The sequence below is a fragment of the Photobacterium kishitanii genome (assembly GCF_003026355.1).
Taxonomy (GTDB): Bacteria; Pseudomonadota; Gammaproteobacteria; order Enterobacterales; family Vibrionaceae; genus Photobacterium; species Photobacterium kishitanii.
Map to the genome: position 1 here is coordinate 57,672 of NZ_PYON01000008.1, position 115,343 is coordinate 173,014.

Here is a 115,343-nt window from a genome sequence, read left to right on the forward strand (position 1 = left end):
TTGTTGATGATGATGTTCAGTTGTGTGAATTGCTGACCGAAGTGCTAGAAGATGAAGGTCATGATGTCAGTTGTGTTCATTGTGGTGAATCAGCAATTGAGTATTTGCAAAATAAAGGTGTCGACTTAGTATTACTCGATGTCATGTTGCCGAATTTGGATGGTATGCAAGTCGCGCGTCGCATTTGTCAGAGATTTGCAACCCCGATCTTAATGTTAACTGCATTAGGTGACGAAGAGACGATGCTTGATGGTTTGCAAGCTGGTGCCGATCATTTTATTACCAAGCCGTTTAAAGTCCCTGAATTGCTAACACGTATTAGTGCGATTTTACGTCGTGTTGGTCTTGAGCATCAGCGACATATGATTCGATCTGGTGAAGAGAATATGGCGGCTGAAATGTCACGTTTGCCATTAACCAGTACTGAAGCCGAATTGTTAGAATACTTAATTAAGCATGGTGGCATAGTGGTATCAAAAGCGGAACTCCAACAGCAAGTGCTTAAAAAAGAACTTAGTCCATTTGATCGTAATCTTGATATGCATATCAGCAATATACGCCGTAAAATTGTGCTAGCTGGAATGTCTAAGTTACATATAAAAACCGTTCGTGGTAGAGGATATAGTTACACCGAAAACGTTAATAATTAATGAAAGGATCATGTTGTGGAAAGCCTCTCTCAGCGTAAAGCGTGGTATAAACCGCATCAGCAGCATGGTCTGGTTGTGCGTCTTTTTTCGTATTTTACTGTTAGTTTGTTATTAATATTATTGCTGCAAAACTTAGCTGAAATAGCATTAGTTAAGACAATGCTGCATGTGCCTAAGAAAGTTCAACAAAATATGCTTGTTATGGCAGAACAAGCCCAACAACTCATTGATAATGGAGATAGGCAACAATTAGGCCTATGGGAAAAACAGCAGCCTTATTATTTATTTGTGTTAGATAAGGATCAACATGAAATGGGGGATAGGAAAATGCACCCTCATTTTGCATTTAAACTTAATTATGCACGTGGAATTAACACTCTTTTAGACTCGCGTGTTAATCAGCCGATTTTTGCTATTCCATTAAAAGATGGCAATCAATTGATGGTACAGCTGCCACATCAACTACATCCTGCTAAATACTTTTCATTTTATTTTGGTTTGATTCAAGTAGTGATTGCCGTCTTAATTTTGTTTATGTTTTCATTTCTTATTGCGCGTTATTTACAACGGCCATTAAATACATTGCGAGAGGCGAGTCGTAGCCTTGCCAATGGCGATTTTTCAGTAAGAGTCGCGAATACAGTTAGTGATAGTACTATTGAGTTTAAATCACTAGCGACTGATTTCGATGAAATGGCGAAGCAGATCCAAATATTGTCTGAACGTCAGCGTCGCCTGATTCGTGATGTATCACATGAACTACGGACACCGTTAGCGCGCCACAACTTATCATTGCACCTAATGAGAAAACGAGTAGAGCCTGAGCATCAACACCTTGTTGACCGATTGGAACGTGAATCTGAAGAAATGAATCAATTAGTTAATGAAATTTTAGAGTTTAATCAATTACAAAATACAACTGAAAACGTCAATTTGACGCCGATTGATGTTGAGAGTTTATGCTTAACTACAGTTGCTAATATTGAAACTTTACTTGGGAAACATCAAACATTCACCACCGATATTGATAACAATATGCCATTAGTGATTGGAGATAGTCGACTAATTGTACGTGCTGTGAACAATTTATTAGGCAACGCTATTAAATATGCAGGCGAAGAGGCTCATATTCATTTGATTTCGGCGCTGGTGGTCATTGATGGTCAAGAGTTTGTACAGTTAAGCGTCGAGGATAATGGTCATGGTATCGCTGAACAACATCTAAAGCGTATTTTTGATCCTTTTACACGTATTGAAGGTGCACGAGATAAACAATCAGGTGGATATGGACTTGGTTTAGCCATTGTCAAAGAAGCAATGGTAGTAATGAATGGCAGCGTTAATGCTGAAAATCGTCAGCCTCAAGGATTGTCTATCCAACTATTGTTACCAATAATGAATAAATAAGAACAATAGTTAAATAACTATTGTTTATGGAATAGGATTAATAAGACAGATTTTTAGATAAAGTAGATTAAAATTGTCGATATTAATCTACTTTATCGATTGTGTGTGTGATTGTTATCCACTTTGTTATTGTTTTATAAATTTATGTTGTTAATGTTATCTATTTAGCTGTTTTTTGCTATTAACAAGGTGATACATACTTACACATCATATTGATTTGAATCAACTAACGTGTTTGTTTTATGATTTAGCTGTTTGAATTATTCTGTAAGCGTATATATTGCGCGCGAGGAAGTTTTCAAAAGAGTAATATCATGATTAATAAGAAATATATAAAAAAAGCAATTGTGAGTGCTGTAGCGTTAGGTATCGTTGGTTATGGTGCAATTGTATATGCTGTACATAAAGAAGATGTCAACTTAGCCAATAAGCGCTTAGATGCTTTATCATTGCATAATATCGATGATCTTTCGGCACAAGCTATGCGATTGTTAGCAGAAAAAGGCTGTGCCGACTGTCATACACTTAATAGCCCATTGCCGTTTTATGCGAAAGTTCCTGGTGTAAAGCAAACAATGCAAGTTGATATCGATAAGGCTAACCAATCCTTTGAGCTTGCACCGGTCGTACAAGCAGTTGAACATCATCAAGCAGTGAGTCAAGTTGCTCTTGCCAAATTAGAGTTTGTTATTGATAACAACTCAATGCCAATTCCTAAATATTTAGCTATACACTGGCCATCAGGCTACCTTAATAGTAGTGATAGACAGCTATTGCTAGATTGGATTATGCATCAACGTCAGCAATATTATCCAAATCCAACTGCAGCGCCACAATTTAAGAATTTGGCTATTCAGCCTATTCATACCGTATTTAAAACAGATCCTGCTAAAGTTGCCTTAGGTTTATCGCTTTACAATAATATTCACTTATCAGCTAATAATAAGTATGCCTGCTCTAGTTGTCATTCTATCCATACGGGGGGTACAGATAACTTACCGACCAGTTTAGGTATTAATAATCTAGATGATCCGATGAATGCTCCAACAGTGTATGACTCTGCATTTAATATGAGTCAATTCTGGAATGGACGTGCTGCAGATTTAGCCGCTCAAGCTGCTGGACCTGTTTTTAACCCTGTTGAAATGGGGTCAAAGAACTGGGGTAATATCATTGCCAAGCTTAAGCAAGATCCACAATTGGTTGCACTGTTTGATAATTCTTATAAAGACGGCATGACAGGGGCGAACATTACCAATGCAATTGCTGAATATGAGAAAACACTGATCACGCCTAACAGTCGTTTTGACCAATACTTAGAAGGTAATTTAAGCGCGTTAACACCACAAGAAATTGAAGGCTTTAAGCTGTTCTTAAAAACGGGGTGTCAAACTTGTCACGTCGGTCAAAGTATGGGTGGCCAGTCATACGAGAAGATGGGTGTTTATAGTAGCTTCTTTGGTGATCTTAAAGGTAAACATCTCGAGGGTGATAAAGGGCGTTATTTAGTTACTCATGATAAAAAAGATATGCATTACTTCAAAGTGCCTAATTTGCGTAATGTTGCCGTTACTGGGCCTTACTTTTCTGGTGGCCGCGCAGCAACGTTATCAGAAGCGGTTAATGCAATGGCGAAGTACCAATGTAATACTGATTTTACGCCGCAAGAAACCAAGGCGATGGTTGCTTATTTAAAAACACTGACTGGTGAATATCAGGGTAAGAAATTAACTAATCCTAATTGTCATGATGTCAATGGCCAACAAGTGTGTGGCAGCGCGAAAGATCAAGTCTGGCAGCAAGTAACAGGGCGTAAACTACCGACTGAAACACAAGCTTAATTACATCTAGTATTTATTAAGTGCAAAGGCCGCCATTATTGGCGGTTTTTTTTGTATGGGTACTTTCGAGTTTCTACGACCTCGAAAGAATGAAGACAAGAGACCGTTATTCTGAGAGCGAAAAGTATTTAGATAGTGAATATTTCATTTTCAATTACGATCACACATTTGTAATCTGAAAATTATAGAAAGGTTTTTTTAACGTAATATACAATTCAAAAGTAAATGAAAGGTGTGTTATGAAAGTTAAATTATTTGCGTTAGTGTGCGCTACTGTTTTTTCTTACTCAGTATTAGCCACTGAAAATAAAAGTTTAGATCCAGTAAAATTAATTAATCAACAAGGAACATTAATTTATTCAGATAGTTTTGATAATCAATTATCACAATGGGTTATTGAAAAAATTGATACTTCTGTTGTTGATATTAAGCAAGGTGAAATGGATATAAATGATGATGGTGGCACTACTGTCTGGTTTAAACACAGTATTGCAGCACCATCTGTGATTGAATTTGAAGGAAAAGTCGTTGTTGCTGGTGGAAAAAATGATCGCGGTACAGATTTAAATTTCTTTTGGATGGCACAAGAGCCGGGTAGTACTGATTTTTTTGCTAAATCTAAATGGCGCGGTGGTGATATGCGTAAGTATGATCCTATGCAGCTTTATTATATTGGTTACGGAGCTAATGATAATAGCACAACACGTTTTCGCCGTTATCCAGGAGATGGGACACGCCCTTTATTGCCGCAATATGATGTTATAGATCAAGTGTTTATGAATGTACCGAATACTCATACAAAAATCCAAATAGTGAGTTTAAATGAGGGTACTTTTGTTTACGCAAATGGTAAGAAATTGTATTTTATTGACGGTGAAAAAGAATTTAATAAGGGCTATTTTGGCTTTAGAACGTGGAAGAGCCATGTGGCAATAGATAATTTTAAAGTATATTCTTTAGCGATGTTGTAACTTTGTATTATTAAAAGTGATGATTAATGATCGATATCATCACTTTTTATTTTATGCGCTAATTTGTTGAGTTCTTCGTAACGAAGATCACCAAACCCTATAATTCCCTCCATCTCAGTTTGAATTAAATTAAGCAGAATCTCTCGTTCATGATCTGTTAATGTAATTTCCATTGTTATAGATTCCTCTTTTAACATGTAATAGCCGCGATATACTTTCTCGAATACATTTAGTTTTATTCTAGTACAGCAGTGCTATTCTGCTACTTGTTAAAAAGAGACCCTAACGTTAATTGCTTACAGTATTGTCGTAATAGGTGACTTCTTTAGTTCTTGTTATGCGTATACAATAGCTAATCAAAGGCACTGTGCCTCAAAGGAATTGACTATGTTGTGGTTTTTAATGGTAACGTTGCCGCTAGTGTTAGCTGGCATTCATAAATTACTCTTAGTATTAGGCGTGTATCCGCGTAATAACAGTGTGTTTATTATTCCTATTATTATTATCTGCTACTGCATCTTCGCAGTAAGCTCTGCTTTTGATCGTGATGCCTTACCAGCAGTATTAATCGCAATCTATTATATTGTATTAACGATAATGACCGTAAGAGCTACCATGCGCCGATAAGAAGATATATTCAATATAATCAGCGTTCGTTTTATAACTGAATAGTGAAGAACATTAAAATGAAGAAACCGTATCCAGCAAAAACGATTCAAAATGTTATTAATAGCGCTATTTATCATTTAAATTTACGCGATCATAGTGAATATGAATTACGTAAAAAATTAGAAGCAAAAACAGAACAGCAAGATTGGATTGAGACTGTATTACAACAAATGAAAGACTTTGGTTATTTAAAAGATGATCTTCCATTTGCGCTACATTTTAGTGAAAGGGCTTTTTCAAACGAATACGGGCAACAATACATAAAGCAGAAATTAAAAACGAAAGGTATTCCAGAAAGTATTATTGAAGAGGCATTGGCTGAGGTTATTGAAAAAAAACAAGTTATCGAGCTAGCAATGATAAGTGACCGTTTAAATAGCTATGACGATTTCAGTCAAACAACGAAAGAGAAAATAACCAACGATCTCACTAAGCGTGGGTTTAGTTTTCAAGATATTTCAACAGCGATTGCTGAACATGCTGCGGCTGATACATTATTAAGTAAAGCAAAAATTAAAGGTATGAACGCTGATCTGACAACTGAAGTATTGAAATTAGTGCGTAAGCTCAAAGGTAGAACAGTGATTAAACAAGAGCTTAAGATGAAACATGTTGATATTACTGACCTTGAACAAGTACTTGATGAATTAACTGATGCAGGTGATATCGATTTTTATGAAAACTGCCAACTAGTATTAGCAAAAAAACGGTTTGATCTATCGAACTTTAAAGACAAAAGTAAAGCTTATGCTTATTTGTCATCAAAGGGTTACAGTCAGGATGAAATCAAAGAAGCCATGGCTGCCGCTATGTGATTAGGGTAGAAAAAAGAAAGTAAAGATATCGATAATACTAACTTTGTTTCTTATGTAACTTTCTAATGATTAATTATTCCTTTTTAGAATGTTGGCGTGGTGCTCTAAAAACAAATCATTCCGCTAATAAGCCATATTATTCATATTGTTAACAACTATTACTCAAATGATTGTGAGTTATAGTAGTGATGTTTATTATGCGGCTACAAAGGATATGTCGTTGTTTGGAATAAGAAGTGAAGAAAGAAAAATATAATAAGATTGCTAATCATATTTTCAAAGTGGAAGCTGTAAGGGTCGCTGTTTATGACGTTATCACACATAGTATGACAGCATATAGGGCCGAGATTGTTCATGGTGTAACCCCTAACACTTTGAATCGTTATGTTAAAAAGTTCAATATTGAACTAGAATATTTGCAGAGTATGGGCTTAAAAACTAAATAATATTATCAAAAGTCCAGTATCTACTGGACTTTTTGTTGTGCTAATATCTTATTTTATTTTTCTAGATCTATAACTTTACAACGTATTGATAGCATACTTACTGCTGCACTTGCTGATAAACCACGTATAAAATCGAGAGCTTTTGTTAAGTCTTGAGTTTCAATCTTTAAATTATTATTAATGCGGCCATCATTAGTCATATCGGTATTCACTACACTTGGACACAAACAACAGACCTTGATACCAAATGGAAGAAGCTCATGATAGAGCGATTGACTATAGCTAACGATCGCTGATTTTGTAGCAGAATAGGTCGCTATCTTAGGAACTGGCTCTAAACCTGCAGTTGAGCCAATATTATATATTTCACCAAAACCTTGTTGCTTCATTTTATTAGCAACTAAATTACATACTGTTATAGTTGAAAGTAAATTTATGTTTATTAATTCAGACAGTTCAGTCAGCGTTAAATTGATGCTGCCTGCTTTTAAAATACCTGCACTATTAACCAGAACATCGATATTTTTAGATGAAGTAATTATCGATGTTAGCGTTGATTCAACTTCATTGGGTTTATTAAAATCGACACTTACTGTTTTTATATTACATGATGTATATAATAGAGCTAGTTCTGATTTTGTTCGTGTAAGATTTTCCTTATTTAAGGATAGCAGAATTAATGAGTATCCTTGTTGAGCAAAGTAATGTGAAATGGTTTTTCCGATTCCTCTACTTGCTCCAGTTATTAAAGCAACTTTAGACATAAAATGATCCATTATAGTTTATGTGTATGGTTAATATGAAAGTATCATTTATCTATCCAATCTAAAAGTTGTATTCTCTGTGATTTTATATTCACGGGAGCATTATAATGGCATTAATACTATTTTTTGCATTTAATATTGTCGGTTATTTATAATGACTAATAAGACCGCAAACTTCGAGTAATACGCTTTAATAGATGCGCTTAATTGCTAAAGTCGATTTTTATTAAAATTATCTATGTAGATTAGAAAATAAATCACTTGCCCTTACTGGCGTTAATATAAAAATAATGTGCTAGTTTTATAAAAATTATATAGATGTTGTAAAAGAAGTATTGCTAGTTAGGTAATTGAGACTTATTCATCTTAAGTTAAGTTGGTTCTGTTATCGTCAATCAACTGAATGTGCTTGTTTCCCCCTTGCTGTAGTTACCATCACTAAGACTGAGTCGTCATCATGAGGGATATCACCATTGCTTTAAATGAGGTGAATATGACTAAGGTGACTCAATCGGCATCACAAATTAAATGGTTACCATGGATTGCGGGTATTGCCTTTTTTATGCAGACCTTAGATGCCACAATCATAAATACCGCTATTCCATCGTTGGCTACAAGCCTACATCAATCACCACTTGATATGCAGTTAACTATTATCAGTTATACCTTGACTGTAGCCATACTCATCCCTGTAAGTGGCTGGTTAGCCGATAAATTTGGTACACGAGTTATATTTCTATGGGCGGTGGGGTTATTTACCATCGGTTCATTAGCATGTGGTTTATCAACCACATTAGTGCAACTAGTCATTGCGCGTGTATTACAAGGGGTAGGAGGCGCAATGATGGTACCTGTAGCAAGGTTGGCATTGTTACGTTGTTACCCGCGAAAAGATTTTGTTCGCGTCTTAAATTTGGCAACAATGCCTGGTTTAGTAGGGCCAGTTGTCGGACCTTTATTAGGTGGTCTATTAGTAACTTACGCGAGTTGGCACTGGATTTTTTTGATTAATATTCCGGTTGGTATTATAGGGATATGGATAGCCAAACGTTATATGCCTAATTTTACTTCAACGGCTTCCCATTTTGATTGGCTAGGTTTTATATTATTTGGTTTGAGTTTAGTCTTTATTCTCGGTGGAATTGAATTATTTGGAAGTGGATCAATATCGCTGTTATTACCTATATTAACTTTGCTTATCGGTGTATTACTATTATTTGGTTATGGTTTGCATGCTTCTAAAAAAGAACAGCCATTAATTCCTTTATCCTTATTTAAAACCCGTACATTTAACGTTGGGATCCGCGGTAATATTTTATCGCGTTTAGGTACTGGTGCTATTCCTTATCTAGTGCCACTGATGTTACAGGTGGGAATGGGAATGTCTGCGTTATATGCTGGATGTATGATGGTACCGTTAGCGATTGGTGCTTTGCTGGGTAAATCTTTAGTTGAGAAGGTATTGCATCGGTTTGGTTATCGAAGCACGTTAGTGTTAGTTACTGTCGTTATTGGTGTTATAACCGCAGCATTTGCATTAGTGTCTAATCAGTTATCATTATGGTTTGCTGTACCGTTGTTATTTGGATTAGGTGTGGTGCGTGCAACGCAATTTACGTCGATGAATACTATTACTTTGGCTGATTTAAATGATCAAAATGCCAGTGCTGGTAATAGTGCTTTAGCCGTAACACAATTATTAGCAATCAGTCTCGGTCTTGCCGTTTGTGCTTGTATATTAAAGCTATTTAATTCATATGGATCTGGTAATGCAATGGTTCATTTTCATCAGACCTTTATTACTTTAGGGGCACTAACGGTTTTCTCTGCATTAACTTTTTTATCATTGAAAAGCGTTGATGGTGATAATTTAATAAGTAAATAACGCCTAGTTAGTCCCAGTTATTACAACACAATATTTACGTAATAGCTTACTTTCGATGTACTAATTGATGAACAGTATGATAATTGCATCTATATCAAAGATAGTATTTAGTTTATTTATTATTGTCGTACTGTGAATATAAATATTTAAGAGGGGAGAGAAGTTGTCCGTTGCGAAAAATCACCACGGACAATAAAAATTATCTTATAACGTTTTTGAAGTGCTTCTTTCGTGTAAATAAGAAGTCTACATCAGGCGGAAAGTCTTTATTGTTTTTAGCATGTGTCATCATGTCAAAGACTTTAAATTCCGCTAATACAGCAAATGGATACGCTTTAAACTCACCTTCACCGTTGGCTTGTAAGGTTGGATCGTAATATTTACCATCTTTAAAAATAATCGCTTGGTCAACGATAGTTGCCTCATTACAGCGATAACCTAAAACATAGCGATCACCGCGGCAATAAATCACATTCATATAGCTGTTATAGAATGTTTCATTTTCCGTTGTGGTACAGGCTGCTAACACCTCTGGATCCATTGCCTCTACCGTTACAATACGGACTTTCTCAGCAATAAAATTGCGTTCTTCTAGTTGTTGACGAATAGCTTCAAGACTTAATTGAGTCACTTTAAATACCGCAGAAATCAATAAAAACGGCGGAATTATACGCCCGTTTGCTTTGAATGTCTTTGAAAAAAACAGTATTGAGTACGGAATAACATTTTACGCAGGCAAGTAAATGTCAATAAAGTGTGGGCTGATTATCATTATGATTTATTGACAAAAAATTTACGAATGCAAAGAATGTAAATTTAACTGCAAATGGTAATGGTTATCACTTATATTCTTGTTCACGGTTTGGCGGGGCAATGATGTTACTGCTAAATAATCAAAACCATTTTGAGCCGTGGTAGATCCTTATACGGAGTATCCTTAAAAGCTTACATCGGTTTGCTTTTAAAGATGCGGTATTAAGTAACTGCCTAATTCAGTTGGTTTTATTCTCAAAGATACGGTAATTGGAGATAACGGAATATGTTTTCTAAGAGTCAGCTAACACTATTGATTGGTGCAGTATTATCAGCACCGATTGCTCAGGCGGAAATGACAAATACAGATGAGCATATGGTGGTCACTGGACGTGATTATGGCTATAAGGCTGACACGAATTCGACAGCAATGCGAATGGAGATGACACAATTAGAAACTCCAGGACAAGTTGCAGTTATTGATGAGAAGCTAATTGATGAGCAGCGTGCAAGTACGTTAGGTGAAGTGTTGCAGAACGATGCGAGTATTTCTGCTGGTGGCACTAGTCGTAACCGTGAGCGCTTTTCTCTACGTGGTTTTGAATTAGGCAGTAGTAGTGGTTTCCTTCGTGATGGACACCAGCATTGGTCACACTATCGTCAACCGGTTGAACTATTAGAGCGCGTTGAAGTGATGAAAGGCCCAGCGGGTTTGCTTTATGGGCAATCAGCACCAGGTGGCTTAGTGAATATGGTTTCTAAAAAACCGACTTACGAAACTCAAATGAATTTCAGTCAAGATATTGGTTCAAATAATCATACTCGTAGCGTGTTAGATGTAAGTGGTTCGCTTAATACTGATCAAACACTTCGTGGACGAGTAGTATTAGCTAAAGAAGATTATGATTCATGGCGTAAATTCAGTGATGGTTCTACACCATCAACCGATCGTTTTGTCGGCGGTATGTTCCTTGATTATGATGTAAATGATAACGTGACGGTGTCACTACATTATGATCGTACTCAAGATAACGGCAGTGTCGATTCTGGCGCTTATGTTGTTGATGGTAAGCCGGTAATGGGCCGTGATCATGTGTGGGATGCACAGTGGTCTAAGATTGATAACGATGTTCAGAATATGGGTTTTGATATTAAAGCGCAGTTAACTGATACATGGGCATTAAATACTGGTTTCAATTACCAAGACTTCGTGCGTAATGATAAAGAAAGTTACCCGAATTTCAGTAAGTTTGAAGAGAATGGAACTATCAAGCAAGGCGGAAATGATCGTCATGATGAATGGGCATTTAAAACGGCTTACACTGATTTTGTTGGTGAGTTTGATACATTAGGTATGCAGCATCAGTTATTAGTGGGTGCCAACTGGTTAGGTTATAGCTACGACCGTTTCCAACGTTCATTTAACGCTGTTGAAGTGAAGCCAGGTCAAACTACACCAGCTCCAACATTCTCAAATGGTAAGCCAAAAGAATCACATTCTTCATACGATGCATGGGGTTTCTATGCGCAAGATATGATCACTGTGAATGATTATTGGCAAGTGCTTGCTGGCGTACGTTTTGATCGTCAAGTGAAGAGTGGGTTGGCAGAAGAAGCGGTATCTCCTAAGTTAGCGGCTATTTTCCACCCAGCTGAGAATGGTTCGATTTATTTAGCGTATTCTGAAAGTTTTGAGCCACAAGGTGTGGTGTCATCAGATTACATTAACGGTGGTGATAATCTTGATCCATTACGTGGTAAGCAATATGAGCTAGGTACTAAGTGGGAATTATTAGATAAGCGTTTATATGCTTCGGCTGCGGTATTTAATATTACGCAAGAAAACTCAAAAATTGCGGTTGGTCCAGAGAATAATCAAACGCTGACTCAAGCAGGCGAACGTGTTCATAATGGTGTAGAAGTTGCGTTACAAGGTAACATTACTGATAAATTAAGCATGAATGCTTCAGCAATGTACCTTGATGCTGAATACACTAAGGATCAGAACTACCAAGGAAATCGTCCGGTAGATGTGCCTGAATTTGCTGCAAGCGTATGGACAACATACAACGTCACTGAGGCAACGGATGTAAACCTTGGTGTAATTTATGAAGGTTCTCGCTTTGGTGATGCAGCGAATACCTTTAAGAAAGATGGTTATACGCGTGTTGATGTTGGTGTTGCGCATACTTACAAATACGATGATAAATTGGATATCGTAGGTCGTGTTAATGTAGAGAATCTATTTGATACTGACTACATGGCTGGTGGTGGTTCAACGAATAAAGATTATGTTGGCGCTACAGGTGTGACTCTAGGTGAAGGTCGAAACTTCATGGCAACCATTGAGTTTAAATACTAAGGTTTAAACCTAATAAATATAGGGGAAGTATTAACTTCCCCTTGTTGCTATCTATAAACTGTTAATCACAATAGTTATTGTTTATAGTTCGCCACTTTGCGGTGCTTTTTATTTTTAACATCACCTTTTTTGTTTTTTTGGTTATTACAGATAACGATTGATTAAATATTATGAATTTTATTAAAACTAGCCTTGCTATTGTTATTCTCAGCGTCACTACTGGCGCAAATGCTTCTAATCTCGATAATGCGCGTTCGATTGAAAACAAGACCAATACTGCATCTGCCGTGAGTCAGGATAAAATTGATAAAAGTGCTGATTCGGTGTTAGCGATGAAAGCCAGTATTGAACAGCTGCAAGAAGAAGTGAAAAATTTAACTATCTATCATGATCACTTGGCACGTTTGGTTCAAAATCAGGCGCAAGAAGTGACATCGATTGATCAACAAATCACCGATATTAAGCAAACACGTCAAGGCGTGGTGCCATTAATGTATCAAATGATTGATGGCTTAAAGACGATTGTTGAAAACGATAAGCCCATTAAACATCAAGCTCGTTTAGCGCGTGTAAATAAACTTGAAACTATGATGTCACAAGCTGATATTAGCGATGCTGAAAAATTCCGTCGTATTTTAGAAGCCTACCAAATTGAAATGGATTACGGCACTAAACTTGCCGCTTACCAAGCGAAAATCACTCTTGAAGGTAATAAAACGATTGAAGTGAATGTACTTCATTTAGGTCGTATTGCATTGGTTGCACGTAGTCTAAATGGTAGTCATTACTGGAGCTGGAATACGGCTGCTAAACAATGGCAAGCCGTTGATGCAAGTGAAGGCGCTAATATTGATAAAGCGTTTGCAATTGCTGATAACCAAGTTGCACCAAGTTTGATTATCTTACCTGTTTCTGGATCACCAACTAACGTAGAGAGTAAATAATATGAAATTAAAAGCGTTAGTTACCGCCTTATGTGTCGCAAGCATGCCATTTGCAGTGAATGCTGAATCAGTAGTGAAACAAGCACAGCAAGAGCAGAGCCAGCAAACTCAGCATAATATTCAACGTGAAGCGGGTTTTAACCATACTCAGCAAACGGTGAAAGCACAATATGATGCATTAGTGGCTGAGCGTAATAAACTCAAAACCGCCACTGAAGTATTAAGCACCACCTTTAGCACTAATGAACAACACCTATCAACGCTAGAGCAGCAATTACGTTTAGAAAGTGGCAGCTTAGGTGAGCTATTTGGGGTTGTGCGTCAAACGGCTAAAGAAGTTCAAGCCGAGCAGCAACATGCCGTAACAGCGATTGATAACAGCCAAGATAATGCCGTTGTAAATGATATTGTTGCTGCTAAAGCATTACCTTCAATGGTGCAGCTACAAGGCTTATGGCAAGCAATGACAGATCAGATTGTTGCTAGCGGCCAAATAGCTAAAGTAACCGTTCCATATATCAATGGTGATGGTGAACAAAGTGATGTTGAGGCATTACGTTTAGGTAGCATTGGTTTGGTTGGTGACAACGGTTATTTACGTTGGGACGGTAGCCAGCATGTGGCGATGGCTTATTTACAACAACCAGAACATGCACCGACATTGGCTGATTATCAGCAGCTGGTATCAAAGGGCAATGAGATGCTGGTGGTTGATCCTTCTCGCGGCGTGATGCTAGAACAATTAGCACAATCACCAACATTGATGGATCGTCTGCAAGCGGGTGGTGCTGTAGGTAAAGTGATTCTACTACTGCTTGTTATTGGTGCTGGTATTGCGATTTTCCGAGGTGTGAAATTGGCGATGATTCGCCAACAAATTAAAGCACAACTTAAACAACCGTCAAAGCCAGGTAATAACCCATTAGGTCATATTCTTGCGGTGTATAACAAAGAACAAAGTCGTAGTGTTGAAGCGTTAGAATTACGTTTGTTAGAGGCGATAGTTGATGAGCAACAAGGGCTAGAAAAAGGCCTTTCAATGCTAAAACTATTTGCTGCTTTAGCACCGATGTTAGGTTTGTTGGGTACGGTAACCGGCATGATTGAAACCTTCCAAGTGATCACCCAGTTTGGCAACGGTGACCCAAAAGTGATGGCGGGCGGTATTTCAATGGCATTGGTTACGACAGTATTAGGTTTAGTGGCGGCGATGCCACTATTACTGGCGCATAATATTTTAAGCTCCCAAGCTGAAAATATTCGTATGATCCTTGAAAAGCAGGGTATTAGCCTTGTTGCAGAACAAGCAGAAAAGAACGATCAGCATGGCCAGTCGGCTTCTGTAATGACAACTGAACAGGCCGCCTAATGGATAGCAGCGTATTACAAACCTGGTGGTTATCACTGTCGCATTTTATGGCGCAAGGTGGTGTGATTCTATGGTGGTTAGCCGCTGTTGTTGCTGTGTTGTGGTTACTGGTTTTTGAACGGGTTATTTACCTTGTATTTTACTTTCCACAGCAACAACAGCAATGGATTACTCTCTGGGCAGCACGCGCTGATCATTGTTCTTGGTATGCACGCGCTATTAGAGATGGTTGGTTATCGGATGCTAAAATAGCCTTAAATAAAAACCTGAATTTTATTAAGGTGTTAGTTGCTATCTGTCCAATGCTTGGTTTACTCGGTACCGTTACCGGTATGATTTCAGTATTTGACGTAATGGCAACTCAAGGTAGTAGCCAACCTCGGCTTATGGCTTCTGGTATCTCGCTGGCTACACTACCAACAATGGCGGGTATGGTAGCTGCATTAGCAGGGATGTTTATTCATGCTCGATTGGCAAAAGCATGCCGAATGCGTGAGTTGAAATTAGAAAAATCATTAAGGAGTCAGCAATGAGACTCAGTCGTCGCTCATCAGTGCGTGAAGATGCACAAATAGATTTAACCTCTATGTTAGACATCGTTTTTATTATGTTGATTTTCTTTATTGTCACAAGCTCTTTTGTACGTGAATCTGGGGTTGAAGTTAATCGCCCTCAAGCGAGTCATGTTGTTAGTCAAAAAGATGCAGGTATTTTTGTCGCCATTACTGCTGCGAATGATATTTATATTGATAAACGAGTGGTTGATGCTGAGCGCGTTCAAGCAACACTTGAGCACATGCTAACAGAACAGCCAGATGCTGCATTAGTGATCCAAGCTGATGAACATGCTTATAACGGTACTGTTGTTAAGGTTATGGATGCAGCGAAAGGCGCAGGGGTGAAGAATATTGCTCTGGCGGCGGAGAAAAACTAATGATGCGCATATTGATGGCATTGCCATTGGCGCTGGCGATGGCTTTAGGTTTGTTTACCTTGATGGCATGGATGGTGGATAACGGTAATCATCAGCGACAAGATAATTCACCACCTTTGGCGTTTAATATGGTGATGGTAGAACATGAGCAAGCCCCACAACGCCGTCAGCGTGTTGCTCCGCCGCCACCAGAAACACCAACGCCACCACCAGAGGCACAGCCGTCGCAATCGCAAGCCGCTACTTCGACAGCTATGCCAATGGCATCAATTCCAAGTTTAGGTTTGGATACGTCTATTCACGGTTTAGCGGTTAATGCGCCTAAATTTACCGACTTTAGTAGTGCTGCTGCGATGGGTAATGGATTAGGCAAATCTCAGCAAGCAATGCCACTTTATCGCGTAGAACCCCGTTATCCATCACGGGCTTTACGTCAGGGTAAAGAAGGTTATGTGGTGCTTAAATTCACCATTGATACTCAAGGCCGACCGATAGATATTGCTGTTATGGATTCAAAGCCACGGCGTTTATTTGATAAAGAAGCTATTCGTGCATTACGCAAGTGGAAATATCAACCACAAGTTGTGAATGGCACCGCAATGGCACAACAAGGGCAGACAGTACGTCTTGAATTTAGGTTGAATCAATAATGAAAAAACTCGCTTTTATTATCGCGTTAACCTTATCGGCTTCAATGACATTATCTAATGCTTATGCAAGCAGTGGTCAATTATCGCAAGCGACGGCGAATAAGGTACAGCGCGCCAATAACTTACAATTGAATGATAAGCTTGATCAAGCTGTCGCTATGTTAGCCGAAATGAATCCAAGTGGTGCTTACGATAAAGCCTATGTACAACGGATGTTAGGGGTGTTCTATTGGCAGCAGGGTAAAACATCACAAGCGGTAGCATTACTAACGAAAGCTGTAAATAGTGGCTTATTGCAAGATGATCAGGCATGGACGACTGAGCGCATGCTAGCCGATATTTTGTTATCTGATGCTAAATATAGCCAAGCCTTACCGCATTATTATAAGTTAACTAAAAATATCCCAGCTAAACAGAAAGGTGATGAATTGTGGCTACGTATTGCTCAAGCACATTACCAGCAATCACAGTGGCAACAAGTATTAACAGCAATGAAGCGTTATGATGATTATCGTATTAAAGATAGCATGTCACCATTGTCGATTAAGCTTGGCGCACAGTTACAACTTAAATATTGGCAAGGAGCTTCTGCAACCCTGAATCGTTTAATTGCACTTGAACCGAATAAATTAATTTGGTGGCAACAGTTAGCAAGTATTCAAATGAGAACGGGTAAAACAGCTGATGCATTGGCAACATTAAAGCTGGCCAAATACCAAGGGGTCGAGCTGAGTCAGCAAGATCTTAAAGTATTAGCGCAATTGTATGCTCAGCGTGGTATTCCAGAACGTGCAGCAGAACAAATAGCCGCTTTGAAAGATGCTAATAACGATAAAACATTATTAATTGAGCAAGCAAACTATTGGCAAATGGCCCGTGAATGGAATAAAGCAATTCGTTTATGGACCAAAGTTGCAGCGAAAGATAACCACTATCGTTGGCAATTAGCTCAGTTACTCGTGCAAGAAGGCGATTATAAACAAGCGTTGATTGAGTTAGATCGTGTAAAGCGAAAAGATAAACGGGCTGAGGTGGAATTAGCTAAAGTACGTGTTTATTACAAAATGAATAATCTCGATCAAGCGATTATTCATGCTAAGCAAGCGAATAACATTCAACCTTCTTCAGCCGCTAAAAGTTGGGTTAAATATTTAGGTCAAATGAGAAAGATGGATGTAAATGCTTAACTAGACTAGTAATTGTTAGATATGTTGTTATTTATGTAAAGGCGAGCCATTGAGCTCGCCTTTCTTATAAATAAGAATAGTAAAAAAAGAAAATTATTAATGTGACTTTTTTGATGTTTTAACAGTTTGAATTATGGAACCACCGAAAAATGAGTGGGAATTAAACATAAATAAAACTATAAACATTTAGGAGTTACACTATGAAACCGGTAATTACTGTGGTATCAGCCGCTGTCGGGCTGCTTTTATCTTCCGTGACGCATGCTGAAGAAATTACGATGTTTGATTATGAAGAGGCTACATCCGCTTATCAAGACGCTTATTTAAACGCTCAATTTGATTTGCAAAGCGGTAATCAGGATCAAACAAGTTTTAGTACTGATGCGAGTGCCAATTATGATCAAGTTTTTTCATCAGCAGATCGAAATACTCGCATAAATTTTGTAGGTGATACCTCGATGAGTCGAGGCAGTAATAGTGATGATACGACAAAAAAAAATTATCAGGCTTTAGCATCACTGACGAATGATATGTACTTTAATCCAACCCGTAATAATGCTTTTTGGTATAGCAAGGCCGAAATTGGTGCGCAAACGGATATGGTTGATCCGTTTACTAAATTAACGGTAGGTTTAGGTTATGGACGGGTAGTAAATGCTACGCCTATGGCAAAAACAATTCGTGTTGTTCAGGAGTTGCAGGAGCGAGGACTATTAACGGGATCTGTGTCTCGATCAACGTATCAAGATGTCGCTAACATTATAGCGAGAGAGCCAGAGTATCGTAGTCATTATGGCTCTGCTGATTATGCTGAATATTGGGTTGAAGATATAGGTAAGGCGTTAGGCATTACTTTAGGCGCACGTGGTGCGATTAAATCTTATGATGTATTAGTTAATGAACGAATTTCAACGCGTAAATATGGCTGGTTAGTGCGTGCTGGTGTCGGGGCGGTATTAACTAATTACGATGGTTCAGATACTAAGCCAGCATTAGAGCTGGGGGCTGAGTATCATTATCCAATTAGTAATCAACTGCAATTTTCCAATGAAGCAATTTTAACTGCAGTGCTTGATGATGGCGATAATGGTTTTAATGCTTCGAATGCGATGTCATTAACGTATGAATTACGTGACAATATTGATTGGGAAAATACGTGGTTATTAAATTATTCTGAGAGTGATGGCTCTGAAGATTTAATGACAAATAGCCTGAAATCGGCATTTCGTTACTATGTCTCTAATGTTATTAGTTTAACTTTGACAGCAGGATTATCGAAAACAGAAGATCATATTGATTATGATGGTACGCCGCAGACTGATCGTAATGATGATATTGATAAAACTGTCCAGTTAGGTTTGACTTACCGCTTAAAATAAGTGCTTATTTTTCATATAAACACCAACTTCTCTTTTATAAGACAAGTTGGTGTTTTTTTTTGTTTATAGTAAATAGAACACAAAAACATGTAATTTTTTGTCATTAAATATGATGTTATCTAGGATGGAACCTATCAATGAGTTTATATGATGAATATGAAATTAAAGAGTGTAATTTAATTGCAGGATTTCAATGTAATTGTCGTTCTAAGAATGAAGTATTTCATAGGCTAATGCAGCCTTATTTAACATTGCTATATAAAAGATGTGTTTATAAGATCAAGGATAGAACTGCAGCAGAAGATCTCGTTCAGGATATATTAATTAAAGTATATAAAGCATTACCTACATACCGACATGATGCATTGTTTAAAACGTGGCTATATAAAATAACAGATAATGTTTGCTATACATTCTTAAGTCGAAAGTATAATCATAATATAATAACATTAACAGTTATGGATAATTTAGCAGTAGTAAATGATCGTAATGTTAATTTAGAAATAGATTTTAATAAAATAATACCAAGATTGTCTATTAATGAACAAGAGATAATAAATTTACGTTTTTATAAAGATTTTTCATTGAATGAAATTAGTAATATTTTACAAATTACGATTAGTGCTTGTAAAATGAGGCTATACAGAGCACTTCAAAGTTTGAGTATACTGATCATATAATATATTATAGGCGGAATTGGTTAGGTCACTATTTATTTTAGTATTTTGAATTTATTCTTTTTATTTGTATTGTCGTTATTGGATGATTAATTGTCATTTTTTAGCAATGTTGAATAATATTTTTGAGTTTTCAAGATCGGCTTTTAAGTGAGATGTCACTTGATAAGATAAATGGTGTTTTTGATATTTATCATTTTTTATCAGTTCGTTAGGTCAATTAAATGAAGCGTTCCGCCTCTATTTTCAATAAAGAAATAAATTATAATGTGTTGGTTTTTTTCATTGCGGTATATTTTGGACTTGTATTAAATATTCCATTGTGGCGAACTTTTTATGAAATACTATCAAAAATAGAAGTAGTCAATACTGGTTTTGTGATCTCGCTTCCTATTTTTATAATAGCTGCTCTTAATATTATTTTTCAAATTTTCGCATGGCCATGTTTAGGTCGTGCTTTTTTTAGTGTTTTAACCTTAATCTCTGCTATTACTGCTTATGCTTCATATCAATATGGCATTATTTTTGATTATGGCATGATGGAAAATATTTTTGAAACAAATACTGGTGAAGCGCTATCTTATTTTAGTCTATCCGGTGTGATAACTGTTTTTTTTATTGGTGTTATTCCTTGTTTTATTATTCTTTTTATCAAAACAAAAAAACAGTCATTTGTAAAAGATTTTGTAATATATAAGTTAATATCAATCATTGTATCCATCATTGTTATTGTATTAATTGCTATGTTTTTCTATAAAGATTATGCGTCGGTAGGACGTAATAATAAGTATCTTAATCGTGTCATTAATCCTTCGTATGTATATACGGGCATTAAGTATCTTGATAGAAACTATTTCACTAAACCTATTGCTTATCAAAAAATTGGTACTGATGCAAAGTTGGTTCCAACGGCTACTTCAAATGGCAAACCAACATTGTTTGTATTTGTTTTAGGTGAAACCGCACGATCTCAAAATTATCAAGCAAATGGCTATTCGCGCCCAACCAATCAATATACTCAGCCATACAATATGATTTCGTTTAAAAATGTTACTTCGTGTGGTACTGCTACTGCGGTATCTGTACCTTGTATGTTTTCAGCGATGAACCGTAGTAATTACAATAAAGCAATTGCCTATAACCAAGATACCTTTATTGATATTTTACATCGTGCTGGTATTTCGATGTTATGGAAAGAAAATGATGGCGGTGATAAAGGTGCTGGAGATCGTGTTCGTGAAATTACATTAAAACATGGTACCGAGAATCCACTTTGTGATGGCGAATCATGTCTTGATATGGCATTGCTGGATAATTTTGATCAACAAGTGGCAGAGATGAAGGGCAATAAGTTTATTACACTTCATATTATGGGAAGTCATGGACCAACATATTACAAACGTTACCCTAAAGATCACACATTCTTTAAACCTGATTGTCAGCGTGCTGATATTGAAAACTGTACAACAGAGCAAATAATTAATAGCTACGATAATACTATTTTGTACACCGATTATATGATTAGCCAATTAATTCAAAGGTTAAAAACTTACAGCGATAAATACAATACGGCACTTTTCTATATTTCAGACCATGGGGAATCTTTAGGTGAAGATGGCCTATATTTACATGGGACACCTTATAGTCTAGCACCTGAGTATCAAACAACAGTGCCGATGATGATGTGGTTCTCAAAAAGTTTTACTCAAGATCGTGGTTTAAACTTAACTTGTCTTGAAAATATTGCGAATAATGCCAAGAGAGGGGATTACTCACAAGATAATGTATTCAGTTCTATGTTAGGGATTATGGATGTAAAAACATCAGTTTATAAACCACAGCAAGATATTTTCCGTCAATGCCGCACCAATTAATGAGATCACTTTACACGGTTCAATATTAGCCTTTAGAAATTACACCCTTAATAATTTTTTATTAGGGGTGTTTGAATTTTATGCCTCGCACCTCGCACCTTCGTTTTTCTCCCATTTTTCTAACCAACGTAAACAATGTAAATTGAATGCCAATAAGAACGATTATCAATTAAATTATCATTATTCCAGTTTCTCTACATGATGTTAGTGATGGTGTTAAAAAATAAGGCAGTGCAACTATGGGCACGTCGATTACATATTTATATTTCAATGGCATTACTGTTAGTGGTGTTATTTTTTGCCATTACTGGGATCACGTTAAATCGACCTCATCTTTTTGTCAGTCAAGCACCGAATATTGTCGAGCAGCAACTTGTTATTCCAAGTGAGTTATTGAAGTCAGAGAAAGGTCCATTTGCACCTAATCGTTCAGCATTAATCGCATACTTAGCTAAACATGGGGATGTAAGTGGTACTCCATCTGCGATTGATATTTTTACTGATGTTGATGGCGATGAATTATTAGAAGGTGAAATTTCACTTGATTATAAAGGCCCTGGTTATAACGCCACGGTCTTTATTGATATGACAACAGCTCAAGCAACCATCGAAAGCACTCATTATGGTGTGATTGCAGTGCTTAATGATCTGCATAAAGGCCGTAATAGTGGTGAAGTTTGGCGCTGGTTTATCGATATTACTGCTTTATTAATGGTGATGTTTGTATTAACCGGTGTGTGTTTATTGATACCTAAAAAGAAAACCTTTCGCACTTCATTGAAGTGGATGGGGCTTGGTTCTGTAATTAGTTTACTGATTTATATTGTTGCTGTGCCATAAGCCAGTATTTAATTGTCGATTTTATTTAAGGTTCATTATGACCGTGTTTGACACCATTAAAAAACCATTATTAGTCGCGTTATTGTTAACGCCATTGGCAAGCGCAATAGCGAAACCTGTTCCAGAAACGGCGCAGCTTGACGTAAGTTTTACCCTGCCTGTAATTGAAACCACTATGTATGCACGCCCTTATGTTGCTGTTTGGGTTGAAGACGCAAATCGTAAACCAGTACGCACCGTACAATTGTGGGTTGGCAAGGATGAGTGGCTGAAAGATTTACGTAGCTGGTGGCGAAAAGTGGGTCGTTATGATCGTGATCTTGTTGATGCCGTAACCTCAGCAACACGTCCCGCTGGTGAATACAAATTTGTATGGGATGGTTTAAATGATAAAGGTCAACGTGTTGAACAAGGCAGTTATACCTTTTACGTGGAAGTAGTGCGTGAACACGGTGGTCGAAATTATTTACGTCAAAAAATCGAGCTAGGCGAAAACGCGTTTAGCCATGTTATTGCACCGACCGAAGAAACCGGTGCTATTCAGCTTAATTACAAACTTTGAGTGATAGTAACATTATGAAAAATAATAAAATTAAAGCGTTTTCACTGGCGTGTGCAGTTATTGCTGGGTTAGCAGTATCAGCCTCGGCGAATGCTCATCCACGTTGGGTATTACCTTCACATTTTACGGTATCAAAAGAAGGGGGGGATTGGTTATCTTTTGATGTTACCGCGTCACACGGTACTTTTGTTTATGATAAACCTGCAAGTACAGAAACAGCAGAAGTGATCATGCCTGATGGTCGAACTGAACGTCCTAACTTTACTATTCGTGGCAAGCGTCGTGCGATTTTTGACTTCTATTTTGAAGAACAAGGAACACATAAAATTCAAGTGAATCAAACGCCTGTTTATTTCACTCAATATAAAGCCGGTCGTCGCGATACGGTGAAATGGATTGCTGCAAATAAAGTTGAACGTGATGCAGTTTTACCTAAAAAATCGCGTGATGTTCTCACTCAAGTGGGTTACACCCGCGCGGAAACTTATGTCACTGTTGGTAAGCCAAGTACTAAAGCAATGGAAATTACGGGTAAATATTTAGAGTTGCTACCAATCACTCATCCTGCCGATATTGTTGAGGGTGAACCGGTGACTTTTCAGTTCTACTTTAATGGTCAACCGCAAGCTGGCGTTGTGGCTGAGGTGACACGTGAAGGGACATTATACCGTAATCATCAAGAACAAATTGATGTAGTGAGTGACAAAGATGGCAAAGTGAGTTTCACTCCAGAAACCGCTGGTCGCTATATTATGAAAGCAAATTATCGTGGTGAGATTGCTAATAATCCAATGGTTGATACTGCGAACGTTAATGTTCATATCACGTTTGAAGCATCACTACAGTAAGTATTCCAATTGGTGCTGTTTCTCTTATTGAATGCAGCCCTTTTTATTACCTCCATCCACAATATGGATAGATTTAGAGGTTGTTATGAAAAAGCATATATCACTGATTAAGTTTTCGTTATTAACATTAGGCTTATTTTCAACTGCAGCTCAGGCGCATTTTCCATTAATGAGTTGTTGGTTTGAAAGCGACAAAGTGGCTTGTGAAACGGGTTACAGTGATGGCAGTAAAGCGGTTGATTACAACGTCAATATGTATGATTACGACGATAACCTCATTGCTAAAGTTAATACGGATAAACGTTCGATTGCTGAATTTACCAAACCAGATACTGATTTTTATCTAGTGTTTGATTCTGGACATGAAAGCCCTGTCGAAGTTGACGTTGTTGAGATTAACGAAAAATGATTCGTCAAACAGTACCTTCTGATAATGGTGGTAAAGAAGGGAAATGGGTTGGCGGTATTATTGTTGCTATTCTTTTACTGGCAACGGTGTTATTGCCATTTCACCAAGATAAAACAAAATCACAGCAATTGGATGCCCACCAAATAGCGATCACTGAGTTAAGTCCAGATGAATTAGCAATGGTGGCTGAATTACGTCTTGCTCACGAAGAAATTCGAAATTTAAATCAAGATAGTCGTGAATTTGATAATAAAAATCACTGGCCAGATATGGCTGAGTTATCTGAATTATGGTTAGCACCTTTCATTGAAGATAAAAGCTGGGAACGTAAAGGGCGTCATCAATGGCAGCATATTGATGGTGCTATTTATCAAGGTCTTCGTACTGAAAAGCAAGGCGCATCATCAGTTGTACTTAACAGTAATAGTCCAGATCCCGATATTTGGTTAGCACTTTCTCGGGACACGATACCATTGGTTATTAATCGAGAGGCTGTTTTTGAAACACAGCAACTTATTGATCGTGGCTGGACTCAAATTGTATTTCGTAGTGACAGTGATGAGCAAGTTCAACCTCATTAATATGTTGACTATATAAGTCGTGGTTTATTCCTTTCTCTAACGTTGAAGTAAAAATATGATGAAAATAGGTATTCAAACTGTTTTGACTGCAGTTGCTTTATTGATGAGTTTTAGTAGCGCTGCTGCTGAAAAATTAACCATTGGTATTACCTTGCAGCCTTATTATAGCTATGTAAAAGCAGTGGTGGGCGATAAAGCCGATATTTTGCCGTTAGTCGATGCTGGTTTTAATCCCCATAACTACCTACCACAACCAAATGATTTACGCCGTTTAAAACAAATGGACGTTATTGTTGTTAATGGCATTGGTCATGATGATTTTGCACTAAAAGTCATTGAAGCGGCTAATCGTGATGATTTAGTCGTTATTGAAGCTAACAGTGATGTGCCGTTATTACCCGCGATGGGGCAATCTGTTGGTGATGGGGCAGTGAATCCTCATACATTTGTAGGTCTATCAACCACTATTCAAAAGGTTTACACCATTGCTAATAAATTGGCTGAGCTTGATCCTGATAATGCACGTGAATACCGTAAAAATGCCCGTGATTATGCTAAAACGTTTCGCTTAATGAAGCGTAAGTCAATGTTAGCGTTAGGGGATTTAGATACTTCAGGTATGAAAGTGGCAACAACTCACAACGCTTACGGTTATATATTGCAAGAGTTTGGTGTTGATGTTGCGGCCGTTATTGAACCAGCACACGGTGTGGAACCAAGTGCGAGTCAACTTCAAGGTACGATAGAAAGCATCAAGCAATCTGGTATTGATGTGCTGTTTTATGAATTAAATATGCCTAACCGTTATGTCGATACTATTGAAAAAGCGACAGGGGTAAAGTTATACCGTTTTTCACATATGACGCATGGTCAATATGAAGCTGATAAAGTAGAAATTGAAATGCAGCAAAATTTAGACACCTTAGTAGAAGCGATGAAATTTGCTGCTAATAAGGATCAAGCATGAGTTTTGGTCCACAGATTGAGATTGCAAACCTTGAATTGCAATATGGCGAGAATCAGATTTTATCTAACATCAATCATAGCTTTGAGGCCGGTAAATGCCATGTAGTAATGGGACCTAATGGCGGAGGGAAAACATCGTTATTACGCTCAATTCTTGGCTTAACACCATTCAAAGGTCAGATTGATATTTTATGGGACGATGCGGCAAATAATGGCAAACCAGGTTCGGTGGGCTATGTTCCTCAAAAAGCGATGTTTGAACAAAGTTTGCCATTAACTGTAATGGATTTTATTTTACTTAATTTAACGCGTTCGCCATTATTTTGGCGTAAACGTCAGCAGGATAAAGTCTTTGCATTAAGCCAACTTGAACGTGTAGGAATGGCAAATCGTGCCGATCGTCGTATGGGTCAATTATCTGGCGGTGAGCAGCAACGGGTGTTATTTGCACAAGCACTGCTGGATAACCCTGACTTACTGGTACTCGATGAGCCAACAACGGGTATGGATGAGCAAGGTGTACGTTATTTAGAGTCATTGATCCATGAATTTGTTGCGCAAGGAAAAACAGTATTAGCTGTTCACCATGATGTGACGGCAGTACGGCGATTAAATGCGCAAGTCCATGTCGTTAATCGCATTCTTGTTGATTCAGGTCATCATTCTGAAGTGTTGATTCCCGAAAAGATTGAACGTTTATTTAATCACTATAGCCATGCGCCGATTGCGGCGAAGCAACATGAGGTCGCGTAATGGATTTATTACGTCATTGGGCACAATTAGGTGTTGATGCTGGTTTTCTAAGTGACAGTTTTTCATATGCTTTTATGGTTAATGCTATTGTCGCTGCGTTATTACTTGGTCCGCTATTAGGTGGGTTAGGGACGTTAGTGATAGCGAAGCGGTTGGCTTTTTTTTCAGAAGCAGTAGGCCATGCGGCATTAACGGGTATTGCATTAGGGGTGCTATTAGGCGAACCGCCTGAAAATCCTTTTATTGGCCTATTTAGCTTTTGCATGATCTTTGCTTTGTTATTGCACTTTGTCCGCAATAGAACCAACGTACCTTACGATACCTTAGTCGGTGTTTTTCTAGCATTAGCTTTGGCGGTGGGGGCGGCATTATTGATGTATGTAGCACGTAAAATTAACATTCATATGTTAGAGAATGTGTTATTTGGCTCGATTCTAACCGTTACTGATCAAGATTTATGGGTATTAGCGATCAGCTGCAGTTTGATTATTGTGCTACTGATACCAACGTTTAATCGAATTTTATTAACCTGTATTAGTCCTGATATTGCGCGTGTTCGAGGTTATAAAACTAATTTTTATGATTATCTATTTGTGATGATGATTACCCTTGTCACTATTGCATCAGTCAAGATCGTGGGGGCGGTATTAGTTGGGGCTTTGTTGCTAATTCCTGGTGCGACAGCGCGTCTGCTAACTAAAAATATGGGGAGCTTTGTGCTTTTATCGGCTTTGCTTGCCACTATCAGTTGTGTAATCGGCACAATATTACCAATGGAGCTTAAACTCCCCATTCCTTCGGGAGCGGCGATTATCATTGTTTCTGCTATTTTCTTTTTAACTGCCACCTGCTACCGCATTATTCGTAAAGGGTAGTCGCTGTATTTTTAAGGAACCAACATGAATAAAGTTCAGCAACCTCCAATGCGTTTGCTCGCAAAATCAGTTTCTATATTGGCTCTTATCATTGCAGGGGGGAGTTATACTACTGCCGTTTATGCTGATGATATTTTAACAGCAACGCCTGTCACTTATATGTTGGCATCAGAACTCACTCAGGATACGGGCATTACTACAAAATTCTTACCGCCTAAACGTTATGGGGTGACGCGGCTACCTAATTGGTTTGCATCAAAAGGGGAGGCGGTAACGAAGCAGGCCAGTAAAAAAGCACAAGCAGTCGTAACATTAGGCGCTATTTGGCCGCAAGATCCGCTTTATGTTCATGCGCGACAAGGTAATATTAAAATAGTAGAGATAGATGCATCACAAGCTATTTCGCCACGAGCACAAGGTGTTGCCGCATTACGTTTAGCCGATGGTTCAACCTCAATTTATTCGTGGTTGAATCCGACTAACCTTAGCCGTATGGCGGCAATTGTCAGTAATGATTTACAACAGCTATGGCCAGAAAAAGCACAACAAATAGAAAAAAATCAGCAGCAATTAATGAATGATGTTCGTAAGTTAATTAATAATCAACAAAGAATATTGATGGAAGCTGGTGTAGATTCGGTGGTATTGCTTTCCAGTGAACTTGAGGATTTTGCATCGGGTAATCAACTGTTTGTTGTTGAACGTTTAACAACACCGGAGTTAGAGTGGACTGCATCTGATAAGACTAAGCTAACTAATTTATTAACTGAAGATGATAGTTTATGGTTATTAACGACGAAGAAACTTACGTCATCACAACAAGCATTATTGCCTAAAAATGTAAATGTAATGGTGGTTGATAGTGTTGATCGTTGGGGAAGAGCTGGAATTGATTCTAACGCTCCATTACAACGTTGGCAGATTAGTTTGTAATTCGTTTAATCGAAGCCCAGTTTAGTTGAAACTATATAAGGACTGGGCTTCGAGTGTTTAAAACGAAAAGAATAATGATAAAACACCTAATAAAATCAGTAATCCACCAGAGATCAAATCGTTATATTTTCCGACAAGCTTGCCAATAATACTGTCACCGATATTATTTCCTGCATAAGTTAGCATCATACCGGTAATAAAGGTTAATGCGACAACCAAGTAAATATTCAGATGGGTGATACTACCTAAAATACCGACTCCAATATTATTAATTGATAGTAATAGACCAAGCATAACTGCACCTTTAAAATTAAGTACAGTGCTTTGTTTTTCTTCTTTTTGTTGCTGTTTTTTTAACATATCAGCACAAATAAACCATGTGCCCATTAAAATAAAAATAACAGAACCTAGTTCATTTGATACTTTATGGGGAATGAGTTGAGTAACTAATTGCCCTCCAAGCATAGAGGCATAAGTAACTAATGCTGTAATAAAAGCAATGATTGCATTAGAAACAAGTGGGATCCTTTCATTTTTTACGCCATAGGTAAGGCCAATAACAAAATTATCGAGATTAGATGAAAGGGAGAATATCAAAGCGAGTAAGAAAGACACGATATATCATCTCGTAAAAATGCTTTTATAAACTGAAATGAAGATTAACGCGATGTATTTGTGTGGATATTAATTTTGCATATATGGATAAGGTTAAACATGTTGCGATATTTATTAATCAAATATCTCAACATGTTTATGATTATTAGTGGTGTTTAAATATAGCCAAGAAGTCGTGCTTTTAGAAAAGCAGCTAAGGTTTTGTTATCTTTAATAGCATTAGATGCTATTTTTTGTTCTATTTCAGCAACAGAAAAAGTGACAACATCCATGATTTCGTCATCATCAAGCTCACCTTGAGTGGGTGTGAGCTCTTTTACAACATACAGATATTGAATTTCGTCACAAAATCCAGGTGCTGGTAATAATTCACCTAAAGCATGCCATTGTTTGGCTGCTAAGTTAGCTTCTTCTGCCAATTCTCGTTGTGCAGAGACTAAGATATCTTCATCAGGCTCAATAGTGCCAGCTGGAAATTCAAGTAACCATTGTTTCACTGCTGGCCGATATTGATGCACCATAACCAGATCACCATTACTATCAATCGGAATAATAACAACAGCACCTGGATGAATAAGCGTAGTAAAAGCCATCTCTCTACCATCGGGTAGTGTATGTGGCTGCTCTTCAATACTGAAACATTTCCATTGATAGTGTTTGATTATAGTCATTTTTATTCTCTATTCGTTGGTCGCTATTTGATTATAACCCCAACGTTTTGCTCGCATCAATGCACTTTCTGCTTTGATATAGTCGTAGCTGAAATCTTGATATTCAATATTAGTAATACCGATACTAACTGTAATATTGATCTGATGTCCGGTGGTTAATTCTAATACCCATTGACTAATTTCATCACGAAATTTAATCGCAAATTGCTCAGCAGCTGGAACGTCAGCGTCGGGAATGATGATACAAAATTCTTGGCTACTTAGACGTGCAATATGCATGTTTTTATCACATGTTTCGCGGAGACATTTTGCCAACATCATTAGCGTTTTATCTCCCGCATCAAGGCCAAAACGGTCATTAACCTCTCTAAATTTATCGATGTTAATTAATAGCATCGAAATATCACGGCGATAACGCTTACATCGAGATGACTCATTTAGATAAAGAGGCAGTAACCCTTCACGGTTTAATAACCCAGTAAGGAAATCATTGGTGGTGGTTCTTTTAACTTGCAAAATAGCATCATAACGATGGCGGGATAATAAAAAAGCCATCACAAAGATAATAGAGTAAGCACAAATGTTTTGGAGTGCTGATGAAATTTGCATGTGTTTGTTGGTTATTTCAGACACACTTAGCACAATATACAACAATCCAAAAATAGCACTATACCAAGTTGCTGTTCTGATTTGTAAAGCAAAAAAACTTAATAATGGAATCGTTAATCCAATGGTATTACTAATGTGACGAGCACCAGTAAAATAAAAACCACTAGAGCAAACAAGTGTGGTTGCAATTAAAAAGATCCAAAAAAGAATAGTTGCTGAAAATAGGGTTCTATTTAATGCTGCTAGGGTGTAACACAATGTCATACCTAATATGCCGACAACTGTGAAATAATCTCCTTGCTGTGAAATAAAATAAGTAAAAGCAATAACAGCACAGATAGCGCCAGAAAAAGGGAATAATAATGAAAGTTGTTTTTTTAATGTTTTCTCACTAAGTTCAATATAAGCAAAGTTTGTCGCTTGGAGTTGAGTGCTCTTAATCAGTGTAGCCATGGTATGGAACAGACCCTTATAACATCACGAGAGAGGATGCAATACATAATGCATTTTTCTGGGAAGCATATCAGTATTGTGATTGATGTCTAATTATTTTTTTAATTTAATGTAAGCTAATATATTAACAAAGGATCTTATTGTTATTATTGATTGTCTTTGTGAATACTTTAATTTTATAACTGTATAAATATAAAGTATAAAAACTTGTGAAGTATGTTTTTTTGATATGAGTGACGTTTTTTTAGATTAAATGATTAAAAATGAGATCTGTAGCCATGAATGTTTATCTTATTTTAGTATAAATTAAAGTGTATCTAATAGTGACTAGGAGTGACAATGTTTCCAGAATATAGAAGCTTAATTTCAACACTAAAAGGTCATGATGTGCATTTTGATCGTCTATTTAAAAAGCATAATGAGTTAGATGATAAAATTAATATGATGACATCCTCTAATGGTTTTGATGAGACACTCATTGAGCAACTTAAAAAAGAGAAGTTGTTGTTGAAAGATGAAATATTTATCTATTTACAGCAGAAAACGCAATAAATAGATGAAAAAAGAGAAGCTTAGGCTTCTCTTTTTTGTTGTATCTATAATAACAATGATTATTGAGTCGATAAGAAGTTATCGATCAGGTTAGCCGTTATTGCTGGTTGCTCGTTAGTAATACCATGTGCCGTTTTAGGCAAGACAACGATAGGAGCTTGAATATATTGGCTCAATTTTATACCACTTTTTAATGGGAAAATTTGATCATTCTCTCCCCATATTAACAATGTCTGAGGTAATTTTTTGGGATCATATTGCTGAATACGATCACGATCATTAGGCAATGTTTTTATTAATTGAGTGCGCTGTGGCTTCCATTGTGAGAAATAATCGAGATAGATTTGATTGGCAATAAAATCAGGAATGATCTTTTTAGAGATAAACACATTATCATAAAGACGTTTAACATCATCCCCATTGTTAGGTACAAATAACTCTTCAGGTGATTGAATACCTGCACGCTTAATTAAATCATTCAAATCTTGATCATTAAACAGCGGTCCAGGGCTCGCAATAATCACTGCTTTATTTATACGTTCAGGGGTAAGCATCATATCATAGGTAATAAAGCCGCCATAAGAGATGCCTGCGACATCAATTTTATTGAGCTTTAATTTATCAACTAACTGCCAAATAGCATTAGTCTGAGTAGCTAGTTGAGCTGAGTTATCGCTATAAGATTCACCAAACCATAGTAAATCTGGCGCAATAACATGGTATTTTTTACTAAGCTGTATCATTTCAGCTTTCCACGTAGCTGCAGCAGTACCACCAAAACCATGTAATAGAAGTAAAGGTTGGCCTTGACCTCCTTCCCAATAGGTTAATTGACCCCCCTCAGTTAAGGTCATTTGATGCTTACTGAACCCTTCTTTTTTTAGCGATGATTGGTCGTGCTCTGTTTTCCAACGTACCACTTCACAGCCAGTTGTTACGAAAAGCAAAGTTAATAACAGAATAAAATAATGCAAGATTCGTTTCATAGCTTACTCAGGTCATTAAAAATCGCAATGATACACTGTTTTATTGCTTGCGGTAAGAAAATTTTTAGATATCTATACAAATAAAAATAAGGTTTGTGAATTGGCATTTGTTTTTTTAGTTAGCATTATGTCAAAATTTAAAATTATGTGGATCAGTATATTGCTAAAGAGAGCAATCGATAGCATAATCTCATTCTATAATAAATACTTATATAATATCGCGTTATTACCATACGGATTTGTATTAATATTTGTCTTAAAACTACCTATTAACGACTAGGAGACACCATGCGTGTATTAGTTACTGGCGGCATGGGCTACATTGGTAGTCATACTTGTGTACAAATGATTGAAGCGGGTATGACCCCGATTATTGTTGATAATTTATATAACAGTAAAGAAACGGTATTAGGGCGTATTGAAAGCTTGACTGGTGTGACGCCTGCTTTCTATAAAGGTGATATTCGTGATCGTAAATTTTTAGATAATGTGTTTACTGAAAATGATATCGATGCTGTGATTCATTTCGCAGGACTTAAGGCAGTAGGTGAATCAGTAGAAAAGCCGCTTGAGTATTACGATAATAATGTTAGTGGTACATTAGTACTTGTTGAAGCTATGCGTGCAGCTGGTGTGAATGCGATTATCTTTAGCTCATCAGCGACAGTTTATGGTGATCCTGCATCAGTGCCAATCACTGAAGATTTTCCCACCAGTGCAACGAATCCATATGGCCGCAGTAAGCTAATGGTAGAAGAATGTCTCGCTGATATTCAACATGCATATCCTGAAATGAGTGTGACATTATTGCGTTACTTTAACCCAGTAGGTTCACATAAATCGGGTACAATGGGTGAAGATCCACAAGGTATTCCTAATAACCTAATGCCATTTATTTCTCAAGTAGCTGTTGGTCGTCGTGAGTTTTTATCTGTGTTCGGTGACGATTATCCAACAGTTGATGGTACAGGTGTACGTGATTATATTCACGTAGTTGATCTTGCAGATGGCCATCTTGCTGCATTAACTCATAAAGGTCGTCAAGCGGGTCTACACATTTATAACCTAGGCACTGGTAACGGTAACAGTGTGTTACAAATGGCAAAAGCATTTGAAGTTGCTTCAGGTGTTGAAATCCCTTATAAAATAGCGCCGCGTCGTGCTGGTGATATTGCTGAATGTTGGGCTGATCCAGCTAAAGCGAAAGCTGAATTGCATTGGGAAGCAAAACTAACGCTTGATGATATGACTCAAGATACATGGCGTTGGCAGTCAACTAATCCAGATGGTTACCCTGACGCAGAGTAAGTACATTTTGGATTGAATAAAAAAGGCGCTCATTATAAGCGCCTTTTTATTGTTTAAAAATAATGATTATTGATTATTGATTATTGTTTTTGACGTTATATGTTTTCGCAAAAAAGAAGATCGCTAAACTCGATATTGCTCCAAGAGTGTCTGCTAACATATCTTTTTGTGCATCCCAGATATCACCTTGAGAGCCTAAAAATTCAATGCCCGCCTCAGAGCCTGCGCTTGCTGCGTACCACCACTCGATGATTTCATAAGCTGCCGCTGTTGCCATAATGGCAAATAAGCCAAATAGTGCTGCAATAATTGGTTTGCAATGTCCTTTACGTACTAAAAACTCAGCAATAGGAAAAGCATAAAATCCAATTGAAAAGTGGGCTAAGCGATCAAAGTGATTACGGTTAGAATCGAGAATATGGTTAACCCAGTCAAAAGGTACATTTGCAAACGTGTAATGGGCACCAATATTATGCAATAACAGCCAAATAGCCATTAGCGTATAGGCGAGATTACTAAATACAAAATAACGGTAACTAAAAACTAAAAATAAGAACACAATGATAAGGGGAATAGCCTCCGCTACCCATACGGCACGAAAAGCGGGATTGATCCCAAGTGCAATAAAGAAGATGGTATAGCATAGTGCTAGCCATTTGGGGTATTTGTTCTCAATCATTTCAATTCCTTATAATAAACAATTGGCTTAAAGAGTAACGTTTTTGCTGTATATATGGCAAGAAAGATTATCAATATGTTAACGCGGTTGTGATGACTTATTTTAGGTTTTTTAAAATTGGTTTGTGTTATAATTTCCAGCTAATGTTTTCACAATATTGTGATATACATCATATTTGACAGTACACACTCATAGATTGAGTTGTTTTTACCGGAGCATCATTTTGCATTTTAAAGATCTTGGCTTAGACCCACGCCTATTAAAAAAACTGAATCATTTGGCGTTTGATCGAGCAACCGAAATTCAACAAACGGCAGTCCCTGTTGCTATTGCAGGCAAAGATATTTTGGCGTCGTCGAAAACGGGTTCCGGTAAAACTCTGGCATTTTTATTACCTGCGATGCAACGTATGTATCGTAGCAAGCCATTCACACGTCGTGATCCTCGTGTTTTGATATTGACACCAACACGTGAATTAGCGAAACAAATCTTTGCGCAACTACGTACACTTAATGCTGGCACACCTTACGATGGAACGTTGATTGTTGGTGGCGAAAACTTTAACGATCAAGTAAAAGCATTACGTAATGATCCAATGTTTGTGGTTGCAACACCGGGTCGTTTTGCTGATCACCTTGAACATCGTAGTACTCATCTTGATGGCTTAGAAATGCTTATTCTTGATGAAGCCGATCGTATGCTTGATTTAGGTTTTGAACCACAGCTTCGTCGTATTAATGAAGCGGCCAATCACCGTCGTCGTCAAACATTAATGTTCTCTGCAACGATGGATCACGTTGATGTAATGGAAATGGCATCAGAGATGTTGGATACACCAAAACGTATTTCAATTGGCCACTCAGCAGAAGAACATACTGATATTACTCAGCGTTTTATTTTGTGTGATCATTTAGATCATAAGCAAGCATTGTTAGATAAAGTGCTTGAAGTTGAAGATTACAATCAAGTTATTATCTTTACAGCTACTCGAGCAGATACTGATCGCTTAACGGCTGAGTTAAACGAACGTAAACTAAAAGCTGTAGCATTGAGTGGTAATCTAAATCAAACTCAACGTAATAGTATCATGAGTCAGTTTGAGCGTAACTGTCATAAGATTCTTGTGACAACAGATATCGCATCACGTGGTCTTGATATTGATAGTGTGTCGTTGGTTATTAACTTTGATATGCCAAAACACGCGGAAGAATATGTTCACCGTGTTGGTCGTACAGGCCGTGCGGGTAATAAAGGTGATGCTGTTTCATTAGTTGGACCTAAAGACTGGAAGAGTTTTAAAGCAGTTGAAGCTTTCTTAAAGCAAAAAATTGAGTTCACTACAATTGAAGGTTTGGTTGGTAAGTTTAAAGGCCTTAAACCTGCACCGAAGAAGAAGATTGTTAAGAAAACGACAACGAACTCGACGACTTCAGCAAAACAAACTCACGCACCAAAAGCGAAAAAGAGAGTTGATAAGCGTTTTTACGAAAACCAAGCGGTGGGTAACGATGTCTTTATGCCTAAGAAAAAACGCAATACTGATGTTAGCCAAGATGACTAATAATCATTAATGTATGATATTGATCTTTGCTATTAATTATAGCGGGATATAAAAAACCAGACCTAGTGTCTGGTTTTTTTATTTCTCTATTCAGTTAAATAGCAGCAGTGCGATTAACGCAATTGATACACTTGGCCTTCTTTATCTGCTTTAACTGCAGCAAAACTTAATACAAATGGACCTTGTGCTTGGACATTGGCTGGCAATGTTTGAATAGCTTGTTTTGCTTCTTCACGGGTTGCGTAATTTCCGTAAATAACGGCATACCAATTACGGTTTAGTGCGTGCTTCCAGTTAACCCAAATTGGTTGATTACCAGTAATTGGCTGAAGATAACCACGTAGGTTACGCTCTTCACTTAATGCCAAAATCTGAACGGTAAAGTGTGAAGGGTTAATATCACCAAATGCTTGATCGTTTGTCATTGACTCTTCATCAGCAAGATGGGCATTGTCATTATCAATGTAGTCACTATCAACAACGGGTGTGCTAGTTACTGTAGTTTCTGGCGCGACTGTTGCAGCAGGTGTTTGTTGACATTGAAGGTTTGCATTATCAAGTTTCGATGGTAATAGGTAACTTGAATCACAAGGGCTGTTAGATGATGCACAACCAGATAATGCAAATAGCCCTAAGACAACTGCTGCCTTTAGCGTACGAGATGCCATTATTTTCTCCGAAGAATATGTAATGATTTGTGAATGTGGTATTAGTATATTAAGTTTTATAATGTGAATATCACAATTTACAAATGCCTTTATACTTAGGGTGTATTGTAGCTAAAAACGGCAGAATATTGACATGATAATTACGCTTTCATGATTAGATGTGTGTTTTTTAACCAAGTCAACTATACCAAATGAGAATAAGTTATATTGACTTGAATAATTAATAAAATAATATTGCTATATGCTTTTTTACTCTTTCATAGAGGTAAATGATCTTTTTTAAAACCCCAATTATTGGTTAACATATTAGTAACAATATTAGGGGGGGGATCGTTATTAATGAAAGCATACCTACTAAGAGTTAATGATCGTAAACGACGAATAGCTGCTGCAGTTATTGCAATGTTATTGATTGCAGCGTCATTAGTCACGACAGGACTCATTAGTGCGCTATGTGACTTAAGTGCATTTGTAATTTTGTTGGTTGTTTTATGGCTAAAAATGAGTGAGCGGCAGCTGAAGAATAGCTGTTATGAAGTATTAACACCTTCCGTAAAAGTAGAAATTGAACCTTAATTCTCTCTTATTTGTCATAATACATTAGTCGTCGTAGTGGTATTCGTTCTCGCCGTCCATTAGGAATGGCAGTTATTGCCTCACCGTTTGCTATTGTTGTAAGTTCTATTACTGCGGTAGATGTTGCTGATTTGGTGCGTTGGCGGTGTCATCATGGAAGCGTTCCCAGCGTTCCCAGCGTTCCCAGCGTTACGTGCTAACTTTGATGGATCCGTCATGGGAATGCGTATACGATCGCGATCGTTATACTCGCTATTACTGCGTTGATCATTTTGATCTGTAAGCCTGATGGCAATGCGATCATGCAAGGATCTAATTAAAATACAGTAATGATTGATTAAATAGCGCTAACACTTTCATTCCTCAATATAAATCTCTATTACTTCTAAAATTGTAAAGAAGAAATGGCGTTTTTTTTTCATTTTGATAATAAATTTGTCTTATTTATGAGAATAACTCGAATTATATCTTCTACAATATAACTAGAATCAAGGATTCTGTGGTGCTTATCGGGCTTTTTATTCGATGTTTAACCCCTTAAGGAGTTAGAAATGAATACCATAAATCGATATCATTTATTAGGTTATATTTTTGCTGTTTTGATGATATTTAACAATCATGTTTTTGCATCAACGCCACCGGGACCCCCACCGATAATTGTCTTTCCTATTAATGAAGATGTGTCTGATACTGTCATTGTCTCACCTGAGTTTAGTAAGTCTAAATTAGACAGTCTCATGATCGAAAAATTACGTCCTAATCGGGGACTTACTTACCTTATCCCTTTATCTATTTATGTTAAAGCGGGAGAGTATTTACGCTTAAGTCCTGCTGGGACGGGAAATATTCACTTATGTATTAATCAACTAACAAAAAATAAACTATGTGAGCAGCGTGTCTCATTTAATTATACGACTGATTATTACGTTAAAGCGACTATTGATGGGGAAGTGTATATTGATAATCGTTTAACGGATACAAATAGTCCAGTTGAAGTGACGGTAACTGGTGGACATCAAATGCCAGTTTTTAAGTTAAATACGCATAGTGATAATGATTTTTTATCGATGCTTGATGATGCAACAGTACCTAATATTCATTTAGTGTCGAATAAAATGATTATTACAGGTCCGATAGCTAAGTTTAAGCAATATGGTATTACTAATCCTACTGAATTAATGCAGAGTTGGGACAATATTGTAACTTGGGGTCAGCAACATTATGGTTTTTCAGATGATTTGAATTCACTGCATCAACCTGTTGAGCATAAATTATTATTTCTTGATGTTGGTGAAGATGGCTTTGGAGCAATGTACGCCAGTAGTTATCATTTAGGTACGGGTACTGATAGTGGGTTTTTACGTGTTGTTGATACTGATTACTTAAATGGCACTCGAGGTTGGGGACCGTGGCACGAGTATGGTCACACTTTGCAACCGCGTTATTTACAATTTAGTGGTATGACCGAAGTAACTGTTAATATTACCTCACAAAAGATCCGTCAGACCTTAGGCCATGGTAGTAATATTGTCTCGCGTTGGAATAACAATATTTTTCCTTACCTTGATCAATCGAGCTCAGAAAAAGACTTCTTTGGTCAACAACTAGGGTTATTTGATAAGCTCGGTTTATTCTGGCAACTTGATCTCACCTTTGGGCCACGTTTTTACCAACGCATGAGTATTATTATGCGTAATGGATACCAAGAATTGCCATTTTTATATGATGTTGCTCAAGATAAGCGAGTACAGGTATTTATACAACAGGCTAGTTTGGCAACCGGTTATGATTTACGTGAGTATTTTAAACACTGGGGTATACCTGTAAGTGGTGAAACGAATATTAACATGAACCGATACTCTCGTTACTTACAACCATCGACAGGGATGTGGGAAAATAGTGATTTATCAATAACTAAACAGGATTATGAGTTTGGTGAAGATGTAGCTATTCATTATCGCCCTAAAACGAAAAAGATTAAATTTGCTTATGATTACTTCCGTACCTGGCTACCTGAACATAAGGTAACAGTCTATGTTAACAATCGTTATTTAGGAAAAATTGAAGATAATCAGAGTGATGAGTTTGATTTAACTGTCGATCCAGACAATGCTCTTGTGAAAGTGGCGACTAAAAAGCGTCTCAACAAAGGCGATAAAATTAAATTAGTCTTTGAAACACCACAAACAAACACCGTGACTTATAAGCACCGTGTTAACGATATACGTATGTGGTCAAATTCAGAGAAAGATAAAATCACAGTGAAGGTTAAACGTAGCCGTTTCAATCGAGATGATTTTACCTTAAAAGCGTATTCAAATGGTTATGTGATTTTCAGCTGTGAGAATAATGCTTGTGAACATGCAGATGTGACGTTTAGAAACAATAAAGTGCTTATCTCTAAACAGTATCAGTTAACGCCTAATCAACCGGTTACGGTGGTTATTGGTAAGCAAAATGGTCAATTAGAAAATGTTATCTATGCTAACTAATAAGTAATTTAGGTTATTTAGCATGGAAATTAAAGGTTATTGGCGTCATGGATGACGCCAATACGTTTATTTATGGCTTTATATTATTTGGCCATGTAAATGGTATTACCCTCTTTTATTGTTTCTACAATCTTAATATCTTTAATTTTTGTTGGTTCAATAGTCAGTGGGTTGTTATCGAGGATAACCATATCAGCAAGTTTTCCTACCTCAAGAGAGCCTTTATTCATTTCTTCGTTATATTGCTCTGCAGCCCAAATAGTCATCGCTTTTAAGCCTTCAAGTGGTGTGATGCGCTGCGTTGTTCCTATTACTTCGTTATGACGAGATAACCGATTAACAGCAGATGAAAGCATCATCATTTGATCTAATGGTGCAACAACAAAGTCAGTATGATTCGTTGGGTGGAGGCCAATATCAATCGCATCTCGCATTGGACTAATGTAGTCAGTCTGCTTTTTGCCCCTATTTTTAAGGTGAGCGTCTGCAAAATAATAGGTATGTAAGGTATAGAAAGAAGGGCGGATCTTATATTCTTTAAATTTACTTAATTGATCTTTACGCGAAAACTGAGCGTGGATCATTGTAATGTTACGATCTTTAGTCAGATCACCATTGGCTGCAGATAGATGAGCTTCAAAAAAGGCATCAATGGCACCGTCGCCATTAGCATGTATGTTTAAAGGGACATTTAAGTCATAAACCTTTTTGATCATGGTGTTAATAGTGTCTTGTGGGAAAGTCAATTCACCTAACCAATGTTGTTCTCCCGCAGGACCGCCAGCTAAATATGGCGTCGTAAATTTGGCGGTACGGCCTTGAGGTGAACCATCGATAGTCACTTTAATTCCACCCACTTTAAAATGATTGTTATATTTCAGCCATTGATCTATTGGGTACTTTGCTAAAATAGCATCAACATCAGTAATGAAAGGGTAAACAATAACATCAATAATATTGGCATTGGCATCAGATGCCCGTTTAATTGTTTCAAATTGATTTAGATGGGTTGCTCCCTCATGAGCCGTCGTAATACCATTTTGAGCATATAGTTGCTGTCCTGCTTTAGTTGCTGCAATTTCTTGCTCAGCCGACATAACCTCTGCTTGTGCAAGTACGGGAAGAAAAGCTGTCTCCATTATTAAACCATAAGGTTCATTGGTGCCTTCTTTACGAACGATAACGCCGCCAGCAGGAGTGACTGTTTGATCATTGTAACCGTATTTTTTTAAAGCAAGGCTATTCATGACCGTACCATGCATAGAAACATGATCGATACGAACAGGGTTATCAGGAAAAACTTTATCGATATCATCACGATTGAGTAAGCGACCATTTGGCATTACGGTATCATCGTAACCGTAAGCAATGATCAGTTCACCTTTAGGGACGTTATTTTCGTCGGCATATTTCTTTATTGCGGTAAGAATACTATCAACGTCTTTACCTGTACCTGATGGTGGCGCATAAACTTGAGCTTGATTAGCAACTTGTAATGAATTGAAATAGTGACTATGTGCGTCAATAAAACCGGGCAGTAAGCTTTTATTGTTCAAGTCGATCAGCTGAGTATTTGTTGATTTAAACGTTTCGTTAATTTTATTGGTATCACCAACACCAATAATTTTCCCATCTTTAACCGCAATAGCTTGAACTGATGGTTGAGCATCGTTCATGGTGATAATATTACCGCCGCTATAAATAGCATCAGCGCTAACAGTCGGGTCTTTTTCATTACATCCCATAATTAACAACGATGATATTAAGGCTGAGATAAGTTTTAATTGTGGAATTTTCATTGACTACATCCGTGTTAAGAATAATAAAAATATTAGTGACTACATACATATTGATAGCACTAAAATTTTTAAATACTTAAATTTATAGATGGGACAGTTAAATGTAGGCAATAATTTCTTGGTAATAAAGGCAGTTTGTGGCGAGAGTGATACAAAAAGCCAGATAATGTATCTGGCTTAAAGGTATATGAGGGTAGTTACTTATTATTTAAAGAAATAATTCAATATAAGTTAGTGACGCTGTACCAATTGCCAACCAAAGCACCACTCCTAATAATAAGGGTTTGTGTCCTGCATTACGTAGTTTATTAACGGTAATTCCTGATCCGATTAAGAATAAACATACGACTAATAAACGTTTTGAAGCATCAAAAATAAGGATATATGTTGAATGAAATTGTGGAACAAAATGAGCAATTAAAATAGCGAGGCAATAGAAGACAATAAAATAAGGTATACCAATTTTCTTACTATCACCTTTGAACATTAATGCACTGCCGAAAGCGACAGGAATAATCCATAACGCACGTGCGAGTTTTAACGTGGTGGCGGTTTTCAACGCTTCATCACCATAAGAGCCCGCAGCTCCGACAACTGATGATGTATCATGAATGGCAATTGCAGCCCAAGTACCAAAAGCATGCTGGCTCATTTCTAATAAATGACCTACCGCAGGGAAAAGAAACAGTGCAACAGCATTAAGTACAAATACAGTCGCTAATGCTAATGAAGTTTGATCATCACGGGCATTAATTGCTGGCGATACTGCTGCAATGGCACTACCACCACAAATAGCGGTACCAGCTGCGATTAAGTGACCAGTTTTTTTATCAAGCTTTAAAAAGTGGGTCGCTATCCAACCTAAAAACAAGGTAAAGAAGATTGAAGATATAATCAGTCCTAGCCCCTGACGACTAGCTTCAATTGCTTCATTTAAATTAATCCCAAAACCTAAACCAATAATGGAATATGACAAAAGTTTTTTTGTTAAGGCTGCAAGATTAAATTGAGTGGGCACTAAACCAAAACTAGCTAAAGTGAAACCTAGAATCAATGCTATTGGTGAACTAATGAAAGGAGCTAAACATATAACTGCGGCAATTATAAAAACAATATCTGCAGGTCTTAGGTTTCTAATCTTTTGATTTAATGTCATTTTTGTAGTTAAAGTCTGTTTATTTATGAGATCTTAAATTATACGCATGTCATTCTATTTCGTTTAGTTAAATATTTTGAAACGAGGGTTAAGAGTAATTTAATGTGTGCTTTTTACTTTTTTTTCCACGCTCCGTTACTATCTTGATAGAAATTTCCAGGTTGTGTTTTTTCTATTGCTTTATGATAAGCACGCTGTTTTACCTCAATAAGCGATAAATCATGGGATTGACTAATTGCGTGATAGGTATTTTGGCGGTGATTATTTACCGTCGTTACGAGATGGTGAATGTTAGCATTATTATCTAATTTGATGACAGCAATAAAACCATTTTTAGCTTCACCAACAAGTCCTTGTTGTTTGGCTTGTTGTAAGTTAATTGCAAAGACTGAATGGGAAAATAATAACGAGATTAGATAACAGCTAAGGATGATACGTTTCATAGAATATTATCCTGATAAAGAGAAGGTGAAAATTAAAATGTCGCTTTATTATCAAAGAGCTGCTCTATCTCTTTGTCTACTTTTATTTTTATTTCATGCTCAATTTTAACGTTAAGATTAACCTCTATCGGTTTATCAGATGTGGCTACTTGTATTGTGGGTGTGCATCCATTAAGCAATAACATAGTGATCATTATTGCTATGCTATAGAGAGTAGATAGAGGTAATGTTTTTTGCAAACGATTCATGATGATACCTTTAGGTGTTATTAGTGATTAAAATGCTCACTGATTTTTTGTTCGATTTCTGAAGCATTGATCATGTTAATTGTTTTAATGAGTTCAAGGATATTATCCTCAACGGCTAAGTTGATATTGATAGGGCGGCCGTACTGGAAATCAGGGTTATAGCCTTTAAGATGTGATTGCGTTTTTAATACACCATTTCTAGCGTAGTTAACTTTAATCGCGAGAGTACGATAATGATAATTTTTGAGGATCTCACTTACCACTAAAGGACTATGGTGACCGGCAGCTTTTACTTTTTTATCGATGACAGACCCATCAAGATAGCGTAATACACCGCCTGGATGACGAGATTGTAATACACCGCTATGGATCTCTGGTTTACCATCAACAATAGAGATAGGGATCGTTCCATCAAGGATCCCTGTGAACTCTATGCCTTCATGATCAATAAGATCCGTTATCTTATTAATGTTAAGTCCAAACACTGTCACTGGAATGGATGTTAAATTACGTAAGTTGGTACGGCTGATGCTATGTGCACTTAAACTGCCACCAAATAAATTGGCTGATATTCGATGTAATGTGTATTGGTCTGTTTGGGTATCAAGGTCGAGAATTAAGCTTGGCATTGTTAACGTTATTCCCGCTTTAACTTGTTGGGCAAATAAAGCCATCGGACGCAGCGTGCGAATACCATTTGGAGAGAACGCGACATAAAGGCTGCTATTAAGTTGGGTTATATCAATATTTCGGTAATTGCCTGAAAGTTGATCAGTGCTAATGTTAGCTGTTCCTGTTAGTTGGTTATTATCATCAATAATGAATGATGCGCTGGTGGTGATACTGCCATCAGTAATATCAAGCGGCAAAGATAGATTCGGGAAGTAATAGTTTTTTAAGCTATTTTTTTTCGTAAATACAATTGTTCGATGGTGTAATTTCACCTTGGTCTTCTTGGTAATTAAGTCTGCATTAACATCTACTTGCGCTAATATATCATCGTATGGATTAGCTAAGGTTGTTTCAACTTGTAGGGTGTTATTCGCTAAACGAAAATTACCATGAAGATTAGTCGGTGGCAGTAATTGCTTATGATTACGCTGCGCGGCTCCCATGGTAATTTTGAAATCACTAGAGAATGTAAGCGGGGCTGCTTTAAGGGGTTCTTTAGGCTCGACTTTTTTAGCCATTTTGGCTTTAGAGGTCGAGATGTCAGTTACTGCTGCTGTCACAGTATCGCTTTTAAATAATACTTCATGGTGTAATAAGAACTTACTGACATCAACATTCAACAACGCTTTATAGTCTGCAGGTTGTGATTTTTTTGTCGCCTGGTGGCGCGCATATAATTGAGCACTTAATTGTGCTTGCGTATTTTTAGGCTGATAAAGTGTTAATGCCAGCCGGTCTGTTTGTTTTTCAAAAATACCAATTAGCTGATTTAAACTGAAATCAATATTCTTACTATTACTGTTGGCTAAGGTTGGAATACCTTCAAATGTTAGTTTTTTTGCTTGAAAACGGGTTTGCTGGAGCTGTGAGATTAAATAATTATTAGCCCAGGTTGCCTTTACTTTTGAGCTAAAAAGAACCTTATCAATTTTACTGTCAACAATAGGTTGTAGGGTATTAATACTCGCATTAATGTTGGCATCAATATGACATTGGAGGTTGGGATACAGACAATTGAGATCATCGATAAAGAAATCAAATTCAGATTTTGTTTTGGCATTTTTAAAACGGATCGTCTCATTTTTATCACTCAATGCCACACGGAATAACTTATTTTGATAGTTGACATCAAAATTTATTTTACCATCACTGTTCATCTGAATATTAGCAACATGTTTCGGTGCATTATTACGACGAGTACTTTTCTGTTTAGAATGTAGAAATGGCGCGGCGAATGCGTATTTGTTGAGTTCAATCGTAAAAGAGGATGGTAATTCAATCCCAATAAGGTAATGCGCATCTACAATTTTGTTATCAATGACCATCGGTTGGGTGGTTTTTGATAAGCTGCTTACAACCTGTTTAGCATAAAAGCGTAATGGCCCATTTATTTTTGCATCAGGAACATCTTTTAATCCTAAACGGTCAGTAAATTCTTTGGTGTTTTTAAAGTTGGCATTGCAATTTAAGTATTGCGGTAGTGGTTGTTGAAAAATGATTTTAGCGTCGCAATTAAGATTATTACCATCACTGCGAGTCATAATAGTGTGTACGCGGGCATCCGTTTTCGATAAGTGGTGAATATTAACATCAAGTTGATATGGATTAGGAGCCAGGGCTTTACCTCGCACAATAAAACGAGCTTTAGTTTTGTCTGCTGTGGCAATATTTAAATCTTTGGCCTGCTGCTCTATTTTTTTGCGGGCTTGCTCTCGCTGTTGACGTTGTTGTTTATTTTTAGCCTTTTCTGCTGTTGTCTTATGAGAGGAGGTTTTGCTGCTATCTATATCCTCTGATGGAATAGGATTAGTAAGGGGCTGGTTGGGTGTTTTTAATGCTATTGAAGTGAGTGGTGTTTCTAAAATCACTTTAGCGTCAATTAATAAATCACCGTAAGTAAATGACTTTATTTTAAATTTATTAACGGGTAAGCGGGCAAGGTTTGCAATGGTTTGCCCAAGATGAAATCCTTTGCTGTCGATATCGGTACGATTAACGAATTCAGGTAAGTATTTAGGTTGTTCCAGTTTTGCTGTCTTAGCAATTAATTTCATTGTCGGTAGACTACGTTTGAGATCAAACGCTAACGATAATTTAGTGATAATTTGTTCAGGCAAAGTGTTATTAAGCGTTTCCCATTCAGGATGGAGTGACGCGATCTTGACCGAAACGGGTGTTTTGTCGCCTTTCCAAGCAATTGAAAATTGACTATCGATAAAGCGTAATGGGTAATGGGGCGATGGTTGATAATGGGGAAAGAATAGATTTAATCGTCCTTTGTCAGAATGGCCCGAGATCACCAGATGTGGACTATTGCTGATGGTGACATCAACCTGTTCTATAATTTGTGTGGCTGCAGGCTCTTTACCATCACTGTGTGCAGCAGAGGCTGTTACCTTACGGGCATGGGCATTAATGGCTAACGGAGATGAGAAATCAACAAATTTAAAAGTAGCATCAAAAAAGTGAATATACCGTAGGTAAATGTCTTGCTGTTTTAACATTGCTGTCGCAGCAGGAGAGAGTTCAATCTCATATTTCTTAGCGAAAAGCCGATAACTGCCTTCATCAAGGGAATTGTCCGGATCAATATTGTGTTTTAAAGAAAGATCATGGAAAGTGACATTGTAACTAAATGCCCGTAATGAAATTAGCTCAGCACGTACTTCACCATCATAGCGTAGTCCTTTAAGACCCGTAATTGTGATGCCATTAATACTGAGCCATATAAAACCAATAATCGGTACTAATAGTATGATCACCAATAATGATAAACCAACCTTGGTACCTGTATGTAACCGCGATGGCCGAGGACTTGCTGGTGGTGATGGCTCGGGATTGCGCGGGTTAGATTTCACTGCGATAGTTCACCTATTAATAAAATGATGATCCAATGGTAGCAATAAGTTGTGAAATTAACTTAAATAATAACCATTAGCTGTATATTTAGACATACAAATGATTCTATCATTGGAATGTTGTCGACAAAAATCATTCAATAACATTTGACCGTAAAATGACTAAATATGCTTTTGGTTGCAAAAAATACGGGGTTAGACTTGGCGATTTGAATGTCTATTCATTTAATTGTCTATTCATTTAATTGTCTAAATAATAAAGCCAGCCTTTGTGAGTAGTTGAAAATATAGTTTGGCATTGACGCTGCTGCTGTTGACGTTGTGCTAAGGGGAATGAATCAAATAAACGCTGATAACGGTTGGGGTTACTACCGTAGACTAAACATAAAACATGCTGATAGCGCTGTGGAGTAAGACCATGTTGTTGAATAAAGTGATTAGTGCTAAGCGTTGAGTTATTAAGTTCATGTATACTGAAAAAACGACCTGAATTAATCGCAATTTCATCTCCTCGGTCGACATCATTAAGCAGTAAAATAGTGACAAAATTATCGACAGTACTTTCGCTGTTACCTAATACAGGGATAGCTCGATCAAGAATAAACGCATGTCCGATTTGATGCAGTAACGTTACTAATAACGCATCGGCTGTCGCTTGATAACGTTGCTGTTGGGTAGGGTAAATACCTGTATCACGAATATGCTGTAATAGCTGAGTAATGTAGTGGTAAGGAATCTGAATTTGTTGTTGGGTGGAATTATAATCAGGCCCCTTAACACTTCCAAATATAATCTCTAAACTAGGTGCGAAAATATAACGGGTTTGGCTCAATTGTTTAATGGTTGTCAGAATAGATGAGTGTTGAACAATATCTTTTGCTTGCTGTTGTTGTAGGTTAACGGGGGGAATAAAAACAAAGTTGACGGTAGCAACAGGATCTAACGCTAAACCATATTGCCCGCCGGTTGGATGCTCAGTGCCAGCATAGCTTAAATAACACATTGTTAGGTACAGAAAGCCGCATAGAAGCTTTATTAGAGGCGATAAACGTGAAGGTTTTGTATACGCTGGTTGATTAAAAGTGAGATCATGTCTATTCACGTTACCACCTCATTACTGCTATAGATGTATCATTATTGATAATTATAGCATTACAGCAGCATTGACTTATTTTTGTTAGGATTCAATAAAATGTATTTATTAAATCATAAGCTTACCCTAACTTAACAAATGAAGCTTTAAACTTAAAATAAAGTTATCCATACGTAAAAATTATAACTTATTAATTTTACTAAAAGTAAGTTGATAATAATTGACTGTTTATTGCTATATGTTGTCACTATATCTAGATGCAAAAGGGGTAGGTAGGCGTAGTATTGCATACCAATAATTATACTTTATAGAAAATAAATATGCCTCACAAGCTTAGTAAGGGTAAAGGCCCAGTATTGTTGATCGCTGGAATATTGTTAATTGCAGCTACTCTTCGAGGAACAATAACAGGTATAGGTCCTATTCTAGACTTTGTCTCTCAGACTCTTAATTTATCAGCGACACAAGCAGGGATGCTCACCACATTGCCTTTGTTAGCTTTTGCTATTTTCTCGCCAATATCTTCTGGTCTAGCAAGAAAGGTGGGACTTGAACCCTCATTGATGTTAGCACTCGTGCTAATGACTATAGGTGTCATTGTTCGTTCTGCTGGTTCAACTACCATGCTCTTTTTGGGGACTTGTATTATTGGTGTAGGTATTGCTATAGGTAATGTATTGTTACCAAGTTTGCTAAAAAGAGATTTCCCAACTCAAGTGCCGACATTAACAGCTGTTTATGTACTTGTCATGGGTATTGGTTCAACTATTAGTTCTAGTGTCGCTATTCCTTTATTTTATTTATCAGACAAACTACATATTACCGCTATTCCAAACTGGGCATTTTCCCTTGCTGGTATCATCATTTTTCCTGTGATAGCTATCTTAGTATGGTTACCACAATTGAATAGACATACTCGTCCATCGGCAGATACCGCAGATATTGATAGCCATAGTTATTTATGGCGTTCAGCTGCAGCTTGGCAGGTGACAATTTTTCTTGGTATTAATTCGTTTATTATGTATATATTTATCAGTTGGTTACCAAGTATTCTAACTCATAACGGCTATACAGAAAACCAAGCGGGTTATATTGAAGGTATTCTCCAATTTTCAACAGCAGTGCCAGCATTAGTACTTATTCCACTAATGGTAAAAATGAAAGATAAGCGTGGTATAAGTGTAGTAATGGCGCTACTCACATTTATTGGTATTATCGGACTATTATTCGCCCCTGAACATGCTGTTATATGGGTTGTTTGTATTGGTTTCGGCTGCGGTGGTGGTTTTATTCTTGGTCTATCTCTAGTCGGTATCCGTACTCATAATGCACAACAAGCTGCAGTATTATCTGGTATGGCCCAATGTATGGGTTATCTACTAGCAGCAACAGGCCCCATTGTTTTTGGTTTCTTACATGAGAGAACGGGTAGTTGGCATGCACCATTATTAATGGTATCTAGCTTCTGTATTATATTAATTGTATTAGCATTATTTGCAGGTCGTTCACATGTCATTGTTCGGACTAAGGATGGTAAAGATATCGTTATCGATGACACTAAAAAGCAAATTGAATCTTATTAAGATATAGATAAAAGCGGTTAAATATTTAAAAAAATCACAGCAGATAACTGCCCAACTAAAGATATCATTGGGAATAAATAATATCTTTGGAGGTAAAAGGTAGCGCTGTAAACCACGCACTGCAGCATTAATAACCACCAATGATGCAGTGCGTGTAAATTTTTATTTGATGGCTATTTTAATGGTAATAGCATATCAACGACACCATCAGCTATTTGAACATCAATTTCAAAGCCCATTTTTTGCGCTAATGTGATCATGCCACGGTTGCTTGGCATCGTCATACCCGTAAGCGTAGATAACCCTCGCTGTTTGGCATAATCAATCAATTTGGTCATCAAAATACCACCTAAACCTGTGCCCTTGATATCTGAACGCACTAAAATCGCAAATTCAGCTTCTTTATTGTCAGAATCTGATAATGCGCGCGCAACGCCGATAATCATGCCATCATAAACCGCAACAAATGCCATTTCACGGTCATAGTCTATCTGAGTAAATTTAGCTAAGGCCTCATGATTTAGTTCGCCGATATCAGAGAAAAAGCGCTTATATAAATCTTCTTCTGATACCTGACTAATAAACGATTTATGGGTGGGTTCATCTTCGGGTAAGATCGGACGCAGCAATACCTGTTTACCGTCTTTTAACTGACATAATTGTTCGTATTCTTTAGGATAAGGACGAATCGCCAATCGTTGCTGAATATCACCATCAAAGATTGCAATATCCATCGAGGCATCAATAATTGTTAGTTCATCACCAGAGACGAGTAAGGGATGAATATCAAATGCATTGATTTCAGGGCAATCAATGATCATCTGTGAAATCGTAACCAATAAGCGACACAAAGCAGGAATAGATATTTTCTCTAAGCTACTGCGTTGTTTGATTTTGTGACGTTTGAGAGCGTTGATCACCATATAACGCGCCAATGCCATATTTAACGGCGGTAACGCAACCACGGCATCGCGGCTAATATCCCAATGTATAGTTTCTTCACCAAGCATGATCACTGGCCCAAATACTGGATCGTTATACATGCCAATTCGTAATTCTTGCGCTCCTGAGCGATCAGCCATACGTTGGATCAATAATCCATCAATACGCGCGCTAGGATAGTGTAATGCGACGCGAGAAAGGATCGCATCAGCAGCGTTAGCAACTTCGTTAGCATCTCGTAGGTATAATACCACCCCGTGAATCTCGGATTTATGGCGAATATCAGCTGAGCGTAATTTCACTGCGACGGGATAACCGATTTGTTCTGCAATATGTACAGCTTCTGCAGCATCGGAAGCTATCCATGTTGGAAGAGTGGTAAAGCCATAGCTTTCAAGTAATGGGCGTATTTCATGGGTTTCGAGATGATGGCGATTTTGGCGCAGCAATTGTTGTATTTCACTACGAACATAATGAGGGTCAGCCGTGATTTCACCAAAAGATAGTGGTGTTTCCATTAATTGGCGTTGGTTACGGCGGTATTCGACTAAATGCATGAAAGCCGATATTGCACTTTCAGGAGTACGATAGGTGGGTAAATGCGCTTGGGTAAAAATAGAACGAGCTTCGGCTGCTTCATTTTCACCAGACCAATTAGTAAGGACATTAAAGCGCTGACTACGCGAATGCTGGTGGAGAGTGTTAGTCACTATTTGGGCAGTTTGGGTACTATTGGCGATAGCGGAAGGGCTGTGCATGATAAGCAGCGCATCAAAATCATCACTATCAAGTAAAATATTAAGGACTTGTTGATAACGCTCGATATTAGCATCACCCATAATATCAATTGGGTTTGCTTGCGGCCAGTATGCGGGTAATACGTGAGATAACTTGTTAATTGTCTCTGCACTTAGTGTTGCTAATTTTCCACCACGATCAGATAGCGCATCTACGGCCATAATGGCAGGACCGCCACCATTGGTGAGAATAACCAGTCGTTCTCCTCGTAATGGAACTGAATGCGCTAAGGTTTCAACCGCCGCAAATAGATCATGGGTGGTATGAACGCGTAACATACCTGAACGACGAATGGCGGCATCGTAAACTTCATCAAGGCCAGTTTCACCTGATGTATGAAGCAATGCAGCTGAGCGCCCAGCCATTGTACGGCCACTCTTTAACACTAAGATGCGTCTATTTCTCGCTGCTGCACGGGCTGCTGACATAAACTGCCTTGCATCTTTGATACTGTCTATATAGAGCAAAATAGCGTCTGTTTTAGTATCTTGACTTAAGAAATCAAGTAGTTCAGCAAAGTTAATATCACAAGCATCTCCAAGTGATATAAAAGTCGAAAAGCCGATTTGTTTATTTTGAGCCCAATCTAAAATAGTGGTACATACGGCCGCTGACTGTGAAATAAAGGCGATATTACCTTTATTGGCAGGGATAGGAGACACTGACGCATTAAGGTTAAGCCAAGGTAGAATAATCCCTATACTATTTGGACCGACAATACGCATATTATAGCGCTGGGCATTGACTAACATCTGTTGCTGATAGTTAACGGCTTTATTCTTTGTAGTCGTTATTGTCATATCTGCAGCAATGACAATAACTGCTTTTACGCCTTTTTCTCCAAGCTGCGTAATAATCTCGGGCCCATACTCTGCGCGAGTACAAAGAATCGCAATATCAGGGGTAATAGGCATTGCATCTATACTGTGGTAAGCAAGGATCCCTGCTACAGAGGTATACTTGGGGGTGACAGGGATTATAGGGCCATTAAAACAACCTGTTAACAGATTACGAATCACAATATAGCCAATCCGTTGTGGATTATTCGATGCGCCAATTACTGCAATACTATTTGGTTTTAAAAAAGCCGCAATGTTACTCATAAGCTAATCCCTCATTTAATACTGCTTACTACTTTATATTTAAATATTTAAGAAGCGTTTTTTTTATAAAGATAATGTGATCTAAAAGATAATTGAACGTTTTATGCTATGCCTAAAATAAAATGTTTATTCGTATAAGTAATAATCAATTAATTATGTTAATAATACAGTAACTATTGTATTGATAATGTTGTGAATATGTGTATTACTAATGTTTATTGCTAAAATTTCAGGTGCTAGATAGAAATATGATCAATGATTTATACTTTAAATATCAACCTAGATACTATAATGGTGAGATATCCTCTTATGAGGCATTACTGAGAAGTCATATTCAGAACTTCAATGTTGAGGAATTTGTCTGTTCTATTGAATGTGCTGCTAGTTTTGATCTCGAGATTATTCGTAAAGTCCTTCAAGATAGAAAATCATTATCGATTGGTGATGATGTTTCTATTTCATTAAATATATCTATTGCAAGCCTCCTTGATGATTATTTTCTTGATGAATGCTTGGGTATTTTTGAATACGAGAAAAATATAACATTAGAATTAACTAATCATGATCAGACTGATGATTTTGATAATTTACAGAATTCAATATTATGTCTTAAAAACAAAGGTGTAAAATTTGCACTTGATGATTATGGCAAAGGATACTTTAATACTGATATATTTTTATATCTCGATGTTGATTATATAAAATTAGATAGAAGATTGATTAGAAATATAGAGCATAATTATATTAGTTATTCCGTATTAAAATCAAAATACGATCATATTGTTAATGTTGTAAATAAAGTTGTTATTATTGAAGGAATTGAAACATTTGAGCAATTTAACTTAGTTAAAGAGTTTGGTGATATGTTTTATCAAGGATTTTACTTTTCAAAAGCTATAACTGCAGCTGAAATACAAAAAACAGAACCTATACTGAATTATAAAATAAATGTTAGAAAACAATTTTCATTGAAATTAGATCAAGCTATTTTCGATTTAAATCGATCACAAGATCCTAAAAATGTACAACAAGCAATAGAGAATATTAAAAGTATAGATAAATATAATATTATTGGGTTAACGTCAAATACCTTTGATTTATACTCTGAACGACAAAGGATTAATAAAAATTATCGAGAAATCATAAAAAATAAAACAAGCTCACATTTTATGTTAGCTGCTTTAGTTGTATGCGGTAGTGATGGTGCGGTAGTTATTCGTGATAAAGATGGTAATGTTATTTTTAATAATGATCATTTTATCAATTATATTGGTATTGATTTAGTTGGGATGCCAGTAGAAGAGGCTTGCGAAAAAGTAGCGGATTATCGTACCTGTTTAAATGTTGATAATGAATTATTACTGAGTGATTCATGTTTTATGATGTCAGATGAGGTTATTGAAACAAAAAATGGTAGCGAATTAGTTCATATATATAGGCAGAAAGTCTCTAATTTTGGTCAACATTTTGTTATTTGTTCTGTTTATGAAGCTACCGATACTATCATTATTGATGAGCTTACTAATTGTTACCAAAAAAACTATTTATCATCAAGTTATATGAATCAACATAAGGTTTTGGTCTTTGTTGATTTAGATGGCTTTAAAGAGATCAATGATAGTTTTGGCCACTATATCGGTGATGAAGTTTTACGAGATTTTTCATTAACGATGAAGGATATGCTACGCGATGCAGATGTAATGGTTCGTTTTGGTGGCGATGAATTTGTAATTTTGTTAAATAGTCATGTGATAAAAAATGTTAAGCAGCGAATAGAGCAATTAAGACAAAGTATAGAATATTATTTTAATAAAAAAGATACTCAGTTAAGTTTTTCTTATGGAATTGCGTCTTTACAAGATGGTGTAGAGCTAGCACTTAAGCGAGCAGATACTGCTATGTATAAAGAGAAGTCATTAAGAAAAAAACAATTAAGAGTTGTATGATTATTTTTGTGTAATTTGAGTTTTTGAATAAATTCGTATTTAGTTAGAAATAGTTAAATAATACGCACATGGCAATTAACCATCCCTTTTTGGTATATGTATAGGTTTGTTACAAATTCTATTAGTGATTAGTGATATTTTCGATTATGCTTCTCTAAAATACTAAAAAGAATAAATTTTAATGCTATCCGATTGCTATTTTAATTTTCAACCTCGATATTATAACGGTGAAATATCTTCCTACGAAGCTTTATTAAGAAAAACTGAAGCTGAAATTGAACGCTATATAGAAAGTATAGCTGATCATGTTACTTTTGATTTGGCTATTATTGATTTTGTTATTAAGCGTCGTTCGCAATTAGTTAATGGAGAAAAGATACAACTAGCAATTAATATCTCTATTGCCAGTTTACTTGATGATGAATTTGTAAAAACATGCCATAAAATATTTGAACATGAAAAAAATATAATTTTAGAACTAACTCGACATGATGAAACTAATGATTTCACACGTATTCAAAATGTAATAAAGCAATTGAAAGATAAGGGTATTCAATTTGCGCTTGATGATTATGGTAAAGGTTATGCTAATAGCGAATTGTTTTTACATCTTGATGTCGACTATATTAAGTTAGACAGAAAAATGATTAAAAACATTGATCAAAGTTATGTCGCTTATTCATTAGTTAAAACAACGTATGAAAAGATCGCTAAAGTACTTGGTAAGCATATTATTGTTGAAGGTGTAGAAACGTTTGAGCAATTTAATTTACTTAAACAACTAGGAGATATGACTTATCAAGGATTTTATTTTTCTGAACCACTTAATATTATAGATATAAAACCGACCAAGACGAATTTTGATATTCAAAAAATGGATACTCAATCATTTTGTAATTTACTTGATCAAGCTATTTATGATATGAATCGAGCGCCTAATCCTCAGGCTATTAGGGCTGCAATTAATCACCTCATTAAAATTGATCGTTATAATATTATTGGGATTACTTCGAATTTTTTTGATGTTTATAATGAACAAAGTAGAATTAATAAAAATTATAATGAATTACTTGAGCGTAAGAGTAGTTCACATTTTTTATTAGTTTCTTCATTAATAAGTACTTGTGATGCGTTAGTTATCATTCGTGATAGTGAAGGGAATGCTATTTATAACAATGATAACCATATTAATTATTTAGGCGTTGATCTTGTTAATTATACTGCAGCGCAAGCGTGTGAATTATTTCCTGATTATCGAACCTGTATTGATTTAGATAATGAGTTACTTAATAGCGATACCTGTTTTATTGTATCGAATGAAACTGTAGAAACAGAAAATGGTAAGCAGTTTTTTCATGCCTATCGACAGAAGATAACTCACTTTAATCAAGCATTTATCATTTGTAGTGTCTATGATGCTAACGACAGTATTAATATTGATGATCTAACGGGTTGCTATCAAAAAAGCTATTTAGAATCGACTTATGTTCGTGCTTACCAAACTTTAGTTTTTATTGATTTAGATGGTTTTAAATCAATAAACGATTTATATGGCCATAATAAGGGTGATGAAGTGTTACGTGATTTCGCCCAAACCATAAAGAAGATGCTACGAGAGCGAGATGTTATTGTTCGTTTTGGCGGCGATGAATTTGTTTTATTGTTAGATAAAGCTTCAATGTTAAGTGTACAACAACGAATAGATGATATTCGCAGTAATATTGAAGCCTATTTTTTAGCAAAAAAATTATATTTAAGCTTTTCTTATGGAATTGTTGATATTGGTGATTGTATAGATAGCGCTTTAAATAAAGCAGATGAAGCGATGTATAAACAAAAATATGAGCGTAAACAATAAATAATAAAAAGAGATCATTTGATCTCTTTTTTTGCTGGTGGACTATAAGTTGGTGTGGCTTAGAGAATAATAAGACAATTACACTTGGTAACGGCTCTTATCACCGATATCAAAATGTAGCGGCATGCGCCATTTACTAAAGGCGGCATATGCAAGTAATGCTGCACCTACTATGGCAAGACCAATTGCGGCATTAGCGACATTAAAAACTAAACAGAACCAAAACCCAGCTAAAGCAACGGGGGTCAGTAACAATATTTTGACTTTGAAACAGAAATATTCCTTTATAGATAGTGCGCTAAAGACAAATAAAGCTGCTCCCAATGCTAATGGCTGCCATAATCCAGACATAAACCAAATTGCCGAAAATAATCCTGCTCCTTGGATTAACCAGCGGAAACGTTTGTCATAGATGTGTACTGTTGTTGATGCCAATAAAGCAACCATTACAAGGAAAGGGGTAGCGGCTTGGGTTTCTGTACCGATAACCGCCATGATAATAGCAGCGAGAGTGAATGCAGAGCGATATAGGATAACTGTTAGTTTATCGAGTATGTCAAGTTCGCATTTAATGTGTGGATCAGCCATTGAAGCTCCTAGGTAGTGGCAGAAAAAGAATAATAAAGAATATGAGTCATATTATTGTTAGCAAAACAATATTTATTGTGATCAGGGTAACATAAATGCCTTTCGATTGATCTATCGTTATGAACAGTTTGATCCTAATCAAAAGCTACGGCAAACTATTGCTAACTATTTGTCATTTAATTGTTTTTATCATTAATGTACTGAATATTTTGTTTGAAAAAGTGAGAATGAAATGAAGAAAATTATTGCATTGGGCCTGCTATCCAGCTTAGTGGGTTGCGCTCAATTAATGCCACCCAAGACACCATTGCAAACTCCAATTGAAACAATTAACACCACTAAAACAGCTGAACCATTTGTTGAGCCTATTATTGTGGCTGAATTAGATTCATCAGTTAAAACCGATCCTCTTTATCAGTCGATTGATTCAATCGCAGTTAGTGAGCAAGAGATTAAGGAACAGCCCGTTACAGATACAGAGGAAGGTACAGTAGCAGCAGATAATACAGCAGCCAATGAGGTGACTACCGATGATGTACCAACTGAAACGTCAGCAACTGAGCCAAGTACTCAATCCGCAACAGATAATGCAGCAGCAACTGAAATAAGTGCTAACCCTACAGCAGATACTGTAGCAGCAGAGACAGCCATCGCACCCGCACAAACGACTGTTGGTGATGATGCAGCAGTGGAGCCATCATCAGTAGCAGAAGCAAGCAGCGACGATGTTTATAAAACAGTAGATATGCATGGTTATAGCATTCAAGTCACAGCATCAAGAGATGAGCATTCATTAGCAACGTTGTTATCGTCATTAGAGAGTCAACAACCAGCTTGGATAAATAAAAAAATGTTGAATGGTAGTCAGGTATATACATTGTTACTTGGCCATTATGCTAATTATGATCAAGCTAAAGCTGCTTTAGTATCGTTGCCTCAAGCAGTACAACAAAATGGCGCGTTTGTGCGTAATTTCTATGATATTGAACATACTCGCTCTCCTCAATTGAAGCAGTTACAATAATTCAGTGAGTATATAAGCGGTGGTTAAATCACCATTTGCAGCACAAACTTAGCATGATTTAAAAATAATTCACGATATGATGGGGTAGAGGGTACATTCACCTTACTTTTTTGATTACTATATTCAGCAGTGAATGCCTTGCTATTTTCGGCCTTGGTAGTATCCAAGGTCTTTGTGATCTGCATTGTATTGTGATTGGTATAATTAAGGAACGATAATGAGTTCTATCCATGTTTTATTATTATGCGGTGGCGGTAGCGCTGAGCATGAAGTTTCTCTTGTGTCTGCAAACTTTATTGAACAGCAATTAAAAGCGATTGATGGCGTTAGTTATACACGTGTAGAGATGACCAAAAATGAGGGCTGGTTAGATGCAAACCAACATCCTTGCGAATTGAATTTGGATAAAACATTGTCCGTTGTCGGTGAGCAACGTATCTCGATTGATTACGTGATCCCTTGTGTGCATGGTTTTCCCGGCGAAACAGGGGATTTGCAATCATTATTTGATTTAGCAGGTTTACCTTATTTAGGTTGTGGCGCTGAAGCCAGTACAAACTGCTTTAATAAAATCACCACTAAGTTATGGTTTGATGCGTTAAATATTCCAAATACACCATATGTTTTTCTTAGTGAAAACACTGAAGAAGCTCACCAACAAGCTCAAGCTGCACTGAGTAAGTGGGGGAAGGTATTTGTTAAAGCTGCGTGTCAGGGCTCCTCTGTAGGTTGTTACAGTGTGACTGATACAGAGCAGTTACGCGTTGCTGTTGATAATGCGTTTGGCTATTCAAATCAAGTTCTGATTGAGAAAACAATTAAGCCGCGTGAGCTTGAAGTTGCTGCTTATCAATTTGGTGATCAATTGATTATTACCAAGCCAGGCGAAGTCTCTTGTCCTGATGATAAGTTTTATAGTTACGAAGAAAAATACAGCACTGATAGTTTATCAACAACTCAAGTTGAAGCTCGTAATTTAACCGCAGAACAGGTTGATGCTATTCAGCATTATGCACGTAAGGCTTTTGAGCAAATGAAGCTTAAAGACTTATCTCGAATTGATTTTTTCTTGAGTGAAGATAACGAGATCTTATTAAATGAGATCAATACCTTCCCTGGAATGACACCTATTTCAATGTTCCCTAAAATGCTGGAAAATTACGGTCATAGTTTTACTGATTTTATTGAATTAGCGATCAAAAACGCCGTTAAATAAATATTATAAGCTCCGCGATTATCAAGCCAACCGATATAGGTTGGCTTTTTTATGGCTGCTTTTATTTATTATTTTTGTTAGCGAATTTTTTCAAGGTATTATCACGCTTAGCGCGTTGGCCAATATATTGTGCTGGCATAGCAGGGCTTCGCCAACGGCCTTGATGTTGAATTTGATGGACTGATAGCCCAGCATCAGCTAAATCTTGGCTGGCGCCTACTCGTGGTGATTGACCTGAAAATATTACATCAGTAGGGAGCTCCAACTCTTGGCTTGCTCGTCTGAAAATACGATAAATAGAGGAGTGGTCGAGAGGATTGTCACCAATATTATTATGTCTATCTATACGCCGAAAAACAAAACCGTTATCGATCATTGATAATGTCAACCAACGGTTGATAGCTTGAGAGGCTATATCACTTAGTGCAATTAAATTATCATTGACTGAAAGAGTAATTAAGCCATCTTGCGCGACGTCAATATCATTGACGGTTAATGCTGTCACTTCGGAGCGTTTAAGCATTGCCTCAAAGGTTATTGCCCAAATAGCCATATCACGAACATCTTTCGCTTTGGTTGATAGCATAAAGGAGTCAAGGAGACCGTGTAAGTGATTATCACGAAAGCCGTAGGCATTGGTATAATCATCATGTTTATCAAGACGCTGTTTATGCATAGCGAGCTTTATTTCATTGCTTAAACAGGGATTAGGTAATGCATGGCAACGATGAACTAAACCAATAGTGACAATGTAACGTTTAAGGCTGGCTAATTTACGTGTTTGTGCCATTTTTTCTATATATCGATGAACAATCTCTGCGGATGCGGGCAGCGGTGAAGAGTTGTGCTGTGAGCAAAACAGTACAAAGCTATTCCAATCATTTTTAAAAGCGACTAGCGTATTCTTAGCGTATTGTTGCTGTGTTAATCGTTGCCAAATAGTTATTGAGTCTGCAATGCTGGAAAAATCCGCAATACTAGCGTTACGTACTATTTCATCTTCAATAACAGTAATCTTCTTTGCCATAATCACACCTAATGCACTATAACTTTATGTTATTTTAATCATAACAATGATCATCGTAAAACAAAAGAATAATCACAAAAAGCTAGCTTAGCTATCCAAGTGTTATTACTATATAGCTAGTTAAGATAATAATTGTTAAATAGTGTGGCGTTTTAATGAGGCAGGGAATAGACAATGAAAAAACGCATTTTTCACCGTGGTTATGTCATTGAAAATAGCACTGGATTAACGTCTGACTGGAAAGCTGTCATTAATGGGCATGCGGTTCAAGGTATGTTAATTAACATTAAAAAAAGCGTGAATTGGTGGTGTGATACTAAAGCTTTTATGCCACCAGAACGGTTTAACATTGCTCGAAAGACGGACGCATTATCATCCAGTTCTGAACATTATCGCGGTATAGTGTTAAAAAATGATAATGGTAAAGCTAATGAATGGTATGCAATAGTACGGGGTCAGTTACTCAAGGGCGATATTATTTCAATTAAAAAGTATTTAGATAAAATTATTGTATCTTAAAAAGCAGTGCCTATAGTTACAGGCACTGCTTTTTTAATTAGTTTAGCAATTAATCATCATCATCACTTTTTGATACGTCAACTAGATATTTTCCGTCAAGCCAGTTACGACCAATCAGTAATTTATACTCTAATTTTTTACGGTCGCGTAGGTTAACTGGGATTGCATGACTCTTACCGTTCCAGATTAAATCCATGACAACAGCATAGCGGCGTTCAACACCTTGAGCGTTGCGTATTTTACTAATTTTAATTATTTTTCCTGTATGTGTTTCTTCTTGTCCTTGTGCATTTGCTGTTTTGAAACTGATCATTTTTCCTAGATTTTCACGCCAGCTTTCTTTGTTATTAGATGGATTATTATTTCCATTAATGACATGTAAATCGTAAGCATTAATAGAAGTTGTATTTGCACCTGTGTCGATACGTGCTTTAAAATCCATGTTAAGATCTTTAACGTGAATAGTTTCAACAGGACCGACAATGTATTTTCCATTACATTCATTGGCTGCGTAGCTCATGGTTGATACTGTTGCAGCTGCAATTAACATGGCAGACATAAAAACTTTTTTCACATAAACTCCTGATATTCTTAGCTCTTCAACATAGATAATAGACTGAGTCGTGGTAACTATGTTCAATTTTATGTAAAAATTATTAAACGGTATCAATCTAGTGGATAAACAGTTGCTTTTCAATTGCTTCAAAACAAGTTTGTGTTTGGTTAAATTGGATTGTATTAAATCCAAGCTTTGAGGCTATTTTAATATTTTCGCTATTATCATCAATAAATAGGCTTTCTTGTGGGCTCAGTTGATAACGCTGACACAACCGTAAGAATATCTCTTGCTCTGGTTTCATTACTAATTCTTTGCCTGAAACTAATCCACCATCAAAAAATGAAATAAAATGATGTTTCTCATAAAGCGTATCAAAAAAAGCGCTACACATATTAGTAAGATAATAAAGAGAATAAGGCTGCTCAGTTAATTGATGAAACAGTATTTCAGTTTGTTGTATTTTTGTTAGGCTTAGTTGGATATGAACTATAAATTCTTCTATACGCTGAGGGGAGATCTGTGTGCGAGCTGAAAATTTGGGGATCACTTCGGCAATAAGCATCGTACCACGATCAAGTGATAGCCAATCAGAGTGTTGAAGGACATCACGCAGTAATATTTCTCGTTCTGGTTGTGATGTGGTGAAGCTATTAACGATTTGGAGTGGGTTCCACTCAAATAGTACTGCACCAAAATCAAAAATCACATTACGAATCATAAGATGTTCCGTTAGAGTACCATTTATTGATAGTATTGCTTCATGAGCATTTCGCAAGATTGATATGCTAACTTTTAATGGTATTCACACAATCAAGCAACCAAGTGAGATATATTACACAATGAGTGATAATAACCGTTTAGTTTTCTCAACCGAAACCGGTCGCATCAAAGAAGAAAAAACCCAGCCAGTACGCCCACAAGGTGATGGCATTGTCCGTATTCAACGTCAGACAAAAGGTCGTAAAGGTAAAGGGGTTTGTATCGTTTCAGGGCTTGATGTTGAAGATACCCAGTTGAAATTGATTGCAGCAGAATTGAAAAAAGTATGTGGCTGCGGTGGTTCAGTAAAAGATGGAACAATTGAAATTCAAGGTGATAAGCGTGATGTAATAAAAGCGCATCTTGAAAAGAAAGGTCATACAGTTAAATTAGCTGGCGGCTGATTTATGGAATAGCGTTTTAATGATTTATTATCATTGAACTGTTTAATTAGGCAATAACGTTAAAGTTATTGCCTAAATTTTATTTCTATTCTGGACATCCATCATTAATCATTTGTTGAATATGATCGCCGTAGAAAGCGGCAGCTCCATCCCAATTAGTCGGATCTTCAGGTTGTGGCGGCATCGTCTGATTTGCGGCATTACGTAAAATATTACAATACCCACCAGATAATGCACCTATTTCATGACAACTAGCACAAGCACCATCACCTAATTCACTATGTGCAGCAGGATTACTCCAGTTTGCTTGTGTAGATATCGGCTGATAACGAACATCAGGGTTGATATTATAATCATCTGAAATATCGAGATTAGTCTCTGGATGGATTAAGAATACATTTTTACCGCGATGGCATCGTGTACAATTCTCTCCTAAAGAATTACCATTTTTTATATCGCTTATCTTAAATGTTAAATCAGTTCCACCTTTTATACGTTGTCCTGTTTCTTTACTCAGGTTATCCCAGAAACATGCCTTGCCAGTGGTTTTACTTTGGCAAATAATGCCGAGCAGTGATATTTCATTAATACCTTCCTCTGGTCTTATATCCCATCGAGGGAGAGCAATGCATGATCCCTGAACTGTCGATGATTCATATGCCCAGACTTCAGTTTTATCATTCTCGAGGAAATCAATGTTTGCAACCCCCCGATACTGCCATAATGTTGATCCCCAGTCGGGTGGAATTGGCACATCATTTTCTCGACAAGTATCAATATAATTATCGGTTTCTTGTGGAGGAATTAAGATTAAATGGCTTAGTAAAGATCGTTGAGAAAGTAAATCAAGGATCCATTGGTAATCTGTTAAACGAGAAATGGGGAACAAGCTATGTGTGTGATGTCTAAATAAACGAAAAGGTGGGAAATATTTATCTTGTAGTTGAGGTTTTATTGAACTGATCATCGCATCTAGTAAAACATTTTGGAAAAGTACTTTTTCAATATCAGTGGGCTGTTTTATATCCGTAAAGTTTGAATGTAACTCTTTAAACATAGCTCGCTGTTCTTCATTCAAATTAGAATTAAGCTCGTTTATTAATCCATCCTGCAATAATAATACCTGATTTTTGTTTATTTTTAGTTCATTGCCACCAGCATCATAAAGTAATCCGTAATAACCATCTGAAATATCAGTTATTTTTAATATTGGTTCTGGTAGTGGTTCTATTTGGGGAAAATCCGTTTCAATGTCATTTGGTATTTCTTTGTTGTCATCAGAGCTATCACCACCACATCCAAAAAAGAATAGTGAAGACAGCACAACCATTAGTGAGCATATTTGCATTATTCTTACTCAGTTACTAAATAATCTAAGTAAAAAATTGTAGCCACTTATCACAGAGTTGTTTTTCAGAGTTGAGAATTAGGAAGTATTAGACGGTAAAATGATTATTATGCCCTTAAAATAGATAAACCTTAATAGATATAGCAAATCAAACTCAGATTAAGAATTTTTTCAGTATATCAGTACTAAGATTCATCTTTTTAAGGGATAATAATTGACGACTATTCAGAACATGACGAACACAGGCAGTAGTTGTTCATGGTTTTCAAAAAATACAATCCCATTTGATGGCCTAATTCGTAATCGTGATTAAGCGCATTGATATCACTGCCAATAAGCTTAGATTCTAAGACCTTATGCGGATAAATTTCATAAATATTGACATCATCAGGTGGATTATTGATGAAGTTTTCACTTTCATTGTATTTTTGTTCATGTAACAACAACATATCAATTAATGTTGCAGCTTTAGTATGCGTTAGTCCACGCTTTAGTTTTTTAAGCCATTGATGATTTGCTGTCATTCCAACAGGATTGGTACGAATAACAACAATATTTTTGTAACCACGCTCATAAGCTTCTTTGGCTGGAATAGGCTCATGAAGACCGCCGTCTACCCAGTAATGGTCATCTGAATAAATTGGTTGTCGGTTTAATAGGGGAATGGCACAGGAGGCTTTTAATTTTTGGTCCCAATCCTTAGCATTAAGATCAAAAAAACCTGCTTTATTGTGATCTAGCCCTGATGCTGTTGCTAAGACTGTACGGTTAACCATATTTTTTCGACCAGTATGCCAGTCTAATTTTAATTTAGTTTGGGTTTGCTCTATTAACCAATCAAGATTCATGCCACCACGAGCTGTAAATAATTTAGCATAACTAAAAAACTCACGGGTTGTTGTTATTTCAGTAATAACTCGGTAAGCATGTTTACGTTGTTGACAAATATAAGATGCAATATTTAGAGAGCCTGCGGATGTACCAATTAATAATGAAAAAGGGTTGAAATCATTTTCAAGAAAAGCATCTAGAACACCAGCAGTGAATATTCCTCTTTGGCCACCGCCTTCGGTAACTAAAGCGATATCCGTTATATTATTTTTTTTAAAAAATAACGGCTCAATATTATTTTTGCAATAAGAGATATGTTGTCCTCTCATAATATTTATCTCCAACTTATATTTTAATTGTTATGAGAGAAAAAATTCGCTGACATATCATGACTAAAATATGCCAGCGATAAATTAAGCAGCACGTGCATTAACTGGAAGATCTGTACCAATTTTAGTTAATGCTATTTGCCATAAACTAATATCACGGCAGCGGAATGCACCTGCACAGCTTAATAGGTAGAAACGCCACATTCTGTAGAACGTTGCATCATAATTTTTGTAAATTTTGAACCAGTTCTTTTCGAATCTTTCACACCAAGCCATGAGTGTTAAATCATAATCTGGGCCAAAGTTATGTACGTCTTCAATATTAAATTTATTTTCAACTGAGCTGCTCAATTGAGCTAATGATGGAATAACACCATTAGGGAAAATATATTTATTGATCCATGGGTCAGTTCCATCTTTAGATGTTGGACTACCAATAGTATGTAGTAAAAACTCACCATCATCAGCTAAGAAGCTGTTAGCACATTCGAAATATTCGTCATAATTTGATGGGCCAACATGTTCAATCATACCAATTGATACAACACGATCATAAGGTTGTTCTGGTTTGAACTCACGGTAATCTTGTAAAATGATTTTAACCGGTAATTTCTTTTTATCAGCAATCTCTTGACCTAGCGCCATTTGTTCTTTTGATAGTGTTAAACCGTCACAGATTACACCATATTTAGCAGCAGCATAGTTCATGAAGCTTGCCCAACCACAACCAATATCAAGTAGACGCATGCCTGGTTGTAAATCTAATTTGCGACAAATTAAATCCATCTTATGTTCTTGAGCTTGATCAAGTGTTTTTGCATCTTTCCAATATGCACAAGTATATGCCATACGCTCATCAAGCATATTTACAAATAAATCGTTACCGATATCGTAGTGGAAAGGTACATCTTCTTTAACACGGTTTACCGCTTGTGGATTAATTAAGCTTTTTAATTTAGTTACACCATAATTAGCTGCAAACTTAACTTTATCAATACCAGTTAGCTTTTCTTCGATATTACTACGTAGTAATTTGCTAATTAAAATATCAATGCGGTCACAGTCCCATAAACGTTCCATATAACCTTCACCGAAAGCGATAGTACCGTCTAATAGAATGTTATCAAAAAGTTTGTCATCATTAACAGTAATATCCCATGGGCGAGTACCATTAATTTCGATATCAGCTTGCTTTAATAGATCACGAAATAATTCTTTATTTTTTGGCATAATATACTCGATTTTTTATATTGAAAAGTAGAAGAATAAAACTCATACCTACTTATTTAATAATGAAATACAACTACTAGATGTTTTATATAAAAGTAATATATCAATCATGTGTTTCACTATGAGCGGTATAATAATAGACTTACTAGGTTAATAATATTTTATTCTGTTTAATTACTTATTTAGATATTCTTAACGGAGCATTTAATAATATGCTAAGCGGTAAAAATAATAATATTTATAATCCATTAAAGTGTCTGTTTCAGCACTTCCTCGTTGTGGTAAGTACTATATCGCTTCATTGGATAGCTTAATTTGGAGTATTTGACAAAAAACCATTCAAAACAGACATCTTTGTAAAAATATGAGAAAAAGGCCAAGTTCCAAGTAAAAGGTAGGCTTCTCAAATGCATGGCACTCGGACATAAACTTCACAAAAAGAACTCTCCTCCATTGCAATACATCTTATTTGAATAAGCCTCATTAGCCGATTTTTAGTGATCGCGACTACTATTAAAACAATTGCGCCTGATTAAGGAAGACTGTATGTCCGATGTAAATGTATTTAAGCAACCTAAACCGTTTTATCTCATATTCTCTATAGAGTTTTGGGAACGGTTTGGCTTCTATGGTATGCAAGCCATTCTTACTGTGTACCTTGTTAGCATTCTTGGCATGTCTGAATCAGAGTCATTCACATTATTTGGTGCTTTTTCTGCATTGATTTTTGGTTCTGTGGCAATTGGTGGCTGGGTTGGTGATAAAATCCTTGGTACGAAACGAACCATTACGCTTGGCGCATTTATCCTGACGATTGGTTATTCGTTATTAGGGATCTCTGCGGCGGGTGAATTTGGAGGCAAAGAACTGCTTTATATAGCAATGGGCTTTATTACCATGGGTAATGGCTTATTTAAAGCTAACCCCTCAAGTTTGTTGGCCAAAGTCTATGAAGAAAACGATCCTCGCCTTGATGGTGCCTTTACCATGTATTATATGGCGATCAACCTTGGTTCATTTTTCTCAATGCTATTAAGTCCTTGGATAGCTGAAAAAATGGGTTATGGCATGGCATTTGGTGTCAGTGCGATAGGATTGCTCATCACAATGGTTAACTTCATAGTAATGGGGCGGATTGTTAAAAACATTGGCTCTAAACCCGATATGGTGCCAGTGAATAAACTTTACTATGCGGCAGTTGTGGTTGTCACTATCCTATTGAGCTTTCTCAGCGCTGTGCTACTACAACATCTATTTTATGCTCACGCGATTTTAGTGATTGTTGGTGTCATTATTGTATTTGTTTATTTTAAAGAGGCGTTTAAGTCCAAAGGGCTTGAAAGGGCAAAGATGTTGGTTGCCTTTGTATTAATGTTGCAGGGGGTGGTGTTCTTTGCTTTATATTTCCAAATGCCAACTTCGCTTAACTTCTTCGCCATTCATAATGTTAGTCATGATTTATTTGGGTTTAAAGTTGAACCGGAGCAATTTCAAGCGTTAAACCCATTTTGGATCATGGTTGCTAGTCCATTATTGGCCATTCTTTATAATAAACTGGGTGAACGATTTGCAATGCCATTTAAGTTTGCCTTTGGCATGGTGCTATGTAGCTTAGCTTTTTTGATCTTAAAGTACTCAACAGGCTTTGCTAATACCCAAGGGATCATCAACTCAAATTGGTTAGTGGCGAGTTATTTATTGCAGTCAGTGGGCGAGTTATTAGTTTCTGGCTTAGGGCTGGCTATGATTGCGCAGTTAGTGCCACAGCGAATGATGGGTTTTGCGATGGGAATGTGGTTTTTAACTTCTGCAACCGCCGCAATCTTAGCTGGATGGATTGCAAGTTTAACCGCAGCCCCTAAAGGGGTTATCGATTCTAATCAAACTCTGGTTCTATATGCCGAAGTATTTGGCGAAATAGGGTATGTCACTGCGGCTATTGCCGTCTTTACATTAGTTATCGCTCCTAAGTTAACCCGTATTATTCAAGACAAAGAATAAAACAATCAATAGGGAATGGTTAATAACGGCAATCAGTCACATGATTGCCGTTATTGTTTTCTTACTTATTACTTGCTGCTAATACTGCAATAAAGGCATCAATATCTTCAGCTTTGGTTGCAAAGTTAGTTACTAAGCGTGCAACACCATCACCCCAGCGATTAGATAAAAACTCAAATCCATGTTCATGCAAGGTTGCAATTGTTATTGGCGACATTTTGCAAAAGACAATATTTGTTTTAGAAGGATGCAGCAGTTCCACACCTTCAATCGCGCTAATACCTTCACGCAGTTTGGTTGCCATTGCATTGGCGTGTTGGGCATTCGTTAGCCATAAATTATCGGTAATATAAGCATCTATTTGTGTTGATAGAAAACGCATTTTAGACATTAGATGGCCAGCACGTTTACGGCGATATTCAATTTCATTCTTTAAGCTAGTATCAAATAGAACAATCACCTCCACACCAAAAGCGCCGTTCTTCGTTGCACCAAAAGAAAGGGCATCAACGCCAGCTTTCCAGGTCATTTCTGCAGGGGTACAACCTAATGCATCGACTGCGTTAGCAAAGCGCGCACCATCCATATGATATTTTAAGTTGTGGCTTTTACACACATCACCAATAGCACGTAGTTCATCAAGAGTATAAACGCTACCAGTTTCTGTTGCTTGAGTAACACTCACTACTGCAGGTTGTACAGTATGAACATCACCAATTTTTAATGTTGCACGCTGGGCAAGTTTTACTGGGTTGATCTTACTATCATCACCATCAATCGTAAGTAGCTTTACGCCATTACTGAAAAACTCTGGAGCACCACATTCATCATTATTAATATGGCTATTTGGATGACAAAGAACTGCTCCCCAAGCAGGAGACATCGCGGCTAAACATAAGCTATTGGCTGCCGTACCCGTTGGCACTAAAACCACTGCAACGTCAGTTTCAAACAACTCGCTCATTTTGCGATCAAGCTGTAACGATAACTCATCATTACCGTAAGGCGTTGCATCGCCAGCGCTAAACTCAATTAAATGCTGCAATATTTGTGGTGAAACACCAGCAATATTGTCACTGGTTAAGCCAATGGTTTTCTTTGGTGTAGCTAAAGGCGAGTTTGTCATTGTTGTCTCCATACAGATTGAACTATCAATATACTCAATTTAACGCTGATGATAAGGACTTTTATTGTAACGGAAGGTGTAATTCGATGGTTATTGCAGTAAAAATCGATTGTTTCATCCCAACTTAATACCAAACAACATCTAGTTGTATGAAAAGCACGCAACGATTGGTAAGAATACGCTAATACAATAAATTAGAGTAACTAGCATGAAAAGGATAGCAGCATTAGATAGTATACGTGGTTTATTACTTTTATTAATGACAATCAATCACTTAATCTGGGTTAGTGGTGGGTATTCAATCATCCAGAATGTTACATTACAGCCTTTAGGTCAATTTGGGGCAGCAGAGTGTTTTGTGTTTATTTCAGGGCTACTTGCAGGAGTAATCTATAGCCGAGACTCATTAACAAATCCACAGATTACAACGAAAGCATTTCACCGAGCATTCAGTATTTATCGATATCATGTTAGTTGTTTATTAGTTGTCTTTGTGTGGGTTTTTATTGCATCACAGCTATTACCATCAGCGCTGCCAATACTTCAGCAAAGTGCTCATAATGTCATTGACAGCCCGATTGAAACGTTGCTTGCAAGCGCTGTTCTGGTTAATCAACCAAGCTATTTTGATATTCTTCCACTCTACATTGTATTTATGCTGTTGTTACCATTTCTTGTCAGAGGATATCGAAAGGGGCTAGGGTGGTTAATCATTAGTATCAGCATTGGTATATGGTTTTTTAGTAGCACTATAAATGCGACAGTATTACAGCCTTTGTTTGATTTTGTGTTTTCCAACTTTAAGCTCCAACTTAGCTATTTTAATATCTTTGCTTGGCAGTTGTTGTTTGTAAGCAGTTCATTACTTGGCTTTATGTTACAAAATAAAATACTACATTGGCGCCATCCAGTATTAACCGTTCTCGCGGTGATCATCGCTGTAGGCATTTTTGCGGCTCACCATGGCGCATTTGTTAGTTATGGAATTAATCGCTGGGTATTATATTCATATGCAGATAAACCAGAACTAGGCTGGTTGCGAACATTGAATATTGCAGTATGGGTATATCTTATTGCGGTAATTATTCAACGTAATCCGAGTGCACTCCATATTAAAGCATTAAGTTATATTGGCCGTCATTCGTTGCGCGTCTTTAGCTGGCAAATTGTAGTGGTATATTTAAGTGCGCCGTTATTACATAACTTACGGTTAGAACCATATTATATTGTTGTCGTAATAGTTATTTCGACGTCATTATGGTTTGCAGCATGGCTAAGTGAAAAAAAATGGGCAAATAAGACTAAAATCCAACATTGGGTTAGCTATGTAACCGTTATATTTTTAATTGCGATAACAACCAATTACGTTAGTGCTCAAGCTGTTTCTCCATTAACAATTAAAATTTCGAATTTAGTTGATTCTAAAACCCTGATTACCGTTCTAGTTTATGACGAAAAAGATGATTTGAATGGAAGAGCGACAGTTCATTATAAAAAATACTCGCCACAGCAAGTTATAAAAGGTATCACTGTAGAATCATTACCTGCAGGAAATTATGCAATATTGGCCTTTCAGGATAAAGATGAGAACTATTATCTAACAAGGAATAATGACGGAATGCCAGTAGAATATTTTGGCCTTTCAAACAATCCAGTTTTACAAGGTTCATTGGTAATGGAACAAATAAAGTTTTCCCATCATAAATCACAAACTCAAACGATTAATTTTTATTAGATATCTATTTTAGTGCTCAGCTATGGTTATTTATATATAAACTTTATGTAGTAGAAACCAAAAAGCAGCCACGAAATGGCTGCTTTTGTCATTACTCATCCAAGTATGTACGGTTTAGCGATAGAGGCTACTTTTATTATCCCTTTATTATTATGATCTACATGTTAACATTTTGATATTTAAAACTTATACACTTAATAACAAGGCGATTAGAAAGCGTAAACAATACCGAGGCGATAACGTAATTGTCGGTCGTCTGTTGTTGTATTGACTCGAATATCACCAATCTCAGCGTATGGACGGAATTTACCAAAGCCGAAGTAAGTAACCTTCAAATTGTGGAAGTAGTCTGTATCTTTATTATCAAATAATATGTCACCACTTATAGAATGAGTTATGTTGCCTTGATAAGTGAAATCAAATCCATTATCGAATCTATGGCCTAAGAATACATCAAATGCTTGATTTCGATGTGTATTTTTACTTGTGACAATTTGCTTGTATCGAGCCTGTAGACGGATTTTGTTATCTGTTGCGTAGTTGAAACGAAGAGATGGAATATACAGGTTATTTTCATTAGTGTTAATTGAATAAGCAAAACCAGGAACAATAACTATATTAGGGCTAATACGTGCAAGGTTATAAAGGCCTAGCTCGTAAGTACCAACTTTCTGATCACTCCATATTTCGTTTTCTGTTCCCCCTGAAACATAAGCGATTGTTTCAAGTAGCCATGATCCTTGCTGCAAGTTTACTTGGAATTTGTTGTTATGAGCACCAGTCCCATCGCGGTATTCTTGGCGAATATTAAAGGTACCTTTAGTTGGTAAATCCCAGAAAGATGTTTCTTGTTTTTCTTCTGCTACGACCGGCGCATTACATGCCATTCCCAAAGCTAATACTATTAACTTGACCTTCATTTATCTTCCTATATGCAAATAACGTAAGTTTATGAAAATTAATTTATACAAATTAAAGGTGGTTGAAACCGCTGGTGCAAATATTAATAGCAAAAATTCAATCTTACAATGCCAAATAATACGTAATTGTCACAATTATGAATAAATTTGGTATCTATTTTTGTGTATAAAGTAAACGATAATGTCGTGTGTTAATTAATTTAAGGCTAAAATATGTTTAAATCTCCAGTTTTCAAGGTAACGTTACTAGCAACGGCTATTGTAGGAGCTATCACGACCCCTTTTCTTTCATTTGCTTCCGATTACAATCCCCCGAATGTTGTTCTAATATTGGTTGATGATATGGGGTTTGATTTAGGAACCTATGGGCATCCAGTAAATAAGACACCAGTATTAGACGGATTAGCTAATACAGGGCAGAAGTGGAATAGTTTTTATGTTGCAAGTGGTGTTTGCTCTCCTAGCCGAGGAGCTTTATTAACAGGTCGTCATCCAGTAACTACAGGGATGTATGGTAAGAACTCTTTTGTCTCTCCTGAAAATGATCCTTATGGTTTCCCAAATACTGAAATATCATTAGCTAAGGGGTTACAAGATCTTGGTTATAAGACAGGTATTGTTGGTAAGTGGCATTTAGGTGATACAGAGAAAGCTATCCCGACGAAGCATGGCTTTGATTATTGGTATGGCATCACTATGTCAAATGATGCTTACAAGACCTATACACTTGATTTAGTTCAATCGGAACAGGCACGTATCAGTGGAGATAAGGAAGCTTTATCTGAGCGTAACCGTAAAGTTAAAGATGCTAACCACAATCCTAAAGAAGAGTATTGGGATCAACCTATCTATGAAGGTTACGCACATACAAAACTACGAGTAGTTCAATCACCGGCTATTCAGCGTGATCTAACAAAGAATTTTGTAACTAAGTCGATGGAATTTATTACTAAGAATAAGAACAACGCTTTCTTCTTGTATGTTCCACTCACTAACCCACATGCGCCATTATTCCCCGGTCAAGGTTTCGAAGGTACTACTGATGGTGGGCCTTATGGGGATTCAATTGCTGAGCTTGATTATTCTGTAGGTGAAATTGTTAAGCATTTAGAAAAAGAAAATCTACGAGATAACACTCTTATTATTTTCTTAAGTGATAACGGTCCTTGGTTACCATATCAAGATAAAGCTGGGAATAATGGTTTCTTCCATAGCTCTAAAGGGTCAACCTATGAAGGGGGAGTACGCGTTCCAGCAATATTTAATTGGCCTGGCCAGATCGAAAGTAAAGTGGTTTATGACATTGGTAATGCTATGGATATTTATCCTACTGTAATAAACCTTGCTGGAGGTGAGTTATCAAAAGATCGCGATTACCATGGATTTGATATAACTAATACTTTGCTTGATGGCGAGAAAACAAGTCGTGATTTTAATGCTTACTATTTTAAGGGGGAGTTAAAAGCGTATCGTAAGGGGAGCTATAAACTTCATTTTGATACGGTGAACTTTTTAAATCCACAACCTTATGAAAAGAATAATATTCGTTTGTTCAATATTAATATCGATACGAAAGAGCAATGGGATATTTCTGATAAATACCCTGAAATTGTAGCTGATCTAACAAAAGAGGCAAAAGCTTATGATAGTAAAATTCATAAAGCTGAGCCTATGTTCGATAGGTACATATTTGAAGTGATAGCACGTGAAGAGGCAGCAGCGAAAGCTAATAAGACGTAAGATTATTTAACAATAAGACTCGCTAAATTAGCGAGTCTTAGAAAGCAAAAATGAGGCTATATTTTGCTGTTTAGAGAGAAAGTTGAGTACTGACGGCTCTTGGGTAAAAGTAATAGTTAATTAAGAAGTTTGTTCTATATAGTATTAGGAGTCACTGATTTATATTTAGTTAGCGATGTTTGATTTTGTGAATAAGCAGATATAATCAGGTGAATTCAGCTTCAAACTAAAAGAATCCAATATGTTAAATTTCGATTTTGCAGACAATAAAAAATTACGATTTCATCAAACAGATCAGCTACCCGTTTTTAAAGGAAACTCTGAGCTTTACTTCATGGTAATAGATCAGGACAGTTTTAATATTGCATCTTATGACTGTGATGTTTTAGGTATGAATAACCTTCATCATTTTCTTAGTCGGTTATGCGAAGATTCCGGTGATAATGTAATGGTTTTAGCTAATTGGAAAGGTCAGTATCAGGCTCATACATTTGTTTGCTGCAGAGAAACACTGCAAAAAATGTTAAAAAACGCTTTAGGTGAAAGCTTTTTAGATGAGCTATGTAGTGGATTAGCATATTAAGATAATCCTATATTAATTTCCCTAATTCGTCAGGAATTGCTACATGAATACGGCTAATGGATAGCTTTGATTTCTTTTCAAATATTCACAAAAAAGGTCGCAAAAGCGACCTTTTGAAGTTATAAATTATTGGCGAACCCATCGACCATTCATGTAATGATATTCAATACGATTTCCGTAAGTTAAAATATCTTCTGTTCCATTATAAAAAATATGCGAGTTCCATCCGGCCCAAGATTCAAAGATAATTACCTTGCCATCTTGGTTGCTTTCCGGAAGATGGAAGTCTCTCATCCAAGATCCATTGGCGGTATGTATCGAGACTTTGCTGTATTTATCAACCAAATCAGCAAAGACGTTATGTAAATTTGATAGCTCTCCCTGACCTGATACTGATTTAATGAAGCTATCTAATACAACTGTTGCCATTTGGTCTGATTCGTTGGAATAGAAAGAGACATATATATCTGTATTTGGGACTTCATTGAACTTCAGGAATACCTTATCTGAGTCTGTCTGTCGAATGGTTGCTGTAATGTTTTGAGTAGATAAGAGTCTAACTTTGAGATTATTGATATCACCAACAGAATGAATTTCAAAAGCAAATTCAAGAGGGCTTATTTTTTCTTTCGTGACCACAAGGTTGGAAGCGACGTATTTATCTCCTAGATTAAGGCGGTAGTCAAAATACGATTTATTTCCGAATAAATCATCAATCCCTTGGTAAGATGCCCAACCCGAGTTGTGAGAAAAACCTAGGTTATGATAATACTCATGTGCGAATGCTTGTTCAGCGTCTACCGCACTCCATTGATCACTACTTAACATGTTTTTCATTAAGTTCGGGCTCATCCAGAGCGTTTGGTATGATGATTTATTACTTTTAATCATCTCTTTTCCTGGTGAGGTGGCTAATCCCCAAACTGTAGGATCTATCCAAAAGGTTGAAGTCATTCCAGATAAAGACTGTGCGAAGTACATATCTGTTGCGTAATCCATACTGGATTCTGCGTAATTTTTACACTCAGAGTAACCGTCATTAATTTCACATTTTAAGGCTACTTGCGCTATAATTTCTGACATTGTATTTGGTGCATTTAGCCAATATTTTTCATACATATGTAGTCGTTCAACCGAGTTCCGCTCTTCTTCATTGGCATTTCTTGAGTTTTCTCTAGGTGGAAATTGATTTAATAAGTCAAATCGGTTGTTTGCTATGCTAGTCATGTGGATTATTTTTGCATTGGCCCATTCAATACCTATGAGCCCTGATGTGTATTCTGGAATGGAAGTCTCGAAGTTAAGACGCCGAATTTCACCTTCTCGCTCTATATAAATATCATTAATAGTGTACGGTGTGTTGTTAAAGAAAATACCTTCACTATCTATGTTCATATTTCTGAGGTCAGAAACAGCAGTTTTTTCAGTATTCGTAATGTCTGTAGGGGTTATATTTAATGATGTAATATTTTGAATTTGTGTGTTGTGCAGTGCTACATCATGCATTCCCTTATTTTGTAAAGTAGTCAGATAACCAGTTTTAATATTTGTGTTTACCCATGTATCACCGTCCCAAACGAAGGTCGATGTACTATTATTTGGAATTAAGTGATCTTTAGTTAGATATCTTGCATAAGTTTTCCACCCAGAGCTTCGTTGTATTCTTACAGTGGCACCCACATTTGCATTGTTAGGAAGATAAACATGCCGGGCCCATCGACCATTTTGAATATAAACAATAATATTCATTGAATTATTCGGAAGAATAAGATCTTGTCCTTCGATAGGATAAATTTCAACTAAGTTATTATTATTATTAATAGAATAATTAATCGTTGAAGATTTATTTAAAACATTACTTTCTTCGTATCCATTTAATTTAGAAGTAACAATATCAGTTTTATTCGGATCCTCGTTAGCAAATACGAATGGAGATAAAGAAGCTAACAATGGAAGAGTGATAATGTGAAATAAACAGTTGTTTTTCATAATGACACCTCTAATATGAAATAAAGTTCATACAAGATGTTACAGTATAAAATATGACAAGTTGTGACGTAAACAACTAAACATAAACATATGTGTATCAATTTAGAAACAGTAAGATCAAAAAATTAGCAATTTACTATGTAAATATAAGGTTAATTACGGGTATTTGTTGTTGAAAGATGCTTCGTTTTTTACTGCGGTAGTTTTCTTAAAATAGAGACGGGTAGTGATGCTATTTGACCTGTTGATTTAAGCATGGTCGTCAATTAGTAATGTTGATCGCTTTAGCAACTTGTGTTTAATAACTCCAAGTACCAATTCAAAGTTAAGTAACTATGCGCCAGCAGAAAAAAAAAAGTATTACGCTGCAAATAAAGATCGCACAGAAAGCTTAAAGCAAACCTTTATGATGAGTTATGACTCTTGGTTCTAAGATCAAGATTGACTTAAGAATATCGATAACCATGAAAGCATAATGATCGGTATTTTGTATCAACGATTATCTAGCTAGGTTTAATAATTACATGTTTCATAGAGTATCCAGATACAGAATGTATCAAGGGTACTCTACGAAACAATGATAATTATGTACTTTATGGTAAATAGCTAATACTGTTAAATACACTCAATCTAATAACGAGAGAGTGTATTTGTAGGTCTAATAAATCAATGAGTTAATTTAATATCTATAAGTATCGATATCTTGATACTCTATTTAACATAAGGTACATAATGCGCACTGAGGGAAATATAATGATAGGGCTAAAAATCCTGTAAAACCAAAGGTTAAGCCCGCAAACCCTTGGCTACTTAATTTTGCCGTTATGTCCGCCCATATCTTTTGAGCCTTATCTGTCTTTGCTTTATCCGCCGCTAAATATATCAATGCTTCGTGTGGATCAATATTTGAATTTTCAGCAAGAAAAATTGCTTCTGAATCAGTAAGGTAACGTTCTCCACGTCGAATATTGCTAATCTTCTGCTTACTAATATCTAAATCATGTGCAATTTGCTTATCTTGCACATAGTTTTTCACTTGTTTGTATGTGTCTAACAGTTTATTTGCGTACATGATTCACTCCTGTTTTTATCATTCTAACGTACAAGTACCCAAAAATCGCGTCTTGAAGTATGCAAATATCAGGACTAGAGTATCCAAAAATCGTTACTCGGACGTGATTATGAAAAGAATATTAGTGCATGATTTAGCTACAGATCAGTTTGAATACGTGAACTTTCTTCACGCTCAAACGCTATGTTCATCATTCACAAAACCTGACATTAACAATGGTCGTAAGTTATCAGGTTATGTTGATCATACACGCCCAAATAATTCCTATGTGGCTGACTTATTGAAACGTCAGGCATTAGTCACGCCTATTCATTCTTTTGATACTTCTGACAATATTCAGCCGTCTTTTGCTGCGCCTTGTTTGGATATATTGAACTTAGTTCGTCCACATCGTGCTTTTGCGCCGGTTATGTCACGCGCTTATATCAACCTTAAAAAGAAAATTGGTGAGCTTGATGCGATGAGTTCTTTGGTAGCTGCTAACGAACGCCTAACTAAAAACGAATTTCGTTATACGTTTTCTGACGACCAGTTAGTCACGTTCGCTAAAGCTAAAAGCCATACAGTAATGAAAGCTGTCGCTGTTATTGAAGATGATGCTCAAGCGTTTCAAGTAGCATCTTCAATACTAGCTGACTACGGTTTGTATTTTTCTGATGATGTGATCAAGGCTAAATCAGAAAATAACGAGCTGCGTTCATTAGTTAATCGTGCCACCAATGAACTTTGGTGGCGCAGAGCTTTACGTAAATTATCAGCCATTGAAGTTGAACGTGTGGCGCGTGATTTAGCGATTGTTCATAAATATGGACAAGCATATTGCTCTAATTATTCAGTTAGCCGTCGTCGTGAACGCGATACGGATAACAAAGCAATATTAGAAAATACAGTCGCTTATGATGAAGTTAACGAAGATAACTGGTTTACATTATCGGACTTAGCGGATAAATCTGTATCAAATCCTGTCGTTCGTCGTGCTGAAATGTTCGTACGTTTAAAGGGATTTGAGGCCATTGCACAAGACAATGATCATGTGGCGATGTTCTATACCCTTACCTGCCCTAGCCGTTTTCACTCGGTGTCTAAGTCGCATGTTAATCAAGCATGGTTAGATGCTGACAAGCCAACAACGCAAGATGCTCAAGCCTATTTGTCTGCTGTTTTTGCGGGTTTCCGTAAAGCATTAGATAAAGCTGGCATCAAGATTTATGGCTTACGTGTTGCTGAACCTCATGCTGATGGTTGTCCACACTGGCATTTATTGATGTTCATGGACAAAACCCAACATTCAGACGTGACCAATCTTTTCAAAAATTATGCGTTGCAAGATTCGCCTGAAGAAAAAGGCGCGCAGAAACATCGTTTTACCGTTGAAACTATTGATTGGTCTAAAGGCTCAGCCGTTGGTTATGTTGCTAAGTACCTATCTAAGAATATTGACGGTAAGCACATTGATAATGATGTTTCATCCGATTTAACAGGCGTTGAAGCTTCAGAACGTGTTGTTACTTGGGCGCGTGTTAATCGTATTCGCCAGTTTCAATTTATTGGTGGTCCATCTGTGACGGTATGGCGTGAGATGCGCCGTGTTCGTGATGAAATTAAAGAGGATGATCCTTTGATCGCTTCATTATCTACAGGCGAACACATGGCATTAGAAAATGTTCGTCGTGCTGCTGATGCATCTGATTGGCAAGCATTCTGCTATGCGATGGGCGGTGTCTTTGTTCGTCGTAAAGATCAAACTGTTTCCCCTGTTTACTCCATCCCTCAAATCATGAGCAAGCTCGTTGATGAATGGGGAGAAGAACATACCACTGAACGAAATGCGACAACCCGTTATGGCGATGCTGCTATTGCGCGTGTTGTTGGTGTGTTGTTTCGCGGTGCGTTCTTAGCAACTCGTGTCCGTAATTGGAAGACAGAAAACAAAGAAAAATTCCTACGTGGCACTAAACGCATTATGTCTGGTGTGGTTGATGTATTCGATGTTCTTGAACGCGAAAATGAATACCACCGTTTGGCTGATGCGCAATTCAATGAATACCAACAATATTTACAACGTGTAGACGAGATAACTGCTTTTGCTTTTGATGAAGCGGCATGGCCTTCGTTCGTGGGCGCAGCCCATGACGGAGGTCTGTCCGCTTCATCCTTGGACTTGTGTCAATAACTGTCGAAATTTGAAAATAAGGAAAAACCAATGATTGTATTAGCCCGTATAAATGACAAAGACGATATTGAAAAGAAAACCAACATTAATACCAACACGGGCGAAAGTCGTGATTCGGGTATCGTGAAATTACAGCTATTTAACCCCTCTGAAGTGGTTGAAGCCCGTATATCCCCTGAGTTATGGGATGCGTTTGGTGGTGGCAGTGATTTAGTCAAACTGATTGATAAGAAAGTCGAGTTTAAAATTCAACACGTTGAGCGTTCATTTGCTGGTGACGGTGGCAAGCACGTGTCATTCAGTGGCTACCATTTATTAGGCATTCCAACACTGGAAGCTAAGGCTTAATTCAATGGAAAACCTAACATCTGAACAACTTCAATTTATATCTGAGGCTTTGTATTGGGGATTAGGCGTAGTTTGTCTTGGGCTTGGTGCAATATTCGGCAGTCAAAGATGATGAACGATTTTTTACTATTCTATGGCGCTTGCTTTTTTGCGGGCTGGTGTCTTGGGTACGGCGTATATGCCTTTAAACGATTTACAGAAGTTTCTGTAAATGATTAATATAAACTGGAGTTACAAAAAATGAATAACATTAAAAACATTTTAGCTTCTAAAAAAATGGCAGCGGGTTTATTAGTTGCTTCTGCTGTTTGTTCTTCATCTGCTTTTGCTGCTGATACACCACCTCTTGGCATTGCCGCTTTTACACAAGTAGGTTCATTAGTAACGTCATATGAGGCAGCTGCTTGGCCTATCGTTATTTCACTAACTGTTGCTGTTATCGGTATTTCACTGTTCAAGAAGTTTTCAAAGAAAGCTGCTTCTTAATATTTAATCCCATTAAGTATTATTTAATTAATTGGCAGCCTTTGTGCTGCCTTTTTTAATGGTGATGTATGAGAATATTAATTGTTTTATGTTTGTTCTTTAGCTCTATAGCTAATGCTGATCAACTTTGGAATGTTGATACTGGTTGGCGTGGCAATTGTCCCGGCGTTTATTCTAAAGAGGGGTTGGAGGCTTGCTTTAAGGGTGCCAATACAAGTCGAATTAAATATAAAAGTCACAATTGGTCTGTGGGTTCGGGTACTGTTCGTCATGACTATTGGAGTGATCATTATCAGCGTTGGATTAAAAACGATCAGCTTACGATTCGACCAGTTGGCTCTTGTCCTGCTGGTACTGAATTGATTAACGGTGAATGTAAAGAAACTAATTATTGTGATTCTATGCAGTACCAAATTGATTATGATGCGGCTAAAAATGCTTGTGAATCTCAAACAACAGAATTTCAAACGGCTACGTTCTCAGGCCAATGTAATCGTGAAGCTGAACGTTTAGAAAGTTCGTGTGATTTAGTCGGTGTGACTCCTCCAAAACCAGAACCTGATCTTTGTCCTGATGGTTCACAACCTAATGCTGATGGTTCGTGTGGTGATACTGGCGGCGGCGGTGACGGAGGTGGTTCAGGTGGCGGCGGAGATGGTGGTGACGGTGGAGGTTCTGGCGGTGGTACAGATGGCGATGGCTCAGGTGATATTGATTTAAGTGGTTTGCTTGATGCGATTAACAATAATAACAAAAGTATTACGGGGGCAATTACTGATAGTCGCCCTGCCGTTAATGACCTCTTAAACGTTCAAACTAAAGCATTATCAACCTCAGTAGAATCTAATCGTTTACTGGGTGTCGGCATTGCTGCACTTGATGTTTCTAATGACGCATTATCGAATATTGCTAATTTAACCAGAGACTTAAATAATAAGACAGCCAATGAGGTTTCTCAATCGTTAGAGTCTAATCGCCTATTGGGTCAAGGTGTGGCTGCGCTTGATGTTTCTAATGATGCCCTATCAAATATCGCTGATTTGACTCAAGGACTAAATAATACCGTTACTACTAAGTCAGATCGTATTGCTGATGAAATCATAAAGAATACCGATGAACTTAAATTACAAACAGCGCAACAAGAACAAATAACCGAGAGTCAATTAGCCTCCAATGATTTGTTAACCGGTATTAATGCCAGTACTGATAAAACCAATGAGTTATTAGCGGATATTGATAAATCTATATCAAGTTCAAGCTCGATTACATCGAATGAATTATCTGAAATGCTAGGGTCATTAAGCAAAGATAATAAGAATAATAACGATGACATTATAAAGAAATTAGATGAGTTAGAACGTAATGCCAATAAGCACGATTTAACCTATGGCAACCTTACGGCTATGGCTAATTCTGCGGATTCTTTAGTTGATGCCAACCTTGAGGAATACCAGAACTTTATTGAGGGAAAAATAGCAACAGCTTTGAATGAAACACCAATGACAGAAGCTCTGTTTGATAAGGTTAAAGAATTCGCTAATGAATTGATCCCTATTTCGTCAACTTGCCAAAACCTCTCCTTTGGTGATTACTTTACGGTTGAATGCTCAAAGTTTCAGAAGTTTAGAGACATATTTGGTTTTTTCATCTACGTCTATACCGCTTTGACTCTAATAGATATTTTGTTTACTGGCATTGTGCCTAACCCTGCAAGGAAGCCGTACTAATGGCCTTACAACTATTACCCGTTATCGTTGGCGGAATTGCTAAGTTCACGAAATTTCCAGCACTGGTTGCGGTGCTGTTTTCGATTGCGACCTCAATATTTACGTTCTTCCTTAAGTTCTTTACTCGCCGCGTAGCTATGAACTTGGTGATTGTATCTATGATCACAGCCTCGGCGGTATTGGCTTACACCGCTATTGAAAGTCTGCTGTTCACTATTAAGTTTTTTGTACCGCCAGAAGTCTCTGTTGGATTAGCCATTATAGCCCCTACTAATTTTACGGCCTGTGCTTCAGTGCTATTTAGTGCGCGGTTGATTCGCTGGGTATGGGAATGGAAAGCATGGGTTGTTCATGCCATTAGTCACGGCTAAAGCATAGGATCATAGGTATGGCTGTTTACGTAATAACAGGGAAATTAGGCGGCGGTAAGTCAATCATGTCGGTCTCTAAGGTACGTGATTATCTTAATGAAGATCGTATCGTTGCTACCAATATTGATTTGAAGTTGCACTGGCTGGTAAGGCATCAAGCTAAAAAGTGTCGAGTGATGCGCGTTCCTGATAAACCGAGTGTGTTTGATTTGAATGCTATCGGTTTGGGTAATCCATTAATAGCGCGTGGTATTAAAGATGAATCACGTAATGGCCTGTTACTACTTGATGAATGTGGTACTTGGTTCAATAGCCGCGATTGGAATGATAAAGGCCGTAAGGAACTGATTGATTGGATCATCCATGCTCGAAAACGCGGCTGGGATATAGGCTTTATTGTTCAAGACTTATCAGTGTTAGATAAGCAAGCGCGAGTGATGTTTGCGGAACATGTGGTTTATTGTCGTCGAACTGATCGCATGACAATCCCGTTTATTGGCTCACTGTATCGCATGATCACAGGTCAACGGTTGAAGTTACCAAAGATGCATGTCGGCGTGGTGAAGTACGGCACAGAGCGCCATTCAATGACGGTAGATAAATGGACGTGTTTTGGTTCTAGCCTTTATAACGCCTATAACACCTCACAGATATTTACCAGTAACTACGATCATGGCGTCTATTCATACTTGCCACCTTACTATACACATTATCGTTACCGTGTAACGTATGACTTTAGGAATATCATGCGTATTACTAAGATATATTTCAAACGTTTTAAGAAAGTGACCTGCTTTGCTGGCGGCTGCTTATTGTCATTACTATGGCTTGAGTTCACAGCCCCTGCAGAAATTGAAACCGTAAAAATATCCCCAACTGAATATGCTGGTTATAAGATCATGGGCTATTACAAGATGCCAAATCAACCTTATACCTATTCTTTGCAAAATTCAGACGGTGCAAACATTTCAAGCCTTCAACTTAAAGACATTGGGTTTGATGTGACGGCCATTAATGCCTGCACGTTAAAGATCTCTAATGGGCAATCTGAATCGTTAATCAAGTGTAGGTAAGATTATGAAAGCTATTATTGTTATTCTGTTACTCTCCTTTTCTTTCAATACCTACGCTGCTAAAAAGATCGATGCCTTTGAAGCGCAGAACATGCCAATCACTGAGTTTGTGCAATGGTTCAGTACCTCATTAAATCAGAACGTGATTTTATCGGAAGGTGTCAAAGGTGCGGTGACGTTCTCTGCTCCCTCGCTTGATGCTAATGACTTCTTCCCTTTTATTGAAACTGTTCTAGCTAGTAATGGCTTTCGATTAGAGAAGAACGGCAACATTTACAAAGTATCGTTGCTGCGCGTGGGCGATCCATTACCACAAGTATTAGGCCAAGATGTATTAATGCCTGGTCAAACTGAAGTTGCTGTAAGAAACATCAATGTTGTACCACCAAAGACCAAGTTTTATGATTTGCTGTATATCGACAATAAGAGTGTCAGCCCTATTATTCAGACCTTACTGGATAACTACAGCGCCAATACTGGTGAGACGCAAACAGCGTACAGCATTATCACGTTGCCCCATGCTAATAGCTTAATAGTTACAGGGTCACCATCGCAGATTGTCCAGATAGATAACCTGATACAGCGTATTGATGTACGTCGAAAGCAGATATTCATTCAAGCGGTAGTGATTGAGTCGCAGATTAATGATGGTAAGGAAGTTGGTGTAAACCTTAACGCTATGTTGGGCGATTTTGGTTTTTCGGTGATCACCAAACCAGCAGAAAGTATTCTCACTGGTGGCAGTATCATTTTTAAAGGCGGTGACATAGACGGCCTGATTAATGCGATATCGACTAATAGTAAAACCAAGCTGCTGAGTAAACCGCATTTACTGATCACCGACCGTGAACAAGGTTATATCACCGTTGGTCAGAACGTCCCCTTTTTGGTTTCTACTGAAGTAACGGACGGCGGTAATACTATCCAGAAAATTGAACGCCAAAACGTAGGTGTATCACTACGAGTAACACCGCATATTATTGGTGATACGGTATTAATGAACATTAACCAAACATCAAGTAGTGTCAGTAATAGTGATATAGCGAGTGACATCATTACCAACAATCGCCAGATACAGACAGTGATTCAAGCCAAAGATGGCCAATCAATAATACTTGGTGGCTTGGTTGGTGAGGAATCCAGAAATAACGATACTGGAGTACCAATTCTAAAAGACATACCACTAATAGGCTCGCTCTTTGGCTCGACATCAGACAGAGAGATCAATAATCAGTTATCGGTATTGATAAAGGTCAGCATCATCTAGCTTTTGCTTTAAAAAACAAAAAAGAAAACTTTGATGGCCGGAGGCCAAAACTAAAAGCGCGTTCCCCACTCCATTAGGATTGTGGATAACGCGCTTTTTTGTTATCCATATGACGATTTTTTCTTTATTTTTAATTATTTTCAATGAGTTAACATATATCTCGCATAACTCTTTCTTCCTTTTTTATTCATTATCTTTAATCAGATTTGGTTAAAGGTTAGTATTTAAAGCTGAAATTTGCCGCTATAGATTTTGAAATATTTTGAAACACAATAAAGAAATAATTAGTAACACTTTATTGCTATTATTCGCGGCGTAAATTTGTAAGTGAGAATAAACAAGCATTACGAAACAATAGCGATAACATGATGTATCATTCAGTTAAACATGCAGAGATACTTATTTATAAACGAAAACATACCAAGGTTTGATGATTGGCAGGAAGAGTTAAGTGCCAGCATAAACTATTAAAGTCATACTAGAGGAATAAAAATGATAAAAAGCACAGCTTTATTTGTATGTAGTTTGTTTTTGTTTCTTGGGAGTTTTATTCAATTTTTTTATTTTATTGAAACAATCGACTCACTAACAGAAACCATAAAATATAACCCTAAAGACCTAATTGGTATCGTGCCTAGCATATGTACTGGCTATATAGCATCAGTGTTGTTGAAAGCTGCAAATAAATAATAATTAAAAGAATGAGGTTAGATTTTCTACAACAACCTTACTTGATTTGATACACAAAATTAAAGTTGCTTACTATAGAGTTTGCTAAAGTAATCTTACTTTAACCCTGTCGTATTCAGTTGTCCGATATACATTTCGTTGAGTACAAAGTTCATCAGTTACTCTAATTTCGTTACATACTGTTTTTGTATCAAACAAATGACACATTTCATAATTAATTTGAGTATATATGGAATCTAAAAGTAATAAACAAAATGAAGTGAAAGAAGTAAGTCGTTGGGGCTGGATTATACCTGTAATCATAGGGGGAATTTTAGCTAAACTCTTCGGATTACTCGGCGCGGCTGTAACTTTTGGTTCTTATTACTTACTGCAACCTAAAATTGGGATGTTAGGAGCAACTTTATTATCTACAATCTTAGGATTTGGTTCAGCAATTGGTTTTGTCGTATTCCTTCGTGGCGCATAAAAAGGATCTGTTTATGCACAAAATAATTCGTATATTTCTATTGTTTCTGTTGATTAGTTTTTCTTTAAGTTCTCATGCTGAAATTAGGCTTACTAATGCATTAGCTAAAGATATTGGTCAAAGCTACGGGTTTTATGTCGGGCAAACACATTCGCTAGATGTTATATCAAATAAATATCCATCTATGGCCTCAGCGGCAGATATCGCTAGAAGGAAATTCTCTTTAGCATTCGGCTCATCGATTGATGGTATGAGCGCGATGATGGAGAATTTCGATGTTGAAAGATGGAACCAAATTAAGAAAAGATTAGATGAACAGATTGAAAAAAACACGAATGCAAATCAAATTTCTAAATATCAAGCTCAGCAGTTTATAGCTCAAGTCCTTGAACGAGCAAAGGGTAATATCGATTCGCCAGTAATTGAGACTTATCTTATGTTTAAGTCTGGTTATCAGGAAAATCCAGAGCGTGAGTTTATTGATGGTTTCCGAAAGAAGTATTCTACAAATGGAGATGGAAAAGCTAAAGGGATAGCTTTTATGATGGAAATGCCTAAAAGCTGGGTAGCAAAGGAAGCTAACCGTCCTAATATTGTGCAGAAGTTTATTAGTAAAAACGGTAAAGGATCTGAGTTATTCATGATCCTGACTCTAGATACTGGGCAAAAAATTACAGAAAGTGATATTTCTGAAATTCTAAATCAAGAAGATATGCAAAGTTTTTTACCTGAAAATACGACCTATCTTGATAGTGGCAAGCTAACATTGGAAAACTTACCTGGTTATTGGATACGTTACAAAATGGATGCATCAAGGGTGAGAACTACAGGTAGCATGGAGATAATGGCGTATAATATTTTTCATGGCAAGAAGTTGATTCAATTTCAGGGGCAAGTTATTACATCTATTAATGGAACACCAATCAATAATGGTGGGATAAGTCGATATGAAGAACTATTTGACCTAATGGTAAATAGCTTTGTATTACCTGAAATTTATAAGTAGTTATTTTTCAATCGATTTGTAATCTATAAATTATGATTAGGTACTTAGACTTTTAAACAAGCAAGTGAGCTAATCGTTACTTTTTATTTGGTATATCAAATTATCATCTATTGTCAGGATTAATCATTAATAACCGAATTTGAACTGGTTTCAAATAAGTATATTGTAAATCTGACTACATGGTGTTGCACAGCATAAAATCAGTGTTGTTAAACATAGAACCTGTATAAATAACAGGTTCTATAATTCTATTTTAGCCTTTTTAATATTCGAGCTGTTCTTAACACTTCACGTTGAAATTGAAGTTCATCAGTCGCCCCTATTTCTATGAGAGCATTACCCATGATGATCCTGTTTGGAGTTAACGGCCAACCATCAGGAGAAATTAGTTTTCCTTTACATATTTTCCAGCCTTGCCAATCATCATCAAGTGGTGATAATTCACGATAAGCGTACATTCTCATTAGACGTTTACATATAGGTGGAATGGTTTTGCCTTTATCCCACTGCAAGACGGTCTTAGGAGTCTTAAAACAGAGTTTTGCTGTCATCTCAACTGTTAAGTTACAGGTATAGAATCGGAAGATTTCATTATCAGTAATTTGACGTTTTTTATTAGTATTATTCATATCTTTGATAAAGAACGAATATTACCACCCGCTTAAATTCTCTATGTGTATAGTAATTGCGACTTTTTGCTTTTACTGACGATTCAATCAACCGTTCAGCCCCTGCTGACCTTGTTATCGATATCTTATCAATATTTGGACACAAACCCCTTTGAAAACTTGTTTCATAGTGGTAAATTCACGCATCCATTTTAGGGGGTGGTTATGTCTGTTTTTCTATATGTTTTTGGATTACTTGTTAGTTTTCTTTTAGGTGGCATTTTTGTCGAGAGAAAAGTAAAAGAGAAACAGCAATCTAAAGTAAATATTGGCGAGGCCTTGGTTTCAAAGAAATTGAATGACTATTTGTTCCATGAGCAAGTAACGGGGATTGTTGTAAATAACGTTACTTTATCCATTGATGGTAGTACGACCCAAATTGATCATGTTTTGATTTGTACTAAAGGTGTGTTTGTCATTGAAACCAAGCACTATAAAGGTTGGATTTATGGTGATGCTAAACAAAAGAAATGGACGCAGGTGTTATTCAAAAAGCGCTCTCAGTTTCAGAACCCTATCCACCAAAATTACAAACATATAAAAGCTATTCAAGCCCTATTCGATTTTGTACCGACAGATCAAATTAAGTCGTTAGTTGTGTTTACTGGTGACGGCGAATTTAAAACGCCACGTCCAAAAGATGTGGTGTTATTAGATGGTATTAGAGATTGGATGAATCAACATGAAAGTCATGTGTTTACTCTTAATCGAATTCAGTTCTGTTATGGCCGCTTGGAGTATTTGCGAATGCCTGATAATGAACAAACAGATAAGTTACATTTGCAGAACCTATCTCAACTATAGATTCTATTTTGTTGTGCATTTGTAAGACCGTTTTAATAAAAGTTTTTATTAGGTTTAAGGTAAAAATGACAGATCATACTAAGATAGCATTAGATCAATATTGTTCTTTAGAAAGTGTAGATTATGCAATCCTTTTCGATGGCGATTGGGGAATAGGAAAAACATATTCTATAAAAGAGTTTTTGAATACCAAATATGAAGGCAAATATATATATGTATCACTATTTGGTTTATCTTCGATTAATGATATTGAGAATGAGATTCTAAAATCTTTCGTATCGATAAATAATAACAAATCTGAATCATTAGAAAAAATATTGAATTCTTTAAATATCTCTTTAGGTGAATATAAAATTGGTGGTGCTGGATTTATAATTAAATCTTTGCTCGATATTGATAAAAGAAATAAATTAAAGATATCTAAGTCATTTGTATTTTTCTTTGATGATCTTGAGCGGTGGGATGGAAATATAAAGATTTGCATTTCTTATATCAATAAACTTGTTGAGCAGTACAGAGCGAAATGTATAATTGCATGTGCAAAAAAAAGAGTTAATAATTCATATTTAGACGAATTAGATAATGCAATGCAAAAAACTATAAGACATGTTTATTTGTTTAATCATAACGTTGATGATATTTTTAATAATATATTACATCGTAAAATATTATTAGACTATAAAGATAATAAAGCGCTTAATTATATTTTTATTAATGATACGGATAGGTTGAAGGATTGTATTGAAAAAACTGAGATAAAAAACATAAGAATAATATTCATCTCTTTTGTATTGTTTAATTATATTTATGTGAACAATAAAGAAATTTTTGATAAAAATCTTCTTTTATCTTTTTATCTATATCAAGTCTTACTTTGTTGTGTACATATCAGTCATGGCTCTGATTTTCATAAAGAGAAAAAAGATTTATTTTTCGAACATGAAAGTAATTCGTCAATGTTATTAAATCAAATGGGATATTTTGATGAAGGTGTTCTTTCGGAAAATCAGAAAGAAATTCTATTAGCTATCTTGCATAACAAAGATTACATATGTGTAAATAGCATAAAAAATATTGTAAAAAAAGGTTATTATGACATTGATGATTTCAAATATTCATTTGATTTATGGAATATTGACAATGATCTATTGAGCTATTTTGATACATTTAAACATTGGTACAAGGATAACGAAACAGCAGATAATTTAAGAAAACACGCATTTAAATTAATGTTTTTGAAGACGGAAATTAAACATCCAAACGATATACTAGCTTTTTCAGAACGGGTTTGCGCTGATATAGATAGAGAAGCATTTAAATTTGATTGTGAACTCTTTAAGGGAAAGATAATTCGTTATATAGACTATCTTTTTGAGTTTGAAACTTTAGAGTATGTAGAGTTTGATTATATTGAATATGGCATAGACGGTTTTAAGTTTTGTGCAGAAATTAGAGATTATTTAATTGAACTCAATAATAAAATCAAAATGAAAAATAAAATAAAAGAAGCTATGGGTATTTGGGACTTGTCTCGTAAAGGTGTTCATATCTCATCTGATAAAATGAACATAGATTTATTTAATCATATTGATTCTTTTGAAGCTTTAAATATTATGGAAGGAATGAAAAACGAACAATTATTTGAGTTTGCTAGAGCTATTGGATCACGATATGACAGAGTGCGTAAATGTAATAATGATGACTTGAATAATGCTTTAAAAGTTTCAGTACTTATTCGTGAAAAATACAAGGATGAATATTCTATTTCAGCTTCACATTTAAAATTTATATCAGCCGTTATAAATAAATATAGTGTTAATAAAAAATAATTTAATATCAACCACAATAATATTTTTATACATAAAGGAAAACAAATGTTTTATGAGTTTTTAAAATTTGGTTACTTAGGTCTTTTGGCTATTTTAGTCATTCTATGTTACAAAATAATAGAAAACGGTACTAAAAATAACCGTCCTCTGAAGGAAACGTTAATTATCCTTACTTTCTTTTCTTCATTGAGTTTAATTGGTGGTACCGTAGGTTATTTATGGGCATCTAAAGAACTTGAGGTAGCTAGAGCTAAAGAAAGTACGGCAGAAATACTTAAGCAGCAAATAAATACAATTATCCAATTACATAATAATTCTATGGCTCCGCTTCAATTGGCATTAAAAAATTCTACTGAAAAAATGACTGAAAGCTATCTTTCAACCCTTAGAGAACAATATATGAGAGAAATTGATCAAATTAATACTGTTATTCAAGGTCGTGAGCCTGAGTTAGAGAAAAGGATTAGTGCGCTTAATACTGTTTTCAATCAAGTAGAGCAAGCTAAGGGATAATGGATCAAGCATACATCTATGATAAAATTTTTTAAGTTTTTTAAATAGAATTTGAAAAGCCGACTAATTCAGTCGGCTTTTTTCATGGTAAGTTTTTCAGCATCCTTGCCGTCTGAATGATCTTCGTTTTAAGTACCCTTTCATTCTCTGAATTAATCTCCATTAACGCATAACCCATTAGTATCTGCTCTGGCTTGAGTGAGATGCCTGCCTCGTTAGTTAGCTCCCCATGATCAATCCGCCATCCTTTCCACTTAGGATTAATGGTAGCTAGTTCCATGCCTCTGTATATACGCATTAGTCTTTTGCACTCTGGCGGAATGGGATTTCCCTTATCCCATCGCGTGATGGTGGTCACACTTTTGAAACAAAGTGCAGCGGTGTCTTCTTTGGATAATCCACAGACGAATTTACGAAAAATATAGTTCTGAGTAAGGTTGGTTCTCATAACATTACATTCCGCTTATTTTGGTAAGTTTTGTGATTGCTTTTTTTTGCTTGTTATTTTGGTATAATTCAATTAAATCAATAATATATGTAGGAATAACTTTAACATAAGGCAAGCATAATGCGCACTGAGGGAAATATAATGATAGGGCTTAAAAAGGCTGTAAAACCAAGGCGTAAGCTTAGTAACTCTGGATACTTAATTTGTCCATTATGTCTGCCTATATTTTCAGTTTTATCTGGTTGATCTTTATGTATCGTTAAAATATTCACAATTGGATATGCTAGCTATATAACGAAAAAGACCTTCCATTAGGGCGGTCTTGGTATCGAAGTACATAGGATGGATATTAGATGTTTCTACCCTATTGTGTTACGTGGCTATTGCATAAGCTCTTTGGAAAATTCCAACAGCTTATTGGTTCTCATGAATAATTCTGAGTAACTTAGCAGGAGTTCCGCCATATAGTGAATCAGGTGGGACATCTGTATTAACAACCGAGTTAGCCGCAATCACAGATCGTGCACCAATGGTTACACCTTTGTTGATCACAACATTGCCACCAATCCACACATCATCCTCAATGATAATAGGATCGTTAATGGTTTCCCAGTTACGACGGTTGAGATAGTTTAAGTCATGGCTAGCACAGTAAAGCTGCGTGTTAGGACCAATCATCACGTTATTACCAATAATAATTTTAGCCCCATCCAACATCGTCACGTTCATATTGATGAAGGTCTTTTCTCCAATTGAGATCGTTTTACCGAACTCACAATAAAATGGAGAACGGACGATACTCGAAGCTGGCATCTTTTCCATCAACTGTTGAAACAGCTCAATACGTTGAGAGTCATCTGTACTTTGGTTTATGGCCTGCAATAAGTTCGAAGCATTTTGACGAATATGGTTAATAATGTCTGAGCCGCAGTCAAAGTCTTTACCTGCAAGCATCTTTTCGAATTCGGTCATGTTATCTCTCAACTTAATATATGTTATTGATGTGGTGTTTTATTACTCACTGCGTTAGCTATTTATTTTTCATTAGTTAAAAGTAATAAAACACTTCAGCATGATACTAAGTTTTTTATATTTATTCTGGTTATAACGACTATTTTAATCATTATTATCTTATATCTCATACATCTATGGTATGAGGTTCCGATTCTAGACGTCATAATCAACTTTATGACGATTCAGGTAAACGCCCAGCTTGCTTTAGCACCCCATTAAATATCGATTCGCTAATATAATCAGGAAAGTCTTTCGGTAATTGCTGACGTACTGTATTGATGACGGTTGGTGTTTGGCTTTTCATTTCTGCCATTAACTCACTGGCGCGTTGCTCTGAAAACCCAATAGCTTTAGCCGTGCTTAAAAAGTGCCGTGGTTGAATAGCTTGCCATTTGTAATATTTCTTAGTGCCGATGAGTGCCATCGCCATTTTTGCTTTTTGTTTGGGGATGCTTTTTGAATCCATTAAAGGATAAGCTGAAATAATGTCATATAATGGCGTCATGCTGTAACGGCTTTCTGGCTCTAGGAACAAGCTGAAGTTTTTTCCATGGCCATCAATGGCAGCTAAAAGCCAAAACAGAATTTGGGCTTTAAAAAACACTTCACGATCATGGCTTGATGTTCGAGAACCCAGTAGAAATTGCATGATGTTAGAGATGCCTGGGCCACCATCAGATTCATATTTTAATGCTGGTGCAACACCTAATGCTTGGCACATGTCTTCTTGCGGTAGTCGCATGAGCCAATGGCCGTCTTGTGACCAGCGGCGATCAAAACGTTTGAGTGCTAGCGCTTTAATATCTTCGACATAAACAATGTTAGCTTCATTAACGCTAAAACCATAAGCAGCCGCAATTTTTAAACATAGCCATTCGTTTTCGCAGCTATCACTTAAATCGATATTTTTATGTGGCAATATCCCTATTGGCAGTTTAAGTATATGGCTGGTTGGTGTCGATCCTAGCGGTAAATGCCATTGATTTTGATACCACAATAAGCCTGTCTTCTCTTGCGCACCGGCGATGGAGATTCGAAAATCATCCATATCTTCTAACATACCTAATGGTGCGTCACTTTGATATCCTCGTAACACTTGTGCCATACGGGTATCAGTTAATGGCTCTGCATGTACTTGTCTTACATCTTCTAATATTACATCTGGTGAATATAGTTGAATTGCGCCAACACAATCGCCTCCAATTTTACTCAGAAGATCAAAAGGACGTTTGGTGATGGCTTTAAAACGAGATTGAATACGACTGCGGATTTCTTCGTTATCAGGCAATAAATTATCAAAAAAGTTATAGGGGATGTCGCCATGATAAGGGTCATGACGTAATGGCATTGAAAGTGAGATCGCCCGTGATCCTGCACGAGTAAGCCATGTTGAATGGTATTGAAAGGATATGGCACCTGATGATGCTTTTGATAATGTACCAACTAAAATTCCATTCATTGCGACGGATAACCTTTCCATAGTTACCATTCCTCATTCCACTGTTGATTGCTACTCTGTGTCTCTGCGGTACTATTACGAGGCTGAACATGCAATTCGAGATCTAATGCCGCCAATAATTTAAATAGCGTATCAAGTTTAGTGCCTTCTGGCGTATTTTCGAATGCTGATACGGTCGTTTGTTTTATACCAACTAATTTGGCGGTATCACTTTGAGTTATGTTTTGTGCTTTACGTTGATCTCTTACTGCATTCGCTAGCATTTTTGCCGATGTTATTTGCATTTCATCACCACACTTAAATTATCCTTCGTAAGGGATATTTTAATATTATCCCTTAGAGGGGATATTTGCAAATTATCCGCTATAAGGGATAAATATCGCAAGCATGCATTTACATTAAGTGCCTATATATAGTCTTACCTTTATCCCACTGTAATACCGTCTTAGGTGTCTTAAAACATAACCTTGTTAAATTCTAAATTCGTGACTTCCCTACTCTCTTAACCTAATACAAAAATACCGCCACAATGGACGGTATTTAGATTGGTTCTACTTAGTTAGATTCAGTTGTATTTGCCGTTAAACCATTAAACATTGTTGGTGGCATGTCTTTTAAGATTAATGACCAAGCATTACCGACACCATCACCGGTAAAATTGTTTTTCTCGGTATCTTTAAACCAATAGTAAGTCGGAAGGCCTGAGTACGTTAGTTGTAACTTGTTGAGTTCATTATTGTATACCGCACCAAATTTTGGATCTTGTAAGATCAAGTTTTTCATTTCTTTGATAGTGACGATTGCAGCTGGCCATCTCGCTAAACATGAGCCTAGAGGGCCTTTATCTTTCATGCTGGTACATTTAGGTGGAATGGGTGAGTTAACGTCTTTTTTAAACGTGTAAAGCGCCAAATCGTCTTTACCAACCAGAAGGTTTCCTTTTGGTGTCATTTTAAACGTCGGTTCAGTTGGGTACTCTAAATCATGAGCAAAGGCACTAGAAGATATAGATAATAAGAGTAATGATGTATGAATTAATGTTTTATTCATGATGGCTACCATTGTTAGGATTAACTCGTTGTATGTGAAATAGATGGTCTAATTTGATGTCGCGTCTTGTGATAGTGTGTTCAACACGGTTGAGATTTTATTCGCAACACCATCACAGCCCTGTATGTGATGACGGTTTATTAGATAATGAGGATCGTTATATGATAGCCAGACCTTGTTAGTCGCATCTTTACTGATTAATACCTTTTGTGGTAAATCGATGGCGCTATTCTGGCTACATTGCATTAAACGGGTGCCAATTTTAGGGTTACCGAAGATAATGACTTCTGTTGGTCGCAATTCTAAATTTATATTACGCGCATTTTGTGCATGGTCGATCCTCGTAAAGATGGTCATTCCTTTATTGATGGCTAATTGCTCAAAACGATTGGCGGTTTCCTCGACCGAGTATTTACTTTGATGTTTGACTACACCATCAGATGCATTTGCAAAAAATGATGCGAATAGTGAAATCGCGCCAATGATGATAATTTTCTTCATTTTTATACCTATCAAAATCATGTGGTTATAACGTATTGTCTGACATTGTTGCTTTATAAAAAAAGAATGATGAGCATCCTCCCCATGCAACAATATTAACCATCAACGCTTTTATGATATTAATTGGCGTGACAGGAATCGTTTGAAAGACAAAGAAAGTACATAAACTTGCGATAAAGCCCACTGCAATACCTTTGATAAACCACTTCTGTTTTAAAAAAGGTAAACAATAAAGCAGTGCCCATAGCCCACCCCAAAAGACTTGTTTATAGATAAAAATATGATCGGGTTGAGACAATCCTTGTAATGGGTTGATGAGATAAATAGCGACTACATTGGCAATACTGCCAATAAATCCTGCCCCTAAAGCTACTGTGATATTTTTAAGCATATTGATCCCTATGTGCCAACTATTGAAGTAATAGAACATCGAACTAAAAGAAAAATTTCACTGTTATGAGAATAATTTTCTAGAGGTGTTATTTTGCTCTACATTTGGCTTTGAGATATTGCTGGTATTGATGGTCTATTTGTTACAGGGTCACTATAGATGCTGTGCTGAAATGATTATACGATCTATACTATTTTCAGTAACATGACAGCTCATTGATTGGTTTTATGAAGGAGATCACTTTGCTTAGAGTTATTCAACGTCGCCGCATTAAAAAGGTCATTAAGTTGCTTTCAGCAAGGTTGATAAAAGGCTATGGCAGCCGAGATTTTTTCTCTTTAGGTCAAATTAAGGCTAGTACTAGTGAGTTTAGTACGCGGCAATATCAAATTGCTGTGGCTTTGTATGCTGATCCGCAAGATATGAATATCGAGCAAACCCCAACCCTAAAATCAATACGTCATGATGTGTCGCATGATTTCTTTGACGGCAATGATTACACCGGACAAGATGTGCTTAACCTACTCGCGTTAGGTGGATGGAAAGGCGGTCGCATAGATGATGATATGTCGAATCGCTTTGGAATGGGAAGTCGCTATTAACGCTAACTCTCGTTACTTTACATTTGGCCATACTCTATCCCTTACAGAGGATAATTACGATTTATCTGCTAAAGGGGATAAATAATAGTAACAATGATGAAGATGGTTTTGATCTATGTTGAATAATAAAGATGAAATGCCAGTATGGATTTTAGGAAAAATGCCGCTTGTGATGGGTATGTGTGAGTAACAATAGTTGTAATGACATGGTTGACTAACCTACTACTATTGTAGAAATAGTAGTAGGTCAAACGTCGTAGATAGAAAGATTCTATTCTGCCGTTTGTTGAAGCTTACTAAGCTCTACTTCAATTTTCGCAATTTCAGCAGTGTAACGAGCCTTACTTGCGCCATCTCTAGTCGATTTAGACATAGTTTGTAGCTTAGATAGCTTCTTTGTAAGTGTTGCTAATTGATTCTGGTTTTTGCGATTACTACTCATTAATAAATGATGCTCCAAAAAAGTTAAGATATTTACTCAATAAGCTTATTATAAAATCACATAAGATGCATATAATTTATTAAAAAATGACGTAATTCGTTGCGCCACTTCAAGTAAATACTCATATGCCATTATATTATGCCTTATTTTCTTACTATTGCGACTATGATGTGACTATAGCAGCAGATAACAGGCAGATCTTACATAATCCTAGTTGTTTTTTTCATTGTACGTATAACTTGTTACATTTACAACGTAGTATATAGCGCTATAAATGCAGAAAGATCAATATATTGTATTAATACTTGGTTTTGATGACATATTTTAGCTCCCTTTTAGTCTGTGAAACTCAATCATATACCATCGAGACCTCTGATAAAGAAACATGCAATGCATCAGGAGGCTCAAAAATTTCAGTTATGGAAATATATTATTCTGAATAATCTGAACGACAGACTTACAATCCCAAATGGCTAATTTGTTTTAAATATATTAATAAATCAACAATTAACCAGCATAAATAAAACAAAAGTAGTCTTAAAATTCAACATTAAATGCTATTGTATTAATACTATTGTTAATTTAGATATTAAAACAGGAGCGCAAATGCGGAAAACAGATAAGAAAATTGATAATGCGATCCGTGATGCTTTAATCCTCGTATGTGATCATGCACAACTTTCCTTTGAGGGATTTCAATGGTTAACTCACTGTGTGAATTACGATAATTTTCCAAACAGCCTCAAAATTATTTGTGTCTTTAACACTGATGAACAATTAGCTAATTTACGACAAGGCGATTATGGCAGGCTGTTAAGGCAATTAATTAAACAACATTTAGCTGATATTAATGTGGTAATAAAAAATGTAGATAAACAAGTTTTGTTTGATAGCGAACAAGCCTGTGTCACTACTCATAATGGTAAATGGGCGCAAAAATTAGCTCAGCATTAAAAACAATAATCCCCCCTGCCATGACAAATATGGCTTATACATCTACATTTAAAATAGCACTAGGGCTACAGGTTAATTTACGTCAAAGAAAATTGTGTACTCAAGGATGTCTTCAGTGTGACGACATTAGATGTATTTTAAGATTATCAATATCAGTTTATTGTAACGGATATTGGTGATCTGTTTTTTACTAATCATGTCATTTAATCTGAATTCAACGCTAATCAATAAATATGATCAGGTTTTCTTGAACATTTAGATCAAGATTTGTTGGCTAAAGGACTAGATAAATGAAATTAGTAAATGGCTTAGTTACTTCTCTTCTATTGATTAGCTTAAACGTCTCTGCGCAAGAGAGAGATGATATTTTTGTCGGTGCTAAAGTCGGTATTAGTAACGTTGATTTCAATAGCTATCAGGGCTCTAAATCCGGTTCAGGTGTTGATTATGGGCTTGAGTTTACTTGGTTACATAATATCTATCAAAATATCAGCTTAGGCATAAATTTGAGCTTAGATCGTTTTGAAAATCAATTATATGGAAAATTTGATAGCAATCATTCCTCACTCATTATATCCCCTATGATCTCATATCGTATTGTTGCACTAACACCTAAGTATTTAGGGAAAAATTATATACGTTACCATGATGGTTTAAGCGTGTACTTTAAATTAGGTCTTGGCTGGGCTCAATCTGATATTACTTATTCAAATGGCAGTATGAGAGATGATGGTGCAATTGATTCATGGGGGCTTGGATTGAAGTGGCAAAGTACCAGTAACTGGGCTATAGGGATTGAATATAATCAATTAGATAATCATTTATGGGGACTAGGTGAACAGAATTATAGTCTCAAAAATAAATCAGTTATGGGTATTATTAACTATCGATTTGATACGTAGCTTTCAATGCTAGGTTAATTTTACGCACTGAAAAGCCTAAAAAATCCACATTGTTATATGTGGATTTGTAGGGTTCAGGTAATGCAGAGATTAACCGATGTTCTTACAGCGTGATGCTAGAATAGGATCAACATTGCCTTGAATTTTTTGGATTTTAGCCGCACGCTCACATTCCCATTTTGATACTGGGTATTGTTTGTCCCATGCACTCATTAATTGGCGTTGTTGACGACTCATTTTATAGCTAGGGTATACCGCATCAAAGTACATATAAGTACGCGCTATCACACCACGCGCTCGTTCTGGTGGTTGTGCGTCATGGTCTTTTTTATCAATGATCATGTCGCAACTACCAAATGAACGATAATCTTTACTGGCTGTTTTAGGCAGCATTACATAATTGTAGTTTTGACGCGCAGCATTAACAGCACCAATAGCAGGATATAAGTTGTAGAGGTCTGACTGCATTAGGCGATATTCTTTATTCGCTTTCTCGGCACATTTACGGCCTTTAAACGCCTTACCTTTGTTATCGACACATACTTTTGCCCCATCACGCCATTCACTAAATGCGCGACCAAAGTTTTCGGCAGGAACAACGTGCTCTGCCTCCCATCGCTTGGTACGCTTTTTATAAACATCCGTTGTGAAACCAGAAGGTAAGGTTATGTACTTTTTGTTGTTAAAATCAGCACCACAATAAATAGTTTTCATATCTGCAGGGTTAGTATAGATCTGCTGTTGCATGATCTTTTTCGCTTTGCTGAATGATTGGTTGGTAGTGTTACCTTGTGGCGTTTGCGCTAATGCAAGAGTCGGTAATAGTGCGACACTAAGTAGAATAATTTTAGTTGGGTTCACGATGTTCTCTTTTAGATTGTGCGATCAATGTGTGAATCTACTGACGAATTGATATGACAAAACCAGCGTGGCTTTGGTTTTATATTTAGTTAATACTATGAATATTAAGTGGTTTTATAATGCTGCTTATTCGGGTAGGATTACTTTCACTCGCCCTACATCTCCGGTAGTTAAACGAACTTTGATACCGTGTGGATGTGTTGGTGAATTAGTGAGGATTTTTTCTACTGTACCTGACGTGAGTTTCCCTGTGCGTTGATCTTGCTTTAAGACAATCTCTACGTTTAAACCAATATAGATATTTGAACGATTTGTACCTGACATATTGACTCTTTTATTATTAATTTTTCAGGCTGTATTATTGTTTTTTTACAGAAAAACGCAACTGAATATTAAAAGATGCTTATTTTGTACATCATCAAAAGGATTTTTGTATGGCTCTAAGTTAGAATTATTTGTTAGGCTTACAGGGAAATGAAAATATTAAGGGTAGCCGCATGAAAATAATGAAACATATTCTATTAGCAACGACATTAGGTTGCGTAAGTATGAGTGTTCTCGCCGCTCCGCAACCACAAAAGACATTACAACCTGAGTGTGAGGCTGGCTTTACGAGTATTGTTACTGGAGACTTTAGCAAAGAACCTCAACGTACTTGCTTGCCAACAGATCAAAAGCAAGCAGTAAAAATTAAGCTTGGTCAAACGATTCAATTGAATCTACCTGCGAATCCTTCAACAGGAGCATCGTGGGCATTACGCTCAATGCCTAATTCATTAATGTTATTGAGTGTTGATTATCATAACTCAGCACAGTGTAAAAAAGGTATGGTGGGTTGTAGTGGTTTAAGATCGTACACATTTGAAGCTGTCGCTAATGGTGTTGGTGAATTAAAATTAAATTATGGTCGAGCATGGGAAAAAGACAGTTGGGAAAGTAAAAATATTACCATTTCTGTCCAACCTTAGCCCATTAGTTATATATAGGAAGAGCCCTCCTGGTTGAGGGCTTTATTAGTACAGTAACGTTAATATTAGTGTTGAAGCGCTGGACAGTCTTTAGGTAGTAATTGCTCTGGTATTGCTGGCCCTACCCCCATATCTGCTGTCCAACCTTTTAAGCCACCTGTTTTCGGATCGAAATCACTGCATTTATAAGGTTGATCTTTAACTTGTATAGTTGGCGTTGAATCTGGATTTATATTTTTAGGTAATGATGCTGCTGGCAATTCAACGATTGTATTTTTTTGTGTTTGTTCAATCGTAGTGTTTTTACTTGTCGTTTGATCACTTTTGATAATTGTAAATGCTAAACTGCATATTACTATTGCGCTAAGCACTGCTAGTGCAGATTTAGTTGACTTCTTCATGGGCTATTCCCTCAGAAAAACACAAGTTGGTTATCTATGAGCTATTTAAAGTCTATTTTATAGAGAAGATCAAATTATGTATTAAAATAAACACTTAATTGCTTGTTTAAGCATCTATTTAATAATTTATTGCTACTAATAGTGAATTTATTGTTTGATAACGCATTGGGTAATGCAAGCTTACTCTAATTTTCGATGTGTTGACTGACTTATCATTTAACCGTTATTAAATATCTCTGTATAGTCAATTTTTTAGTCTTTTTTATCGTGAGCACTATAGTCCATTCCATCTTTTATACCGAGCGATTTTTCTCATATATTCCCTAAGCTAGGAGCAACAATACGTTTAACGACTGTGTTAACTCCTGAAGGTAAGGTTGATATTCGTGGTGCAGATTTACGCTCTGATGAATTGGTTAAATCATCAACTCATCTTCGTGTCGGTATTGATTTAAATTCTGGTGAGCTATTTAATATTGGTTATACCAGTGATTGGCTTGAAATTATGGAATGGAATGCTGTTCATAATAGCATTAAATTTACAGCGGCTATTCAAGGGGCAATGTTTACAGACACACCACGGACAGATAAAAAATTCAGCCTTTCTTTTTAGCTGTTAATAGTTTGTTGATATTCTTTTAGGGATAATCCAAATTGCTTTTTGAAACGTTGCGCGAATCGTGTTTCAGACTGATAACCACAAAGCTGTGCTAAATCAAGTTGCGTATAGTGCTGTTTTTGCAGTAAGGTCAACGCATATCCCATTCTTAATTCAGCTAAAACCTCCCTGAATTGGGTTGATTCTTCACGTAACCGACGAATCAGTGTTGATTTACTTAACCCAAAATGTTGACAGACTGATTCAATGCTATGATGTTCGCTTGGCTGTTGTCTAAATAGTGCAGCTAATTTGTCACGCCATGATAAATCTTGAGAACTGAAAAGTAGATGCAACTTTCCCATATTAGCTAAATACTCAAATAACGCATTTACCATGCACTCTTGAACGTTACGTGGTAATGATTTTGGCATATTAATCAAGTTCATAAAGAGATACTCGCCTGCGGGATCAAATAAATAATCAGGTGTTGTATGACAACTTGCATGGCGCTGAGAACGATTAATGAGTTCGGTGTTTGGCTTAGTTAAAAAACATAGTTGCAGTGATGAAAATATTGCTTGCGATGGTTGATTAATAAAAGTTTGTTGTGAATGTCCTGACGTTAGTAACCAGTTTTTAGGATTGATATTAATCCAATCATTTTGCCACTGTAGTTTTTTTACGCCAGTTTGTACCCAAACAATGGATGGATAGACAAAAGGTACATTGCGTAATTGCTGTGATTTTTGACCGGTATAATGAATACACTGAACTATTGCTGACATACTATCCCCCTTTAAATTTGAGATGACTTTATCGATGCTATAACAAAGAAAGTCTCATAATAGATAACTATTGATGAGACTTTTCTATAATACTGACATTGACGTTATTAACGTTGATAATGCGCAGTAATAGTCGATTTCGCTAATGCAGTACCATTAAGCATAAAGCTCACCAATGCACATGATGCATCATCAGGCACTTCCAATTTTTCACAAGGTAATGCCCATACTGTGAATACGTAGCGGTGAACACCATGACCTTCAGGAGGACATGCACCGCCGTAGCCATTAAAACCGTAGTCATTACGCATTTCTAAACCTGCAGTAAGATTTGCAGATGCGCCTTCAGCTAATTCATGTGTTGATGCTGGAATATTAATTACCTGCCAGTGCCAAAAACCGCAATCAGTAGGTGCATCAGGATCAAAACATGTTACAGCAAAACTCTTCGTACCTTGAGGTGCATTTTCCCAAGCTAGTTGAGGAGAAATATTATCACCATCGTTACCAAAGCTGTTAAATGAAAAACGCTTTTCGTGGTGTTGGCCTTCAGTAATACTGTTACTTGTCATTGTAAATGTAGACATGGTTATATGCTCTTATTTATTGTCGATGGAGTTACTATACGAGTTTTTTCTCACAAATATTCACCTTTAAGTGTCAATTATTGATTTAATTATGGTAATTGTGACCCTTATTGTGTTTTGTTGAATTTTTTGACTTTAAACGTTGCCAGATGTGATACAAATTAACTTCAAAATACCATAAGGATGATTATTAGATGAAATTGATGCCCCTACTCTTACTTCCAAGTTTATTCTCGCCCTTTGTGATTGCTCAACCAACGTGTACTGTAACTTCTTTTCAAGCAATTAATATTGAACCAACCATAGAGGCCGCTAAGTATGATGAGGAAAGTCAAACTGCAGAAATACATCATCAACCTCCTATGCGTTGTGCCAGTATTACTTTTCAAACGGCACATACATTAAATAAAGTTGTTAATGCTATGCATGATGAATTTGAAGTCACATATGCCGATATGACTACAACACAATCACATCTTATAAAATTCTCAGATGATGCTACTGACTCAGGTTACATTCAATTACGTCGCCATAAACCTCAAACAGCCTACGCTTGTTTTTCTACATCAAGTACACCTATTACTTCTATTACGTGTAAATTTGAATAACTCACACTTAATAAGCATTACCACTCAAGACCATAAATAGATTAAATTGCCTTTATTATATAACTGTATATATAATCAGTATTATTTTATCCAGTGTAATGAATGGACTTATATGCGTATTGAATTAATGGTTAATAAAAATAATGTACCTGAAGATACATTTCACCAAGTTGAACGTGAATTTACTCGGCGTATGGCTATTTCTTGGCCCGATGCTTTAGTGCGAGTACGTTTAGGTGGTGCAAATGAATTAAGTGTATTGGGTGGTATAAAGGAAGATAAGCAGCAAGTTGAATTACAACTTGAAGCAATGTTTGATGAAGCTGAGGACTGGCTAGAGCAGCCAAGTTACGATATGTAGTACGTTATAATTGCATATTGAGCTTGCTAATTTAATACTGATGATGCTACTGATAAATGCTTATAATAATATCATTATTAGTTATTGGTGAGCTTTATTATGAGCACGTTTATTTCAAAAGATATTTGGTCTGATTTTACTGCTGATCCCGAGTTTCCTGGTTTTAGTTTTCGCGATACTGATGAAAGTAATGCGAATTGTGTAACTGCACTACTTGAACGCTGGGAGGCTGGTACCGTAGAAGATCCACATCATCACCCACATGATGATATGTCTATTATAGTTACTGGTGAAATCGCGATTCAATTTCACCTTCGTGTCGATGGTGAGTTGGTTAAAGATGGCGAACCAATGATCTTAACCGCGGGTCAAACAGGTTATATCAAAGCTAATCGCATTCATAGCGTAGTATATACAACTGATTGTGACATGGTATATATCCAAAATAAAACATTTGGCTTTGAAGTTGATAAGTAATTATTAACGAATACCTTATTATATAAAAACTCTTATAATTATTTGTGAGAGTTTTTTTAGAAATTTTGTTTTCTGCTACTTTGATTAATAATATATTTGGAGACACAAGCGATTATTTAATGAAAAAATACGTAACGCTTTTTTATTTTGTGGTTTTTATCGCATGTCATTGAAACTATTCTGACTTAATAGAGCAACAGTATTATATATTAATAATATTTTAAGTTAACTGGTGTGATTATGTTCGATTTTATGGCGACTTTTGTATGTCCAAAATGTGGTAAATCTGAATATCTTGTAGGAAAAAACATTATTTTGTGTGTTTGCGGATATCGTGTTGATTATATTAAAGCATAAAACACATCACTTAATATACAGATAGAATATTTTCTAGCATATCTAACACTCCAACTTTGATATTATGCGGAGTGCTGTAAGCTTTACAATATTCAAACGCAATATCTTCTTGTGTTGTACATGGTAATTTATAATATTTTTCTTCTATCTCTGCAGGTAGGTCTTTTATTGCATAAGTTAACGCATACATATTCGCAATTGTCTGCAAATCATCGGTTGGCTCTTTGAGATCAAAGGGAGTAATTGAATGAATATACCCTAAACGAAAAATAGCCAATTCATGTGCTGTTTTTACCTCAACGTTTGCATGTGCTAAGCAATTATAAAATAAAGAAGCTCCAAGTATTGATATTGTAATTAATTTCTTCATTACCCCTCAATCCTATTTATATTATGGAAGCTATTTATAGCATATATGTTGTAAATTTCACATCAAGTCAATGTTATGATACTGCAAGATATTTAATATCATGAGTTTATGATAAATTTTTATTATGTATTAAATCAGTCCTGCCATCACTATTATGCAATTGTTTTCCATATTTTCTTACCATAGCCACGAGAATATTCTATTAGTAGATTATCTTTTTAATAGTTAGCGTTTTTTATAAATAACGATAAAATGCTTCACTAAATATCATATAATTCAAAATGCTGGTGAATAAATGAAACCTTTTTCTAGGAAGTTCTCGACTGTAGTTCTCGCAAGTCTTGCCTTAGTCTCTACTAATGTCTGCGCAACATCTTCTGGCGCAAATATGTCAATTTGGATTGATGTAGGTGGTCCTGTTGGTGGCCCTTATGCAACTGTTGTCCAAAATGGAGCGAAACAAGCAGCTGAAGATCTTGGGGCTAATTTACGGGTCGTTTATTCAGATTGGCAACCACAAAAGATGATTGAGAACTTTAAACAAGCTGTAGCCGCTAGCCCGTCAGGAATAATTATTATGGGGCATCCTGGTGACAGTGCTTATCAACCTTTAGTCACTGAAGCAGAAACCAAAGGTATTAATGTTACGTCTATTGATACCGCTTTACCTGCGAGTATGAATGCAATGCAAAATAAGGGCTTTGGCTATGTAGGTGTAAGCAATGCAAAACGCGGTATAAAATTGGCAACCGAAGCTTTACGTCGCGGTCAATTTAAAGCTGGTGATCGTGCATTAGTCTGGGGAATTAAAGATATTGCAGAACGAAGTAAATCAACTAGAGGAATGATCAAAACCTTGGAGCAAGCTGGATTAACCGTTGATTTTCTTCAAATATCTCCAGAAACAGATAAAGATCCATCATTAGGTACTTCAGCGATTACTTCATACCTTGCCAGTCAGATGAGTACAAAACTGATATTAGTCGATCATGGATCACTTACATCACAAATGGCTAATTTTTTACGTAATGCGGGCGTAAGACCTAAAGAGCTTTTTGTTGCTGGATTTAGCTTATCCCCTGCAACAGCAGATGCTATTCGTAGTGAATATGTTCAATTAGTCGCGGATAGCCAACCTTACCTCATGGGGTATTTGTCTGTTGTACAAACAGTTTTAAGTAAACGTTATGGTTTCTCTGGTCTAAATATTGATACTGGTGCAGGATTTGTTGATCTCAATAATATTGATTTTATTGCGCCATTAGCTACAAAAGGTATTCGTTAATGTGTTCTAAGGCATTAGTGCTTACTGATATTAATAAGTGGTTTGGTCCGATTCATGCGTTGCGTAACATTAACTTAAGTATTAATGGGGGTGAAGTAGTTGCATTACTTGGTGACAATGGTGCAGGAAAATCAACGTTGATCAAACTTATTGCAGGAATTGAATCATTTGATTCTGGTCATATTACTATTCAGAATAAAAGTATTGATAAACAAGGCTATAACGTAAAAACTGCCCGTAAACTCGGAATTGAAACCGTTTATCAATCAGGGTCACTCGGTGAACAGCAATCAGTATGGCGTAATTTATTTTTAGGTCGTCATATTCGAACACGACTAGGATTTATAGATCAAAAACAAGAACGTCAACAAGCACAGCAGTTACTGCAAAAACTTGATTTTCGAGGTATTGGAGCAAATATTGATAGTTGTATTTCACAACTTTCAGGTGGTGAACGACAAGGGTTAGCTATTGGTCGTGCGATGTTATTTAATGCAAAATTAGTCATACTTGATGAGCCAACAACAGCATTATCTTTAGGTGAAGTTGAAAAAGTATTGCACTTTATCGAAACATTAAAAGCACAACACCGAGCTTGCTTACTCATTACTCATAATATGAACGATGCTTACCGTGTTGCTGATCGTTTCGTGGTAATGGATCGAGGCACTATTGTTGCTGAATATAATAAAGCCGACATGGATCAACAATCATTACAACATGCACTGCTTACTGCTGTTGGTCGAGGTGCTGCATGAATTCATTTTTTGGACGTCATCGCGCACCGATCATTACTAGTTTAATGTTGGTAAGCTTATGGTTGTTGTTTACGATATATAGTCCGCAAACCTTTAGCCATATGCGTATTTATACCTCGTTCATGTCAACGATCCCATTTACCGCGATGTTAGCTTTTTGCTTAACATTATTGGTTATCGCTCGTGAAATAGACATGAGTTTTCCATCGGTTATTGCGCTGGGCGGCTACGTTTTTGCGGCAACATTTCAAACTACACAATCACCCCTACTTGCTTTTATTGCTGCGGCTATCGTTGGTATTTTATGCGGCATACTTAATGGCCTGTTAGTCGTGTGCTTTAATATACCTTCAATTATTGCAACAATTGGCAGTCAATTTTTTATTGGCGGTTTAACTACCGTTATTGCTGATGGATTAGCATTAAGTTTACCTGAAGTACGTGATAGCTGGTTCCATACTATGATGGTTGGCCGAATAGCTGATGTGATCCCAGCACAAGCAGTATGGTGTCTGGTTATTTTAGCCGTTTTATGGTTGATATTATCGCGCCATGTATTCGGAGATAATATTAATTTTATTGGCGATAACCCGAAAGCTGCAGAGATGATGGGGGTACCAGTTGCCCGTACTCGATTGTTATTATTCGTTTTAATGGGATTAATGTCTGCGGTTGTGGGCGTTTTTGTTAGTCTTGAAATGAGCAGCTGGTGGCCGAATCAGGGACAAGGTTATATGTTACTCGTTTTTGCTTCTGTTTTTATTGGTGGTACATCAGTACTGGGCGGACGCGGCACACTATTAGGTACATTTTTTGGGGCGTGTATTATCGGTATTTTAGAAGCTGGTATCATTAGTGCAGGCCTAGCCGGATTCTGGACGCGGTTAGTGTACGGAATCATTATTATTGTTTCTTTAATGATTCATAGTATTTTGCTCAAGCAACATAAAGGCGCATGGAAACGGTTAATTCACTAACGATGATCTTATATACCTTTAATGATAAAGAGAGCTTATTGCTCTCTTTTTTTATAAAACAATCCAAGGTTGGTGCACTTTTAGCGTAAAAATGATTTGGTTATTGTTAATCTCAAATGGCAGTTTTTCTTGAAAAGTATCAATTTCATCCTGGTTATTACATGGCCAAAAGAAGTGAATACCATAACTTACATGTGCTAAACCTGATTGATGATCGTCGTCAAACTCTACCATATCAACTCGTAATGATGCTGTTGCAAATTGAAACCTAGAATCTTTCACATCATGTTTTGAATACAACATAGTTGAAAACAGGTGTTCGTGCCCTTGTACATAATCAATAATCGATTCAGCAATAGAAATTGATGGCTGAGCCATAAACGATACTTTTTCAGTCATAATTAATGATCTCCACTAATGATCCTATATTAATAATAGCCTGTATTACTAATAAGATAGTTGAATACCGAAAATAAGTGACATTGTAACATTTTAATTTAATGGTGTTTAACCAGATATTACACACAAAAAGAAGAATATGGCCTCCTATTTTAAAGGCCAATTATATTAACCTCTCTATCTTTAGCTATTTTATTCGATCTCTTGCTAGATCTTTTATTTCTTATAAATGCATGAATTATATGGATTTAATTTATCAGTCTTATATAATATCTCTTATAGCAGATCAAGAATGAAGACTAATAACAATGTCGATCGACCCTTCAAACGCTTTAATACATAACGACGTCACGCTTAGACCTGGATCTTTGCGTCAACAAACAGTAATAAGCCAACAACTTCGTCAACGTGATCATTTTGTATCAAATCCAGCATTAGCTTATATCTATTCCCTTGCTGCAACTGATACAACCGGTGGTCAAGCGAATGCACGTTATACTTTAGAGCGCTTTAGTCGATTTTTATTGGGATCTACATTTGATCGAATTGATTGGTTAATGTTGTTAACAAGCCCTACCCTTATTGAAAAAGCAATGGCCGCTTTTTTAATTCATCGAGCCAAAACTAAAGCAAAGATGAAAGGTTTATTTTATGATCCATCGCGGTCATTAAAAAATTTACATATTAATCCACTAAAAAAAGCACTTTTACTCATTGGAGATTATTACTATCAGCAACAACAAATTTCATCATCACAGTTAACTGATTGGCAAGATTCAATCGAGAAATTTTCAGTTCAGAACCAAACACAACATGAATTAGATCCAGGTTGGCTCGCACCTATTGCAATTGAACAAACATTAACAATCGAATTAACATCTCAAGCTCAAGTTATGCTAGAAGCATTTAGTTGTTATTGTTTAAGGCCTTGTATTGAAAGAATGGATTGGCATAGTGTTCTTTATGCTCCCGTTCTACAAACCTCGATGCAATCATTTTTATCTTCACGTTTAACAATGAAAAGTAGCGATAGAAAGCAAGATTATGCCCCTGCTACAGCCGATAATTTGTTAAGAATGCTACGAGGTGTAGCCCATCATGCATGGTTATCTGAGTCGATTTCAGTTGAAACACTGCAACGGATTAAGGCAATAAAATTACCTCGGGGTTCACGACAATCAAGTGGTCGTTACTTAAGCTATACTGACGTTGACCAAATATCGGCGCTAACTTTGGCACAATCAAATAAAATAAAAGCATTAAGAGATAATGCTATATTTTGGTTAATGTATGAGTCAGGCTTACGTCGTGCAGAGGTTATTGGACTTGATATCGGTGATATTGACCTTTATTTATGCAAAATTCGAGTCATGGGTAAAGGTAACAAAGAACGCCATGTACCATTTTCGAAAAGCAGTGACCTTTATTCAGCTATTGAACAATGGCTAACGATTCGTCTACAACATTCCCAAAATATATCGAGCTTTTTCTGTGGTGTTAATCGTTATCAGCAACTCACAGCACAACGTTTAACGACTCAAACATTAAATGATCTTTGTAAACATATTCATCAACTTGGTTTTTCACGACGAATATCACCTCATGACTTTCGTCACTCTGTCGCGACTAACCTATTACGCTCAGGATATGATTTATTATTAGTGAGTAAATTTATGGGACATAGCAGTATTACGACAACTCAACGTTATGATCGTCGAACTGATGATGAATTACAAGGTGTTACTCCAGGTCGATAACAGATCACACTATACAACAATAGTTTCAATACTTGTCATGCAACATGTAATGTAAGTAGGATTATCCTGCTATATTATTTTATAATTTCATGGAAATGCTATCGTATATAAAATAATAAATGGAGTTTTTATTTTGATGTTTTTCCGTGTATTTTTGCTGATTACTTTAGCTTGTTTTCATACTTCGAGTTCAGCTTTAACTGTTAATCAATATGGAAATAAATACAGTTTACTTCCTTGTACAGGCCTAGAAACTAAAATTAATAGCTTTGAAAAAAGATTAACTATGATGTTATCTAATGCATCAAAAAAGGGAAAGTCTAACTTAAAAAACGAATATCAGGCATTGAAAAAATTGTATAAGCAAAAGCAATGTCATAAAAAAGCACCTCGATAATTAACTTATATTATCGAGGTACAGACAAGGAGTTTTACTTTATAGGTTTAAGCTAATAATGTGTAACTTAGATATAAGTTTAGAGCTAAAACAATAGCAACAATAATTAAGCCTAGAGTTGATACTATTTTACTATTTTTGTATTTACCCATGATTTTTTTACTGTTAGTGAAATAAAGTAATGGAATAATTGCTAATGCAATACCAAAGCTTAAAACCACTTGGCTCATTACTAATATTTCAGTGGTATTGACAGCTAGTGCAATAACAATAAAAGATGGAATCATCGTAATAGAACGACGTAACCACATAGGAATTGTAAAATTAACAAAGCCTTGCATCACTACTTGTCCGGCCATTGTACCAACGACTGTAGATGATAGGCCTGATGCAACTAACGAGATACCAAATAAAATTGAAGCAGCTTTACCGACTAAGGGAGTTAATGTTTTATATGCTGTTTCTATTTCTGCAATATCTTGATTACCAGAGTAATGGAATACAGCCGCAGCCATCGCTACGATAGCTATATTAACAAAGCCGGCAATAACCATTGCTATTAATACGTCATATTTTGTTGAGCGCAAGCGTGTTGATACTTTCTCACCATACGTATTTTTAAATAATGCTGAATGTAAATAAATAACATGAGGCATTACAGTTGCACCAAGAATACCTGCTGCTAAATAAATTTGATGAGGACTATTTAGTGTCGGTACAACTAAACCTTTTATTAATTCATGTGATGCAGGAGGAGCAATAAATAATTCAAAAATATAAATAACAGCAACTAGTAGTAATAATGCACCAATAATAACTTCTAATGGTTTTTGACTCTTATTATTAAGCATTAATATCATAACTGTTGCTATGGCTGTAATAACAGCACCTTCCATTAAGCTGATATTAAATAGTAATTGAAAACCAACAGCTGCACCAATAAACTCTGCAAGATCCGTTGCCATTGCTATTATTTCAGCCTGTATCCAATATGGCATTATTGCCCATTTTGGAAGATGATCACGTAAGTGCTCAGGCAAATTTTTTCCTGTAACTATGCCTAATTTAGCGGATAAATATTGAATTAACATTGCCATTAAATTCGCCCATAGTACCACCCATAAAAGTTGGTAACCAAAGGCAGAACCTGATTCAATATTTGTAGCAAAGTTGCCTGGATCAATGTAACCAATAGCAGCAATAAATGCAGGGCCTAATAAAAGTAGTTTCTTTTTCAGTTTTAAGCTAAATGGGGTTGGCTGCATTTCAAGTGCGATAACTGCTTTATTCATAAGTGACTCCTTTGTCATGAGTCTACTTTACGTAATTTGCAAATGAGAATCAATATCATTTAGAGTGCAAACATGATTGCTTACATTTCACTTATGAAAACAAAGTCATTAATAGGTAGTAGCTATTTACCTATCGCTATTTAGAATTCGAATACGAACTTTATCACTTTTAGTATATATAATGTTACTTATATCGAAAAAATGTGATCCCTTTTCAATAATATGCATAAGAGTGTTTAATCTTTTTATAAAAATCGATATTGTCATCGGTAATGACTTGTATGTCTTTAACATATTTTTGGCTTAGGTGTTAATACCTATTTAATATAGGTTGATTTTGTAATTCTATAAGATTAACCATTAATAATAAGTATGATTGTTAATGAATACATCACCGCTTTAATTATGATAGCAAAATGGATGTTGAAAAAAAGGATGTAGTATGGAAGCCGAAGTAAGTAATAAAACACTAGCTTTTGAGACCGATGTAATTCAATTATATCTTCGTGATATTTCTATGAAACCACTATTAACAAAAAATGAAGAGGTTCTTTATAGTCGTAAAGTATTAACAGGAGATGTCAGTGCAAAAAATATAATGATTGAAAGTAATTTACGTTTAGTCGTTAACATTGCTAAACGGTACCGTGGTAGCTCTATTCAATTAAGTGATCTCATTGATGAAGGGAATATCGGACTTATTACTGCGGTAGATAAATTTGATCCTGAAAGAGGCTTTCGATTTTCAACTTACGCGACATGGTGGATTAAGCAAACCATAGAGCGTGCTATTCACAATCAAAGTCGCACTATTCGGTTACCCGTCCATGTATCAAAAGAAATTAATACCATTGTGCGGACACATAAACATCTACTGAATACTCAAAATAAAGAACCTAAAAATGAAGATGTTGCACAAAAATTAGATCGTAGTGTTGATGATATTTCTACCCTCTTATCTTACGATGCCCCTATTATATCCTACGATCAGACCATCAATGATGATGCTAATTCACAATCACTTGCTGTGTTTTTAACAGATGATAAAGCAGTTAAACCAGATAGTCATTTAGATGAACTAGATATAAAACACATCACATCTTCTATTTTAGATTCTCTATCTCCAAGGGATAAAGAGATTATTTGTCGTCGATTTGGCCTGCTTGGTCATGAATCACAAACACTCCAAGAAGTTGCCGATGAAGTTGGATTGACACGAGAACGAATTCGTCAACTACAAGTTATTTCATTGAAAAAACTTCGTAATTACCTTCAACGTGATAATTACGATATCTCAATACTATTTGCTGACACTGCATGATAGATTGTTTGCTATTATTTAAAGGAGCACTTAATGTGCTCCTTTTTCGTTATAGTTAAGGTTTGTTATGCATTTAAAATCATTATTAATTGCGGGTTCGATATTATTTTTTTCAGGGTGTGCTAGTTACGGTGTAACTGAAAATGAAATGCAATCTTACCTAAATAAAGAAACTCAATTTAATCATTCGGTTGGTATTCAAGGTATAGCTTACGCAACGGGTAAATTCGATAATATTAAAGTTGGTATCGGGCGTATAGCTAAAAATAAAGTCAATGTAGCAGCTACAGCAACTGCTGATTTAGAATTAATGGGACAACCAACTCAAAATATCGCAATTAAAGCTAACTTTAGTGCAATCCCTTATTACAACCAAGAGCAAGGTGCTATTTATTTAAAAGATCTTAGCATTGAATCATTAGCAGTCACACCTGAACGGTTAAATAATGTATTGACGAAACCTGTTATTACTCCGATTGTTTCTTTTTTAAGCCAAGTATTATCAACAAAACCTGTTTATAAGCTAAATGACAATGAATTAGAGCAAGCTCTCTTGAAAAAAACCAAACCTGAATTAGTTATTGAAAATCATAAATTAGTTTTAGATTGGTAATAAATAGTTATTAAGATAAAAAGCTCTTTGTATAAGGGCTTTTTATTGACTAAATTTTGATTGCTCTAAAAAATGTGTACCAGCTGCATCATCAATCATCTTTACAGCCCTTTCCGCCTCAAAAGATCGTTTCATAGCCTCTGCAGCATAATCTCTTGTTGTAGGGGTTTGACTCGTAATAATTAGCATTAATACAAAAATAATAGTAGCAACAGATAATATAGCGACAGTATATATTCGTCGAATAATACGCGCTTCACTTTGTTTAATTTCAGTTTTCACTGCACGTAAAACATCATAGTTAGTGATATTTGAACGCACTCTTTGGTTTTGATCCATCTTAAACATTCAGTATGATTAATAAGTAACTTATCAGTCTATCAAGCATTACTGAATTTAAGCTTACATAAGTATAAACTTGTAAGTATAAAACCTTTTACATAAAGACATAAAGTTATAGTGCATTAGTAATAAAAAAGACAGAGCCTAGCGGCTCTGACTTTCTTATAAATTAATAACGAATGTATATACTATTAGAAATATTGCTAATAACCATACAGGGCAATTGTACTTCTTGATTAATATGTAACCGATAATAACGGCAATAATATCTCCAATCGATTTAATTGAACTCGTAATTACAGGATTAATTAATGCGCTCGCTAATAAACCAACAACACATGCATTAATCAACACAATTGCTTGAATTAAACGTGGATGACTAAATAATGCCTTCCAAGCAGGTAAAAATGCGAATAGAAGCAAACTACCAGGAAAAAAAACAGCTATCGTTGCAATAATACTCCCCATAATTGGCATTTGAGGTATTGCTGAAGCCCCCAAATAACTCGCCATAGTAAACATAGGTCCAGGAACCAGTTGAGCAGAAGCATAAGCACTCAAAAAGGTGTTATCCGTTACCATACCATCAAGCATGGGCTGTAATAGCGGTAATACAACATGCCCACCACCGAATACGAAGCTCCCCGCCTGATAAAAGATAGAAAATAATTTAATGTTCTCATTCGTAGCAGCAATTAATGGTAATAAAATTAATAATCCTGAGAAAATAACGACTAAGCCAATATGTGGCCGAATAGGTTTAATCAAATGCTTATCGACTATTGGCTGGGTTTTGAATGACCATAAAAAACCTGCAATACTTGCTACAATAATCGGTAAAATTTGGCCAAATAAACCACTACTGAACGTCACCCAGATCATCGTTAATAATGCTGTCGAAATAGTAGCTATTGAGATTAAATTCTTCTTCACCATACCCCATAAAGCATCAGTAACCACAACAACCGCCAGTAGTTTAGCTGCAGTAATGATGTATTCGACAGTAACAGAGCCACTAAATTGGTTATTAGCAACAGCTAGAAATGTTAATAAAATAAAGGAAGGTAAGGTAAAACCGATAAACGCAGCAATAGAACCAAAATAACCCGCCTTTTTATAACCGATATACATCCCAAGCTGGCTACTTGCAGGGCCAGGTAAAAACTGACATAGCGCAATCGCCTGTGTAAAATCCTCATCACTGAGCCATTTATTTTTAACTACAAACGCTTGTTGAAAATAGCCTATATGTGCTGCAGGTCCACCAAAACTACATAAACCTAGCACTAAAAACTGCCAAAAAACCGTTAACATCAATCACATCTCCTATAGTGAAGTAACTATTTTAACGGTTGTTTATCTATTACTGAAATCGTTTGTACAGATACATATCATTATTGTAATCGATGAAAGCAAGCTTTGTTGTACCATGTCATTTTCATGGCGATTATAATCCTTTATTATACAAATCATGTTTTTCTGTGTAATAACAAGCAAACTACCCTGCTTTGCTTGCTCTTCAAAGAGTCGATGCTTATGTTAGAAAATCTTCAACAAATGGTTATCCTGGCTGCAATTGGCCATGAACAAAATTTTACCCGTGCGGCAGATAGATTAGGCATCTCT

Annotated in this window: 118 protein-coding genes and 1 pseudogene (2 of these 119 cut by a window edge); 73 read left to right on the forward strand and 46 right to left on the reverse strand. The window is 36.4% G+C overall.

All coding sequences use genetic code 11. The features are described 5' to 3' along the window. The 4 genes from C0W29_RS10925 to C0W29_RS10940 form a co-directional block, all read left to right on the forward strand. Window positions 1-650, forward strand: the 3' portion of a protein-coding gene (locus C0W29_RS10925; protein WP_045041158.1) for a response regulator transcription factor. It extends 16 nt beyond the left edge of the window; the window shows 650 of its 666 coding nt (coding positions 17-666); its start codon lies off the left edge, out of view; its stop codon occupies window positions 648-650. A gap of 15 nt (window positions 651-665) precedes the next feature. Then, complete coding sequence (locus C0W29_RS10930; RefSeq protein ID WP_045044653.1) at window positions 666-2,057, forward strand: sensor histidine kinase; 1,392 nt, start codon at window positions 666-668, stop codon at window positions 2,055-2,057. 314 nt (window positions 2,058-2,371) lie between these two features. Further along, the gene (locus C0W29_RS10935) at window positions 2,372-3,898 is read left to right on the forward strand and encodes a cytochrome c peroxidase (RefSeq protein WP_054262117.1); all 1,527 of its coding nucleotides are present in this window, start codon (window positions 2,372-2,374) and stop codon (window positions 3,896-3,898) included. Between the two features lie 239 nt (window positions 3,899-4,137). Then, window positions 4,138-4,869 (forward strand): DUF6250 domain-containing protein, encoded by a 732-nt coding sequence (locus C0W29_RS10940; protein WP_052671588.1) that lies wholly within the window; start codon window positions 4,138-4,140, stop codon window positions 4,867-4,869. A 23-nt stretch (window positions 4,870-4,892) separates the two neighbouring features. Here C0W29_RS10940 and C0W29_RS21635 read toward each other — a convergent pair whose 3' ends face one another. Continuing rightward, window positions 4,893-5,042, reverse strand: a complete 150-nt coding sequence (locus C0W29_RS21635) for a hypothetical protein (RefSeq protein ID WP_155395113.1) — start codon at window positions 5,040-5,042, stop codon at window positions 4,893-4,895. A 214-nt stretch (window positions 5,043-5,256) separates the two neighbouring features. Between C0W29_RS21635 and C0W29_RS10945 the strand changes: the two genes are divergently transcribed. From C0W29_RS10945 to C0W29_RS10955, 3 genes are all read left to right on the forward strand, one after another. Continuing rightward, entirely contained in the window at window positions 5,257-5,496 is a 240-nt protein-coding gene (locus tag C0W29_RS10945) for a hypothetical protein (protein ID WP_036789953.1), read from the forward strand. Window positions 5,497-5,555: 59 nt separating this feature from the next. Further along, a complete protein-coding gene (locus tag C0W29_RS10950; protein ID WP_045044654.1) occupies window positions 5,556-6,353 on the forward strand; it encodes a RecX family transcriptional regulator in 798 nt (265 codons plus the stop codon). A 236-nt stretch (window positions 6,354-6,589) separates the two neighbouring features. Next, the gene (locus C0W29_RS10955; RefSeq protein WP_036789957.1) at window positions 6,590-6,799 is read left to right on the forward strand and encodes a hypothetical protein; all 210 of its coding nucleotides are present in this window, start codon (window positions 6,590-6,592) and stop codon (window positions 6,797-6,799) included. 53 nt (window positions 6,800-6,852) lie between these two features. On the opposite strand, the gene C0W29_RS10960 is transcribed toward C0W29_RS10955, so the two are convergent. Continuing rightward, window positions 6,853-7,563 carry an SDR family NAD(P)-dependent oxidoreductase gene (locus tag C0W29_RS10960; RefSeq protein ID WP_045044655.1) on the reverse strand — a complete coding sequence of 237 codons (711 nt, stop codon included), beginning with the start codon at window positions 7,561-7,563 and terminating at the stop codon, window positions 6,853-6,855. Between the two features lie 493 nt (window positions 7,564-8,056). On the opposite strand from C0W29_RS10960, the gene mdtD reads away from it, so the two are divergent. Continuing rightward, window positions 8,057-9,448, forward strand: a complete 1,392-nt coding sequence (mdtD, locus tag C0W29_RS10965; RefSeq protein WP_235869016.1) for a multidrug transporter subunit MdtD — start codon at window positions 8,057-8,059, stop codon at window positions 9,446-9,448. A gap of 199 nt (window positions 9,449-9,647) precedes the next feature. Here mdtD and C0W29_RS10970 read toward each other — a convergent pair whose 3' ends face one another. Further along, window positions 9,648-10,079 carry a hypothetical protein gene (locus C0W29_RS10970; protein ID WP_045044656.1) on the reverse strand — a complete coding sequence of 144 codons (432 nt, stop codon included), beginning with the start codon at window positions 10,077-10,079 and terminating at the stop codon, window positions 9,648-9,650. A gap of 408 nt (window positions 10,080-10,487) precedes the next feature. Here C0W29_RS10970 and C0W29_RS10975 point away from each other — a divergent pair, with 408 nt between their 5' ends. From C0W29_RS10975 to C0W29_RS11065, 19 genes are all read left to right on the forward strand, one after another. Further along, entirely contained in the window at window positions 10,488-12,563 is a 2,076-nt protein-coding gene (locus C0W29_RS10975; protein ID WP_045044657.1) for a TonB-dependent siderophore receptor, read from the forward strand. Window positions 12,564-12,733: 170 nt separating this feature from the next. Next, window positions 12,734-13,507 (forward strand): DUF3450 domain-containing protein, encoded by a 774-nt coding sequence (locus C0W29_RS10980; protein WP_045041163.1) that lies wholly within the window; start codon window positions 12,734-12,736, stop codon window positions 13,505-13,507. Window position 13,508: 1 nt separating this feature from the next. Further along, entirely contained in the window at window positions 13,509-14,876 is a 1,368-nt protein-coding gene (locus tag C0W29_RS10985) for a MotA/TolQ/ExbB proton channel family protein (RefSeq protein WP_045044658.1), read from the forward strand. Next, on the forward strand, window positions 14,876-15,409 hold the full coding sequence (locus C0W29_RS10990; RefSeq protein WP_036789966.1) for a MotA/TolQ/ExbB proton channel family protein: 534 nt from the start codon (window positions 14,876-14,878) through the stop codon (window positions 15,407-15,409). Before C0W29_RS10985 ends, C0W29_RS10990 begins: the two co-directional genes overlap by 1 nt. Further along, entirely contained in the window at window positions 15,406-15,810 is a 405-nt protein-coding gene (locus tag C0W29_RS10995; protein WP_036789967.1) for an ExbD/TolR family protein, read from the forward strand. The genes C0W29_RS10990 and C0W29_RS10995 overlap by 4 nt, the downstream gene beginning before the upstream one ends. Continuing rightward, window positions 15,810-16,460 (forward strand): energy transducer TonB, encoded by a 651-nt coding sequence (locus tag C0W29_RS11000; RefSeq protein ID WP_036789968.1) that lies wholly within the window; start codon window positions 15,810-15,812, stop codon window positions 16,458-16,460. Before C0W29_RS10995 ends, C0W29_RS11000 begins: the two co-directional genes overlap by 1 nt. Further along, window positions 16,460-17,647: a tetratricopeptide repeat protein gene (locus tag C0W29_RS11005; RefSeq protein ID WP_045044659.1), complete on the forward strand. Its 1,188-nt coding sequence runs from the start codon at window positions 16,460-16,462 to the stop codon at window positions 17,645-17,647. The genes C0W29_RS11000 and C0W29_RS11005 overlap by 1 nt, the downstream gene beginning before the upstream one ends. Window positions 17,648-17,847: 200 nt before the next feature. Next, the gene (locus tag C0W29_RS11010; protein WP_036789973.1) at window positions 17,848-19,026 is read left to right on the forward strand and encodes a DUF481 domain-containing protein; all 1,179 of its coding nucleotides are present in this window, start codon (window positions 17,848-17,850) and stop codon (window positions 19,024-19,026) included. Between the two features lie 137 nt (window positions 19,027-19,163). Continuing rightward, window positions 19,164-19,706 (forward strand): RNA polymerase sigma factor, encoded by a 543-nt coding sequence (locus C0W29_RS11015; protein ID WP_036789975.1) that lies wholly within the window; start codon window positions 19,164-19,166, stop codon window positions 19,704-19,706. A 221-nt stretch (window positions 19,707-19,927) separates the two neighbouring features. Beyond that, on the forward strand, window positions 19,928-21,577 hold the full coding sequence (locus tag C0W29_RS11020) for a phosphoethanolamine transferase (RefSeq protein WP_045044660.1): 1,650 nt from the start codon (window positions 19,928-19,930) through the stop codon (window positions 21,575-21,577). A gap of 210 nt (window positions 21,578-21,787) precedes the next feature. Continuing rightward, window positions 21,788-22,417, forward strand: a complete 630-nt coding sequence (locus C0W29_RS11025) for a PepSY-associated TM helix domain-containing protein (protein WP_045044661.1) — start codon at window positions 21,788-21,790, stop codon at window positions 22,415-22,417. Window positions 22,418-22,454: 37 nt separating this feature from the next. Beyond that, entirely contained in the window at window positions 22,455-22,979 is a 525-nt protein-coding gene (locus C0W29_RS11030) for a DUF2271 domain-containing protein (protein ID WP_045044662.1), read from the forward strand. 11 nt (window positions 22,980-22,990) lie between these two features. Next, entirely contained in the window at window positions 22,991-23,827 is an 837-nt protein-coding gene (locus tag C0W29_RS11035) for a DUF4198 domain-containing protein (RefSeq protein WP_205067895.1), read from the forward strand. 85 nt (window positions 23,828-23,912) lie between these two features. Continuing rightward, a complete protein-coding gene (locus C0W29_RS11040; protein WP_036789987.1) occupies window positions 23,913-24,236 on the forward strand; it encodes a hypothetical protein in 324 nt (107 codons plus the stop codon). Then, a complete protein-coding gene (locus C0W29_RS11045) occupies window positions 24,233-24,817 on the forward strand; it encodes a DUF6162 family protein (RefSeq protein WP_045044664.1) in 585 nt (194 codons plus the stop codon). Before C0W29_RS11040 ends, C0W29_RS11045 begins: the two co-directional genes overlap by 4 nt. Before the next feature lie 55 nt (window positions 24,818-24,872). Beyond that, the gene (locus C0W29_RS11050) at window positions 24,873-25,784 is read left to right on the forward strand and encodes a metal ABC transporter solute-binding protein, Zn/Mn family (protein WP_045041174.1); all 912 of its coding nucleotides are present in this window, start codon (window positions 24,873-24,875) and stop codon (window positions 25,782-25,784) included. Beyond that, the gene (locus C0W29_RS11055; RefSeq protein WP_036789994.1) at window positions 25,781-26,536 is read left to right on the forward strand and encodes a metal ABC transporter ATP-binding protein; all 756 of its coding nucleotides are present in this window, start codon (window positions 25,781-25,783) and stop codon (window positions 26,534-26,536) included. Before C0W29_RS11050 ends, C0W29_RS11055 begins: the two co-directional genes overlap by 4 nt. Continuing rightward, complete coding sequence (locus C0W29_RS11060; RefSeq protein WP_045066963.1) at window positions 26,536-27,411, forward strand: metal ABC transporter permease; 876 nt, start codon at window positions 26,536-26,538, stop codon at window positions 27,409-27,411. The genes C0W29_RS11055 and C0W29_RS11060 overlap by 1 nt, the downstream gene beginning before the upstream one ends. A gap of 48 nt (window positions 27,412-27,459) precedes the next feature. Continuing rightward, a complete protein-coding gene (locus C0W29_RS11065; RefSeq protein WP_173425423.1) occupies window positions 27,460-28,344 on the forward strand; it encodes a metal ABC transporter substrate-binding protein in 885 nt (294 codons plus the stop codon). 57 nt (window positions 28,345-28,401) lie between these two features. Here the strand turns inward: C0W29_RS11065 and C0W29_RS11070 are convergent, their stop codons facing one another. The 3 genes from C0W29_RS11070 to C0W29_RS11080 all read right to left on the reverse strand — a co-directional run bounded on the left by C0W29_RS11070 (window position 28,402) and on the right by C0W29_RS11080 (window position 30,692). Then, entirely contained in the window at window positions 28,402-28,959 is a 558-nt protein-coding gene (locus C0W29_RS11070; RefSeq protein WP_036790002.1) for a manganese efflux pump MntP, read from the reverse strand. 155 nt (window positions 28,960-29,114) lie between these two features. After that, window positions 29,115-29,630, reverse strand: a complete 516-nt coding sequence (locus C0W29_RS11075; RefSeq protein WP_036790004.1) for an NUDIX hydrolase — start codon at window positions 29,628-29,630, stop codon at window positions 29,115-29,117. Between the two features lie 9 nt (window positions 29,631-29,639). Continuing rightward, complete coding sequence (locus tag C0W29_RS11080) at window positions 29,640-30,692, reverse strand: GGDEF domain-containing protein (RefSeq protein WP_045044665.1); 1,053 nt, start codon at window positions 30,690-30,692, stop codon at window positions 29,640-29,642. Between the two features lie 339 nt (window positions 30,693-31,031). Between C0W29_RS11080 and C0W29_RS11085 the strand changes: the two genes are divergently transcribed. After that, entirely contained in the window at window positions 31,032-31,244 is a 213-nt protein-coding gene (locus tag C0W29_RS11085) for a DUF465 domain-containing protein (protein WP_045041177.1), read from the forward strand. Between the two features lie 59 nt (window positions 31,245-31,303). On the opposite strand, the gene C0W29_RS11090 is transcribed toward C0W29_RS11085, so the two are convergent. Continuing rightward, window positions 31,304-32,230, reverse strand: a complete 927-nt coding sequence (locus C0W29_RS11090) for an alpha/beta fold hydrolase (RefSeq protein WP_045041178.1) — start codon at window positions 32,228-32,230, stop codon at window positions 31,304-31,306. A gap of 288 nt (window positions 32,231-32,518) precedes the next feature. Between C0W29_RS11090 and galE the strand changes: the two genes are divergently transcribed. Beyond that, a complete protein-coding gene (gene galE / locus C0W29_RS11095; RefSeq protein WP_045041179.1) occupies window positions 32,519-33,538 on the forward strand; it encodes a UDP-glucose 4-epimerase GalE in 1,020 nt (339 codons plus the stop codon). A 73-nt stretch (window positions 33,539-33,611) separates the two neighbouring features. Here galE and C0W29_RS11100 read toward each other — a convergent pair whose 3' ends face one another. Next, complete coding sequence (locus tag C0W29_RS11100; RefSeq protein WP_045044666.1) at window positions 33,612-34,217, reverse strand: DUF2238 domain-containing protein; 606 nt, start codon at window positions 34,215-34,217, stop codon at window positions 33,612-33,614. A gap of 223 nt (window positions 34,218-34,440) precedes the next feature. Between C0W29_RS11100 and C0W29_RS11105 the strand changes: the two genes are divergently transcribed. Next, entirely contained in the window at window positions 34,441-35,778 is a 1,338-nt protein-coding gene (locus C0W29_RS11105; protein ID WP_045041181.1) for a DEAD/DEAH box helicase, read from the forward strand. A 113-nt stretch (window positions 35,779-35,891) separates the two neighbouring features. Here the strand turns inward: C0W29_RS11105 and C0W29_RS11110 are convergent, their stop codons facing one another. Continuing rightward, entirely contained in the window at window positions 35,892-36,446 is a 555-nt protein-coding gene (locus tag C0W29_RS11110) for an SPOR domain-containing protein (RefSeq protein ID WP_045041182.1), read from the reverse strand. A gap of 339 nt (window positions 36,447-36,785) precedes the next feature. On the opposite strand from C0W29_RS11110, the gene C0W29_RS11115 reads away from it, so the two are divergent. The 3 genes and pseudogenes from C0W29_RS11115 to C0W29_RS11120 all read left to right on the forward strand — a co-directional run bounded on the left by C0W29_RS11115 (window position 36,786) and on the right by C0W29_RS11120 (window position 39,514). Next, window positions 36,786-37,022, forward strand: a complete 237-nt coding sequence (locus C0W29_RS11115; RefSeq protein ID WP_045041183.1) for a hypothetical protein — start codon at window positions 36,786-36,788, stop codon at window positions 37,020-37,022. Between the two features lie 23 nt (window positions 37,023-37,045). Next, window positions 37,046-37,336, forward strand: a pseudogene (locus C0W29_RS21995) (hypothetical protein); the annotation flags it as partial. 237 nt (window positions 37,337-37,573) lie between these two features. After that, complete coding sequence (locus C0W29_RS11120) at window positions 37,574-39,514, forward strand: M60 family metallopeptidase (RefSeq protein WP_036790033.1); 1,941 nt, start codon at window positions 37,574-37,576, stop codon at window positions 39,512-39,514. An 83-nt stretch (window positions 39,515-39,597) separates the two neighbouring features. Here C0W29_RS11120 and C0W29_RS11125 read toward each other — a convergent pair whose 3' ends face one another. The 6 genes from C0W29_RS11125 to C0W29_RS11150 all read right to left on the reverse strand — a co-directional run bounded on the left by C0W29_RS11125 (window position 39,598) and on the right by C0W29_RS11150 (window position 47,792). Beyond that, entirely contained in the window at window positions 39,598-41,313 is a 1,716-nt protein-coding gene (locus tag C0W29_RS11125; protein ID WP_201775675.1) for an amidohydrolase, read from the reverse strand. A 208-nt stretch (window positions 41,314-41,521) separates the two neighbouring features. Further along, window positions 41,522-42,469, reverse strand: a complete 948-nt coding sequence (locus tag C0W29_RS11130) for a YeiH family protein (protein ID WP_045041186.1) — start codon at window positions 42,467-42,469, stop codon at window positions 41,522-41,524. Between the two features lie 113 nt (window positions 42,470-42,582). Continuing rightward, entirely contained in the window at window positions 42,583-42,912 is a 330-nt protein-coding gene (locus tag C0W29_RS11135; protein ID WP_045044667.1) for a YdbL family probable chaperone protein, read from the reverse strand. Window positions 42,913-42,944: 32 nt separating this feature from the next. Beyond that, window positions 42,945-43,160 carry a YnbE family lipoprotein gene (locus C0W29_RS11140; protein ID WP_045041188.1) on the reverse strand — a complete coding sequence of 72 codons (216 nt, stop codon included), beginning with the start codon at window positions 43,158-43,160 and terminating at the stop codon, window positions 42,945-42,947. 20 nt (window positions 43,161-43,180) lie between these two features. Next, window positions 43,181-46,690 carry an intermembrane phospholipid transport protein YdbH family protein gene (locus tag C0W29_RS11145; protein ID WP_045044668.1) on the reverse strand — a complete coding sequence of 1,170 codons (3,510 nt, stop codon included), beginning with the start codon at window positions 46,688-46,690 and terminating at the stop codon, window positions 43,181-43,183. Between the two features lie 241 nt (window positions 46,691-46,931). Beyond that, window positions 46,932-47,792, reverse strand: coding sequence for a DUF4344 domain-containing metallopeptidase (locus C0W29_RS11150; RefSeq protein WP_235861926.1), 861 nt, complete (start codon window positions 47,790-47,792; stop codon window positions 46,932-46,934). Window positions 47,793-48,103: 311 nt separating this feature from the next. Here C0W29_RS11150 and C0W29_RS11155 point away from each other — a divergent pair, with 311 nt between their 5' ends. Next, window positions 48,104-49,366, forward strand: a complete 1,263-nt coding sequence (locus C0W29_RS11155) for a CynX/NimT family MFS transporter (RefSeq protein WP_045044669.1) — start codon at window positions 48,104-48,106, stop codon at window positions 49,364-49,366. Window positions 49,367-49,539: 173 nt separating this feature from the next. On the opposite strand, the gene C0W29_RS11160 is transcribed toward C0W29_RS11155, so the two are convergent. Beyond that, window positions 49,540-52,209 (reverse strand): bifunctional acetate--CoA ligase family protein/GNAT family N-acetyltransferase, encoded by a 2,670-nt coding sequence (locus C0W29_RS11160; RefSeq protein WP_036790047.1) that lies wholly within the window; start codon window positions 52,207-52,209, stop codon window positions 49,540-49,542. Window positions 52,210-52,457: 248 nt separating this feature from the next. Here C0W29_RS11160 and C0W29_RS11165 point away from each other — a divergent pair, with 248 nt between their 5' ends. Further along, on the forward strand, window positions 52,458-54,155 hold the full coding sequence (locus C0W29_RS11165) for a GGDEF domain-containing protein (RefSeq protein ID WP_036790049.1): 1,698 nt from the start codon (window positions 52,458-52,460) through the stop codon (window positions 54,153-54,155). A gap of 181 nt (window positions 54,156-54,336) precedes the next feature. After that, the gene (locus C0W29_RS11170) at window positions 54,337-56,013 is read left to right on the forward strand and encodes a GGDEF domain-containing protein (RefSeq protein WP_036790052.1); all 1,677 of its coding nucleotides are present in this window, start codon (window positions 54,337-54,339) and stop codon (window positions 56,011-56,013) included. Window positions 56,014-56,091: 78 nt separating this feature from the next. Here C0W29_RS11170 and C0W29_RS11175 read toward each other — a convergent pair whose 3' ends face one another. Further along, window positions 56,092-56,601 (reverse strand): DUF2301 domain-containing membrane protein, encoded by a 510-nt coding sequence (locus C0W29_RS11175; RefSeq protein ID WP_045044670.1) that lies wholly within the window; start codon window positions 56,599-56,601, stop codon window positions 56,092-56,094. A gap of 232 nt (window positions 56,602-56,833) precedes the next feature. Between C0W29_RS11175 and C0W29_RS11180 the strand changes: the two genes are divergently transcribed. Together C0W29_RS11180 and C0W29_RS11185 are read left to right on the forward strand one after the other, a co-directional pair. After that, window positions 56,834-57,625 (forward strand): SPOR domain-containing protein, encoded by a 792-nt coding sequence (locus C0W29_RS11180; protein WP_052671589.1) that lies wholly within the window; start codon window positions 56,834-56,836, stop codon window positions 57,623-57,625. Window positions 57,626-57,842: 217 nt separating this feature from the next. Further along, window positions 57,843-58,841, forward strand: a complete 999-nt coding sequence (locus C0W29_RS11185; protein WP_036790060.1) for a D-alanine--D-alanine ligase — start codon at window positions 57,843-57,845, stop codon at window positions 58,839-58,841. A 61-nt stretch (window positions 58,842-58,902) separates the two neighbouring features. On the opposite strand, the gene C0W29_RS11190 is transcribed toward C0W29_RS11185, so the two are convergent. Further along, complete coding sequence (locus C0W29_RS11190) at window positions 58,903-59,868, reverse strand: tyrosine-type recombinase/integrase (RefSeq protein WP_045044671.1); 966 nt, start codon at window positions 59,866-59,868, stop codon at window positions 58,903-58,905. A 174-nt stretch (window positions 59,869-60,042) separates the two neighbouring features. Between C0W29_RS11190 and C0W29_RS11195 the strand changes: the two genes are divergently transcribed. Next, the gene (locus tag C0W29_RS11195; protein ID WP_036790065.1) at window positions 60,043-60,387 is read left to right on the forward strand and encodes a DUF3319 domain-containing protein; all 345 of its coding nucleotides are present in this window, start codon (window positions 60,043-60,045) and stop codon (window positions 60,385-60,387) included. A 49-nt stretch (window positions 60,388-60,436) separates the two neighbouring features. Here the strand turns inward: C0W29_RS11195 and C0W29_RS11200 are convergent, their stop codons facing one another. Both C0W29_RS11200 and C0W29_RS11205 read right to left on the reverse strand, forming a co-directional pair. Continuing rightward, complete coding sequence (locus tag C0W29_RS11200; RefSeq protein WP_036790069.1) at window positions 60,437-60,961, reverse strand: putative ATP-dependent zinc protease; 525 nt, start codon at window positions 60,959-60,961, stop codon at window positions 60,437-60,439. A gap of 97 nt (window positions 60,962-61,058) precedes the next feature. After that, complete coding sequence (locus C0W29_RS11205) at window positions 61,059-61,664, reverse strand: HAD family hydrolase (RefSeq protein WP_036790072.1); 606 nt, start codon at window positions 61,662-61,664, stop codon at window positions 61,059-61,061. A gap of 121 nt (window positions 61,665-61,785) precedes the next feature. Here C0W29_RS11205 and yciH point away from each other — a divergent pair, with 121 nt between their 5' ends. Then, window positions 61,786-62,109, forward strand: coding sequence for a stress response translation initiation inhibitor YciH (gene yciH, locus C0W29_RS11210; protein WP_036790074.1), 324 nt, complete (start codon window positions 61,786-61,788; stop codon window positions 62,107-62,109). An 85-nt stretch (window positions 62,110-62,194) separates the two neighbouring features. On the opposite strand, the gene C0W29_RS11215 is transcribed toward yciH, so the two are convergent. The 3 genes from C0W29_RS11215 to cfa all read right to left on the reverse strand — a co-directional run bounded on the left by C0W29_RS11215 (window position 62,195) and on the right by cfa (window position 65,847). Then, complete coding sequence (locus C0W29_RS11215) at window positions 62,195-63,457, reverse strand: hypothetical protein (RefSeq protein ID WP_045044672.1); 1,263 nt, start codon at window positions 63,455-63,457, stop codon at window positions 62,195-62,197. A 221-nt stretch (window positions 63,458-63,678) separates the two neighbouring features. Further along, window positions 63,679-64,617, reverse strand: coding sequence for a patatin-like phospholipase family protein (locus C0W29_RS11220; RefSeq protein ID WP_045041196.1), 939 nt, complete (start codon window positions 64,615-64,617; stop codon window positions 63,679-63,681). Between the two features lie 84 nt (window positions 64,618-64,701). Further along, on the reverse strand, window positions 64,702-65,847 hold the full coding sequence (cfa, locus tag C0W29_RS11225) for a cyclopropane fatty acyl phospholipid synthase (protein WP_045044673.1): 1,146 nt from the start codon (window positions 65,845-65,847) through the stop codon (window positions 64,702-64,704). Between the two features lie 546 nt (window positions 65,848-66,393). Here cfa and dtpA point away from each other — a divergent pair. Then, the gene (gene dtpA, locus C0W29_RS11230; RefSeq protein ID WP_045041198.1) at window positions 66,394-67,848 is read left to right on the forward strand and encodes a dipeptide/tripeptide permease DtpA; all 1,455 of its coding nucleotides are present in this window, start codon (window positions 66,394-66,396) and stop codon (window positions 67,846-67,848) included. A 61-nt stretch (window positions 67,849-67,909) separates the two neighbouring features. Here the strand turns inward: dtpA and C0W29_RS11235 are convergent, their stop codons facing one another. Then, window positions 67,910-68,974: a threonine aldolase family protein gene (locus C0W29_RS11235; protein ID WP_045041199.1), complete on the reverse strand. Its 1,065-nt coding sequence runs from the start codon at window positions 68,972-68,974 to the stop codon at window positions 67,910-67,912. Between the two features lie 208 nt (window positions 68,975-69,182). On the opposite strand from C0W29_RS11235, the gene opgC reads away from it, so the two are divergent. Then, complete coding sequence (gene opgC, locus C0W29_RS11240) at window positions 69,183-70,709, forward strand: OpgC domain-containing protein (RefSeq protein WP_045044674.1); 1,527 nt, start codon at window positions 69,183-69,185, stop codon at window positions 70,707-70,709. 209 nt (window positions 70,710-70,918) lie between these two features. Here opgC and C0W29_RS11245 read toward each other — a convergent pair whose 3' ends face one another. Next, the gene (locus tag C0W29_RS11245) at window positions 70,919-71,629 is read right to left on the reverse strand and encodes an oligogalacturonate-specific porin KdgM family protein (RefSeq protein ID WP_036790093.1); all 711 of its coding nucleotides are present in this window, start codon (window positions 71,627-71,629) and stop codon (window positions 70,919-70,921) included. Window positions 71,630-71,842: 213 nt separating this feature from the next. Between C0W29_RS11245 and C0W29_RS11250 the strand changes: the two genes are divergently transcribed. Together C0W29_RS11250 and C0W29_RS11255 are read left to right on the forward strand one after the other, a co-directional pair. Beyond that, on the forward strand, window positions 71,843-73,369 hold the full coding sequence (locus C0W29_RS11250) for a sulfatase-like hydrolase/transferase (RefSeq protein ID WP_052671590.1): 1,527 nt from the start codon (window positions 71,843-71,845) through the stop codon (window positions 73,367-73,369). Window positions 73,370-73,610: 241 nt separating this feature from the next. Beyond that, window positions 73,611-73,952: a hypothetical protein gene (locus C0W29_RS11255; protein WP_045044675.1), complete on the forward strand. Its 342-nt coding sequence runs from the start codon at window positions 73,611-73,613 to the stop codon at window positions 73,950-73,952. 126 nt (window positions 73,953-74,078) lie between these two features. On the opposite strand, the gene C0W29_RS11260 is transcribed toward C0W29_RS11255, so the two are convergent. Then, window positions 74,079-75,941: a hypothetical protein gene (locus C0W29_RS11260; protein ID WP_052671591.1), complete on the reverse strand. Its 1,863-nt coding sequence runs from the start codon at window positions 75,939-75,941 to the stop codon at window positions 74,079-74,081. Window positions 75,942-76,206: 265 nt separating this feature from the next. Between C0W29_RS11260 and C0W29_RS22000 the strand changes: the two genes are divergently transcribed. Further along, the gene (locus C0W29_RS22000; RefSeq protein ID WP_373455687.1) at window positions 76,207-76,374 is read left to right on the forward strand and encodes a GmrSD restriction endonuclease domain-containing protein; all 168 of its coding nucleotides are present in this window, start codon (window positions 76,207-76,209) and stop codon (window positions 76,372-76,374) included. 282 nt (window positions 76,375-76,656) lie between these two features. Here the strand turns inward: C0W29_RS22000 and C0W29_RS11270 are convergent, their stop codons facing one another. Further along, the gene (locus C0W29_RS11270) at window positions 76,657-77,013 is read right to left on the reverse strand and encodes a DUF3693 domain-containing protein (protein WP_045041202.1); all 357 of its coding nucleotides are present in this window, start codon (window positions 77,011-77,013) and stop codon (window positions 76,657-76,659) included. 109 nt (window positions 77,014-77,122) lie between these two features. On the opposite strand from C0W29_RS11270, the gene C0W29_RS11275 reads away from it, so the two are divergent. The 9 genes from C0W29_RS11275 (at window position 77,123) to C0W29_RS11330 (ending at window position 86,623) form a co-directional block, all read left to right on the forward strand. Then, window positions 77,123-79,186, forward strand: coding sequence for a replication endonuclease (locus tag C0W29_RS11275; protein WP_045044676.1), 2,064 nt, complete (start codon window positions 77,123-77,125; stop codon window positions 79,184-79,186). A gap of 30 nt (window positions 79,187-79,216) precedes the next feature. Further along, window positions 79,217-79,534 (forward strand): hypothetical protein, encoded by a 318-nt coding sequence (locus C0W29_RS11280; protein WP_045044677.1) that lies wholly within the window; start codon window positions 79,217-79,219, stop codon window positions 79,532-79,534. Between the two features lie 240 nt (window positions 79,535-79,774). Continuing rightward, the gene (locus tag C0W29_RS11285) at window positions 79,775-80,020 is read left to right on the forward strand and encodes a major coat protein (RefSeq protein ID WP_052671593.1); all 246 of its coding nucleotides are present in this window, start codon (window positions 79,775-79,777) and stop codon (window positions 80,018-80,020) included. A 68-nt stretch (window positions 80,021-80,088) separates the two neighbouring features. Further along, window positions 80,089-81,747 carry a hypothetical protein gene (locus C0W29_RS21755; RefSeq protein ID WP_045044678.1) on the forward strand — a complete coding sequence of 553 codons (1,659 nt, stop codon included), beginning with the start codon at window positions 80,089-80,091 and terminating at the stop codon, window positions 81,745-81,747. Beyond that, window positions 81,747-82,118, forward strand: coding sequence for a DUF5455 family protein (locus C0W29_RS11305; protein ID WP_045041207.1), 372 nt, complete (start codon window positions 81,747-81,749; stop codon window positions 82,116-82,118). The genes C0W29_RS21755 and C0W29_RS11305 overlap by 1 nt, the downstream gene beginning before the upstream one ends. 17 nt (window positions 82,119-82,135) lie before the next feature. After that, complete coding sequence (locus C0W29_RS11310) at window positions 82,136-83,191, forward strand: zonular occludens toxin domain-containing protein (protein WP_045044679.1); 1,056 nt, start codon at window positions 82,136-82,138, stop codon at window positions 83,189-83,191. Window positions 83,192-83,195: 4 nt separating this feature from the next. Then, window positions 83,196-84,458 (forward strand): secretin N-terminal domain-containing protein, encoded by a 1,263-nt coding sequence (locus C0W29_RS11315; protein ID WP_045044680.1) that lies wholly within the window; start codon window positions 83,196-83,198, stop codon window positions 84,456-84,458. A 919-nt stretch (window positions 84,459-85,377) separates the two neighbouring features. Further along, entirely contained in the window at window positions 85,378-85,617 is a 240-nt protein-coding gene (locus tag C0W29_RS11325) for a hypothetical protein (protein WP_045044682.1), read from the forward strand. A 13-nt stretch (window positions 85,618-85,630) separates the two neighbouring features. After that, window positions 85,631-86,623: a hypothetical protein gene (locus tag C0W29_RS11330; RefSeq protein WP_045044683.1), complete on the forward strand. Its 993-nt coding sequence runs from the start codon at window positions 85,631-85,633 to the stop codon at window positions 86,621-86,623. Between the two features lie 248 nt (window positions 86,624-86,871). Here C0W29_RS11330 and C0W29_RS11335 read toward each other — a convergent pair whose 3' ends face one another. Further along, complete coding sequence (locus tag C0W29_RS11335) at window positions 86,872-87,252, reverse strand: DUF3653 domain-containing protein (RefSeq protein ID WP_045044684.1); 381 nt, start codon at window positions 87,250-87,252, stop codon at window positions 86,872-86,874. A gap of 204 nt (window positions 87,253-87,456) precedes the next feature. On the opposite strand from C0W29_RS11335, the gene C0W29_RS11340 reads away from it, so the two are divergent. The 3 genes from C0W29_RS11340 (at window position 87,457) to C0W29_RS11350 (ending at window position 90,437) form a co-directional block, all read left to right on the forward strand. Further along, window positions 87,457-88,095, forward strand: coding sequence for a nuclease-related domain-containing protein (locus C0W29_RS11340; protein ID WP_052671594.1), 639 nt, complete (start codon window positions 87,457-87,459; stop codon window positions 88,093-88,095). A 65-nt stretch (window positions 88,096-88,160) separates the two neighbouring features. Further along, a complete protein-coding gene (locus C0W29_RS11345) occupies window positions 88,161-89,924 on the forward strand; it encodes a hypothetical protein (protein ID WP_045044685.1) in 1,764 nt (587 codons plus the stop codon). Window positions 89,925-89,969: 45 nt separating this feature from the next. Next, window positions 89,970-90,437 carry a hypothetical protein gene (locus tag C0W29_RS11350; RefSeq protein WP_045044686.1) on the forward strand — a complete coding sequence of 156 codons (468 nt, stop codon included), beginning with the start codon at window positions 89,970-89,972 and terminating at the stop codon, window positions 90,435-90,437. A gap of 82 nt (window positions 90,438-90,519) precedes the next feature. On the opposite strand, the gene C0W29_RS21945 is transcribed toward C0W29_RS11350, so the two are convergent. From C0W29_RS21945 to C0W29_RS11385, 7 genes are all read right to left on the reverse strand, one after another. Then, a complete protein-coding gene (locus tag C0W29_RS21945) occupies window positions 90,520-90,735 on the reverse strand; it encodes a hypothetical protein (RefSeq protein ID WP_236688271.1) in 216 nt (71 codons plus the stop codon). Window positions 90,736-91,299: 564 nt separating this feature from the next. Further along, window positions 91,300-91,857, reverse strand: a complete 558-nt coding sequence (locus tag C0W29_RS11360) for a sugar O-acetyltransferase (RefSeq protein WP_036790167.1) — start codon at window positions 91,855-91,857, stop codon at window positions 91,300-91,302. Between the two features lie 214 nt (window positions 91,858-92,071). Next, the gene (locus C0W29_RS11365) at window positions 92,072-93,379 is read right to left on the reverse strand and encodes a type II toxin-antitoxin system HipA family toxin (RefSeq protein ID WP_045044688.1); all 1,308 of its coding nucleotides are present in this window, start codon (window positions 93,377-93,379) and stop codon (window positions 92,072-92,074) included. A gap of 2 nt (window positions 93,380-93,381) precedes the next feature. Beyond that, the gene (locus tag C0W29_RS11370) at window positions 93,382-93,642 is read right to left on the reverse strand and encodes a helix-turn-helix domain-containing protein (RefSeq protein ID WP_036790171.1); all 261 of its coding nucleotides are present in this window, start codon (window positions 93,640-93,642) and stop codon (window positions 93,382-93,384) included. A gap of 271 nt (window positions 93,643-93,913) precedes the next feature. After that, on the reverse strand, window positions 93,914-94,408 hold the full coding sequence (locus C0W29_RS11375; RefSeq protein ID WP_045044689.1) for a COG4315 family predicted lipoprotein: 495 nt from the start codon (window positions 94,406-94,408) through the stop codon (window positions 93,914-93,916). Window positions 94,409-94,456: 48 nt separating this feature from the next. Continuing rightward, entirely contained in the window at window positions 94,457-94,909 is a 453-nt protein-coding gene (locus tag C0W29_RS11380) for a DUF302 domain-containing protein (RefSeq protein WP_045044690.1), read from the reverse strand. 25 nt (window positions 94,910-94,934) lie between these two features. Next, window positions 94,935-95,300 carry a hypothetical protein gene (locus C0W29_RS11385; protein ID WP_045044691.1) on the reverse strand — a complete coding sequence of 122 codons (366 nt, stop codon included), beginning with the start codon at window positions 95,298-95,300 and terminating at the stop codon, window positions 94,935-94,937. A 242-nt stretch (window positions 95,301-95,542) separates the two neighbouring features. Here C0W29_RS11385 and C0W29_RS11390 point away from each other — a divergent pair, with 242 nt between their 5' ends. Further along, the gene (locus tag C0W29_RS11390) at window positions 95,543-95,902 is read left to right on the forward strand and encodes a DUF6559 family protein (RefSeq protein WP_045041217.1); all 360 of its coding nucleotides are present in this window, start codon (window positions 95,543-95,545) and stop codon (window positions 95,900-95,902) included. A gap of 271 nt (window positions 95,903-96,173) precedes the next feature. Here C0W29_RS11390 and C0W29_RS21640 read toward each other — a convergent pair whose 3' ends face one another. Next, a complete protein-coding gene (locus C0W29_RS21640) occupies window positions 96,174-96,344 on the reverse strand; it encodes a hypothetical protein (protein ID WP_155395114.1) in 171 nt (56 codons plus the stop codon). 606 nt (window positions 96,345-96,950) lie between these two features. On the opposite strand from C0W29_RS21640, the gene C0W29_RS11395 reads away from it, so the two are divergent. Further along, window positions 96,951-97,298 carry a hypothetical protein gene (locus C0W29_RS11395; RefSeq protein WP_045041458.1) on the forward strand — a complete coding sequence of 116 codons (348 nt, stop codon included), beginning with the start codon at window positions 96,951-96,953 and terminating at the stop codon, window positions 97,296-97,298. A 290-nt stretch (window positions 97,299-97,588) separates the two neighbouring features. Beyond that, window positions 97,589-98,200: a porin family protein gene (locus C0W29_RS11400; RefSeq protein WP_045044692.1), complete on the forward strand. Its 612-nt coding sequence runs from the start codon at window positions 97,589-97,591 to the stop codon at window positions 98,198-98,200. 90 nt (window positions 98,201-98,290) lie between these two features. Here C0W29_RS11400 and C0W29_RS11405 read toward each other — a convergent pair whose 3' ends face one another. Continuing rightward, a complete protein-coding gene (locus tag C0W29_RS11405) occupies window positions 98,291-99,061 on the reverse strand; it encodes an endonuclease (protein ID WP_045044693.1) in 771 nt (256 codons plus the stop codon). Window positions 99,062-99,187: 126 nt separating this feature from the next. Beyond that, a complete protein-coding gene (locus C0W29_RS11410; protein WP_045041220.1) occupies window positions 99,188-99,385 on the reverse strand; it encodes a YwbE family protein in 198 nt (65 codons plus the stop codon). 173 nt (window positions 99,386-99,558) lie between these two features. Between C0W29_RS11410 and C0W29_RS11415 the strand changes: the two genes are divergently transcribed. Further along, the gene (locus C0W29_RS11415) at window positions 99,559-100,029 is read left to right on the forward strand and encodes a protease inhibitor I42 family protein (protein WP_080895348.1); all 471 of its coding nucleotides are present in this window, start codon (window positions 99,559-99,561) and stop codon (window positions 100,027-100,029) included. Between the two features lie 65 nt (window positions 100,030-100,094). Here C0W29_RS11415 and C0W29_RS11420 read toward each other — a convergent pair whose 3' ends face one another. Beyond that, the gene (locus C0W29_RS11420) at window positions 100,095-100,430 is read right to left on the reverse strand and encodes a hypothetical protein (RefSeq protein ID WP_045041221.1); all 336 of its coding nucleotides are present in this window, start codon (window positions 100,428-100,430) and stop codon (window positions 100,095-100,097) included. 355 nt (window positions 100,431-100,785) lie between these two features. Between C0W29_RS11420 and C0W29_RS11425 the strand changes: the two genes are divergently transcribed. After that, window positions 100,786-101,043 (forward strand): hypothetical protein, encoded by a 258-nt coding sequence (locus C0W29_RS11425; protein WP_045044694.1) that lies wholly within the window; start codon window positions 100,786-100,788, stop codon window positions 101,041-101,043. Here the strand turns inward: C0W29_RS11425 and C0W29_RS11430 are convergent. Then, on the reverse strand, window positions 101,040-101,816 hold the full coding sequence (locus C0W29_RS11430) for a helix-turn-helix transcriptional regulator (protein ID WP_045044695.1): 777 nt from the start codon (window positions 101,814-101,816) through the stop codon (window positions 101,040-101,042). The two genes, C0W29_RS11425 and C0W29_RS11430, sit on opposite strands and share 4 nt — an antisense overlap. Before the next feature lie 107 nt (window positions 101,817-101,923). Next, window positions 101,924-102,403, reverse strand: coding sequence for a YbhB/YbcL family Raf kinase inhibitor-like protein (locus C0W29_RS11435; protein WP_036790189.1), 480 nt, complete (start codon window positions 102,401-102,403; stop codon window positions 101,924-101,926). 194 nt (window positions 102,404-102,597) lie between these two features. Between C0W29_RS11435 and C0W29_RS11440 the strand changes: the two genes are divergently transcribed. From C0W29_RS11440 to C0W29_RS11450, 3 genes are all read left to right on the forward strand, one after another. After that, a complete protein-coding gene (locus C0W29_RS11440; RefSeq protein WP_045041224.1) occupies window positions 102,598-103,011 on the forward strand; it encodes a hypothetical protein in 414 nt (137 codons plus the stop codon). A gap of 112 nt (window positions 103,012-103,123) precedes the next feature. Then, window positions 103,124-103,372, forward strand: coding sequence for a DinI-like family protein (locus C0W29_RS11445; RefSeq protein ID WP_045041225.1), 249 nt, complete (start codon window positions 103,124-103,126; stop codon window positions 103,370-103,372). Between the two features lie 99 nt (window positions 103,373-103,471). Beyond that, window positions 103,472-103,849 (forward strand): cupin domain-containing protein, encoded by a 378-nt coding sequence (locus C0W29_RS11450; RefSeq protein WP_045041226.1) that lies wholly within the window; start codon window positions 103,472-103,474, stop codon window positions 103,847-103,849. A gap of 367 nt (window positions 103,850-104,216) precedes the next feature. Here C0W29_RS11450 and C0W29_RS11455 read toward each other — a convergent pair whose 3' ends face one another. Further along, window positions 104,217-104,576 carry a hypothetical protein gene (locus C0W29_RS11455; protein ID WP_045041227.1) on the reverse strand — a complete coding sequence of 120 codons (360 nt, stop codon included), beginning with the start codon at window positions 104,574-104,576 and terminating at the stop codon, window positions 104,217-104,219. Window positions 104,577-104,871: 295 nt separating this feature from the next. Between C0W29_RS11455 and C0W29_RS11460 the strand changes: the two genes are divergently transcribed. Genes C0W29_RS11460 through C0W29_RS11470 form a run of 3 tightly spaced genes read left to right on the forward strand, consistent with a single transcriptional unit; the run spans window position 104,872 to window position 107,596 of the window. Beyond that, window positions 104,872-105,861 carry a sugar ABC transporter substrate-binding protein gene (locus C0W29_RS11460; protein WP_045044696.1) on the forward strand — a complete coding sequence of 330 codons (990 nt, stop codon included), beginning with the start codon at window positions 104,872-104,874 and terminating at the stop codon, window positions 105,859-105,861. Beyond that, window positions 105,861-106,619, forward strand: a complete 759-nt coding sequence (locus C0W29_RS11465) for an ATP-binding cassette domain-containing protein (protein WP_045044697.1) — start codon at window positions 105,861-105,863, stop codon at window positions 106,617-106,619. Before C0W29_RS11460 ends, C0W29_RS11465 begins: the two co-directional genes overlap by 1 nt. After that, window positions 106,616-107,596: an ABC transporter permease gene (locus C0W29_RS11470; RefSeq protein ID WP_045044698.1), complete on the forward strand. Its 981-nt coding sequence runs from the start codon at window positions 106,616-106,618 to the stop codon at window positions 107,594-107,596. Before C0W29_RS11465 ends, C0W29_RS11470 begins: the two co-directional genes overlap by 4 nt. A 51-nt stretch (window positions 107,597-107,647) precedes the next feature. Here C0W29_RS11470 and C0W29_RS11475 read toward each other — a convergent pair whose 3' ends face one another. Beyond that, window positions 107,648-107,995, reverse strand: a complete 348-nt coding sequence (locus C0W29_RS11475) for a hypothetical protein (RefSeq protein ID WP_045044699.1) — start codon at window positions 107,993-107,995, stop codon at window positions 107,648-107,650. 308 nt (window positions 107,996-108,303) lie between these two features. Here C0W29_RS11475 and C0W29_RS11480 point away from each other — a divergent pair, with 308 nt between their 5' ends. Further along, a complete protein-coding gene (locus C0W29_RS11480; protein WP_045044700.1) occupies window positions 108,304-109,752 on the forward strand; it encodes a tyrosine-type recombinase/integrase in 1,449 nt (482 codons plus the stop codon). Window positions 109,753-109,888: 136 nt separating this feature from the next. After that, on the forward strand, window positions 109,889-110,149 hold the full coding sequence (locus C0W29_RS11485) for a hypothetical protein (RefSeq protein ID WP_045044701.1): 261 nt from the start codon (window positions 109,889-109,891) through the stop codon (window positions 110,147-110,149). A 47-nt stretch (window positions 110,150-110,196) separates the two neighbouring features. On the opposite strand, the gene C0W29_RS11490 is transcribed toward C0W29_RS11485, so the two are convergent. Next, window positions 110,197-111,441, reverse strand: a complete 1,245-nt coding sequence (locus tag C0W29_RS11490; RefSeq protein WP_373455685.1) for an Nramp family divalent metal transporter — start codon at window positions 111,439-111,441, stop codon at window positions 110,197-110,199. Window positions 111,442-111,883: 442 nt separating this feature from the next. On the opposite strand from C0W29_RS11490, the gene rpoS reads away from it, so the two are divergent. Then, on the forward strand, window positions 111,884-112,762 hold the full coding sequence (gene rpoS / locus C0W29_RS11495) for an RNA polymerase sigma factor RpoS (RefSeq protein ID WP_052671596.1): 879 nt from the start codon (window positions 111,884-111,886) through the stop codon (window positions 112,760-112,762). Window positions 112,763-112,829: 67 nt separating this feature from the next. Then, window positions 112,830-113,375, forward strand: a complete 546-nt coding sequence (locus C0W29_RS11500) for a DUF1439 domain-containing protein (protein WP_045044702.1) — start codon at window positions 112,830-112,832, stop codon at window positions 113,373-113,375. A gap of 42 nt (window positions 113,376-113,417) precedes the next feature. Here C0W29_RS11500 and C0W29_RS11505 read toward each other — a convergent pair whose 3' ends face one another. Together C0W29_RS11505 and chrA are read right to left on the reverse strand one after the other, a co-directional pair. Next, entirely contained in the window at window positions 113,418-113,714 is a 297-nt protein-coding gene (locus tag C0W29_RS11505; RefSeq protein WP_045041234.1) for a hypothetical protein, read from the reverse strand. Window positions 113,715-113,879: 165 nt separating this feature from the next. After that, entirely contained in the window at window positions 113,880-115,031 is a 1,152-nt protein-coding gene (chrA, locus tag C0W29_RS11510) for a chromate efflux transporter (protein WP_107174052.1), read from the reverse strand. 222 nt (window positions 115,032-115,253) lie between these two features. Here chrA and C0W29_RS11515 point away from each other — a divergent pair, with 222 nt between their 5' ends. Further along, on the forward strand, window positions 115,254-115,343 hold the 5' end (the start) of the coding sequence (locus C0W29_RS11515; RefSeq protein ID WP_036790224.1) for a LysR family transcriptional regulator. Its footprint extends 834 nt past the window's final position; the window shows 90 of its 924 coding nt (coding positions 1-90); its start codon is at window positions 115,254-115,256; its stop codon lies beyond the right edge, outside the window.

Coding starts and splice junctions, on each gene's coding strand:
- C0W29_RS10935 (WP_054262117.1), top strand. CDS start 2,372: ATGATTAATAAGAAATATATAAAAAAAGCAATTGTGAGTGCTGTAGCG.
- C0W29_RS10940 (WP_052671588.1), top strand. CDS start 4,138: ATGAAAGTTAAATTATTTGCGTTAGTGTGCGCTACTGTTTTTTCTTAC.
- C0W29_RS21635 (WP_155395113.1), bottom strand. CDS start 5,042: ATGGAAATTACATTAACAGATCATGAACGAGAGATTCTGCTTAATTTA.
- C0W29_RS10945 (WP_036789953.1), top strand. CDS start 5,257: ATGTTGTGGTTTTTAATGGTAACGTTGCCGCTAGTGTTAGCTGGCATT.
- C0W29_RS10950 (WP_045044654.1), top strand. CDS start 5,556: ATGAAGAAACCGTATCCAGCAAAAACGATTCAAAATGTTATTAATAGC.
- C0W29_RS10960 (WP_045044655.1), bottom strand. CDS start 7,563: ATGTCTAAAGTTGCTTTAATAACTGGAGCAAGTAGAGGAATCGGAAAA.
- mdtD (WP_235869016.1), top strand. CDS start 8,057: ATGACTAAGGTGACTCAATCGGCATCACAAATTAAATGGTTACCATGG.
- C0W29_RS10975 (WP_045044657.1), top strand. CDS start 10,488: ATGTTTTCTAAGAGTCAGCTAACACTATTGATTGGTGCAGTATTATCA.
- C0W29_RS10980 (WP_045041163.1), top strand. CDS start 12,734: ATGAATTTTATTAAAACTAGCCTTGCTATTGTTATTCTCAGCGTCACT.
- C0W29_RS10985 (WP_045044658.1), top strand. CDS start 13,509: ATGAAATTAAAAGCGTTAGTTACCGCCTTATGTGTCGCAAGCATGCCA.
- C0W29_RS10990 (WP_036789966.1), top strand. CDS start 14,876: ATGGATAGCAGCGTATTACAAACCTGGTGGTTATCACTGTCGCATTTT.
- C0W29_RS10995 (WP_036789967.1), top strand. CDS start 15,406: ATGAGACTCAGTCGTCGCTCATCAGTGCGTGAAGATGCACAAATAGAT.
- C0W29_RS11000 (WP_036789968.1), top strand. CDS start 15,810: ATGATGCGCATATTGATGGCATTGCCATTGGCGCTGGCGATGGCTTTA.
- C0W29_RS11005 (WP_045044659.1), top strand. CDS start 16,460: ATGAAAAAACTCGCTTTTATTATCGCGTTAACCTTATCGGCTTCAATG.
- C0W29_RS11010 (WP_036789973.1), top strand. CDS start 17,848: ATGAAACCGGTAATTACTGTGGTATCAGCCGCTGTCGGGCTGCTTTTA.
- C0W29_RS11015 (WP_036789975.1), top strand. CDS start 19,164: ATGAGTTTATATGATGAATATGAAATTAAAGAGTGTAATTTAATTGCA.
- C0W29_RS11020 (WP_045044660.1), top strand. CDS start 19,928: ATGAAGCGTTCCGCCTCTATTTTCAATAAAGAAATAAATTATAATGTG.
- C0W29_RS11025 (WP_045044661.1), top strand. CDS start 21,788: ATGGTGTTAAAAAATAAGGCAGTGCAACTATGGGCACGTCGATTACAT.
- C0W29_RS11030 (WP_045044662.1), top strand. CDS start 22,455: ATGACCGTGTTTGACACCATTAAAAAACCATTATTAGTCGCGTTATTG.
- C0W29_RS11040 (WP_036789987.1), top strand. CDS start 23,913: ATGAAAAAGCATATATCACTGATTAAGTTTTCGTTATTAACATTAGGC.
- C0W29_RS11045 (WP_045044664.1), top strand. CDS start 24,233: ATGATTCGTCAAACAGTACCTTCTGATAATGGTGGTAAAGAAGGGAAA.
- C0W29_RS11050 (WP_045041174.1), top strand. CDS start 24,873: ATGATGAAAATAGGTATTCAAACTGTTTTGACTGCAGTTGCTTTATTG.
- C0W29_RS11055 (WP_036789994.1), top strand. CDS start 25,781: ATGAGTTTTGGTCCACAGATTGAGATTGCAAACCTTGAATTGCAATAT.
- C0W29_RS11060 (WP_045066963.1), top strand. CDS start 26,536: ATGGATTTATTACGTCATTGGGCACAATTAGGTGTTGATGCTGGTTTT.
- C0W29_RS11065 (WP_173425423.1), top strand. CDS start 27,460: ATGCGTTTGCTCGCAAAATCAGTTTCTATATTGGCTCTTATCATTGCA.
- C0W29_RS11075 (WP_036790004.1), bottom strand. CDS start 29,630: ATGACTATAATCAAACACTATCAATGGAAATGTTTCAGTATTGAAGAG.
- C0W29_RS11080 (WP_045044665.1), bottom strand. CDS start 30,692: ATGGCTACACTGATTAAGAGCACTCAACTCCAAGCGACAAACTTTGCT.
- C0W29_RS11085 (WP_045041177.1), top strand. CDS start 31,032: ATGTTTCCAGAATATAGAAGCTTAATTTCAACACTAAAAGGTCATGAT.
- C0W29_RS11090 (WP_045041178.1), bottom strand. CDS start 32,230: ATGAAACGAATCTTGCATTATTTTATTCTGTTATTAACTTTGCTTTTC.
- galE (WP_045041179.1), top strand. CDS start 32,519: ATGCGTGTATTAGTTACTGGCGGCATGGGCTACATTGGTAGTCATACT.
- C0W29_RS11100 (WP_045044666.1), bottom strand. CDS start 34,217: ATGATTGAGAACAAATACCCCAAATGGCTAGCACTATGCTATACCATC.
- C0W29_RS11110 (WP_045041182.1), bottom strand. CDS start 36,446: ATGGCATCTCGTACGCTAAAGGCAGCAGTTGTCTTAGGGCTATTTGCA.
- C0W29_RS11115 (WP_045041183.1), top strand. CDS start 36,786: ATGAAAGCATACCTACTAAGAGTTAATGATCGTAAACGACGAATAGCT.
- C0W29_RS11120 (WP_036790033.1), top strand. CDS start 37,574: ATGAATACCATAAATCGATATCATTTATTAGGTTATATTTTTGCTGTT.
- C0W29_RS11125 (WP_201775675.1), bottom strand. CDS start 41,313: ATGAAAATTCCACAATTAAAACTTATCTCAGCCTTAATATCATCGTTG.
- C0W29_RS11130 (WP_045041186.1), bottom strand. CDS start 42,469: ATGACATTAAATCAAAAGATTAGAAACCTAAGACCTGCAGATATTGTT.
- C0W29_RS11135 (WP_045044667.1), bottom strand. CDS start 42,912: ATGAAACGTATCATCCTTAGCTGTTATCTAATCTCGTTATTATTTTCC.
- C0W29_RS11140 (WP_045041188.1), bottom strand. CDS start 43,160: ATGAATCGTTTGCAAAAAACATTACCTCTATCTACTCTCTATAGCATA.
- C0W29_RS11155 (WP_045044669.1), top strand. CDS start 48,104: ATGCCTCACAAGCTTAGTAAGGGTAAAGGCCCAGTATTGTTGATCGCT.
- C0W29_RS11160 (WP_036790047.1), bottom strand. CDS start 52,209: ATGAGTAACATTGCGGCTTTTTTAAAACCAAATAGTATTGCAGTAATT.
- C0W29_RS11165 (WP_036790049.1), top strand. CDS start 52,458: ATGATCAATGATTTATACTTTAAATATCAACCTAGATACTATAATGGT.
- C0W29_RS11170 (WP_036790052.1), top strand. CDS start 54,337: ATGCTATCCGATTGCTATTTTAATTTTCAACCTCGATATTATAACGGT.
- C0W29_RS11175 (WP_045044670.1), bottom strand. CDS start 56,601: ATGGCTGATCCACACATTAAATGCGAACTTGACATACTCGATAAACTA.
- C0W29_RS11180 (WP_052671589.1), top strand. CDS start 56,834: ATGAAGAAAATTATTGCATTGGGCCTGCTATCCAGCTTAGTGGGTTGC.
- C0W29_RS11185 (WP_036790060.1), top strand. CDS start 57,843: ATGAGTTCTATCCATGTTTTATTATTATGCGGTGGCGGTAGCGCTGAG.
- C0W29_RS11190 (WP_045044671.1), bottom strand. CDS start 59,868: ATGGCAAAGAAGATTACTGTTATTGAAGATGAAATAGTACGTAACGCT.
- C0W29_RS11195 (WP_036790065.1), top strand. CDS start 60,043: ATGAAAAAACGCATTTTTCACCGTGGTTATGTCATTGAAAATAGCACT.
- C0W29_RS11205 (WP_036790072.1), bottom strand. CDS start 61,664: ATGATTCGTAATGTGATTTTTGATTTTGGTGCAGTACTATTTGAGTGG.
- yciH (WP_036790074.1), top strand. CDS start 61,786: ATGAGTGATAATAACCGTTTAGTTTTCTCAACCGAAACCGGTCGCATC.
- C0W29_RS11215 (WP_045044672.1), bottom strand. CDS start 63,457: ATGCAAATATGCTCACTAATGGTTGTGCTGTCTTCACTATTCTTTTTT.
- C0W29_RS11220 (WP_045041196.1), bottom strand. CDS start 64,617: ATGAGAGGACAACATATCTCTTATTGCAAAAATAATATTGAGCCGTTA.
- cfa (WP_045044673.1), bottom strand. CDS start 65,847: ATGCCAAAAAATAAAGAATTATTTCGTGATCTATTAAAGCAAGCTGAT.
- dtpA (WP_045041198.1), top strand. CDS start 66,394: ATGTCCGATGTAAATGTATTTAAGCAACCTAAACCGTTTTATCTCATA.
- C0W29_RS11235 (WP_045041199.1), bottom strand. CDS start 68,974: ATGACAAACTCGCCTTTAGCTACACCAAAGAAAACCATTGGCTTAACC.
- opgC (WP_045044674.1), top strand. CDS start 69,183: ATGAAAAGGATAGCAGCATTAGATAGTATACGTGGTTTATTACTTTTA.
- C0W29_RS11245 (WP_036790093.1), bottom strand. CDS start 71,629: ATGAAGGTCAAGTTAATAGTATTAGCTTTGGGAATGGCATGTAATGCG.
- C0W29_RS11250 (WP_052671590.1), top strand. CDS start 71,843: ATGTTTAAATCTCCAGTTTTCAAGGTAACGTTACTAGCAACGGCTATT.
- C0W29_RS11255 (WP_045044675.1), top strand. CDS start 73,611: ATGTTAAATTTCGATTTTGCAGACAATAAAAAATTACGATTTCATCAA.
- C0W29_RS11260 (WP_052671591.1), bottom strand. CDS start 75,941: ATGAAAAACAACTGTTTATTTCACATTATCACTCTTCCATTGTTAGCT.
- C0W29_RS11270 (WP_045041202.1), bottom strand. CDS start 77,013: ATGTACGCAAATAAACTGTTAGACACATACAAACAAGTGAAAAACTAT.
- C0W29_RS11275 (WP_045044676.1), top strand. CDS start 77,123: ATGAAAAGAATATTAGTGCATGATTTAGCTACAGATCAGTTTGAATAC.
- C0W29_RS11280 (WP_045044677.1), top strand. CDS start 79,217: ATGATTGTATTAGCCCGTATAAATGACAAAGACGATATTGAAAAGAAA.
- C0W29_RS11285 (WP_052671593.1), top strand. CDS start 79,775: ATGAATAACATTAAAAACATTTTAGCTTCTAAAAAAATGGCAGCGGGT.
- C0W29_RS21755 (WP_045044678.1), top strand. CDS start 80,089: ATGAGAATATTAATTGTTTTATGTTTGTTCTTTAGCTCTATAGCTAAT.
- C0W29_RS11305 (WP_045041207.1), top strand. CDS start 81,747: ATGGCCTTACAACTATTACCCGTTATCGTTGGCGGAATTGCTAAGTTC.
- C0W29_RS11310 (WP_045044679.1), top strand. CDS start 82,136: ATGGCTGTTTACGTAATAACAGGGAAATTAGGCGGCGGTAAGTCAATC.
- C0W29_RS11315 (WP_045044680.1), top strand. CDS start 83,196: ATGAAAGCTATTATTGTTATTCTGTTACTCTCCTTTTCTTTCAATACC.
- C0W29_RS11325 (WP_045044682.1), top strand. CDS start 85,378: ATGGAATCTAAAAGTAATAAACAAAATGAAGTGAAAGAAGTAAGTCGT.
- C0W29_RS11330 (WP_045044683.1), top strand. CDS start 85,631: ATGCACAAAATAATTCGTATATTTCTATTGTTTCTGTTGATTAGTTTT.
- C0W29_RS11335 (WP_045044684.1), bottom strand. CDS start 87,252: ATGAATAATACTAATAAAAAACGTCAAATTACTGATAATGAAATCTTC.
- C0W29_RS11340 (WP_052671594.1), top strand. CDS start 87,457: ATGTCTGTTTTTCTATATGTTTTTGGATTACTTGTTAGTTTTCTTTTA.
- C0W29_RS11345 (WP_045044685.1), top strand. CDS start 88,161: ATGACAGATCATACTAAGATAGCATTAGATCAATATTGTTCTTTAGAA.
- C0W29_RS11350 (WP_045044686.1), top strand. CDS start 89,970: ATGTTTTATGAGTTTTTAAAATTTGGTTACTTAGGTCTTTTGGCTATT.
- C0W29_RS21945 (WP_236688271.1), bottom strand. CDS start 90,735: ATGCGTATATACAGAGGCATGGAACTAGCTACCATTAATCCTAAGTGG.
- C0W29_RS11360 (WP_036790167.1), bottom strand. CDS start 91,857: ATGACCGAATTCGAAAAGATGCTTGCAGGTAAAGACTTTGACTGCGGC.
- C0W29_RS11365 (WP_045044688.1), bottom strand. CDS start 93,379: ATGGAAAGGTTATCCGTCGCAATGAATGGAATTTTAGTTGGTACATTA.
- C0W29_RS11370 (WP_036790171.1), bottom strand. CDS start 93,642: ATGCAAATAACATCGGCAAAAATGCTAGCGAATGCAGTAAGAGATCAA.
- C0W29_RS11375 (WP_045044689.1), bottom strand. CDS start 94,408: ATGAATAAAACATTAATTCATACATCATTACTCTTATTATCTATATCT.
- C0W29_RS11380 (WP_045044690.1), bottom strand. CDS start 94,909: ATGAAGAAAATTATCATCATTGGCGCGATTTCACTATTCGCATCATTT.
- C0W29_RS11385 (WP_045044691.1), bottom strand. CDS start 95,300: ATGCTTAAAAATATCACAGTAGCTTTAGGGGCAGGATTTATTGGCAGT.
- C0W29_RS21640 (WP_155395114.1), bottom strand. CDS start 96,344: ATGAGTAGTAATCGCAAAAACCAGAATCAATTAGCAACACTTACAAAG.
- C0W29_RS11395 (WP_045041458.1), top strand. CDS start 96,951: ATGCGGAAAACAGATAAGAAAATTGATAATGCGATCCGTGATGCTTTA.
- C0W29_RS11400 (WP_045044692.1), top strand. CDS start 97,589: ATGAAATTAGTAAATGGCTTAGTTACTTCTCTTCTATTGATTAGCTTA.
- C0W29_RS11410 (WP_045041220.1), bottom strand. CDS start 99,385: ATGTCAGGTACAAATCGTTCAAATATCTATATTGGTTTAAACGTAGAG.
- C0W29_RS11415 (WP_080895348.1), top strand. CDS start 99,559: ATGAAAATAATGAAACATATTCTATTAGCAACGACATTAGGTTGCGTA.
- C0W29_RS11420 (WP_045041221.1), bottom strand. CDS start 100,430: ATGAAGAAGTCAACTAAATCTGCACTAGCAGTGCTTAGCGCAATAGTA.
- C0W29_RS11430 (WP_045044695.1), bottom strand. CDS start 101,816: ATGTCAGCAATAGTTCAGTGTATTCATTATACCGGTCAAAAATCACAG.
- C0W29_RS11435 (WP_036790189.1), bottom strand. CDS start 102,403: ATGTCTACATTTACAATGACAAGTAACAGTATTACTGAAGGCCAACAC.
- C0W29_RS11440 (WP_045041224.1), top strand. CDS start 102,598: ATGAAATTGATGCCCCTACTCTTACTTCCAAGTTTATTCTCGCCCTTT.
- C0W29_RS11445 (WP_045041225.1), top strand. CDS start 103,124: ATGCGTATTGAATTAATGGTTAATAAAAATAATGTACCTGAAGATACA.
- C0W29_RS11450 (WP_045041226.1), top strand. CDS start 103,472: ATGAGCACGTTTATTTCAAAAGATATTTGGTCTGATTTTACTGCTGAT.
- C0W29_RS11455 (WP_045041227.1), bottom strand. CDS start 104,576: ATGAAGAAATTAATTACAATATCAATACTTGGAGCTTCTTTATTTTAT.
- C0W29_RS11460 (WP_045044696.1), top strand. CDS start 104,872: ATGAAACCTTTTTCTAGGAAGTTCTCGACTGTAGTTCTCGCAAGTCTT.
- C0W29_RS11465 (WP_045044697.1), top strand. CDS start 105,861: ATGTGTTCTAAGGCATTAGTGCTTACTGATATTAATAAGTGGTTTGGT.
- C0W29_RS11470 (WP_045044698.1), top strand. CDS start 106,616: ATGAATTCATTTTTTGGACGTCATCGCGCACCGATCATTACTAGTTTA.
- C0W29_RS11475 (WP_045044699.1), bottom strand. CDS start 107,995: ATGACTGAAAAAGTATCGTTTATGGCTCAGCCATCAATTTCTATTGCT.
- C0W29_RS11480 (WP_045044700.1), top strand. CDS start 108,304: ATGTCGATCGACCCTTCAAACGCTTTAATACATAACGACGTCACGCTT.
- C0W29_RS11485 (WP_045044701.1), top strand. CDS start 109,889: ATGTTTTTCCGTGTATTTTTGCTGATTACTTTAGCTTGTTTTCATACT.
- C0W29_RS11490 (WP_373455685.1), bottom strand. CDS start 111,441: ATGAATAAAGCAGTTATCGCACTTGAAATGCAGCCAACCCCATTTAGC.
- rpoS (WP_052671596.1), top strand. CDS start 111,884: ATGGAAGCCGAAGTAAGTAATAAAACACTAGCTTTTGAGACCGATGTA.
- C0W29_RS11500 (WP_045044702.1), top strand. CDS start 112,830: ATGCATTTAAAATCATTATTAATTGCGGGTTCGATATTATTTTTTTCA.
- C0W29_RS11505 (WP_045041234.1), bottom strand. CDS start 113,714: ATGGATCAAAACCAAAGAGTGCGTTCAAATATCACTAACTATGATGTT.
- chrA (WP_107174052.1), bottom strand. CDS start 115,031: ATGTTAACGGTTTTTTGGCAGTTTTTAGTGCTAGGTTTATGTAGTTTT.